Source organism: Mesorhizobium sp. WSM3868 (genome assembly GCF_002294785.1).
Lineage (GTDB): Bacteria > Pseudomonadota > Alphaproteobacteria > Rhizobiales > Rhizobiaceae > Mesorhizobium.
The window spans coordinates 111,993-223,139 of record NZ_NSGB01000007.1; the positions used below are offsets into that span (position 1 = coordinate 111,993).

Sequence of the window (111,147 nt, forward strand, 5' to 3'; positions counted from 1 at the left end):
GGGCGGCGCACCGGCCGCCCGCCACAGAAGGATCAAGCGGCGCTCGGCACCAGCTGGCGGCCGCCGCCAAGCGCAAGCGCTGCGCCGGACGCGATCACCAGCACCATGCCGGCGAGGATGCCGATGTCGTGAAGCGTAGGCTTCAGCACCATGTCGGCGATGATCACCAGCATCACCGCGTAGTCGAAACGCGCCCAGCGCATCATGCGCTGGCCGATGGCGAGAACCGCCGGCGTCACGCCTTCCTTGGCGACCATGGCCCCCATCCGCTCGCCGGTCGGCTTGAAAACGAGCATGCCGATCGAGAAGGTCGTGGCGTAGCCGACAAGGCCGATGATGATCCACAGGTCGGAAAAGCCGACCCAGAAGCCGCACATGATCAGGCCGAAAATCAGGGTGAGCATCGACATCGGCGCGAAGAAGCGGCCGCCGAGCTCGCCGCTCGCCCGCATCGCTTGCAGCCTGTCCTGGATGTTGCCGGCGCGCTCGGCGAGCACGCCGAGCAGGAACAGGACGAAGCCGCCGCCGACCCACAGGATGGCCGAGACGACGTGAAGGAATTTGACGATCGAATACCAGTCCATGGTGTGCTCCTGCATTTCTTGATTGGTGGCGGCCTCGACTGCGCCCGCATTGAGAGGAGCGGGCGTTTAGCGCGGAGCGTGTTTCGAAACGATGTCGCGGCGGCGGGACCGATGTTTCGGTGCCACGATATGCGGCCAAGGTCTTGATGGCTCGGGAGGGAGCCGGGCCGTCCCGTTCCGGCACAGGAAAAGTCCGTTCGCTTGAAAATTCCGCGCGGCGTTAAGGCTTCATTAAGCTTTACAGGCGTTTACTAGGACCATCCAGTTTGTCTGGATTCTTACCGAGTGGTTGGAGCCACTTTGTTTGACGCCTCCCTGTTAAACTCCTGAGAGCCGCCTTATCCGCGGCTCTTTTTTTGCGCGTTGGCCGCCGGCGGACAACGCGCCTCGGCGTTAACCGTTTGTTAAACATGCGCTTGCCTTCATGGGCATCGAAGCGCATTTTCAAGCCTCAGTCGTTTAAGGGTGCAGGACGTATCGGCAAGGATGCCGAATCGACTTGCGGCAGTGCAGGGGCGTATCGATGAACGAGCCTTCGAAGGGCAGCGCGAAAACCATAAAGCTCGCGGAACGCCGGGTTTTCTCCCAATCCTTTAAGCCGCTTTACCAGGAGGGCATGGGCCTGGTCGAACAGGCGGCCGAATATCTTGACGGCAAAGGCAGACTCGAAGCCAAGAAGCTGTCGCGCACGGCGGCGACGCTCTATGCGGCCGAATCGATGCGTCTTACCACGAGGCTGATGCAGGTCGCCTCCTGGCTGCTTTTGCAGCGGGCGGCCAATTCCGGCGAGATGACCCGCGACCAGGTCGCGTCTGAAAAATCCAAGGTGCGGCTCGATACCGCTTCCGCGCATGACGAGGCACTGGGCTGGAGCGAATTGCCAAAGGACTTCCTGGATCTGGTGAGCCGGTCGCTGCGCCTGCAGGCGCTGGTGAAGCGCATGGACGAGGAGATCTACGGCGGCGCCATGAACGACACGCCTGCCGCCGGCCGCCGCGCCAACTCGGTCTCCGATCAGATCAGCCTGCTGAACACGGCTTTCGCCCGCGGCTAACAGGCTGCTCCACAATCCGCTCTGATGGCCATCTGGCGCCGTTTTTTGCGCGTCCGGTGCTCGCGTACCAAAGCACGCTCCGCACCGGTTCTCGAGAACGCCGCCTCACGACTCATCGGATCGAATTCTGAAGCAGCCCATCCCGGCACAGGCTGTTTCTGGTTTGTTCACAATTCACTGGCATCGCCATGCGGAGCGGTTAGACTTGGCGCATGGGGGAAGCGATTCGCATCATCGGCATCGATCCGGGCCTGAGACGCACCGGCTGGGGCATCGTCGAGAGCCTCGGCAATTCGCTGCGCTTCGTCGCCTCCGGCACCGTGCGTTCCGACGACAAGGCGCCGCTCGCAACGAGGCTCTGCCAATTGCATGATGGGCTCGCCGAAGTGCTGCACCAGGCCATGCCGCATGAGGCGGCGATCGAGCAGACCTTCGTCAACAAGGATGCCACAGCGACGCTGAAGCTCGGCCAGGCGCGCGGCATCGCCATGCTGGTGCCGGCGCGCGCCGGGCTGGCGGTCGCGGAATACGCTCCCAACGCGGTCAAGAAGGCGGTGATCGGCGTCGGTCACGGCGAGAAGAAGCAGATCCATATGATGGTGAAAGTGCTGATGCCGAAAGCGGTGTTCGAGACCGACGATGCCGCCGATGCCCTGGCCATCGCCGTATGTCATGCGCATCACCGTCAAAGCGTCGCCTACCGAATGGCGGCGCTGGCCGGGTAATGTTCTTGACTTGTTCTCATTTGCGCAGTAAGTAATACCTTCGGAGTATTACCATGCGTGTGACCACCAAAGGGCAAGTCACGATCCCCAAACAAATTAGGGACCACTTGGGCATAGGCCCAGGTTCGGAGGTCCAGTTCGTGGCTACGGACGAGGGCGCCCGGCTTGTCGCCGTCAACGAAAACATTTCGGAGGAGGAAGCTGCCCGCAAATTCAAAGAGGTCCTCGGCAAGTTGGAGGGGACGCTGGATTTGGGCGGCATGACGACGGACGAGTACATGGAGTGGTTGAGGGGACCACGTGAAAATCTCGACGTTGATTGACACAAACGTGCTCATTGACGTCTGGGGTCCGGCTGGGCCGCTGACGGAATGGTCTTCGTCCGCGATTATCTCCTGCCGACGCGATGGCGCGTTGGTCATCAACAGCATCGTCTGGTCCGAGCTTGCTCCCCTGGTTGCTTCCGAAGCAATGCTGAGGAAAGCAGCCGAGAGGCTTGAAATGGATCGCGAGTTTTTGCCCTGGGAAGCCGCATTCTTGGCTGGGGTGGCACATTCCCGTTATCGGCGGGCCGGCGGTGTTCGAGAGCGGACTTTGCCGGATTTTTTCATTGGTGCTCATGCTGCCGTAGCTGGTCACCGCCTATTGACGCGCGACGCTCCTCGCTATCGCAGCTATTTTCCCGACCTCGAAATCGTCTCTCCGGAAACGCATCCATGAAGGCCAGGACATGATCGGCAAGCTGAAGGGCACGCTGGATGAGATCGACGAGGATTCCTGCGTCGTGGACGTTCACGGCGTCGGCTATGTCGCCCATTGCTCGGCGCGCACGCTTGCCGCGCTGCCGTCCCCCGGCGAGGCGGTGGTGCTGTTCATCGAGACCTATGTGCGCGAGGACATGATCCGGCTATACGGCTTTCAGACCCCGCTCGAGCGCGAGTGGTTCCGCCTTTTGATGAACAATGTGCAGGGCGTAGGCGCCAAGGTGGCGCTGGCCGTGCTGTCGACGCTGGCGCCGCCCGACCTCGCCAATGCGATCGCGTTGCGCGACATCGCCATGGTGTCGCGCGCACCGGGCGTCGGCAAGAAAGTGGCCGAGCGCATCGTCACCGAATTGCGCACCAAGGCGCCGGCCTATGCGGGCGCCGCCACCGGCACGATCAGCCTCAAGCAGGAGCTTGGCGAAGGCGTGGCGGCAGCACCCATCACCGACGCAGTCTCGGCGCTGGTCAATCTCGGCTATTCGCGCGACATCGCCGCCAATGCGGTGGCCGCGGCCCTAAAGTCGGCCGGCGAAGGGGCGGATGCCTCGAAGCTGATCCGCTTCGGCCTGAAGGAGCTGGCCCGGTGAGGTGGCGCTTGTCCCGGTCCTTGCCGTATGCAAGGAAGACCGCATGAGCCTTTCGCCCCGTCTCATTGCCCCCGACAAGCGCGGCGAGGATGCCGACCAGAGCTTGCGGCCGCAGTCGCTTGACGAGTTCGTCGGCCAGGCTGCGGCGCGTGCCAATCTCAAGGTCTTCGTCGATGCCGCCAAGAGCCGCGGCGAGGCGCTCGACCATGTGCTGTTCGTAGGCCCGCCGGGGCTCGGCAAGACGACGCTGGCGCAGATCATGGCGCGTGAGCTCGGCGTCAATTTCCGCTCTACGTCGGGGCCGGTCATCGCCAAGGCCGGCGACCTCGCGGCGCTGCTCACCAATCTCGAGGAGCGCGACGTGCTCTTCATCGACGAGATCCACCGGCTCAATCCGGCGGTGGAAGAAATCCTCTACCCGGCGATGGAGGATTTCCAGCTTGACCTCATCATCGGCGAGGGGCCGGCGGCGCGCTCGGTCAAAATCGATCTTGCCCGCTTCACGCTGGTTGCGGCGACAACCCGGCTCGGACTTTTGACGAATCCTCTGCGCGACCGTTTCGGCATCCCAGTCAGGCTCAATTTCTACACGGTCGAGGAACTGGAGCAGATCGTGCGCCGCGGCGCCCGCATCCTCTCGATGCCGCTCGGTGACGACGGCGCGCTGGAGATCGCGCGCCGCGCTCGCGGCACGCCGCGCATTGCCGGACGTCTGTTGCGCCGGGTGCGAGACTTCGCCTCCGTCGCCGGAAACGGCCATGTCGATAAACGCATTGCCGACGAGGCGCTGACCAGGCTGGAAGTCGACGGGCTCGGCCTCGACGCGCTCGACCGCCGGTATCTCTCGATGATCGCCCGCAACTTCGGCGGCGGACCGGTCGGCATCGAGACGATTGCGGCTGGGCTGTCGGAACCGCGCGACGCCATCGAGGACATCATCGAACCCTATCTGATCCAGCAGGGCTTCATCCAGCGCACGCCGCGCGGCCGCGTGCTGACGGCCAATGCCTGGCGGCATCTCGGCCTTGAAGCACCGAAAGACCTCGCGCAGCAGCAGATCAGCCTGTTCCAGGAAGAGTAACGGACATTTGTTCGTCGGACGCGCTTTGAAGGGCTTCCTGCGCGAAATCTCCCCAGCTCCGCCAAGCTGAAGGCACAATTGCAGCCTCTAAGGCAGCTGACGCATTTCCAGGGGTCGGGGCTGACCGATGATCACCAGACGTGGCTTTCTGCGCCTCATCGGCGGATCGTTCCTGTCCATGGTGTCGTTGAGCGCCTATGCGGTCGGCATCGAGCCGATGCTGCTCGCCCATGTCAAACGCTATTCGCTGACGCCGCCGCACTGGCCCGCAGGCCTCAAGCTGCGCGTCGCAGCACTGGCCGACATTCATGCCTGTCATCCCTGGATGACCTCGGAGCGGATCGCCTCGCTCGTCGAAAGGACGAATGCCCTGCAGCCAGACTTGATCGTGCTGCTTGGCGACTATGTCGATGGAATGCGGCTGGTCACGGCCGAAGTGTCTGCACCGGAGTGGGCCGCCGCTTTGTCAGGGCTGAAGGCCCCGCTCGGCGTGCTCTCGATCCTCGGCAATCACGACTGGTGGCACGATCATGCGGCGCAACTGGCCAAGGCCGGGCCGACGGCCGCGCGCAGGGCACTGGAGAGCGTCGGCATCCCGGTGCTGGAAAACGACGTGGTGCGGCTGGAGAAGGACGGGCATGGCTTCTGGATCGCCGGACTTGCGGACCAGCTGGCAATCCGGCCAAGCAAAGCCCTTGGCCGCCACGGCTTCAAGGGTCTCGACGACCTCGGCGGGACGCTTGCCAAGGTGCAAGGCGACGAGCCGATCATCCTGCTCGCGCATGAGCCGGACATCTTTCCGAAAGTGCCCTGGCGGGTTTCGCTGACGCTTTCGGGCCACACCCATGGCGGGCAGGTGCGGCTGTTCGGCTATTCGCCGGTCGTGCCGTCCGACTTCGGCAACCGCTACGCTTATGGCCATGTCGTCGAGAACGATCGTAACCTGATCGTTTCCGGCGGGCTCGGCTTCAGCATCATGCCGGTCCGGTTCGGCATGCCACCAGAGATCCTGCAGATCGACCTCGGGTAGCTCCGGTATTTTCACGCGGACGGAAAACCGCGCAGGCGCCAAGCGCCAGAACCCCCGCCATCAAGGCTTGATCATCGCGCCCAACAGTGCCATCCGGTTCTCGCGCCAAACACCTGCCTGTTCGGGCCTGAAAAGGAAAGCGCGATGGACGATCATGGTGAATCCGCAGCGCTCAGCGCCGGGCTTTCGGGGACGCTGACGCAATCCGGCCATCGCCTGATGGCCCGCGTCTACTATGCCGACACCGATTTCTCCGGCGTCGTCTACCATGCGCGCTATCTCGAATTCTTCGAACGCGGGCGCTCGGACTATCTCAGGCTCGCCGGCGTCCATCACACCGAGCTTGCCGATGGCAAGCATGGCGAGCGCATCGTCTGGGTGGTCCGGCGCATGGAAATCGAGTTCCGTTCGCCGGCCCGCATGGACGACATCCTCACCATCGACACGCGCACCGAGGACATTTCGGGTGCCCGCATCTTCATGGCGCAGCAGTTGAAGCGCGGCGGCGAGGTGCTGGTCGAGGCGAAGGTCGAGGCGGCGATCATCGGCGAGAACGGCCGGCCGCGCCGATTTCCGAAGGAATGGATCGCGGCCTTTATGCCGAAGGCGAGCGACTGATCACCGTGAACCGGCTTCGGCCTAATGCATGTCGCGCAGAAGTTTGCCCGGTTCTGGACAACGACATGCATCAAGCAAGGCCTTAAAGAGCGGCGCCTGAATCCGATTGAGCGCGACCCCGCTTAGGGCACTGACCAGCCGCGTCTAGGCGTGGCGCCGGCCGGGTGGGCGCGGCAATGCGCCACGCTTCATATCCTAACCCATCCTTAACCATAACGGTTCATGAAGGAATTGGTGAAGATTGGCGCAATTCGTGTGCCTTCCTTTCACCAAGATTTGCCCCGAAAACGCCGCGAAACGGTGCATTCGGGGCTTGTCCCGCGGGCTTCAGGCTTCGCGCGATCGGACCAAAGGGATGCCATGGGCCAGCCGCCAGCGATGCCCGGAAAAATCTTAAGGACGTAGTCATGGAAAACATCGCACTCGCCGACCCGGGCGCGCATTTGTCGATATGGGCCTTGTTCATGCAGGCCGGCTGGGTGGTCAAATTGGTCATGATCGGGTTGCTGTGCGCCTCGATCTGGACCTGGGCGATCATTATCGACAAGCTTGTCGCCTATAGCCGCATGCGGATGGCGCTCAATCGCTTCGAGCAGGTGTTCTGGTCGGGACAGTCGCTCGAGGAGCTCTACCGCACGCTCGCCGACCGCAAGACCACCGGCATGGGCGCGATCTTCGTTGCCGCCATGCGCGAATGGAAGAAGAGCTTCGAGAAGGGCGCCAAATCGGCGCTGGCATTGCAGACCCGCATCGACAAGGCGATGGATCTCGCGCTGACCCGCGAGATGGAAAGGCTGGAGGGTCGGCTCGGCTTCCTTGCCACCACGGGTTCGGCCGCGCCCTTCATCGGCTTGTTCGGCACCGTAATCGGCATCATGACCTCCTTCCAGGCGATCGCCGCCTCGAAGAACACCAGCCTGTCGGTCGTGGCGCCCGGCATCGCGGAAGCGCTGCTGGCGACGGCCATCGGCCTGCTCGCGGCCATTCCGGCCGTAATCGCCTACAACAAGCTGTCATCGGATGCGAACAAGCTCGCCGTGCGCATGGAAGGGTTTGCGGATGAGTTCTCCGCCATACTCTCGCGCCAAATCGATGAAAAAGTCGCGCAGAAGGCCTGAGGTACGATCATGGGTATGTCTGCTGCTAGCGCAGGTGGCATAGGGCGAGGCGGACGCGGCCACCGGCGGCGCGGTCGTCATCATGCCCTGATGTCGGAAATCAACGTCACGCCGATGGTCGACGTGATGCTGGTGCTGCTGATCATCTTCATGGTCGCGGCGCCGCTGCTCACCGTCGGTGTGCCGATCGACCTGCCGGAGACGAAAGCCAAGGCGATGAACGCCGACACGCAGCCGATCCAAATCTCGATCGGCCCTTCCGGCGAGATTCACCTGCAGGAAACCGAAATCCCTCAGGAAGAGCTGGTCGCCAAGCTGCAGGCGATTTCCAAGACCGGCTATGACGAGCGCATCTACATCCGCGGCGACAAAGCGACCAGTTACGGCACCGCGCTGAAGGTGATGGGCCTCATCCAGAACGCCGGCTACAAGAACATCGGCCTGATCTCGCTGCAGGAACAGGACCAGTAGACGCCAAATGCGGACGGGCCTCACCTCCTCGGTGATCTTGCATGCGGTGGCGCTGGCCTTCGGGCTGTTCACGCTCTCCTCGCCGCCCGCCATGCCGGCTTCCGACGTGGAGTCCGTCGCGGTCGACATCGTGCCGATGGAAGCGATCGCGCAGACCCTGCAGGGCGACAAGAAAGCGGTCATGCATGACAAGCCGGCGCCGCTGCCGACCAAGCGCCCGGATATCGTCCCCGACGCGCAGAAGGTCGGCGAGAACAGCGTCGACACCGACAAGCCGGCGACGGACGAGGCCAAGCCGAAGCCGGTCGAGAAGACATCCGCGCCGCCCCCGGCGCCGACGCCGACCGAGAAGCCGGCGGTCGAGGACGTGCCGAAGCCGCAGGAAAAGCCGAAGCCGACCCCGGCGACCGAAGTCGCGCCGACGCCGACACCTAAGGAAGAGGTCAAGCCCGAGCCGGTCAAGCAGACGGAGCCGAAGCCGACACCCGCCAAGGAGCCGACGCCAGCGCCGCCGAAGGACACGACCGCCGCCATCCAGAAGGAAGAGGTCAAGCCGGACGCCGTCGCCGAGGCGATCGCCAAGGAGCAGCCGACCGAGGAGGCAAAGCTTCCGGACTCGGCACCCGCCCCTGCAGCGCGGCCGAAGCCGCAGCCCGCTCCCGCCGAAAGCGCCAAGGCGCCGGAGCGCAAGGACGCGGAAAAGCCGGTGAAGGAAGCTTCCTCGAAGCCGAAGTCGGATGAAAAGCAGTTCAACGCCGACGAGATTTCAGCACTTCTGGACAAGCAGAAGCCGTCGGGTGGCGGCGCCAAGCGCTCCACCCAGCAGTCGTCGCTCGGCGGCGAGAAGGATCAGGGCCAGAAGCTGTCCAAATCCGAGCAAGGCGCGCTCGAAGCTCAGCTCGGCGGCTGCTGGACCTTGCCGGTTGGACTGGAAGGTTCGGAGAACTTCGTCGTCGTGGTCCGCTTCAATCTCGATACCAACGGCAAGCTCGACGGCCGCCCGTCGGTCGAGCAGTCGAGCGGCAACCGGCAGTTCGACGAAAGCGCAGTGCGCGCGGTTCAAAAATGCGACGTGGCCGGCCTGCAGGTTCCCGCCGGCAAGCAGGACATTTGGAACGACATCCGGGTCACCTTCGACCCAAGGGAGATGCTTGGCCTATAGGCCTTGCGTCCGAACCATCAAAGAAGAGAAGCGAGAAGACATGAGATCTTTCCTCAAGCCGCTCCTGACGATTGCAGCCATGGCGCTGGGCATGACGACCGCCGCCACCTTGCCGGCCTGGGCGCTCGTCGAGCTCAACGTCAACAAGGGCAATGTCGAGCCGCTGCCGATCGCCATCACTGACTTCCAGTCCAATGGTGAGCTCGGCGCCCAGATCACCGAGATCGTCACGGCCGACCTCAAGCGCTCCGGCCTGTTCGCGCCGATCGACAAGAGCGCCTTCATCGAGAAGATCTCCGGCCCGGACGCCACGCCGCGCTTCGACGACTGGAAGGTGATCAATGCGCAGGCGCTGGTCACCGGCAGCGTCGGCAAGGAAGCCGACGGCCGCATTCGCGCCCAATACCGGCTATGGGACACCTTTGCCGGCCAGCAGATGGCCGGGGAGCAGTTCTTCGCCAATGACGCCAATACCAGGCGCGTGGCCCATATCATCGCCGATGCGATCTACGAGCGGCTGACCGGCGAGAAGGGTTATTTCGACACGCGCGTCGTCTTCGTCGACGAATCCGGCGCCAAGAACGCGCGCAAGAAGCGTCTTGCCATCATGGACCAGGACGGCGCCAACGTCCGCTACCTGTCGGACGGCCGTTCGATCGTGCTGACGCCGCGCTTCTCGCCGAACCGGCAGGAAATCACGTACATGTCCTATGAGAGCGGACAGCCGAAGGTGTATCTGCTGCAGATCGAGACCGGACAGCGCGAGCTGGTCGGCAATTTCCCCGGCATGACGTTCGCGCCGCGCTTTTCGCCCGATGGCCAGAAGGTGATCATGAGCCTGCTGCGCGATGACGGCAACTCCAACATCTTCGCCATGGATCTGAGAAGCCGTTCGACTACGCGGCTCACCGACTCGACCGCCATCGACACCTCGCCCTCCTATTCGCCCGACGGCTCGCAGATCGTCTTCACCTCCGACCGCGGCGGCGGCAGCGGCCGCTCGCAGATCTACGTCATGGGTGCGGACGGCTCCAACCCGCACCGCATCTCGTTCGGCGACGGCGTCTATTCCACGCCGGTGTGGTCGCCGCGCGGCGACCTCATCGCCTTCACCAAGCAGTCGGGCGGCGAGTTCCAGATCGGCGTCATGAAGACCGACGGTTCGGGCGAGCGCATCCTGTCCTCCGGCTTCCAGCAGGAGGGGCCGACCTGGGCGCCGAACGGTCGCGTGCTGATGTTCTTCCGCGACTCCGCCGGCGGGCCGAAGCTGGTCACGGTCGATCTTACCGGCCGCAACGAGCAGCAGATCCCGACCTCGAACTTCGCCTCGGATCCGGCCTGGTCGCCGCTGCTGGAGTAGGCAGAGGAACGGAAGAATTTAAGAACGGGGAACTGAAGAACTGAGGAAAATGGAGGACCCGGGGCGCTTGTAAATCTCAGAGAGAAGCTGGCCTAATTTCTTCCTTCAATTCCTCAGTTCTTCAGTTCCTCAATTCCCCCTTTTTTCATGTTTTGGCCGCATTTCCGCCTACGGTCGCCGCGCATTGTGAGCCTAGCTAAATCGGCCGAGGACGGCGGCTCGAAACGAAAAATTAACCGTGTTTCTTGAATGCCGGTTAACCCAAACGTGGTTACTGGGTGATCAACGAAATCACTCGAATGCGAAGGAGAGGCGGCATGGGCCGTATCGCAGCACTTACCAGAAATCCGGCGATGATCGCGCTGGTGGCGGCTCTGGCCATCACCGGCTGCGCCTCGAAGAAGACCCCGAACAGCGCCGCCGATCTCGGCCTCAACGGCGCCGGCTCTGCCACGCCCGGCTCGGCCCAGGACTTCACCGTCAACATCGGCGACCGCATCTTCTTCGACACCGACTCCTCGTCGATCCGCGCCGACGCGCAGACGACGCTGTCGCGCCAGGCGCAGTGGCTCAACCAGTACAGGCAGTATGCCATCGTCATCGAAGGCCATGCCGACGAGCGCGGCACGCGCGAGTACAATCTGGCGCTGGGCGCCCGCCGCGCCGCTGCCACCCGCGACTTCCTGGTTTCGAAGGGCGTCGCGGCCAACCGTCTGAAGACGATCTCCTACGGCAAGGAACGCCCGGTCGCCGTCTGCGACGACATCTCGTGCTGGTCGCAGAACCGCCGCGCCGTCACCACGCTCTCGGGCGCCGGTTCCTGACGCGCCGCGCCGGAAATCGATATCGATTTTCGGAAACGCTCATTAGCGCCACAGCGTCCTTGGCGCGTCTGACGACGCGCGGCGCTGTGGGCGGCAAAAATACAACATCGCTGAACGAAAGGCGGCCTCCGAGCCGCCTTTTTCATATGCGACAGCTCGAAACAAAATTTGGCCGAAGTCTCGCGTCCTGCTAAGAGCGCGAGGGCGCTTTATCCCCCTCCGATTTGGAAAGGCGCATCGGGCCAACAGATTTTCACGGCGAGAGACATAATGCATTTCAGAACGGTCCTGAGCGGCACGCTTGCGCTGCTGCTCCTATCAAGCATCGCAGGCATCGCCGCACCGGCGGACAGCGGGCAATCCTCGGACAGCGGCTTCACTTTCCATCTGCCGACGCTGGGCATTTTCGGCGACAAGAAGAAGACCGAGCAGGCGCAAGTCGCCCAGCAGGACGGCGCCGGCATGACCGGTCTGGAGGATCAGATCCGCCAGATGAACGGCAAGCTTGAGGAGCTCAATTTCCAGATCCTGCAAATGCAGGAGCAGATGCGCAAGCAGCAGGAGGACAACGAGTTCCGCTTCCAGCAGCTCGAAGGCGGCTCGCAGGGTGCGAAGCCAACGGGCCAGAAGAAGTCGGAGACCGCGCCGCAGGACGGCAGCAGCGGCAACACGAATATGGGCGATGCTGGCGCCGGCGACAGCGGCACCGACACCAACGTCGCAACGGCTCCGGCGACGCAAGCTGCGCCCGATGCGGCTCCGCAGGACGGCGGCGGCAAGAGCGTCGGCGACGTCATCGTCGAGTCTCAGACAGGCGACCCGGGCAAGTTGATCACCGGCGCGCCGCCGAAGACCTTCGGCACCATTACCGTCGACAAGAACGGCAATGTCGTCAATGCCGACCCCGCCCCGCAGGCGGGCTCGCAGACGGAAGCTCCCGCGGCTACGGCAAACGCGCCTGCCGCCGAGACCGGCGGCAAGCCTGGCAAAAGCAAGTCCGGCGGCACGGTCATGGCCTCGCTGCCCTCGACCAACAATCCGGACGAGCTCTACCGCAACTCCTACCAGTTCATCCTGTCGGGCGACTATCCCACCGCCGAGCAGGGTTTCCGCGACCATATCTCGCGCTTTCCCAAGGACGCCAAGGCGGCGGACGCGCATTACTGGCTGGGCGAATCCCTGCTTGGCCAGCAGAAATATCGCGACGCGGCGGAGGTTTTCCTGGCCGCCAGCAAGGATTATCCGAAGGCCAAGAAGGCGCCCGACATGCTGCTCAAGCTCGGCGTATCGCTGGTCGGCCTCAAGCAGAACGACGTGGCCTGCGCCACTTTCAACGAGATCGGCAAGCGCTACCCGGATGTTTCCGGCACGCTGAAGGAACGCATCAAGCAGGAAAAGGCGCTGGCCTCGTGCTAGCTTGCATGTCGTAGTCCCAGAACCGGGACCGCTTTTGGACGACATGCAGTGATGTTCGATACCGAGACTGACCTTTCGGATCGCCTTTTCCAAGACTTCGACTTCTCCCACGGCGCCGTTGCGGCCGTGTCCGGCGGCAGCGACTCGACCGCCCTTCTTCTTCTGCTCAAGCACCACCTCGACCGAACCCTGCCCGCGGCAAGGCTGCTTGCGGTGACGATCGATCATGACCTCAGACCAAGCTCGGCAGCCGAAGCGCAAGCTGTCGCCCGGCTTTGCGCCGAGCACGGCATCGCGCATCGCACGCTCGTCTGGTCCGGCCGCAAGCCATCGACCGGCTTGCCGGCCGCCGCGCGCGAGGCGCGCTACCGGCTGCTGGCCGAGGCAGCCGAAGGGGAAGGCATCCGCACGGTGGTGACCGGACATACCGCCGACGACCAGGCCGAGACCGTGCTGATGCGGCAAGTTCGTGAAGAGGAGGCCCGCGACGAGGATCCACGCGACGGCCGCGGGCTCGCCGGCATGGCGCCCGCCACGCTCTACGATTGGCGGGTCTGGATCGCCCGCCCGCTGCTCGCCACGCGCCGCGCGGCATTGCGGGAGATGCTGAAGCGTCGCGGCATCGGCTGGACCGAGGATCCGACCAATGTCGACCGGCGCTTCGAGCGGCCGCGCCTGCGCATCTCGCTTGCAGGCAGAGACGGCGAGGCGCGTTTCAAGGAAGCAATCGCGAAGGCCGGACAGGCAGCCGCCGAGCGCGAGAAGCTCGGCCAGCGTGCGGCGGCGCTGATCGGCGCCTTCGCTAGCCAGCCGGCTCCGGGGCTCATCCGCCTCGATCGCGATTTCGCAAGTGGTGAGGATAGCGAAGCCGCCGTCTATGCATTTCGCATCCTGCTCGCCACGGTCGGCGGCGTCACGTTCCTTGTCGACGAGGCGCGTTGCCGGGCGCTGTTCGAGCATCTGCGGTCGGGGACGCTTTGCGCCACATTGTCGCGGACGGTGGTCGACGCGCGCCGCACCGGCATCTTCCTCCACCGCGAGGCCCGCAATCTGCCCGCGGTTCCGGCTGCTGAGCAGGCCCTATGGGACGGTCGGCGGAGGATCACATTGAGCGACAGGCCGAGCGGGTTGGTGATCGCGCCAGCAGGTCCCGGCGCCGCCAAGCGATTTACCCCGGAAGGCGACGTTCCGGCGAGCTTGCTGCGCAAGGCGCTGGCCGCCGAGCCCGCGCTGTGGCGCGGCGGCGAACGCCTTGATTTGGCTGGCGGTGGTGCCGCGCCGCCGGCGACGGCGATCGTTCCTGCGGTGTCGCCCTTCACCCGCTTCCTGCCGTCCTTCGATCTCCGGCCCGCTGCCGCCGTCGCCGCGCTGATCGGCGCGCCGCCGCTGCCGCCCTCGCCTTTTCGCGGCCATGATCGCGGCGGAGCATGGGCGAAAGCTTAACCGAGGCATGCTGTTCTGCTTGGCAAGGGGAGACGCTCTCCCTATGTTAGGCCCAAGCCTCCAATCACCATCGTGGGTCCGCGCGCGGACGCCAACAGGACAATAGATGAATCCGAATTATCGCAACCTCGCGCTCTGGGCGATCATAGCGGTCCTGCTCATCGCTTTGTTCAATCTTTTCCAGACGCCGCAGACGCGCGGCGCTTCGAGCGAGATTGCCTATTCGCAGTTCCTGCAGGATGTCTCTTCCGGCCGAGTCAAGAGCGTGACGATCGCCGGCGCCCGTATCTCGGGCAACTACACGGACAACGCCAACGGCTTCCAGACCTATTCGCCGGGCGATCCGTCGCTGGTCTCCAGGCTGCAGGACAAGAACGTCACCATCAACGCGCGGCCTGAAAGCGACGGTTCGAACTCGCTGTTCGGCTATCTGATCTCGTGGCTGCCGATGATCCTGATCCTCGGCGTGTGGATATTCTTCATGCGCCAGATGCAGTCCGGCTCCGGCCGCGCCATGGGCTTCGGCAAGTCGAAGGCGAAGTTGCTCACCGAGGCGCATGGCCGCGTCACCTTCCAGGACGTCGCCGGCGTCGACGAGGCCAAGGAGGACCTGGAGGAGATCGTCGAGTTCCTGCGCGATCCGCAGAAGTTCCAGCGGCTCGGCGGCAAGATCCCGCGCGGCGTGCTGCTGGTCGGCCCTCCCGGAACCGGCAAGACGCTGCTCGCCCGCTCCGTCGCAGGCGAGGCCAACGTGCCGTTCTTCACCATCTCCGGCTCGGATTTCGTCGAGATGTTCGTCGGCGTCGGCGCAAGCCGGGTGCGCGACATGTTCGACCAGGCCAAGAAGAACGCCCCCTGCATCATCTTCATCGACGAAATCGACGCTGTCGGCCGCCATCGCGGCGCCGGCCTCGGCGGCGGCAATGACGAGCGCGAGCAGACGCTGAACCAGCTGCTGGTCGAGATGGACGGCTTCGAGTCCAACGAAAGCATCATCCTGATCGCCGCCACCAACCGGCCCGACGTGCTCGACCCGGCGCTGCTCAGGCCGGGCCGCTTCGACCGCCAGGTGGTCGTGCCGAACCCCGACATCGTCGGCCGCGAGAAGATCCTCAAGGTGCATGTGCGCAACGTGCCGCTGGCGCCCAATGTCGACCTCAAGGTCATCGCGCGCGGCACGCCCGGCTTCTCCGGCGCCGACCTGATGAACCTGGTCAACGAATCCGCGCTGATGGCGGCGCGTCGCAACAAGCGGCTCGTCACCATGGCCGAGTTCGAGGACGCCAAGGACAAGATCATGATGGGCGCCGAGCGCCGCTCGTCGGCGATGACGCAGGCCGAGAAGGAGCTGACCGCCTATCACGAGGCAGGCCACGCCATCCTGGCGCTCAACGTGCCGACGGCCGATCCGCTGCACAAGGCGACCATCATCCCGCGCGGCCGCGCGCTCGGCATGGTCATGCAGCTGCCGGAAGGCGACCGCTATTCGATGAGCTACAAATACATGATCTCGAGGCTGGCGATCATGATGGGCGGCCGCGTCGCCGAGGAGTTCAAGTTCGGCAAGGAGAACATCACCTCCGGCGCCTCCTCCGACATCGAGCAGGCGACCAAGCTGGCGCGCGCCATGGTCACGCGCTGGGGCTTCTCCGACAAGCTCGGCCATGTCGCCTATGGCGACAACCAGGAAGAGGTCTTCCTCGGCCATTCGGTGGCGCGCCAGCAGAACATCTCGGAAGAGACCGCGCAGATCATCGACGCCGAGGTGCGCCGGCTGATCGACGATGCCTATTCCACCGCCAAGACCGTGCTGACCAAGAAGAAGAAGGACTGGATCGCGCTGGCCGAAGGGCTGCTCGAATACGAGACCCTGACCGGCGAGGAGATCAAGCAGCTGATCGCCGGCCACAAGCCCGCCCGCGACCTTGGCGACGACACGCCGCCCAGCCGCGGCTCGGCTGTGCCGAAAGCCGGCACCGGCGGCCGTCGCAAGAAGGGCCCCGAGCCCGAAGGCGGCATGGAGCCGCAGCCGCAGGGCTAAGGCTCGATCGAAAACGAAACATAAAAAACGACGCCGCGGCTCAGACCGCGGCGTTTTTGTTTGGGAGGTCACAGACGATTGGCGAGTCGCTCGCGGACCGCACCTGCAAGATCGGCGTCCGGCGCAAGCGCCAATCTTCCTTCTGGCTCATCACGCTTCTGGCCTCGCATGGCACCCCGAACCTCCCGCGCAAAACGCACGAAACTGTTCGCGATGTCTTCGCACACCTTTTCGCGATGTCCTCAGTCCATATAGGGGGAGATTGGTAGCTTCGCCGGCGGGGGTTCTTTTGCGGCGCCGATATGCCTCTTTATGCGCGTCCAACGAAAAAGCCCGCGCATCTCGCGATGCGCGGGCCTTTGTCTTGGAGGTAAGCGCTGAGCGATCAGCTCTTCAGCTTGGCGTTGCAGAGGCTGTAGAAGCCGCCGCCCTTCTGGATCCACCGCAGGCCGTTCAGCGTGTTGGCGTCCTTGTTGGCATAGTACTGCTCGAGGCAGGTGTGCATGCGGGCCTTGGCCGGCGTCTCGTTGGCGAATTTCGGCGAGATGGCGGTCGGGAAGGTCACGCCCTTCGGCGCAGCCACGCTGGGCTTTGCCGGTTCCTTGGTGAAAGTCGCCTCGGTCGGAGCCGGCACGGTGTCGTCGTCGTCGCCGGCGCCGCATTCGGTCTTGCGGAAGTCGTTCCACTTCATGCCGTTGAGCTTGTTGGCGGTCTTGGCAGCCTGGTACTTGCTGCTGCATTCGGCCATGGTCAGACCCTTGGCCGAACCACCGTCAGCGGCGGTGGAAGTCTTGCTGGCGGCAGGTTTGGCGGTTGCCGCAGCAGTGGCGCCGGGGCCGCATTCAGCCTTGCGGAAATCGTTCCACTTCATGCCGTTCAGCGTGCCGGCCGCCTTGGCGGCCTGATACTTGGTGCTGCATTCCTTTGCGGTCAGGCCCTTGGCCGTGTCGTCCGAGGCAGCTGCCGTCTTTGCCTTCTTGGTGTCAGAAGCCTTGGTCTCGGTCGCAGCCTTGGTCTCAGTCGCCGCCTTGGTGTCGGTCGCCGCCTTGGTGTCGGTCGCGGCGGAAGCGTCGCTGCCGCACTGGGCCTTGCGGAACTGGTTCCAGGTCTGGCCATTGAGCGTTCCGGCGTCCTTGGCCGCGTTGTACTTGGTGCTGCACTCGGCCATGGTCAGCGCGTTGGCCGGCGCCGCCAGGAACAGGGTTGCGACGGCGATGCCCGTCAATGTTGCAAGTCTATGAATAAGCATGGCGTTTTTCTCCCTTGCTGCGCCAAATGGTCTCTATACCAAATCAATAGCTCTCAACTTCGGGCTGCGCCAGATGCTTCCCGCGCGGATGCCCTCACAAAGTGTGTTCCTGCCGACAGGGCGCTAAATTGCTGGCGCTCGGTTCGAGCAAATAAGGTTTTTCCAACCGTGTCGGGCGGAAAAGCTGTCCGGGCTTTTATATTCCCGCTACAACGAGAGGTCGTGGCAGGCTGCCGAATCACTTGACCCGTCCGCGACAATGATTTTCTAAGGAATGGTAATATATAATCACGAAACGTGATGATCGGATGCGGCCCAATTGTGGCAATACGGACGGCTGAAACCGACGGGGACTTTGGCAGGTATGGCAGGGCAGTATTTCGGCACCGACGGCATTCGCGGACGCGCCAACAAGTTTCCCATGACGGCCGAGGTGGCCATGCGGGTAGGTATGGCCGCCGGCCTTTCTTTCCAGCGGGGCAACCATCGGCACCGCGTCGTGCTCGGCAAGGACACGCGGCTTTCCGGCTACATGATCGAGAACGCGATGGTGTCAGGCCTGTGCGCCGCCGGCATGGACGTGTTCCTGCTCGGGCCGATTCCGACGCCGGCGGTCGCCATGCTGGTGCGCTCGCTGCGCGCCGACATCGGGGTGATGATCTCGGCCTCGCATAACCCTTATTACGACAACGGCATCAAGCTGTTCGGCCCCGACGGCTATAAGCTCTCCGACGAGATCGAAGAGCGCATCGAAGGCATGCTCGACAAGGACATCGAGTTGTCGCTTGCCGATTCCGACGGGCTGGGGCGCGCCAAGCGCGTCGACGGCGTCCACGACCGCTATATCGAATTCGCCAAGCGCACGCTGCCGCGCTCGATGTCGCTTTCCGGGCTTCGGATCGTCGTCGACTGCGCGAACGGCGCCTCCTACAAGGTGGCGCCGGAGGCGCTGTGGGAGCTCGGCGCCGAGGTAGTCGCCATCAATGTCGAGCCGAACGGCTTCAACATCAACAAGGAGTGCGGCTCGACCCATCCGGCCGGCCTGCAGAAGAAGGTGCACGAGGTGCGCGCCGATATCGGCATCGCGCTCGACGGCGACGCCGACCGTGTGGTCATCGTCGACGAGAACGGCGCCATCGTCGACGGCGACCAGATCATGGCGCTGATCGCCGAGTCCTGGCACCAGAGCGGGCGGCTGGCCGGCGGCGGCGTCGTCTCGACGGTGATGTCCAATCTCGGTCTCGAGCGTTTCCTTGGCGACATGAAGCTGCAGCTGCACCGCACCAAGGTCGGCGACCGCTATGTCGTCGAGCACATGCGCGCGCACGGCCTCAATGTCGGCGGGGAGCAGTCCGGCCATATCGTGCTGTCCGATTTCTCGACCACCGGCGACGGCCTGGTTTCGGCGCTGCAGGTGCTGGCCTGCATCAAGCGGCAGAACCGGCCGGTCAGCGAGCTGTCGAAAAAGTTCGAGCCGGTGCCTCAGCTTCTGAAGAACGTCCGCATCTCCGGCGGCAAGCCGCTGGAGGAGGCGCCGGTCAAGGCAGCCATCGAGGAAGGGCGCAACCGCCTGGGCAAGGCCGGCCGCCTCGTTATCCGGCCGTCCGGCACCGAGCCGCTCATCCGCGTCATGGCCGAAGGCGACGATCCGCAGCTGGTCGAGGCCGTCGTCAACGAGATCGTCGGCATCATCTCGGATACCCGCAGCGCCGCCTGATCGCCGCCGCAAAGCGGACGATCGCATCTGCAAGCCCGCCGCCAGGCGGGCTTTTTCGCGCGCGCACAACACCCCCGGACAACGGAATACCCTCTAAAATTGTAGGGATTCGTGGTTAATCGGTACGGTTAAACGGCTTTTAACCTTTGCAATTCATTATCCACGCCGAGGTTCATCTTCGGGCGATGTCGTCCCGAGGCTTCTTAGGGGTGACAGCATGTTCGATACCGCAAGAATGGCACTGTTTGCCGCGCTGTTGGCGGGAGTGGCCGGACCGGCCCTCGCCGCCGACCTGGGGGAACCACCGCCGGTGGAGGAAGCTCCGCCGCCGGTGGTCGAGGCTCAGCCGATCGACGTTGGCGGCTGGTATATTCGCGGCGACATCGACTACCACAAGTCGACCTTGCGCGGCATCGACTACATTACATACGGGCCACCGCCCGGCACTAACGATTTCGATTTCGGCAAGCTGAAGGGCGGTTTCTCGCTCGGCGGCGGCGTCGGCTACAAGATCAACGATTACTTCCGAACCGATCTGACGGCCGACTATTGGTTCAAGTCGGACTTCAACGGCCAGACCTCGGACCTCGTAACGACATCCACCGAGGTGTCGAGGATGAGCGCGTTGCTGCTGTTGGCCAATGCCTATGTCGACATCGGCACCTATCACGGCATCACGCCTTACGTCGGCGCCGGCATCGGCGGCGCGCACGTCAAGTGGGACACGGTCCACGATCCGAATACCACCGAAACCAACCCGGGTTCGTCTAACTGGCGCTTCGCCTATGCGCTCATGGCCGGCGCTTCCTACTGCCTGACCGACAGGGTGATCCTCGACGCAGGCTACCGCTTCACTCACATCCAGGGCGGGCGCATGTTCGAGTTCGATTCGACGAGTTCCGGGCCGGGGTTCGACCACGGCATCAACACGCATGAGGTGCGCGGCGGTCTGCGCTACCAATTCGGCGGCAACAATGGGTGCACTACACCGGTGGCCTACCAGCCGGAGCCGGAGCCGATCTACACCAAGTAGTCGCTTCGAAGATCCTGGAATTCTGCCGATCGCCCGGCGTCAGCCGGGCGATTTTCTTTTGTGGGTGGCCGGTAAAACAGCATCGAAATCAATTCGGTAACCCCCTGTTATCCTTAACCGGCACTTAACCACTATGGTTAACAATGCTCCTGAAACGGCAGCTGTGCTCGCGTTCGCGACTGGTGCCAATCTCAGGAGCCGGGGACCATGACATCAAAATCGCGTATCGCACTGGCGCTCGCCGCAATCGTGCTGATGCCGGCGACACAGGCGGTGTCGGCCGACTACGATCCGCCGATCTATGTCGATCAGGCGCCGGACTATCAGCCGGTCGAGGTAGGCTCCGGCTGGTACCTCCGCGGCGACGTCGGCTACGCTTTCAGCCACCCGTTCAAGCATGAGGAAACCTCGTCGGGACCGCTCAACAGCTTCAGCGATGAGTCCAGCTTGTTCAGCGGCAGCATCGGCATGGGCTATCACGTCAACGACTACCTCCGGGTCGAGTTGAACGGTGGAATCCTGCCGACCGACAAATTCGCCGCCCATGACAGACTGGGAGCCACCTGCGACGGGCACACGCTTGTGGACGACGGTTTCGGAACGATCAATTCCGTTGCGACCAGCCAGGCCTGCGACCTTTCCGACAACGCTTCCAACAAGGGCTACAGCATCATGGCCAATGGCTATGTAGACCTGGGCACCTATGTCGGGCTCACGCCCTATATCGGCGGCGGCATCGGGCTCGCCTACAACAAATACTACAGAAGCATCGGCGCGCGCGACTGCGTGGAGGTTCCTACGAACAGCGCCGGCACCGGCGGATTTTTCTGCGACGATCCGGCCGGCTATGAAGGGCAGACCGATACTGCGGCAAAGTTCAATCTGGCCTATTCCATCGGCGCAGGGCTCTCTTACCAAGTCACGAAGAACGTTTCGGTCGATCTCGGCTACGAATACTTTTCCGTCCCAGCGGCGAAATACGTCGCCTATGATGGTGGCGCTTTCAATATCCGCAAGGGCATTGACTATCAGACGGTCAAGCTCGGGCTGCGCTACGATCTTTGGTGAGCGAGGGAACTCGGAAATTGCCGCCGGCGGATCGAGCGGTCCGCCGTTCTTTTCGTTTCCAGCGCGTGGTGCCGTGAGACAAATATCCCGGCAGCGACAAAAACTTTGCTCTTGACGCCGAAAGCCTGAAAGCATATCGCCGTCCGTGGGCCACCCCTCCCCAACGAGGGGCCACTATCTGGAAGGATAGACCACGATGACGACGCTTACCAAGCCCGGACTCCGTCCGGCAAATCCCAATTTCTCCTCAGGTCCCTGTGCAAAACGCCCCGGCTGGTCGGTCGAGGCGCTGAAAGCTGCTGCGCTCGGACGCTCCCACCGCGCCAAAATCGGCAAGGGCAAGCTCGAGCAGGCGATCGAGCTGACGCGCGAAATCCTCAAGGTCCCGGCCGGCTACCGGATCGGCATCGTGCCGGCATCCGATACCGGCGCGGTCGAGATGGCACTGTGGTCACTGCTTGGCGAGCGCGGTGTCGACATGGTCGCCTGGGAAAGTTTCGGTTCCGGTTGGGTGACCGATGTCGTCAAGCAGCTCAAGCTCGCCGATGTGCGCAAGTTCGAGGCCGGCTACGGCGTGTTGCCGGATCTGACGCAGATCGATTTCGACCGCGACGTGGTCTTCACCTGGAACGGCACGACCTCCGGCGTGCGCGTGCCGAACGGCGATTTCATTCCGGCCGACCGCAAGGGTCTCACCATCTGCGACGCCACCTCGGCGGCGTTCGCGCAGCGGCTCGACTTCGATAAACTCGACGTCGTCACCTTCTCCTGGCAGAAGGTGCTGGGTGGCGAGGGCGCGCACGGCATGCTGATCCTCAGCCCGCGCGCCGTCGAGCGGCTGGAAACCTACAAGCCGGCCTGGCCGCTGCCGAAGATCTTCCGCCTGACCTCGGGCGGCAAGCTGATCGAGGGCATCTTTAAGGGCGAGACCATCAACACGCCGTCGATGCTGTGCGTCGAGGACTATCTCGATGCGCTTCAATGGGCGAAGTCGATCGGCGGCCTGGAAGCGCTGATCGCCCGCGCCGACGCCAACGCCGCGGTGCTGGACCGGTTCGTGGCCAGGTCGTCGTGGCTCGGCCATCTGGCCGGCGATCCGGCGACGCGCTCGAACACTTCCGTGTGCCTGTCCTTCACCGATCCGCACGTGGCGGCGCTCGATGCCGAGGGTCAGGCGGCTTTCGCCAAGGGTATCGTCTCGGCGCTCGACAGGGAAGGTGTCGCCTACGACATCGGCTCCTACCGCGATGCGCCGCCCGGCCTTCGCATCTGGTGCGGCGCGACCGTCGAGACCTCCGATCTCGAAGCACTGCTGCCCTGGCTCGACTGGGCCTTCGCCATGCAGAAGGCGTCGCTGAAAGCGGCCGCCTGAGTCATTCGCGGCGGCCTTCGGGCCGCCGATCCCAAACGGATCAATCCCATTCTTCAAGGAGGCCGCCATGGCGCCCCGCGTTCTCGTCTCGGATAAACTTTCAACCACCGCCGTGCAGATCTTCAAGGACCGCGGCATCGAGGTCGACTACCTGCCCGATCTCGGCAAGGACAAGGAAAAGCTTCTCGAAGTGATCGGCCAGTATGACGGCCTCGCCATCCGCTCGGCGACCAAGGTCACCGAGAAGCTGATCAATGCCGCCACCAGGCTCAAGGTCGTCGGCCGCGCCGGCATCGGCGTCGACAATGTCGACATTCCGGCGGCGAGCCGCAAGGGCATCATCGTGATGAACACGCCCTTCGGCAACTCGATCACCACGGCCGAGCATGCCGTTGCGATGATCTTCGCGCTGGCGCGCCAAATCCCGGAGGCCAACGCCTCGACCCATGCGGGAAAATGGGAGAAGAACCGCTTCATGGGCGTCGAGATCACCGGCAAGACGCTGGGCGTGATCGGCTGCGGCAATATCGGCTCAATCGTCGCGACGCGCGGCGTCGGCCTGAAGATGCATGTCGTGGCTTTCGATCCGTTCCTGTCGGACAGCCGCGCTGAAGAGCTCGGCGTCGAGAAGGTCGAGCTCGACGAGCTTTTCGCGCGCGCCGACTTCATAACCTTGCACACGCCGCTGACCGACAAGACGCGCAACATCATCGATGCGGCCGCGATCGCCAAGATGAAGGACGGCGTGCGCATCATCAATTGCGCGCGCGGCGGGCTGGTCGTCGAGGCCGACCTGGTCGCGGCGCTGAAGAGCGGCAAGGTGGCCGGCGCCGGCGTCGATGTTTTCGAGGCCGAGCCGGCGGAGAACAATCCGCTGTTCGGCATGCAGAATGTCGTGGCAACCCCGCATCTCGGCGCCTCGACCACCGAGGCGCAGGAGAACGTTGCGCTGCAAGTGGCCGAGCAGATGGCCGATTACCTGATCAAGGGCGCCGTTTCCAACGCCATCAACATGCCCTCGATCACCGCCGAGGAAGCGCCGCGACTGAAACCCTTCGTCAAACTGGCCGAGGTGCTCGGCGCCTTTGTCGGCCAGGTCACCGAAGATCCGATCAAGGAGGTGGAGATCCTGTTCGACGGCTCGACCGCGACGATGAACACGCGCGCGCTGGTGAGCGCCACTCTTGCCGGCCTGATCCGGCCGCAGGTCTCCGACGTCAACATGGTCTCGGCGCCGATCATGGTGAAGGAGCGCGGCATCATCGTCGCCGAGGTCAAGCGCGACAAATCTGGCGTCTTCGACGGCTATATCAAGCTCACCGTCAAGACCGAGCACATGACGCGCTCGATCGCCGGGACCTGCTTCTCGGACGGCAAGCCGCGCTTCATCCAGATCAAGGGCATCAACCTCGATGCCGAGGTCGGCCAGCACATGCTCTACACGACCAATGCCGACGCGCCCGGCATCATCGGCCTGCTCGGCACCGTCTGCGGCGAGAACGGCGTCAACATCGCCAACTTCCAGCTCGGCCGCAACCGGCCGGGCGGCGATGCGATCGCGCTGCTCTATCTCGACGCACCCTTCCCGGAAAGGGTGCTCGATCAGCTGCGGGCGCACCAATCGATCGATTCGGCCAAACCGCTGCACTTCGATGTCAGCGCCGCCTGAAAGATCATGTTCCGCATGCTTCGGCATGCGGGGCATTTCCCCTACAGAACGGCTCTGCTGCCGCTGTATTCGGCCAGCGCGATGCCTCCGAGCACGAGCGCAAGCGCAAGACCCTGATAGAATTGGAACTGCTCGCCGACGATCAGCACCGAAAGCAGGGTGCCGAAGATTGGCACCAGATTGATGAACAGTCCGGCGCGATTGGCGCCGATCAGCTCGTTGCCCTTGATGTAGAAGATCTGCGAGACGACGGACGCGCCGAGCGCGGTGTAGAACGCGACCGCCCATCCTCGCGCGTCCGGGACGATGACGCGGCCCGCCGCCACTTCCCAGACAAAGAACGGCACCGAGGTCAAAAGCGCGGCGAGCGACAGAGCCAGCATGAAGCTTTGCCAGCGGACGGCCGGCTTCAGGCGCAGCCCCACCGAATAGAGGCTGTAGCAGAGGACCGCGACCAGCATGATGGCGTCGCCGAAATTGAGCTCGAGCTTCAGCAGCTGACCGAGGTCGCCATGGCTAGCGGTCAGGGCGACGCCGAGGATGGTGAGCGCGACGCCGACGATCTGCAGGCGCTGCACGTGCAGCCTAAACAGCACGAAGTTGGCAAGGATGATGACGATCGGTATGGCGGCCTGCTCGATCGAGACATTGATGGCGGTCGTGTAGTTCAGCGCCGTGTAGAAGATGACGTTGAAAATCGTGAAGCCGCAGGCGCCGAGCCCGGCGACCAGCAGCCAATGCCGGCGCAGTTCAGGCCAGTCCTCGCGAAACGTCCGCCAGCCGACGGGCAGCATGATCAGCGCCGCCAGCACCCAGCGCAGGAAAACCAACGTCATCGGCGACACATGGCCGACGGCAAGCTTGCCGGCCACGGAATTGCCGCCCCACAGCAGCATGGTGGAGAGCAGGAACAGATAGGCGGCTCGATGCATCGCTTAATCCTGGACCGGCAGGCGCGGTGGAAGAAGGATGCCGGCCTATTGCGATGGCGAGGCCAAGTAAATGATGCGAAAGCCGGAATTTGTTGTGCCTGGTTTGTTGTGCCCTGGGTGGTTTCGGGGACAAAGAAGGGGTCGCATCGGCCTGCACATGAGGCTATAGAGGCCTGTCGTTTCAAGCCGCCAAGGCGGCATCTCAAGGGAAAAGAACATGGCCAATGTGGTGGTCGTCGGCTCGCAGTGGGGCGACGAAGGCAAGGGCAAGATCGTCGACTGGCTGTCGGAGCGCGCCGACGTGGTCGTGCGCTTCCAGGGCGGCCACAATGCAGGTCATACCCTGGTCGTCGACGGCAAGGTCTACAAGCTTTCGCTCCTGCCGTCCGGCGTGGTCAGAGAGGGCAAGCTGTCGATCATCGGCAACGGGGTGGTCTTCGATCCGCATGCCTTCGTCGCGGAAACAAAGAAGCTCAAGGAGCAGGGCGTGGAGGTGACGCCCGAGCGCCTGAAAATCGCCGAAAACACCGCGCTTATCCTGTCGCTGCACCGGGAGCTGGACGGGTTCCGCGAAGACGCCGCCTCGAATTCCGGAACCAAGATTGGCACGACCCGCCGCGGCATCGGTCCCGCATATGAGGACAAGGTGGGCCGGCGCGCGGTGCGGGTGATGGATCTGGCGGATTTGGAAACGCTTCCCCTGAAGGTCGACAGGCTGCTCACGCATCACAATGCGCTGCGCCGCGGGCTCGGCCATCCGGAAGCGACCCAGGAGGCGATCATGCAGGAGCTGACCTCGGTGGCCGGCGAGATCCTGCCTTACATGGACCGCGTCTGGAAGGTGCTTGACGACAAGCGCCGCGCGGGTGCGCGCATCCTGTTCGAGGGCGCGCAAGGCACGCTGCTCGATATCGACCACGGCACCTATCCCTTCGTCACCTCATCCAACACCGTGGCAGGGCAAGCGGCCGCCGGCTCCGGCACCGGCCCCGGCGCGATCGGCTATGTGCTCGGCATCACCAAGGCCTATACGACGCGCGTCGGCGAAGGGCCGTTCCCGACCGAGCAGAAGAATGAGGTCGGCGAGTTCCTCGGCACGCGCGGCCACGAATTCGGCGTCGTCACCGGCCGCAAGCGCCGCTGCGGCTGGTTCGACGCCGTGCTGGTGCGCCAGGCGGTGGCCGTCAACGGCATCAAGGGCATCGCGCTCACCAAGCTCGACGTGCTCGACGGGCTGGACGAGATCAAGGTCTGCACCGGCTATCGCCTCGATGGCGAGTTGATCGACTATCTGCCGGCCAGCCAGGGCGCCCAGTCGCGCGTCGAGCCGGTCTATGAGACGCTCGAAGGCTGGAAGGGAACGACGGCCGGCGCCAGGAGCTGGAACGATCTGCCGGCGCAAGCCGTCAAATATGTCCGCCACATCGAGGAGCTGATCGGCGCCCCGGTTGCACTGCTTTCCACCAGCCCGGAGCGGGACGACACGATACTTGTGACCGATCCGTTTCAAGACTAGTTTCACAGCGCTTCCAGGCGCTACGGCTGATTTGCGGCCGGCCCGGGAAAGAATTGCAGGTCGACTGACGCATGGCAGATTTCGTTGGTGTTCTGAAAAAACAGCTTGCGAAGCACAGCGAGCCCTCGCCCGAGTTGCGCAAGCGGATTTACGAGAATGCTCGTGAGATGCTGGCGAAGAAACTCGCGAACTATTCTCCGCCGTTGTCGGCCGAGGTCATCAGCAAGCAGAAACGTTCGCTCGAAGATGCCGTCGCCAGCGTCGAGCGCGAGTATGCCAAGCCTGCTCCGGCGCCCAAGCCGGCTCCAGCGGAAGATCCCCTGGCGGAGCTGGAACATATTTTTTCCTCGATCGACCGCAACAAGAACCAGCCGAGCCACGTCCGGCAGCCGTCGGTGGCGAAGCCCGAACCTGCCAAGCCGGAGCCCTTCAAGCCGGAGCCCTTCAAGACGGCGCCCGCACCGGCGCCGGTGAAGGCGGAACCGAGCTGGCAAGGCGCAGCAAAGACGGAACCAAGCTGGCAAGGGGCAACGAAGACTGAGCCCGGCGGCTGGCATAAGGTGCCCGCGGCACCGCCGCCCATGCCCTCGCCGCGCGAGGACGATGTCGGCCTGCCCGGGATGAACGCCGCCGAACCGGACGAGGACAGCGATGTCTTTGCCAATGACGAGCAGCCGGCCGATACTTTCCAGCGGCTGCGGCCTGCGCCGCGCAAGCGCAGCTATGGCGGGTTGATTGCTGCCGTTGTCGCATTGCTGGTGCTGGCCGGCGGCGGGTACGGTGTTTGGATGAACAAGGATGCGTTCAGCTCCATGCTCGGCTTGAAGGGCGGCAGCAGCCAGACCGTCTCGACCGAGCCTCTGGTCAAGCCTGCCGCCCCGACAAAGCCGACCGCCGAGACGGCGGCCGCGCCGCCGGCTGCGGGCAATAACGCGGCTGCAGCCAATGAACCGGCCGAAACAGCGAAATTCACCCAGCGGCTGACGCCCGAGGGCAAGGAAGTAGATCCTGGTCCGGCCGGCGGCCAGAGCACCATCGGCGAGGGCGAATCCGTCGCCGCGCTGACCACGCCGCCGCCAGCCGCGCCTGGGATGACGCCGCCGCCCGCCGCCGGCACGCCGCCCGCCGCGCCAACTCCGGCCGCGACCCCGCCCGCCGCCGACACTCCGCAGGCTGCGCAAACGCCGCCCGCGAGCCCGCCTGCCGGGACGACGCCGTCAGCGCCCGCCGGTGCCGCCGCCAATCCGCCCGCGCCGGCCGCCGGGACCACGCCTCCGGCCGCGGCGGCCACTCCGCCTGCCGCTGGCACAACGCCGCCACCTGCGTCCGGGACTGCGCCTGCGACGGCCCAAGCGACCGTGCCGGTCGGCCAGAAAGCGATCTTCTATGAGGAGCGCACCAGCACGCAGCAGGGAACCGCCGAGCCCGGCAGCATCGTCTGGTCGCTGGTGCAGGAATCGCCGGGCGGCGACCTGCCGCCGGAGCCGGCCATCCGCGCCGAGGCGACGATACCCGGCAAGGACATCCAGCTGCGCATGACCATCCGGCGCAATACCGACCAGACGCTGCCGGCCAGCCACATAATCGAGATGATCTTCCTGACGCCGGAAGGGTTTGACGGCGGCGGCGTCGACAACATCCTGCGCATCGCCATGAAGAGCTCGGAACAGGACGCCGGCAGCCCGCTGATCGGCATCCCGGCCAAGATCGCCGACGGCTTCTTCCTCGTCGCCCTCAACGACACCAAGGCCGACGAGGACGCCAACCTGACGCTGCTCAGGGGGCAGGCCTGGATCGACGTGCCGGTGGTCTACAAGACCGGACGCCGTGCCCTGCTCACCATGGAAAAGGGCATTCCGGGCGAGAAGGTGTTCGATGAGGCGCTGAAGGCCTGGGCGACGAAGACGTCCGGTTGAGGCCGAGCGGCTCAGAAGCCCTGAAACAGCATGTCGAGCGCTGCAACGATCTCGTCGTGATGCTTCGCGAGGTTGAAACGGTTTTCCCCGAGTTCCGTCGCAGCCACCGTAGCGATCAGATGGGTGGCCATGACCAGCTTGCGTCCATTGATTTCGAAGACCGGATGCAGCTTCCGCATTGGGGGCGGCGCCGACGCGAGGGGCAAAAGCGGAACGACGACGCGCGTCTTGAAATTGTCGAGCAGGTCGGATTGAACCTCGAGGAGGTAGCCGCCTTCGATGCCGCTGGCGGCAAAGGCGTCATAGCGCGCCATCAGAACTGCCTATGCTCCTTGAGCGGAACGCCGTACGTGTCGACATACTCGTTCCAGGCATCCATGGTGGCGCGGTTTTCGAGCTTCCACAGCCGCGTTTTCTCGGCTGCCACGGCTTCTGCGATCCCGGCTTCGGCGGCACGAGATACATTCACGTTGAGCCCCTTGGCTTCCTTCATGAGCTGTGAATCGATCGATAGATTTGCCGGCTGGCGGACCGCATTTGCGGCAATCTTGCGCATGATAGCCTCCGCAACATGCGTATAGAATATGCGCATCACGCGAGTGCTGCAATGGATAGCTTGGACCAGCGCGACCTTCGCGACCGGACCGGCATGGCAAATTCGCCCTCAAATGCTATAGTCGCGGAAGCGGCAGGTCTGACCGGAGACGGCGATGACCAGTGCGAAGATCGACGTTCGTGAGCTGGGTGAAGCCGTTTTCCTGACCGATGGCGGCCTCGAGACCTCGCTTGTTTTTCTGGAAGGCCTCGATCTGCCCTCCTTCGCCGCCTTTCCGCTTCTTGGCGAGGAGGAGGGGCGGACGACGTTGGCCCGCTATTTCCGCCAGTATCTCGACATCGCCGACAAACACGGCGTCGGCTTCGTGCTCGATACTCCGACGTGGCGCGCCAATCCGGACTGGGGCGAAAAGCTCGGCTATTCGAAAGTCGCATTGTCGGGCATAGACATGCAGGCAGTGTCATGGACGCGGGCGCTGGCTGCGCCCTATGTTGCGCGTGGCATGACCGTGCTGGTCAATGGGGTGGTCGGGCCCCGTGGCGACGGCTACCACGTTGACACAGTCATGTCGCCCGCCGAGGCCGAGACCTATCACGGCGATCAGGTCAAGGCATTCCGCGATGCCAGCGCCGATATGGTCAGCGCCATTACGATGACCTATGCGCAGGAGGCTGCCGGAATAGCCTGTGCCGCGATGGCGGTGGGGCTCCCGTCGGTGATTTCGTTTACCGTCGAGACGGACGGACGCCTGCCTTCGGGGGAGAGCCTGAGAGACGCCATCGAGACCGTTGACGACGAAACGGACGGCGCCCCCGCATATTTCATGATCAACTGCGCGCATCCGAGCCATTTCGACGCCGTCCTTGCCGGCGACGGACGCTGGATCAGGCGCATTCGCGGCGTGCGGGCCAACGCCTCCGCCAAAAGCCATGCCGAGCTGGATGCGGCGACCGAACTCGATCCAGGCGATCCTGTCGACCTCGGCCGGCGCTACCGCGCCATGCGCGACCGCTTCGGCCAGATAGCCGTGCTTGGCGGCTGCTGCGGCACCGACAGACGCCATATCGCTGCGATCTGCGAGGCCTGCCTCTGAGGCTTGCCTATAGCGGCTAGCCTTCCATCTCCTCGCGCAGCATCTCCAACTCCAGCCACTCTTCCTCAAGTGAGGCCAGCGTGGTGCGCTCCTTGTCGAGCGCGGCGATGGTCTTCTGGAACGATGCGGGATCGCGCTCGTAGAAGGACGGGTCGGCGATATTGTTCTCCAGCCTTGAGATGGACGCGCTCACCGCCTCGATCTTCTTCGGCAGAGATTCCAGCGCGAACTTCTGCTTGAAGGAGAGCTTCTTGGCCGGGCTTTTAGCGCTGGTCTGTTCGGCCCTGGCCGTCGCTTCGTTCGCTTCAGCCTTCGGCCTTGCCTTGCGCTCCTCCAGCTTCGAGCCGCCGCGTTGCGCCAGCATGTCGGAATAGCCGCCGGCGTATTCGATCCAGCGTCCGGCGCCGTCGGGCGCGATCACGCTGGTGACGGTGCGGTCGAGGAAATCGCGGTCGTGACTGACCAGGACGACCGTTCCGGCAAAACCGGCGACCAGTTCCTGCAGCAGCTCCAGCGTCTCCATGTCGAGGTCGTTGGTCGGCTCGTCGAGCACCAAAAGGTTCGCCGGCCGCGCCAGCACCCGGGCCAGCAGCAGCCGCGCCCGCTCGCCGCCCGAAAGCTCTCGCACCGGCGTGCGCGCCTGCTCCGGCTTGAAAAGAAAATCCTTCATATAGGAGACGACGTGGCGCTGCTCGCCATTGACCACAAGGTTCTCGCCGCGCCCGTCGGTCAGGTAATTCGCCAGCGTCTCCTGCGGGTCGACGGCCTCGCGCTTCTGGTCGAGCGTTGCGATTTCCAGATTGACGCCAAGCCGCACAGTGCCGGCATCCGGCGCCAGCTCGCCGGTCAGCATCTTGAGAAGCGTCGTCTTGCCGACGCCGTTCGGGCCGACAAGGCCGACACGGTCGCCGCGCTGGATACGGGTCGAAAAGCCCTTGACCACGGTGAGGTCGCCAAAACTCTTCTCGATGCCTTTGGCTTCGATCACCAGCTTGCCGGATTCAGCGGCGTCGCTTGCCACCATCGTCGCCGAACCCTCGGCGCCGCGATGGCTGCGAAAACGCTGGCGCATGGCCTGCAGCTCGCCGAGCCGGCGCATGTTGCGCTTGCGCCTGGCGGTCACGCCATAGCGCAGCCAATGCTCCTCGCGCACGATCTGGCGGCCGAGCTTGTGCTGTTCGCGCTCTTCCTCTTCAAGCACCTGGTCGCGCCATTCCTCAAAATGCGCGAACCCCTTGTCCAGCCGGCGCGTCTGGCCGCGGTCGAGCCAGACGGTGGCGCGCGAGACGCGCTCGAGAAAGCGGCGGTCGTGCGAGATCAGGATCACGGCCGAGGAGGTGCGGGCAAGCTCTTCTTCCAGCCATTCGATGACCGACAGGTCGAGATGGTTGGTCGGCTCGTCGAGGAGCAGGATATCGGGCTCCGGCGCCATGACGCGGGCGAGTGCTGCGCGGCGCGCCTCGCCGCCGGAAAGGTCGTTCGGCCGCTCCTCGCCGGTCAGGCCGAGATGCTCCATCAGATAGGTGGCGCGATGCGGGTCGTCGGCCGGCCCGAGGCCGGCTTCGACATAGGCGCGCACGCTGGCGAAGCCATCCATATCGGGCATTTGCGGCAGGTAGCGCACCGTTGCCGAGGGCTGGCGGAATACTTCGCCGTCCTGCGGTTCGATCAGCCCCGCGACGATCTTGAGCAGCGTCGACTTGCCCGAACCGTTGCGGCCGACAAGCGCGATCTTCTCGCCGGCGGAGGCGCTCAGTGCCGCGCCGTCGAGCAGCGGCGTGCCGCCAAAAGTCAGTTTTATGCCATCCAGATTGAGAAGAGGCGGGGCCATGTCAGCTTTCGGGAAGAGGATAGGGGTGGGCGAGCAGCAGCGCCCGGCCACGCTCGAGCGCGATATGGAGCCGGCCCTTAACCTCATTTGATATGGTAAGCGAGGAGCCGAACGCCACCTCGACACCGTCCAGCGGCCATTTGGCGCCTGAGACCGTCAGGCCGGCGAGGTCGGAGAAGCCGAGCACCGAGAACAGCGTGCCCTCGGCGTAGTCGAAGCCGGCTTTGCCCGGCAGGATGGGCACGCCCTCCTGGGCGCCGCTGGTCAGCAGCACGGCCGTGCCCGCCTCGGCCAGCCGCACGCTTAGAGCCAAATGCAGAAAGGCATGATCGGCGCGCTTGCCGCCGAAGGCGCCGGCCAGCACCAGGCTGGTGGCGCCGCGCGCCAGCGCCTCGGCAATGGCGAGCTCGCCGTCGGTCATATCCTTCTCGGTCGGGAAAATCTTGCGCGGCACGGCGGCCAGATTCTCCGGCAGGCTCGCCGGCACCGAGTCGAAATCTCCGACCCAGAGCTCCGGCAGCAGGCCAAACATATCGGCATGGCCGATACCGGCATCGGCGGCGATAATGCGGGAGCCTTCGATCTGGCGATCGAGCCGAGGCGTGCGGACGAGATCGCCGCCAAGCAGGATGGTGAATGTGCCCATGGCCGTCGCCCTTACCAGCCCGGCCAACGAAACGGAAGCGGGCGCGTCCAAACGGAATCGCACTTCGCTACCGCGGTGAACCCTGATGGATGCCCAGGAAACTTCCGCTTGCGCGCCGCATCGGCCGGGCCTATGTCTCGAAATGCTCTAACGGGGTGCCGGACGCTGATTTTGCGAACCGGCTGAGAGGCACAAAGCCAACCCGCTGAACCTGATCCGGTTTGTACCGGCGGAGGGATTAGACGTTTCGGACCATCCGACGCCTCAATTCCTTTAACCGAACGAAGGAGGCGCCGATGCGCTCGCTATTGTCCAACCTTGTTCTTGCAGCCGGCCTTGTTTCGCTTTTGGCAGGCGGACCTGCCGAGGCGAAAGACAAGCTTACCGTCTACACCTACGAAAGCTTCACTGCCGAGTGGGGTCCCGGACCTGCGGTGAAGAAGGAGTTCGAGGCCGAATGCGGCTGCGATCTCGACTTCGTCTCCGTCGCCGACGGCGTGGCGCTGCTCAACCGCGTCAAGCTCGAAGGCGCCGGCACCAAGGCCGATATCGTGCTCGGCCTCGACACCAATCTCACCGCCGAGGCCAAGGCGAGCGGCTTGTTCGCGCCGCATGGCGCGGTGGCCGATGTGAATGTCCCCGGCGGTTGGAAAGACGACACCTTCGTGCCTTTCGACTACGGCTATTTCGCCGTCGTCTACGACACCGAAAAGCTGAAGAGGCCGCCGAAGAGCTTGAAGGAACTGGTCGAGGGCGCCGGCCCCGACAAGATCATCATCCAGGATCCGCGCACCTCGACGCCCGGCCTCGGCCTGCTTCTGTGGGTCAAGTCGGTCTATGGCGACAAGGCCCCGGAAGCCTGGGCCAAGCTGAAGCCGAAGGTGCTGACCGTGACGCCGGGCTGGAGCGAGGCCTATGGTCTGTTCACCAAGGGCGAGGCGCCGATGGTTCTCTCCTATACCACCTCGCCGGCCTATCACATGGTGGCCGAGAACACCGAGCGCTATCAGGCGGCGTCCTTCGATGAGGGCGAATATCTGCAGATCGAGGTCGCCGGCATCACCAAAACCGGCGCGAAGAACCCGCTGGCGGAAAAATTCATAGCCTTCATGACCGGTCCCAAGTTCCAGAACGTCATCCCGGAGACCAACTGGATGTTCCCGGCCGGCAAGACCGACAAGCCGCTCAACCCGGCCTTCGAAAAGCTGGTGAAGCCGACCAAAACCCTGCTGTTCAGCCCGGACGAGGTGGCGGCCAACCGCAAGGCCTGGGTGGATGAATGGCTGGCGGCGATGAGCAAGTAGGACGCAGGATGGCGCTTGAGCACCCCCCTCTGTCCGGCCGGCCATCTCCCCCGCAAAGGGGGAAATTCGCGGTCATCGGTGATTTCGCTAGCCGCCGACGGTGTAGGAAGAGCGGCAAAGCTGCCAATCTCCCTCCTAGAGAGGGAGATGTCCGGCAGGACAGAGGGGGGTGCGACGGAACGTGGCGTTCGCTAGCTCGAGCCAACGTGGTGCAGCGTGCAATCCACGCCGCGCCCTGACCCTCGCATCACCGCCGGCATCATCGCCCTTGTCGCCATCACTTTGCTCATCGGCGGCGCCTTCGCCGGCCTGATCCTCGAAGGCGCGAGCGGTCCGTCCAGCGCTGCCGCGGCCTTCGACAGCTATCTGCTCCGCGTCGCCCGCTTCACGCTTTGGCAGGCGCTGCTGTCGACATTGCTTTCGGTCTTGCCGGCAGTGTTCGTCGGCCGCGCCCTGTCCAGGCAAACGAACTTTCCCGGACGTCGCCTGATCCTGCAGTTGTTCACGGTGCCGCTGGCGCTGCCGGCCATCGTCGCCGCGCTCGGCGTGTTGGCGCTCTACGGCCATGCCGGTTATTTTGCCGGCATCCTCGGCACGTTCGGCGGTGGGGAATGGCCGGGCATTTACGGCCTCTCCGGCATCCTGGTCGCGCATGTCTTCTTCAACCTGCCATTGGCCACGCGCCTGTTCCTCGAGGCTCTCGGCACCGTGCCGGCCGACCAGTGGCGGCTGGCGAGCCAGCTCGGTATGGACGCTCGGTCGGCCTTCCGGCTGATCGAATGGCCGGCGCTGCGCACGGCGCTGCCGGGGGTCGCCGGGCTAGTCTTCATGCTGTGCATCACCTCCTTCACCATTGTACTCACGCTGGGCGGCGGGCCGGCGGCGACGACGCTGGAGGTCGCGATCTACCAGGCGCTGCGCTTCGATTTCGATCCCGCGCGGGCCGTAACACTAACGTTTCTGCAGATCCTGCTGACCTTCGTCGTGGTCGCTATGCTGACGCGACTCGGCGCCAACACGGCCGGCGATACGAATCTGCCGGTAGCGCCACGCCGCTACCTTGCGGCCAGCACCACCGAGGCCGTGTTGAATGCCGGCCTGATCGTGCTTGCGCTGCTGTTCGTCGCCGGACCGATGGCGGCGACCGTGCTCGCCGGGCTGGAGGCGGATCTTGGCCGGCTGGCCGGCGAGGACGCCGTGCGTCGGGCGACGCTCACCAGCGCCGGGCTCTCCTTTCTCTCGGCGCTGCTTTGCGTGATGCTGTCGCTGTCGCTGATTGCCGCCCGACGCGCACTGGCCCTGCGGCGCCGCGCGGGCGGCGCCATGTCGCTGCTCGAACACGCCGCCGACACCGGCGCCGGTTTCGTGCTGGTCGTGCCGCCGATCGTGATCGGCGCCGGCTGGTTCCTGGCTCTGCGCAACATCACCGATGTGTTCGCCATCGCACCTGTCATGGTCGTCGCGGTCAATGCGGTGATGGCGATGCCATTTGCCATTCGCGCCGTCCGCCCTGCCTATGACGCGGCGAGCGAGCGCCACGAGCGACTCTGCCTGGCGCTCGGCATTTCCGGCTGGAACCGGCTGCGGCTGGTCGACTGGCCGTCGCTGCGGCGGCCCTTGGCCACCGGCTTTGCGTTCGCCATGGCGCTGTCGCTCGGCGATCTCGGCGTTATCGCGCTGTTCGGCAGCGATTCGGTCCAGACCTTGCCCTATCTTCTACTCGCGCGCATGGGCAGCTACCGGACCGCCGACGCCGCGGGGCTGGCCTTGCTGCTCGGCCTCGTCTGCCTGATGCTGGTTGTCGCCGCCGACTGGCTGGGGCGGGAGGCAAAGGCATGACGAGGGATAATAATGGCATCGCGGCCACGAAGGGCCTGGCCGTCACGTTGGACGGCGTATCCTTCAGCTATGGCGAGGCATCCTTCCGGTTCGATGTCGAATTCGCCGCCGGCAGGATCACCGCCATCATGGGGCCGAGCGGTTCAGGCAAGTCGACGCTGCTCAATCTGGTGGCCGGCTTCGAATCACCCAATGCTGGCAAGGTGCTGATCGGCGGGATCGATGTCGACAATGCGCCGCCCTCGGCGCGGCCGGTGTCGATGGTGTTCCAGGAAAACAACCTGTTCGCCCATCTTTCGGTCGAGGGCAATGTCGGGCTTGGCCGCTCGCCATCGCTCAAGCTCACGGCCGACGACCACCGCGCGGTCGCGGAAGCGCTGGGGCGTGTCGGTCTCGCCGGCAAGGAAAAGCGGCTGCCGCGCGAGCTTTCCGGCGGCGAGCGGCAGCGCGTCGCGCTGGCGCGGGTGCTCATACGGGACCGTCCGGTGCTTCTGCTCGACGAGCCTTTCGCCTCGCTCGGCCCGGCGCTGCGCGAAGACATGCTCGATCTCATGGCCGGCATCCACGCCGAGCGACAGATGACCGTGCTTTTCGTCACGCACCAGCCGCAGGACGCGCGCCGCATCGGCCAGCGGATCGCGTTCGTCGACGAGGGCAGGGTCGCGGCAAGAGGGTCGGCCGCCGATTTCTTCGACGGTGCTGGACCGGAGGCCTTCCGGCGCTATATCGGCGATCGAGGCGGCAGCGTTGCCGGATGACAACACATTGCCCGGAAGCGGACATAATTTACGGCCAAACCGGTCGCGGGTGATCAGGCGTTTGCTTGCCTTGTCCGGGGGAGTGTGGCTAGGTCCGGCCATGCTGGTCCGAGTGGGCCGTGATTTGCCGAAAGATTACGAAAGGAAGCCGATCTGACGGCCGGCATCGAGAGAGTATGGACTAAGCCGCTGGCGCGATTTTTCGCGATGGCCGGCTTTGCCGTGGCGCTGGCGAGCTGCCAGATGTTCACGCCGCCGGACGTGCAGGAGTCCGGCTTCCAGCCCTCCGACAAGCCGATCACCGTCGACAATGTCGTCGCCAACGCCAGGCTGGCCGAAATGGCCAAAGCGCAGCATCCGCGGATTCTCGCCACCTATGGCGGCGAATATTCCGATCCGAAGCTCGAGCGCATGGTGGCCAAGGTCGTCGGCAATCTGACGGTGGTCTCGGCCAATCCGACCCAGACCTATCGCATCACCATCCTCAATTCGCCCAACGTCAACGCCTTCGCGCTGCCGGGCGGCTATCTCTATGTCACGCGCGGTCTGCTGGCGTTGGCAAATGATTCCTCCGAGCTTGCGGCCGTCATCGCGCATGAGATGGGCCACGTCACCGCCAATCACGGCCTGCAGCGACAGCAGCTTGAGGCTGAGGAAGGCTTGGCGACCAAGGTCGTCTCCGACGTGCTCGGCGACAGCCCCACCGCCAAGGCCGCGCTCATCCGCGGCAAGCTGAGGCTTGCGCAGTTTTCGCGCAACCAGGAACTGCAGGCCGACGCGATCGGCATCAAGTCGATCGGTGAAGCGGGCTATGACCCCTATGCGGCCGGCCGCTTCCTGCAGTCGATGTCGGCCTATACCGATTTCCGCTCGGTCAGCGGCGCCACGGATGCCAGCCTCGACTTCCTGGCCACGCATCCCAACACGCCGCAGCGCATCGAGCTGGCGCAGCGACTCGCCCGCAACTTCGGACCGCCCGGCGTCGGCACGCGCGACCGCGATGCCTTTCTCGCCGGCATAGACGGGCTGCTCTACGGCGACACGCCGGAAGAGGGCTATGTGCGCGGCCAGACCTTCCTGCATCCCGGCCTTGGCGTGTCGTTCTCAGTGCCTGAGGGTTTCGTCATCGACAATTCGGCCGCCGCCGTGACCGCGACCGGTCCGGGCGATATCGCCATCCGCTTCGATGGCGTGGCGATCGACAAGTCGGTGTCGCTCACCGACTATATCCGCAGCGGCTGGGTCGCCGGACTGGACGATGCCAGCGTGCGCCAGGAAACGGTCAACGGCAACGAGGCGGCGATGGCGCATGCCAGTGCGCAAGGCTGGCAGTTCGATATCGCGGTCATCCGGGCCGGCGGACAGGTCTACCGGCTGCTGACTGCGGCACCCTCGGCCAGCACCGCGCTGGAGCCCGTCGCGCGCTCCGTCAGCGGATCCTTCCGCACGTTGAGCGCGGCCGAGAAGGCGGCGCTGAAGCCGCTGCATATCCGAGTAGTCACTGTGCAGCCCGGCCAGAACATGGGCACGCTTGCCGCTCAGATGGTCGGCGTCGACCGCAAGCTCGACCTGTTCCGGGTGCTCAACGCAATGTCGCCGGGCGCGAGTGTGTCGGCCGGCGACAAGGTCAAGATCGTCACCGACAAGTAGGGTCAGCATCCCCGCTTAGTGCTTCCGCAACGGATCAGCCGCGCGCTTCTGTTCGGCGGGCGCGCGGCTGCCGCAGCAATCAGAGCCCGCCACTGCTGCCGCCCTCACCACTTTGGCCGCCGCCGCTGGGCCCGGAATGATCGCCGCCACTGCCGCGCCAGGGCGCCGGTCCGGTATCGGTCTGCAGTGGTTTGACCACTGTCGGGACTGTCACCGTCGGCGTCTTCGGCGCGGGTGTGCGGACAACCTTTACCTTGGTGACTATTTTCGTCACGACTTTGGGCTTGCACACTGCGACCGTTAAGGCGCTGCGCGCGGGAAGGCCGAGAATGCTCATCGAATATGCCTCTTGCCGCTCGATGCCGGCTTTGAGGAAAGCCAAGGCGCGGGCCTCATCGGCGGGCACGCCGTTGCGGCCATCCTTGAAGATCACGGCGAGATCGTTCATCGCGTTGACGTGCCCCATGGCCGCCGCCTTGAGCAGCAGGTCCAATCCCTTGCCGGTATTCTGCTCGACGTCGACACCATTGAACAAGGCTCGCCCCCAAGCAGCCATAGCGTAGGGGTCTCCCTTGTCGGATGCTTCTGAATAGAAGCTGATCGCTTTCGCGGAGTCCGCGGCCGGTCCTATTCCGGACGAAGCGATATGGCCGAGCTCGAACATGGCGCGGACATGCCCCCTGTCGGCAGCCTCCTGGATAGCTTTCCTGGCCTCGTCGACCTTGCCGGACGCCAGCAGCGCCCGCCCAAGCTCATAGCGAAACCGGGCGACATCGGGGTAGGCCTTCACCGCCGCCTCGCAGGCCTCCGCGGCCTCGCCGGCGATCTCGTTCTGCAAACGGCCGGGCGCGACGCCCTGCAGGTCGAGCGGTGCGCCCGCCGCCTGGTCGCAGGGGTCGACGCTCGGCGACAGCTTCATCATCGCTGCCTTGGACGCGTTGCCGTCGCGGATTTGGAAGCCAATCTCGACCGGAGCAGCTGAGCCGATCTGCGGCTCGTAACGCAAATTATCGATTTCACCGGCCCTCAGGCTGGAATCCGGAGACAGGGTCCTGTCCGGCAGCGACAGCGTTCCCGTTGCCGGATAGCTTGCAAGCTTCAGGCTCATCGCGGGATCGTTGCTCGGGAAATCGAGCTTCAGCGGAACCGGACCGACGCCAACCGGGATGCTGATATCGCGATTTCCGATCGCCTCGGCGGCGCCGGTGAGGTGGATGCCGCTCTCCGGATCCGGCTGCTCCTGCTTGGCCGTGACCTCCTGACCCTCGGCGTCATCGTGGCGCATCAGCACCACCTCGTCGACCAGCGAGGAATTCTCCCACGGAACCTGCTTGCCGTTGGTGGCTTTGACCACGTCGCGGCGAACGGCCGCCATCACCGTGCGGATTTCCTGGTTGGGCGCCAGTGCATGGCGCGAAAAGGCAGATGAGAACGGGCTGAGGGCACCGCGCCCGTCATAGGCGACCGCGCCCGGCTCCGTGGCGAAGGCAATCAGCGTGTTCAGCGAGCTCTTCACCTGCGCAAGGCCGGCGTCGCCCGCGACGATCAGCTGGTCCCTCAGCCAGTAATCCTGGCGGGGGAAAGGATTGTTGCGGCAGGCGTCGAGGATGATCACCTGGATCTTCGCTTTCGAGCGCAATTGCTCCAGAACGTCGTCGAGCTTGATCGCCTGGACCTCGATGTCGGCGGCATCCTTCAGCGAGGCATCGACGGGGATCAGGAAATTCTCGCCGCCGATCTGAAAACCGTGGCCGGAATAGTAGACGACGGCCAGATCCGCACCGTCCGCCGCGGCGAGATAGTTGCGGAACCGCTCCTCGAACTGAAGCTTGGTCAAGTCCTTGGCCACGAACACGTCGAAGCCGGCCAGCCGGAACGTGTTCGCGACGTCCTGAGCATCCTTGTCCGGGTTTTTGAGAGCCGGAATATTTCGGTATTCGGCATTGCCGATGACCAAGGCAACCCTTCGATCGGCGTGAGCCTCGAACGCGGTGAAGCACACGAGAACCAAGGCTGCAAGGAACGCGCAGCATCGCAGCATGGCAAACCCCCATCCGCTAAAGTTGGTGCAGTCAGGAAGACAGTTTACGCCGCGAGGGTCTGTTAAAGAATTCACAATCCATGGCTACGGATGCAGAAAAGCCGCCGGGACCTGATGGCCTCCCGACGACTTCGAGTCGCTGCCTTGGCTTTCAGGCGGCTTCCGCCAGGAATTCGGGGTTCTGCTTCACCAGCGCCGCCCGCAGCTTTTCCATGGCGCGGGCTTCGATCTGGCGGACGCGTTCCTTGGAGATGCCGAGCGCCTCGCCAAGCGATTCCAGGGTGGCGCCGTCGTCGCTCAGGCGGCGCTCCTCGATGATGCGCAGCTCGCGCGCATTGAGCGCGCCGAGCGCGCTCTTCAGCCAGACCGCGCGGCGCTCGACGTCGATAGTTTCGCCGACGACCTCGTCGGGAAGCGGATCCTCCGAGACCAGGAAATCCATCCGCTCGGCGGCGCCGTTCTCGTCGGCAAGCGGGGTGTTGAGCGAGCTGTCGGGGGCCGAAAGACGCGAATCCATCATCGCCACGTCGGCTTCCGGCACGCCGAGCGCGGCCGAAACCTCACGGTACAGGGAGGCATTGGAGAGCGGCTCGGCGCCGTTGGCAAGCCGCGCGCGCAGCCGCCTCAGATTGAAGAACAGGGCCTTCTGCGCGGAGCTGGTGCCGCCGCGCACGATCGACCAGTTGCGCAGGATATAGTCCTGCATCGAGGCGCGGATCCACCAGGTGGCATAGGTGGAGAAACGCACTTCTCGGGCGGGCTCGAAGCGGGCAGCCGCCTCCAGCAGGCCGACATGGCCTTCCTGAATGAGGTCGCCGAGCGGCAAACCGTAGTGGCGGAATTTGGAAGCCATCGAAATCACCAGCCGCATATGGGCGACGGTGATCAGATGCAGCGCGTCCTGATCCTTTTTTTCCCTCCAGCGTATGGCCAGGAGATGCTCCTCGTCGCGCTCGAGATAGGGAGCCTTCATTGCCGCCCGGACCAGTGTCCGTCCTGCCACATCCTCGATCATGCCGGCTCCTTTTGGCGGTCGTTGCACTGGATGACGGTTGAAATGACGTCGCAGCGCCCTACAACAGCCAGCAACGTGCCAGAAGCGCGAATGGTTCCGTAGTGCCGGCGGATGCATATGCCTGCCGAAAACGTTTCTGTTATCGATCCGTGAGGCTTGGCTTGGCGGATTTTTCGCTGGTTTTGAGAACTGGATTTCTGGAACGGTCGATTTTTGAAATCTGGTTCCTTATTTCTCGAGCTTCCATCTGCCAGTTTGCGGCTCTCACCATGCGCCGGGGCACCGGTCAAAACGGGATCACAGAAAAATGAAATGGCTCAAATCGCTTCTCGTCGCCGGAACGCTGCAGGTTCTGGCAGTCACAGCCGGTCATGCCGGCGCCAATCTCGACCAGATCAAGCAGGCGGGCGTGATCAAGGTCGGCACGGAGGGCACCTACGCGCCTTTCACCTATCATGACGAATCCGGCGCCCTGGTCGGCTTCGACGTGGAGATCGCCAAGGCGATCGCCGAGAAGCTCGGCGTCAAGGTGCAGTTTCTCGAGGGCAAGTGGGATGGCCTGATCGCGGGGCTCGACGCCAACCGCTACGACGCCGTCATCAACGAGGTCGGCATCACCGACGCACGCAAGGCCAAGTATGATTTCTCCGATCCCTACATCGCCTCCAAGGCGGTGCTGATCGTGCGCGGCGACAACAGCGACATCAAGACATTCGCGGATCTCAAGGGCAAGAAGGCGGCGCAGTCGCTGACCTCGAATTTCGGCAAGCTCGCCGAGAAGAACGGCGCCGAATTGGTCGGCACCGACGGCTTCGACCAGTCGATCCAGCTGCTGCTCACCGGTCGCGCCGACGCCACCATCAACGACAGCCTGTCCTTCCTCGATTTCAAGAAGCACAAGCCCGACGCCAATGTGAAGATCGCCGCGCAGGAAGAGAATGCCGATTATTCCGGTGTCATCGTGCGCAAGGGCGATCCGGAACTGGTGGCGGCGATCAACAAGGCGCTGGCCGACATCAAGGCCGACGGCACCTACAAGAAGATTGCCGACACATATTTCGGCCAGGACGTCTCGCAGTAAGCCCAATCATCCCTTTTGCTTGAGTTCCGGCGGGCCGTCTTTGACGGCCCGCCGATTTTTACCTGATAGTCGCTCGGCATGCGGCCAGAGGGTCGCAGCGTCCGGAAAGGAGAAGGGCTCCGTGCCGCACTGGTTGCAATTGATGCTGGAGTCGCTGCCGACGCTGCTATGGGCGGCACTGATCTTCACCGTGCCGCTGACGCTGCTGTCCTTCGCCTTGGGGCTTATGGCCGGATTGGTGACGGCGCTGATCAGGCTGTTCGGCCCGAAACCGCTGGTCGCGCTTGTGCGCTTCTATGTCTGGATCTTTCGCGGCACGCCGCTCCTGGTGCAGCTCTTCCTGATCTTCTACGGCCTGCCGTCGGTGGGCATCCTGCTCGATGCCTTTCCCGCAGCGTTGATCGGCTTCACGCTCAATATCGGCGCCTACACGTCGGAGATCATCCGCGCCGTCATCGGCTCGGTGCCGAAAGGGCAGTGGGAGGCCTCCTATTCGATCGACATGACCTGGAGCCAGGCGATGCGGCGCACGATCCTTCCGCAAGCGGGCCGCGTCGCGGTGCCGCCGCTCTCCAATACGTTCATATCGCTGGTCAAGGACACCTCGCTCGCGGCGGCAATAACGGTGCCCGAAATGTTCCAGGCTGCGCAGCGCATCGTCGCCACCACCTACGAGCCGCTGATCCTCTATGTCGAGGCGGCGGCGCTCTATCTGGCGATGAGCTCGGTGCTGTCGGCGCTGCAGGCGCGGCTGGAGGTGCGGCTCAACCGCTATGGCGGCTTCCTGGAGGCCAATGCATGATCGGCCTTACCAACATCGAGAAGCGCTTCGGCGACAATCTTGTCCTGAAAGGTGTCACCGTCAGCATCGACGAAGGCAGTGTCACGGCGCTGGTCGGGCCTTCGGGCGGCGGAAAAAGCACGCTCTTGCGCTGCATCAACCTCTTGGAAATTCCGACCTCGGGCACTTTGCGCATCGGCGACGAGACGCTGGAATTTCGGCCGGGCGCCAAGGTACCGGCGGCGGACATTCAGCGCGTGCGGCTGCAGACCGGCATGGTGTTTCAGAACTTTCAGCTCTTTCCGCATCGCACGGCGATCGAGAATGTCATGGAAGGGCTGGTGACGGTGCTGAAATGGCCGCAGGCGCGGGCGCGCGAGCGGGCGATGGCGCTGCTCGAGAAGGTCGGCATGGCGCATAAGGCCGATGCTTGGCCGGCGACTCTGTCAGGTGGCCAGCAGCAGCGCGTTGCGATCGCCCGGGCGCTGGCGCCGTCGCCGCGCGTGCTGCTTTGCGACGAACCGACCTCGGCGCTCGATCCGGAGCTGGCGCAGGAAGTGGTCGACGTGCTGGGTCAGCTGGCCCGCGAGGGCACCACCATGGTGATGGCCACGCATGATCTGAGACTTGCCTCCAAGATCGCGCAGGAGGTCGTGTTCCTCGATGCCGGCTCGATCGTCGAGAAGGGCCCGGCTTCGATCGTGTTCGACAATCCCGAGCGCGAGCGGACTAAGCGCTTCATCGCCTCGCTGCGGCAGGAGGAAGCGCGGAAGGAAGCCGGCGACGGGGGATCAGGTACGATTTCTTCATAAGTTGGCGCTGCCCCTCGTTGCCCTGCCGGGCATTTCTCCGCGGATAGTGACGGGAGAAAGGACGCTTTCATCATTCGCCAATCGCCAACGTTTCAAGAATGGGCGCCAACGACGCCGTCATCTTCCTTCTCCCCGTTCACTACGGGGAGAAGGTGCCGGCAGGCGGATGAGGGCAGCGTCGACCTTCCGATATTGCGCGCAACAAAAAACCCGGCGCCAGGCCGGGTTCTTCGTTCTTCGGCAGGCGAAAGCTCAGGCAGCTTCTTCCTGCTCGGCTTCCTCGTTGTCGGCCTTGGCGCCGCGCTTCGGACCCTTGTTGAGGTTGACCTCGATGAGGCGAACCGCCTCGGTCTCCGACATGCGGTTGACGGCGGCGATCTCGCGAGCCATGCGGTCGAGTGCGGCTTCGTAGAGCTGGCGCTCGGAATAGGACTGCTCCGGCTGGTTGTCAGCGCGATAGAGGTCGCGCACCACTTCCGAGATCGAGATCAGGTCGCCGGAATTGATCTTGGCATCATATTCCTGCGCGCGGCGCGACCACATCGTGCGCTTGATGCGGGCGCGGCCCTGCACGACCTTCAGCGCGCGATCGACATAATCCTCTTCCGAGAGCTTGCGCATGCCGATAGAGGTCGCCTTGGCGACCGGCACCTTAAGCCGCATCTTGTCCTTCTGGAAATCGATGACGAACAGCTCCAGCTTGTGACCCGCGACTTCCTGCTCGTCGATGGCCACGATCTGGCCGACGCCATGCGCCGGATAAACGATAAACTCACCGGTCTTGAACCCGTGACGGGCCGCGGTGGACTTCTTCTGCGGGGTGATCGTTGCCATTACGCCCTGAACTCCTTAGTTGTAGCGCCGGCATGGCGGCGCCGGCTGAACTCAGACGATCGGCGGAAGCCGATCTTTAGCCGCACAACAAGTGAACTCACCGGAATAAGCCGGGACCGACAAACCGCACGAATGCGATTGCCTGCCCCAGATCGCTCTGGTCCGGATTTGAAAAGTTCACCTTTCAGTGATTTGGGGCGTTAGCGCCATAAATCGACGTTGTGTCACCGGCATGTTTCGCGGATATAACACAAAAAGTCGGAAGAATCAAGGTTTTGCTGCATTCGCTAACGCCACGCGCCATCGCTGGCTGTCAAGACAGCAATTGTATCGGCTCTCTTACGTGGCGTCATGCCGGCTTGCCCGGCCCGGCCGTCAGTCGCCTTCGCCGGGCTCCGGCGAGAAATACTTCTCGAACTTCCCGGCCTCGCCGTCGAAGTTCTTGGCGTCGGCCGGCGGCTCTTTCTTGGCAGTGATGTTGGGCCATTTCTCCGCGTATTCGGAATTGACCTGCAACCATTTGTCGAGCCCGGACTCGGTGTCCGGCTTGATCGCGTCGGCCGGGCATTCCGGCTCGCACACGCCGCAGTCGATGCACTCGTCAGGATGGATGACGAGCATGTTCTCGCCTTCGTAGAAACAGTCGACCGGACAGACCTCGATGCAGTCCATGTATTTGCATTTTATGCAATTGTCGGTCACGACATAGGTCATCGCAGGCTCCGGGACGTCCCGTATTTGCTGGGCTTTTTTGGTGAGGTAACGCCTTTGCCCGCCGCTTGCAAGGGCAGGACTTCCCGCCTGAGCCGGCATCGCGGAAAGGAATTCCGCGCGCCTGCCGCGACGAGGTTCCGTCGTATCTTCTAGTCCTCGCCGAGCAGCCGGTCCGTCTGCCGCCGCTGCCGCTTGGTCGGACGGCCGGTGCCGGCCTCGCGCAGCGCCGGAATGGCGTCAGGAACCGCCTCGCCCTTGGGCGTCGGCGGCGGCGACATATCCTCGTAAAGCAGCCGCGCCTCGTCGGCAGGACCACGCCGGGCGCCAGGGCCAAGCACCTTCCAGACAAGGATTCGGCGGTCGAGCGTGATGGTCAGGACATCGCCGGCCTTGACCAGATCGGAGGCCTGCGCTGCTTTGTCGCGATTGATGCGGACGCGCCCGGCAACGACGAGCTTCGCCGCCAACGACCGGGATTTCACCGCACGCGAGAAGAACAGCCATTTGTCGATGCGCTGGCGGCCTTCTCCAACCATCGCGACCGGCCGAGGCTATTTCTTCAGCTGGTCGCGCAAGGCGGCGAGCTTGGCAAAGGGTGAATCCGGATCGAAGCGCTGCGGACGCTCCTCGCGCGGCTTGCTCTGGAAGGTCGGCTTGCTGCCGCCCGCGGCATTGCCTTTGCCGTCCTGCCTGTTGCCTTTCCAGTCCGGCCGGCCCTCGCGGCGGCCCCCCTCGTGGCGATCGGCACGTTCGCCCTGCGGCCTGCCTTCGCGCCGTTCGCCGCCTTCGCGTTCCGGTCTCGGCTTGAACTTCGAGCGGTCGAAGCGCGGCTTGCCGGCCCCGTCGCGCTGGTCGCGGCGGCCCTCACGGGCTGGCCGATCGCCGGCCTGGCCACCCGTGGCACCCGCCTGGCCATCGCCTGTCGCCTGGCCGTTGCGCGGACGATTGTCGCGGCGATTGTCATGGCGGTGGCGCGGGCGCGAATGGTCGAAGCGCGCCTGCCGCCACAGCAGGATCGGCTTCGGCTCTTCCGGCTCGGCGGGGGGCTCTGCGCCTTCACCGCTTTCGCCCTCGTGGAGAGCGCCGGCGTCGGCGGTGTTGGTGCCGTCTGCATCGTCGGCGCCGTCAGCCCCACCCGCGTCGCTTCCCGCCGCGACCTCCCCCATCGAGGTGGAGGCGTCGGCGCTTTCAGCCGACCCAAACGCTGCTGCAGCGTCCACCGCTGCGGCGGCCTCCACAGGCGGAGCCTCTTCCGCGACCGCAGCCGACGCTTCCGCCGGGTCTTTCGCGTCAGGCTCCCTCGCGGCTTCCGCGATGGCGTCGGCAGGAACTACAGCGGCAGCCGGCTCGGATCCCTCGATCGTTGCCTCTGCAACCCTGTCGGTTGCCACGGCGTCCGTCTCTGCCGCCTGTGCAGCACGCGCGGCCTCTTCCGCCGCAAGCTTCGCAGCGGAGGCCTCGCGGGCGGCATTGTCCAGCGCGTCGAGCTTGGCCTTCACCTCCGCCGCCGGCTTCGGTTCGGCGCGATAACCAAGGCCTTTGAGGATCTCTTCCATGTCGTCGGCGGTGGCGCCGAGGATCGACATCATCGGCGGCGTCACCATGAAGGCGTGGCCGTCATAGGCGCCGTCTGGTCGCTGGCCGAGACCGGGCTTCCAGTTGGTCGCGGGGCGAATGAGATCGGCCAGCCGCTCTAGGATATCGACGCGTACGGCGCGGCGGCCGAGATTGCGATAGCCGGCGAGCTTGTAGAACGTCTTGTCGAAAGCAGGATCGATCACCACCGAGGTGCGGCCCGATGCCAGCGCATGCACCACGTCGCCGAAGCCTGGCTTGTCCTTGCCGTCGCTCTTAAGCGCCCAGAGCAGCGTCACCAGCCCGGCAGGCGCCGGCTTGATCAGCGCCGGCACGAAGACGTGGTAGGCACCGAAGCGGACGCCAAGACGCCGCAGCGCCGCGCGGCCTTCCTGGTCGAGCGACTTCATTTCCTCGGCGATGTCGCGGCGGTTGATGAGGCCGAAATGCTCGACGAGCTGGAAGGCGATACCGCGCGCGATGCCGGTGAGCTGCTCGGCGTTCTTCAAATCGACCAGCGGCTTCAAGAGCGACTCGATCTGGAAATTGACGAAACGCTCGGCACGCGCCGCGACCTTGTCGCGGGCAGGGCCGGTGAGCTGCTCGTCGGCAAGCAGCACAAGGCGCGGCTTCAAGGCCTCGTCGCCGGCAACCAGGGTGCCGATCGGCGCGCCGATCCAGCGCAGGACACCGTCCGAGCCCAATGCCAGATCGCCGTTGGCGCAGGCGGCGAAGCGCTCGGCGCGCGCCTCGAACTCAGCCGCGAGCGCCTTCTGGGCAGCGGTGCGCACCGCCTTGGCGTCCTCGCCGCCGGCGCTCTGGTCGGCGGTGAAGCGGAATCCCTGCAGTTCGCCGACGTGATGGCCTTCGACGAGCACGGTTCCGGTTGGGCTGATTTCAGCTTCAGGCATGGTATTTTCTCTAAGGCGCCGCATGAGGACGGAAGTCCTGCGGTCTACGAAGCGTTTCGTCAACCGCTCATGCAACGCATCCGACAATCTGTCTTCGATTTCGCGCGTCTTTTCCTGCCAGTGTAGCTGATCGGCCAGCCAGCCCGGTCGGTTGGAGACGAAGGTCCAGGTGCGGATCTGGGCGATCCGGTGCGACAGCGTGTCGATATCACCATCCGTGGTGTCGGCCCGCCGCACCTGCTCGGCCATGTAATTCTCATCGACATGGCCATGGCGTGCAAGGTCCATGTAGATCGAGGCGATGAGGTCGGCATGCTGGGCGGGCGCGATCTTGCGGTAGTCCGGCAGCGCGCAGGCCTCCCACAGCAGCGCCACGCGCTCCCTGCCGGTGGCTAACGTCCTGATGTCCGCGTCGCGCGACAAATGTTCCAGCGCCTGAGCGTCGACCGCCGGCAATGCCCGGGTCAGCCCTTCGACCGGCGCGTTGGTCTCGATCGAGCGTTTCAGGGCATCGAGGCTGGCAAAATCGAAATCGGCGGTGCGCCACTGCAGCACCTTCACCGGGTCGAAATCGTGCGCCTCGATCTTCTTAACCAGATCCTCGTCGAACGGATCGACCTGGCCGGTGACGCCGAAGGTGCCGTCGCGCAGGTGTCGGCCAGCACGCCCCGCGATCTGGCCTAGCTCGGCGGCGGTCAGGTTGCGGTATTGGTAGCCGTCGAACTTGCGGTTCTGGGCGAAGGCGACGTGCTCGAGGTCGAGGTTCAGGCCCATGCCGATGGCATCGGTGGCGACGAGATAGTCGACGTCGCCCGACTGGAAGATCTCCACCTGGGCATTGCGGGTGCGGGGACTGAGCGCGCCGAGAACGACGGCAGCACCGCCCTGCTGGCGGCGGATCAATTCGGCGATGGCATAGACCTCGTCGGCGGAGAAGGCGACGATCGCCGTGCGCCGCGGCAGGCGGGTGAGCTTCTTCGAGCCGGCGTAGGCGAGATGCGACAGCCGCGGCCGCGTCACTACCGAGACGCCCTTCAGCAGGCGTTGCAGGATGCCGTGCATGGTGGCGGCGCCCAGAAGCAGCGTCTCCTGGCGGCCGCGCAGATGCAGGATGCGGTCGGTGAAGATGTGGCCGCGTTCGAGGTCGCCGGCGAGCTGCACCTCGTCGATGGCGACGAAGGCGGCATCGGTCTCTCGCGGCATCGCCTCCACGGTGCAGACGGAATATCTCGCGCTCGCCGGCACGATCTTCTCTTCGCCGGTGACCAGCGCCACCTTGCTGGCGCCGACCTTCTCGCAGACGCGTGTATAGACCTCGCGGGCAAGGAGCCTCAGCGGCAGACCGATGATGCCGGTGTCGTGCGCCACCATGCGCTCGATGGCGAGATGGGTCTTGCCGGTGTTGGTGGGGCCGAGCACGGCCGTCACGTCGCGGCCGGAAAGGATCAGCGGCTGGGAGGGTTTCGGCTGGATATTCATCGGCTCGGAAATGAGGCTTTCTGCCGCTTGTTGTCGGGGACGCGGCGGTGCCGCCGCGTGTGACAGGGCACACATAGGGATTTCAGACGCGAAGCGAAAGCGGAATGTTCCCATCAAGGGAAAGCGGAATGTTCCCATCAAGAGATGGCGCGACGACAGGCAAGGTCAAAATCCGCGGTTGATTAACCGTTGGAACGAGTCTGGAACGAATCGGCGACGAATCACTGACTCACTCTGATTCAGGTTTTGTTCACGGCTACATGTGGATTTTTTGGCCATGAGTCTCACCACATGCTGAATCTGTGAATTGGCCCGTTTCGTGCTTGGCTCGCGCTGGTGCCGGAGCGTCGTTAACCTTTGTGGGAGAGCGACCGCGACGGACTTGAGCGCGGCCGCGAACATTATGAAATGGTTGATCTTTCCTAATCGTCGTTAATCTTTTTCGCGCTGTTTCCGGCGTTGCCCGTTAACTTTTCGGCCAAAGCCGGAACGAATCGGCGACGAATCAGCGATCTGCAAAACTTCCTGTTTTGTTCACCCCTAGATATGGTGTTGTCCAAAGCTTGTGCACCGAAAATCCACAGCTTGTGAACCGGGTTTCCCACAGGGCGCGGGGAGGCCGTTAACTTTTGCGTGCCAAATTGAGGCATGCCCACCCGGTGCCGCCGCTGCGCAGACAAAAACAGGCGGCCCGTTTGCGGCGGGCCGTCTGCCATCGGTGTCAGAAGAGTTCAGGCCAGTAAGATCTCAGGCGAAATACTGGCCGCCATTGGCGCTTATCGTCGAGCCGGTGATGAAGCCTGCGTCTTCCGAGGCGAGGAAGACGACGCAGCGCGCAATCTCCTCCGGCTCGCCGAGACGGCCGACCGGGATCTGAGCGATGATCGATTCCCGCACTTTTTCCGGCACGGCCATGACCATGTCGGTGGCGATGTAGCCAGGGCAAACAACGTTGACGGTGATGCCGGCGCGGGAGCCTTCCTGGGCAAGCGCCTTGGTGAAGCCGATATCGCCGGCTTTCGAGGCCGAATAATTGACCTGGCCCATCTGGCCTTTCTGGCCGTTGATCGAGGAGATGGTGATGACGCGGCCGAACTTCCTATCGCGCATGCCGTTCCATAGCGGATGCGTCATGTTGAAGACGCCGGAAAGGTTGGTGTCGATGACCTCCTTCCACTGCTCGCGGGTCATCTTGTGGAACATGGTGTCGCGGGTGATGCCGGCATTGTTGACCAGCACCGAGACCGGACCGAGATCGGCCTCGACTTGGGCGATGCCGGCGGCGCAAGCGTCATAATCGGCGACCGACCATTTGTAGACGGGGATGCCGGTCTCGGCGTTGAATTTCTGGGCCGCCTCGTCATTGCCGGCATAGTTCGCGGCGACCGAATAGCCGGCATTCTTCAGGGCCACCGATATCGCCGCACCGATGCCGCGCGATCCGCCCGTGACGATTGCTACCTTGCTCATGCATTTCCTCCCTTTGGTCGGAAGAGCGAATAGGGAGTGGCGAATAGCGAGTAGAGATCCTATGTCCCGTGGCGCAACGCCATTTCCCCTATTCGCTACTCCCCATTCGCTATTCGCTCAGTTCGCCGTTCGCTCAGTTCAAGGCTTCCACACACATCGCAACGCCCATGCCGCCGCCGATGCAAAGCGTCGCCAGGCCCTTCTTTGCGCCGCGGCGACGCATCTCGTAGACCAGCGTGTTGAACACGCGGGCGCCCGAGGCGCCGATCGGATGGCCGATGGCGATGGCGCCGCCATTGACGTTGACGATCGAGGGATCCCAGCCCATGCCCTTGTTGACGGCGCAGGCCTGCGCGGCGAAGGCCTCGTTGGCCTCGACGAGATCGAGGTCCTTGGCCGACCAGCCGGCCTTCTCCAGCGCCCGCTTCGAGGCCGGGATCGGGCCGGTGCCCATGATCGCCGGATCGACGCCGGCGGTCGCCCAGGAGGCGATGCGGACCAGTGGGGTGATGCCGCGCCTGGCAGCCTCGGCCTCGGTCATCAGCAGCGCGCCGGCGGCGCCGTCATTGATGCCCGAAGCATTGGCGGCGGTGACGGTGCCGTCCTTGTCGAAGGCCGGCTTCAGCTTGGTCATGGCATCCAGCGTAGCGCCGTGGCGGATGTATTCGTCCTGGTCGACGATGGTGTCGCCCTTCTTGCCCTTGATGGTGACGGCGACGATCTCGTCCTTGAACTTACCGGCCTTCTGCGCCGCCTCGGCCTTGTTCTGCGAGGCCAGCGCGAACTCGTCCTGGACTTCGCGGGTGATCTGGAACTGACGAGCGACGTTCTCGGCGGTGTTGCCCATATGGTAGCCGTTGAAGGCATCCCATAGGCCGTCCTTGATCATGGTATCGATCATCTTGTAGTCGCCCATCTTGACGCCGGCGCGCAGGTGCTGGGCGTGCGGCGACAGCGACATCGATTCCTGGCCGCCGGCGACGATCACCTTGGCGTCGCCGGTGGCGATCTGCTGCATGCCGAGCGCAATGGCCCTCAAGCCCGAGCCGCAAACCTGGTTGAGGCCCCAAGCAGTCGTCTCCTTGGGCAGACCGGCATTGATGGAAGCCTGGCGGGCCGGGTTCTGGCCCTGAGCGGCGGTCAGCACCTGACCCAGGATGACTTCGTCCACCTCCGCCGGGTCGACCTTGGCCCGCGCGAGCAATTCCTTGATGACGACCGCGCCGAGCTCGTGCGCGGGCGTGGCGGCGAAACTGCCGTTGAAGGAGCCGACTGCTGTGCGGGCTGCGCTGGCGACGACGATTGAATTGGAAGCGGACATTTTCTTCTCCAGGCTTCGAGGTGTCGTTAGGCTATCCTTGGAGACTTTCTTGCCCGTTCAAGCACCTGAGTCAAACCGGAAATCGGCATGGCCGCCATGCGCGGCAAGCAAGTCGAGCGCTTATCGTGACGGCGTGGCCATCGCGCTGCAGCACAATTTGGCCCGCCCTTTCGGCATTAATTGATGCCGCACTGCACAAACCGCTTGGAATTGTGACGCTTTTGCGCATATCCTCGACAAATGGCGCAATCGTTACCGGCCGCTTACTGTGAACGCGCCGGTATCCTGGGGAGGATACGGATGGCCGCAAAAGACGACCCGATCGTCATCAAGAAATACGCCAACCGCCGGCTCTACAACACCGGCACCAGCACCTATGTCACGCTCGAAGATCTGGCCGAGATGGTCAAGAAGGGCGAAGAATTCACCGTGCAGGACGCCAAGACCGGCGACGACATCACGCATCCGGTGCTGACCCAGATCATCTTCGAGCTGGAGAACAAGGACGGGCAGAACATGCTGCCGATCCCGTTCCTGCGCCAGCTGATCTCCTTCTACGGCGACCAGATGCAGATGATCGTGCCGAGCTTCCTCGAACAGTCGATGATCGCCTTCTCCAAGGAGCAGGAGCGTTTCCGCGAGCAGCTGAAGGGCGCCTTCGGCAAGACGCCGATTGACATGATGAAGACGCCGATGAAGGCGCTGGAGGAACAGACGCGGCGCAACGTCGAGATGTTCCAGAACGCGATGCGCATGTTCACGCCGTTCCCGTCAGCCGGCCCCAATTCCGCGGCGCCCGCCGAGCCGTCGAAGAAGGACGAGAAATCCGACGACCTGCAGGAATTGAAGGCGCAGATCGCCGCCATGCAGCGCAAGCTCGACACCATGTCGTGATGGCTAGCCGTCAGGTGTTCCTGCAGGGCCGTCATAGCGGGCTCGCGGCCTGATCGGCCTGTTGCTCGTCACCTGCTCGATGGCATGCGCCGTCCAGCCGATGCTGCGACCGAGCGCGAACAGGCGAAAGGGCGCGTCGGCGGGGAGATTGAGGCTGCGCGTCAGCGCGGCCAGCGCGAAGTCGACATTCGGGCGCATGCCTGTCGCGGCAAGGACGGCGTCGCGCAGATGCAGCAGACCGTCAGCGATATCGAGGTCGGGCAGCAGAGCCTCGGCGCGCGGATCGCCTTCGGGGTAAAGCTGATGGCCGAAGCCGGGCAGCGGCCGGTCGTGGGCCAGCCAGCGCGCGATCGTCTCGTCCGGCCCGAGCCGCTCGGCATCCTCGACCAGCGCGATGGCCGCGGCGCCGGCGCCGCCATGACGCGGGCCGGTAAGGGCAGCGAGCCCGGCAAGCAGGCAGGCCACGATCGGCGCGCCGGTCGAAGCGGCGACGCGTGCGGCGAAGGTCGAGGCGTTGAGCTCGTGATCGGCCAAAAGCACCAGCGCCTTGCGGATGAGATCGGCACCGGCAGCGTCGACCGACCAGCCGCGCGCCAGCCTTTCATGCACCGGCTCCGCCCCCGGGCTTGCACCGAGTGACGTCGCGAGCACGCTGGTGGCGCTGGCGCCATCCTGCTGCAGCATGCCCGGCCTGCGGCCGAGCGAAGGCCGGCCAGCCGCGGCAAGCGCCGACAATCTTGCAAAGGCCGTCGGGGGGCCGCTCTCGCGAACGATCGAAGGCGTCAGCGATGCGAAGGATATCGCGGCGCCGGATGCCCAAAGCAGGCTTGCTGCCTCCTCCAGCGTCGCTGTCGCGGCAAGCGCAACGGCATCCTTGCCGCGATAAACGAGGCGGCCGTGCAGCACGGTCGAGATGGCGGTGGTGATCGCCGGCTCGCCCCAGGCGATGGCGCTTTCGGCGATCGCCTGGGGGCTGCGCCCGCGCTCCCGGCGGGTGGCGAGCGCGTCTATGTCGTCGGCGCGATACTGGCTGCGGCGCGGGTCGGTCCCGTCGGGACGCATGCCGATGCGGCCGCGGCTGACATAGGCGTAAAGCGTCTGCGGCCGGACCTTGAGCCGCGCCAGCGCTTCCTCCCGCGTCAGCCATTCGGACATGTCCGTTCCGCCTCATATTGATTCAGTTGATCAAGATTGATGCGTTGATTGTAGAGCATTAACTGCAGTGCAAAAAGGGTCAAGGAGACAGTCATGGCAAACGGGCTCGAAGATGTTGTGGCGGCGGAGACGGTGCTTTCCGATGTCGACGGCGCGGGCGGCCATCTCACCATCCGAGGCCATTCGTTGACGGAACTCGCCGGGCACTGGCGCTACGGCCAGGTGGTCCGCCTCTTGTTCGACGGGTTCTTTGACGAGCTTCCCGGCGACGACGAGCTGGAGAAGGCGATCGGCAATGCGCGTGTCGAGATTTTCGAACGGCTGCAGCCGATGCTCGCTGAACTTCCAGCGCTCGACGTCTACAGCGGTATGCGCGCCGGCATCGCCCTTCTGCCCGACGGCGAGTCGCTCGCCGACGCGCTCCGGCTGATCGCGGCGCCGGCGGTGCTAACTCCGGCCCTGCTGCGGCTCGGACGCGGCGAGAAGCCTCTGACTCCGGACGCACGCGCCGATCATGCCAACGACATGCTGCGAATGCTCTCCGGCACGCCGTCGCCGGCCCTTGCCAAGGCGCTCGATACGTATCTGGTGACAGTCTGCGACCATGGGCTCAATGCCTCGACCTTCGCAACGCGGGTGGTGGCGTCGACGCAGGCGGGCTTGACCTCGGCGATCCTGGCCGGGCTCGGCGCGCTCAAAGGCCCGCTGCATGGCGGCGCGCCGGGGCCGGTGATCGAGATGCTCGACGCGATCGAGGCGAGCGGCGACGCGGCCGCCTGGCTGCGAAACGAGATCGCGCGCGGCGAGCGCATCATGGGCTTCGGCCATCGCATCTACCGCGTGCGCGACCCACGTGCCGACGTGCTGAAAGCCGTCGTGCGGCGGCTGGGCACACGTTATGAGACCGGCAGCCGGCTGGCCTTCGCCGAGACGGTGGAACAGGCGGCACTCGACGTGCTCAGGGTCGCCAAGCCGCAACGCTCGATCCAGACCAATGTCGAATTCTATACCGCGCTCCTGCTCGAAGCCGCGGGCTTCCCGAAGGAGGCGTTCTCCAACGTCTTTGCCGCCGGCCGCGTCGCCGGCTGGATTGCGCATGCGCGCGAGCAGCAGGCGACCGGACGCCTGATCCGGCCGCAGTCGCGCTATGTCGGGCCGGTGCCCGATCTCGTCGCCTGACGCCGCGAGCAAACCCTAATGCAATACTCCGCGTCCGGCAGCGGACAGTTTTTTCATGAGCGAAATTTCACCCGATCACGCTTGTGTGCTCGTGTTCTTGCCTTGGTCCGTCCTTATATGCTGCGCTGCAACATAGGCTGACGGCAGCGGTCCCGCTCCAATGACGCAGGGGCAGGCCGGCACATCGAGACAAGGAACGCCATGGCGAAGAACGGCAAGGCGGGGGACAAGAAGAAGATCAACATCGCGCTTCAGGGCGGCGGTTCGCACGGCGCCTTCTCCTGGGGCGTGCTCGATCGTTTGCTCGAAGACGGGCGGCTTGAGATCGCTGCCGTGTCCGGCACCAGCGCCGGCGCGATGAATGCGGTGGCGCTGGCCGACGGCTTCGTGCGCGGCGGCGTCGAGGGCGCGCGCACAAAGCTCGATGATTTCTGGCGTGCTGTGGCCTCGAAGGGGCGGTTCAGCCCGGTGCAACGCATGCCGTGGGACGTGGTCTGGGGGAACTGGTCGATCGAGAACACGCCCGGCTATTTCTTCTTCGACACCATGTCGCGGGTCTTCTCGCCTTACGTCGCCAATCCGCTCGGCCTCAACCCGCTGCGCGATGTGGTCGAGAAGGAGATCGACTTCGGCAACGTGCACGCCTGCAAGTCGATGGAGCTCTTCATTTCGGCGACCAATGTCGAGACCGGGCAGCTGCGCGTCTTCTCGGATGGCGAGATCGACCTCGACACGGTGATGGCGTCGGCCTGCCTGCCGCAATTGTTCCGCGCCGTCGAGATCAAGGGCGTGCCCTATTGGGATGGCGGCTATGGCGGCAATCCGGCGCTCTATCCCTTCTTCAAGACTGCGGCGACCGAGGACGTGCTGCTCGTGCAGATCAATCCGGTGGTGCGCGAAGGCACGCCGAAGAGTGCCAACGAGATCCAGAACCGCATCGACGAGATCACCTTCAATGCCGGGCTGCTGCGCGAATTCCGCTCGATCGCCTTCGTCAAGGAACTGATCGCGGCGGGACGCCTGCCGCATGGCGAATACCGCGACATCCGCATGCACCGCATCGATGCCGACGAGGCTTTCAAGGATCTGTCGGCCTCGTCCAAGGTCAACGCCGAATGGGCCTTCCTCGCCTATCTGCGGGACCTTGGCCGCAGTGCGGCCAGCGACTGGCTGGAGGAAAACTACGACGCGGTCGGCAGCCGACCGACGCTCGACCTCTCGGGCGAGCTCGACGACGGCTTCAAGCCGATGCGCGGCCCGGCCCCGGGCCGGCGGGTCAAGGAATTCCTCGCCGCGCGCATCAAGCCAGAGTCAGCGCGCCGGCGAGCCTAGTTGCCCAACCCTGTCGCACGTTTCAGCAGGCGCTGAGGTTTCCCTTGCGGAACCGGCGATATGCTGGATTCACCTCCGTCGCGCGAGTAGTTTACCTCGACGTAAACGGGAGGCAGCGATGCTGCAGACCAGACAGAACTCTCTCGGGGTCAAGTTTGAGGCGCAGTGCAGGGCCTTCGAGAAGGACCCCTTTCCTGGCCTCGCAGTGCGCAAGGATCGGCTGAAGCGGCTGCTGGCGCTGACCGAAAAGCATGAAGCCGAGATCTGCACGGCGATCGACAGCGATTTCACTGGACGGGCGGCGCAGGAAACGCGGCTTGCGGAACTGTTCGTCGTTCGCGCCGGCATCAAGCACGCCATCCGGCATCTGCGCGGCTGGATGCGCGAGCGCCGCGTCGCCACCAGCCTGCCGTTCCTGCCGGGGCGCAACCGCCTTCTGCCGCAGCCGCTCGGGGTCGTCGGCATCGTCTCGCCCTGGAACTATCCGTTCCAGCTTGCCATCGCGCCGGCAACTGCCGCTCTAGCCGCCGGCAACCGGGTGCTGCTCAAGCCGTCCGAGCTGACGCCGAACTTTTCGGACCTGCTCGCCCGGTTGGTCGAAGAGCATTTTTCTTCCGACGAGATGAGCGTTGTGGTCGGCGATGCCGAAGTCGGCAAGACATTCGTGTCCATGCCTTTCGATCATCTCCTGTTCACCGGCTCCACCGCGGTCGGCCGGCAGGTGGCGCTGGCCGCGGCCGCCAATCTGACGCCGGTGACGCTCGAACTTGGCGGCAAGTCGCCGGCGATCTTCGATGCGTCGTGCAATCTCGACGCTGCGGTCGCGAGCGTCGCCTACGGCAAGCTCTTGAATGCGGGCCAGACCTGCATCGCACCCGACTATCTGATGGTCCCGCAAGGGCAAGGCGCGGCGATCGCCGCAAAACTTGCCGGCGCGATGACGCAGCTCTATCCGCGCCTGGGCGACAATCCCGACTACACGGCGATCGTCAGCGAACGGCACCAGCGGCGCCTGAGCGACATGGTCGCCGAGGCGCGCGAAAGCGGCGCCGATGTCACCGAGGTCAACCCGGCAAATGAAAGGCTTGGCGTGAGCGACCGCAAGATGGCGCCGGTCCTGGTCAGGAACGCCGGCGAGACTTTGCGGCTGATGCGCGAGGAAATCTTCGGGCCGGTGCTGCCGATCGTTGAATACGGCGCGGTAGATGGGGCAATCGATCACGTGAACCGCGGCGAGCGTCCGCTCGCCCTCTATTGGTTCGGCAAGAACAGCGCCAATCGCCAAAGGATCATGCGAGAAACCGTTGCCGGCGGCGTGACGATCAACGACAGCATGATGCATCTGGTGCAGGAACGGCAGCCATTCGGCGGCGTCGGCGAGAGCGGCATGGGCGCCTATCACGGCGAATGGGGTTTCCGCACCTTCAGCAAGGAAAAGCCGATCTTCGTCCAATCCAGGCTGAGTGCCGGGGCCCTGCTCAGGCCGCCTTATGGCCGCACATTCGAGCGGCTGTTCCGCTTGCTTAACCTGATCACCTGATCGGATTTATTTTCGGATTGGGCGCGTCCTCTGATTGCCCCATGCCAATGCGACATGTCATTTCGCAAAAAAATTCTTCATCATACTGACGCCTGCTGCCATTGAGTGTCCGATCGGCTGAAAAACCGGCCCCGATTGAGAAAAGCCAAGCAGTCCAGCATGTAAAACGCGGAAAAAACCAGCGCCCCAAGCTCGGCGGCGCAATAATCCATCAAAGTTTCTGACTGTTTTGCGCAACGGCTTTGCGGTAGAAGCGCGCTTCGCCGATCACGGCAAATTGAAGATGGCTCTGCGCGCCCCCATATCGGCCGCGCGCCCGGGGATCGAAACCGTCGACCTCGCCCAAGCCTGCAACGGAAAAAATGACGATGCCGAAAATCAGGTTTCACAAGCTTGCAGCCATTGCTGTGCTCATCGGATTCGCTGCCTGGATGGCAACGGGCGAGTTCTCGTCCGTGGGCAGCGCCGCCGATCACCAGAAGCAGGGAGAAGCAGGCAAAGCCGCCCAGTCCGGCGCCGAAAAGCCGAAGACGGCGGAGGCCGAGCCGAAGGGAGCATTGCGCACCGTCGCGGTGGTGACGCCGCCGCGCAAAACCTTCGCGCGGGCGATACGGATCTCGGGCCTGACCGAAGCCGACAAGCGCGCTGTGCTTGCTGTCCGCGTCGCCGGGGTCATCGACAAGCTGCCGGTCAAGCAGGGCGATCACGTCAAGACCGGCGACCTCGTTCTGATGCTTGCCGCCGAGGAGAAGCTCTCGAATGTCGACAATGCCAGGCAGCTGCTGGCGCAGCGCAAGGCCGAGCTCGACGCAGCCGAACGGCTGGCCAAGACCGGCAATCTGCCCAAGCTGCAGCTCGACACCGCTCGGTCGAACCTGACGGCGTCGCAGTCCATGCTGGAGACGGCGCAGGCCGAACTCGACCGCAACGAAGTGAAGGCGCCTTTCGACGGCGTCATCGACCGCGTGCCCGTCGAGCTCGGCAGCTCGGTGATGCAGGGCGGCGAGGTGGCCACCATCCTCAAGCTCGACCCGGTGATCGCGCGCGGCGAGATCAGCGAGCGCGACCTGCGCTACATCAAGATCGGCGACCACGCCAATGTGCGCCTTGTCAACGACCAGAAGGTTACCGGCACGGTGCGCTACATCAGCCGTGACGCCTCCTCGCAGACCCGCACCTTCCGTGTCGAGGTGGCCATCCCCAATGCCGACGGCTCCATCCCCGCCGGCATGACGGCCGAGATCACGCTCAGCGCCCAGCCGACCGATGCGGTCATGCTGCCACGCTCGGTGGTGACGCTGGGCGACAAGGGCGACCTCGGCATCCGCGCCGTCGGCAAGGACGACAAGGTGGCGTTCTTCCCGATCGACCTCGTCGACGACACGCCGAAGGGACTGGTGCTCGGCGGCATACCGCAGGACGCGCGCATCATCGTCGCCGGCCAGGAACTGGTGAAGGAAGGCGATCTGGTGAAGCCGGTCGAGGCCGACCAGGCAACCATCAACAAGCTGATCAGCGAAGCCTCCGCCGGCACGCAATAGCGCGGCCGCGCCGGCTCGGCCGGCGCCGCTGGCCAATGTCGCGGCTTCCAGGGAAACAGCAGGCATAAGTCATGGACATCGTCAGACTCGCCATTCACAACGCCCGCCTCACAATATCGGCGCTGATGTTCCTGCTTGTCGCGGGCTGGGTCGCCTATCAGTCGACGCCGAAGGAAGCGGAGCCGGACGTTCCAATTCCGATGATGTATGTCAGCCTGATCTACCAGGCCATTTCGCCGGAGGACTCAGAACGGCTGCTGCTCAGGCCGATGGAAAGCAAGCTCAAGAGCCTGAAGGGGCTTAAGGAGATGCGCTCGGCCGCCTTCCAGGGCGGCGGCTACGTGCTGGTCGAGTTCCAGCCGCAGACCAATCTGGCCACCGCGCTGCAGGACACGCGCAGCAAGGTGCAGGACGCCAAGGCCGACCTGCCGCAGGCGGCGGAGGAGCCGACCGTCACTGAAGTCAACGTCTCGGAATTCCCCGTTCTCGTCGTCACGCTTTCCGGCGACGTGCCGGAGCGCGTGCTCACGTCGGCGGCGCGCGAATTGCGTGATCGCATCGAGGAGGTGCCGGGCGTGCTCGAAGGCTCGCTGCAGGGCGCGCGCGACGATCTGGTTGAAGTCGTCATCGATCCCGTGAAGCTCTCCTCCTACGGACTCCAGCTCGATCAGGTCATCCAGGGCGTCGGCGCCTCCAACAGCCTGGTCGCGGCCGGCAATCTCGAAGGCTCCGAGGGCAAGTACGCCGTCAAGGTGCCGTCGCTGATCGAGACGCCCGAGGACGTCGCCAAGCTGCCGGTCGTCGCCACGCCCAATGCCGTGGTGCAGGCCAAGGACGTCGCCACCATCCGCTCCACCTTCAAGGACGCCGAGACGGTGACCCGCCTCGACGGCAAGCCGGCGATCGCCATCGAGGTGAAGAAGCGCATCGGCGCCAACCTGATCGACACGCTGAACCATGTTCGGGAAGTGTCCGACACCTTCATCAAGACGATGCCGGAAGGCATGCACGTCACCTACACGCAGGACAAGTCGGTCTTCGTCAACCAGCTTTTGGGCGACCTGCAGAACCATGTGATGATCGCGGTCATCCTGGTGTTCATCGTCATCCTCTACGCGCTGTCGGGACGCGCCTCGCTGCTCATCGGCCTTGCCATTCCGTCGTCCTTCCTGATCGGCATCCTGCTGCTTGCGATGATGGGCTACACGATCAACATGATCGTGCTGTTCAGCCTCATCCTGGCGGTCGGGATGCTGGTCGACGATGCCATCATCGTCACTGAATTCGCCGAGCGGCGCATGAGCGAGGGCATGCCGAAGGCCGATGCCTTCGCGCTAGCAGCCAAGCGCATGGCCGGCCCGGTGATCGCAGCGACAATGACGCGCATCGCCGCCTTCTCGCCGCTGCTCTTCTGGCCCGGCATCATCGGCGACTTCATGAAGTACATGCCGATCACGCTGATCGTGACGCTGTCGGCCTCGATGCTCTATGCGCTGGTCTTCGCGCCGACGCTCGGCGCCATCTTCGCCAAGGCGCCGGCGCATCACGAGGACAGCGATCGCGACGGCTGGTATATGGCTCTGGTCAAACAGGCGGTGCGTTTCCCGATCACCGTCATCCTGCTCACCGTAGGCCTGCTGGTCGGCGTCGGTTTCGCCTATTCGAAATACGGCGCCGGCGTCGAGTTCTTCCCCAGCGTCGAGCCGGATTACGGCCTGCTCTATGTGCATGCCCGCGGCAACCTTTCGCTGGCCGAAATGGACGCCGCAACCAAGACGGCGGAAAGCCGCCTGCTCGGCTGGCCCGGCGTTAAATCGGTCTATACGCGCGTCGGCAAGACGCAAGGCGGCGGCCAGGACATCCCGGAAGACGTGGTCGGGGTGATCCAGTACGAATTCGTCGACTGGCGCGAGCGCAAATCCGCCAACCAGATCCTCGACGATTTGCGTGGCGTCATGGCCGGCATTCCCGGGGTCGATGTCGAAGTGCGCGTGCCCGAGGCCGGCCCGCCGACCGGCAAGCCGATCCAGATTAGGCTTTCGGCCGCCGACCCGGCTGGGCTCGACGACAAGGCGCGCGCCGTCGCCGCGCGCATCGCCAAGATCCCCAACGTGATCGATGTTTCCGACGGCCTGCCGCCGCCCGGCGTCGACTGGGCGCTTGAGGTCGATCGCGCCAAGGCAGCGCAATACGGCATCAGCCCGACCTCGGTGGGCACGGTGGTGCAGCTGGTGACGAACGGTCTCAAGCTGTCGGAGTACCGGCCGGCCGGCGCCGACGACGCCGTCGACATTCGCCTGCGTCTGCCGGAAGACCGGCGCACGCTCTCGACGCTCGACGAGCTCAGGGTGCAGACCTCGCAAGGCTCGGTGCCGATCTCGAACTTCGTGGTCAGGAAGCCCGAGCCGACAGTCGGCGTCCTCAACCGCATCGATGGCGCGCGCACCGTGGTGGTGCAAGCCAATGTCAGCGCCGGCGCGCAAGTGGCAGCGGTGCAGGCGGAAGTCACCAAGGCCGTGGCCGACATGGATCTCGGCAGCGGCATACGCTGGAAGCTCGCTGGCTCCAACGAGGACAGCGCGGAAGCCAGCGCCTTCCTCAGCAAGGCTTTCGGCGCCGCGATCTTCCTGATCTTCCTGGTGCTGCTCGCGCAGTTCAACAAGTTCACCAGCGTGTGGCTTGTTCTCTCCTGCGTCGTCATGGCGACCATCGGCGTGTTCCTCGGGCTGCTTCTGACAGGGGAGGCCTTCGGCATCGTCATGTCGGGCATCGGCGTCATTGCGCTTGCCGGCGTGGTGGTGAACAACAACATCGTGCTCATCGACACCTATGACCGGCTGCGCGAGGAAGGCTGGGACAAGATGGATGCCGTGCTGCAGACCTGCCGCGAACGCGCCAGGCCCGTGGTGTTGACGGCGGTCTCGGCGATCCTCGGCGTGCTGCCGATCGCCTTCGGCCTCGGTCTCGAAATCTTCCATCACGAGACGACGATCAACGCGCCATCGACGCAATGGTGGATTTCGCTGTCGTCGGCGATCGTCTTCGGCCTGTCCTTCGCCACCTTGCTGACGCTGGTGGTGACGCCCTCGATGCTGATGGTGTTCACCCGCGCCAAGGTGAAGCCCGGCGCCCGGCGTGGCTGGTTCGGCCGCCTGTTCCGCCGCGGCAAGGGCGAGCTCTCGACAGGCGAGCCGGTAGCGGAAGCCAATGCCGAGCCGGCGGTCGCCTTCCCGAAAGCCGCCGAGTAGGGCGACTTCGCAACTCAGGTACATGGAAGCCGCTCGGGAACTACCGGGCGGCTTTTTGCATTGTTCCCTCGAAGTTCAACCAGACGGCGAGGGTTTTCAATGACGATCGGTACAATTCTCGTAATAATCCTGATCCTGATCCTGATCGGCGCCGTGCCGGCATGGCCGCACTCGCGGTCTTGGGGCTATGGGCCTTCGGGGATTGTGGGAGTCATTCTGGTAGTGTTGCTGATCCTGCTTTTGATGGGCAGGATCTGAACCGACGACGATTTGCGGCCGGGCCTTGAAGTCCGGCCGTTTTCATCTTGAGGTTGTTCTTTGCTCAGGCGGCCTGACGCATGGGCGCGACGGCTATGCCGAGGTCTTGCATGGCTTCCGCCACTGCTCGGGCGAGCGGGGTGTGCGGGATTTCGCCGATGACCTTTTCCAGGCGCGCTGACGCCAGCCGGTGCGGCTCGAAGCGCAGGTAGGACATCGAGACGATCTCGCGCCACATGGTTACGAACGGGCTGCCGGCGCGCAGCACCCACCAGGGCATGAAGGTGAGTTTCAGCTTGCGGCCGAGCGCCTTTTCGGCGGCGGCCTTGATGTCGAGATCGGTGACGGCGTGGCCGGGGAAATTGATGGCCTCGTAAAAGCCGAGCTTATCGAGATTGCGCGCCAGTGCGACAAAAGCCACCGCGAAGTCGGGCAGATAGGCCCATTCGTGCACGAGCTTGGCCGGGCCGGCGGCGGTGTAGACCCCCTTTTCCATCTTGGCGGCGACGACGAGATCGAACCAGCCGCCGCTGCCGGTGCCGCCGAAGAAGTCGCCGGCCCTAAGCAGAATGGTGCGCACGCGGCCCGCATCGGCTTCGCGACGGAAAAGCTCCTCCATGGCGACGCGGATGCGGCCCTTGTCGGTGGTAGGATGGAAAGGCGTTTCCTCGGTGATCACCTGCGGCATCGGCGAGCCGTAATTATAGACAGTGCCCGGGAAGAGATGCAGCGCGCCGTTGGCCCGACAGGCTGCCATGACGTTCTCGGCCATCGGCAGGCATTTGCCCCAGTCGGTATAGATCGGGTTCAAGCCATTGAAGATGATGTCGACGCCTTGCGTGGCGCGGATCAGCGACTGGCGGTCCAGCGCGTCGCCGGCGACGGCAATAGCGCCCTTAAGCTCGGCCGGCACCTTGCCGGTGCGGGTGACGGCGCGAACGTCAAAACCGGCGTCGATGAAGGCCTTGGCAACCACGCGTCCGAGCCGGCCATTGGCGCCCAGAATTGCGATCTTGGTCATTGTTCGTCTCCGTTTTTTGTGTTTGCCCGCTTAATTTGACCTCTTCAAAGCCGAATGGAAATTGACTAAGGCTGGCACTCTGTTATTCAAAAACGAATGAATGAATTCGACTGGAATCTGATCAAGAGCTTCGTCGCGGTGGCCGAGACCGGCAGCCTTTCGGCCGCCGCGCGCCAGCTCGCATCAAGCCAGCCCACGCTCGGCCGCCACATCGCCGACTTGGAGCAGGCGCTCGGCGTCACGCTGTTCCGGCGCGGGCGGCGCGGCTACGAACTGACGGAGGCAGGCAGCGCACTCTACGAGCGCGGAAAGGCAGTCAGCGAGCAGGCCAATGCATTCTCATTGCTTGCGCTGGGCTCGGTCGAGGCGATCGAGGGTACGGTGCGCATCGCTGCCTCGGAGGTGGTTGCGGCCTGCGTGCTGCCGCAGATCACGGCGCGCCTTGGCGAGGAAGAGCCGGGCATCGAGGTCGAGATCGTCGCTTCCAACCAGGTCGAGAACCTGCTGCGGCGCGACGCCGACATCGCCATCCGCATGGTCAGGCCGGCGCAGAACGAGCTGATGGCGCGCAAGGTCACGGATATCGCGCTCTGCATATGTGCTGCGAAATCCTATCTCGACCGGCATGGACGCCCGCAGAAGCCGAGCGATCTCGTCGACCATCCTTTGGTCGGATTCGACCGCAGCGATGAGATCGTTCGCGGCCTTACCGCGTTTGGCATCCCGGTCAGCCGCAGCAACTTCCGCTTCAGGACCGACAACCAGATCGTGCTGTGGGAAGCGGTGCGGGCCGGCAATGGCATCGGCATCGGCCAGGAGCCGCTCGCTAGCCGCGATCCTCGACTGGAGAAGCTGTTGCCGGAGGTTCCCTTGCCCGTGCTGCCGGTGTGGCTTGCGATGCACCGTGACGTGCGCACCAGCATGCGGATCCGCCGCGTGGCGGATTTCCTGCATGAAGAGCTGAAGCGCTACTCCGCCGGCGCAGGCTCGGCGGCGAATTCGGCGCGGTGAGCGAGGTTCGCCATCAAGAGCACGATGACCAGCAGGCCGGAAAGCGCGACGAAGATCGGGCCGAAGCTCGATTGCTCGGCGACGAAGCCGATCGCCGACGGCGCCACCAGGATTCCTGAATAGCCCATGGTGGTGACGACGCTCATGCCGGTGCCGGAAGACAAGCCTTCCTGGTTGCCGCCGGCCGAAAACAGGATCGGCACCATATTGGCGATGCCGAAACCGCAGAAGGCGAAAGCGGCAATGGCAAGATAAGGCGAGGGGGAGAGGCCGGCCACGAGCATGCCGGCGGCAGCGACAAGCGCCGAGCCGCGCAGCGTCGCCACCGCGCCGAAGCGGTTGCGCACGCCGTCGCCGAGAAAGCGCATGAGCGCCATGACGCCGGAGAAGGCAGCATAGGCGAGGCCGGCAATCGCAAGGTCGGCGCCGAGCTCCTGCTGAAGGTAGAGCGCGGCCCAGTCAAGTACGGCGCCCTCTGAGACCATGGTGAGCAGCGCCATCAACCCGACCAGATAGACAATTGTGTTCCGCGGCAGCGTAAATTTCTGATGCCCGGCGGCCTGCGGCCTGTCGTCGGCGATGAGGTAGCGAACAGCAAAGGCGATGACCAAAAAGGCGAGCGCCGTCACCGCAATCGCATGCGCGAGATAGCCGTAGTTCTGAATGGAGTAGCCACCAAGCGCGCCGCCGGCGAAGCCGCCGAGGCTCCAGAAGCCATGCGAGGACGACATGATGGCGCGGGAGAGCCGTCGTTCGACGATCACCGCGTTGGAATTCATGGCGACGTCCATGCCGCCGATCGAGCCGCCGAAGACGAGCATCGCGAGGGCCGCGAGCGGCACGTTGGGCGCAAGTGCCACGACCAGCAGGCCGAAACTGCCGCAGATGCCGAACCAGCGCAGCACGGGGCGCGAGCCGTGCCTGGAAATGAGATGGCCGCACCAGGTCATCGCCATCACCGCGCCGACACCAAACAACAGGATCAGCAGGCCGAGCGTGAATTTCGAGATGTCCAGCCGGGTCAGAAACACCGGGATCTGCGGCGCCCAACTGCCGGTGAGAAAGCCATTGGCCAGGAAAATGCCGGCAACGGCCCAGCGGCCGCGCGTCGCGGCTTGCCTTGTGGTTTGCACGCTCATGGTTTGAAGTCCGAATGCTTTGCGCGGCAAATTAGATCGATTCAATTTGTAGTCAAGAAGCGCTCTGGCAGAAGCGTTGGACCAAGAGGCGCGGACCTGTGAGGAATGGGCCCTACTTTGGAGATTTGGCCGAAACGCCTCCTTCGCCATCCATGGGCGAAGCAGGAGCGAAGCGACGCGCGCAGACCCTGGGATGACAAAGCAGCAGGGGCGAGCCAAATAGGACCGTTCAATGATCCTTCGGCCGCCTGGCCTCGAACTCAGCCTTCTTGGCCTCGGAGGCTTCGGTCTGGTTGAGCGCCTGCCATTGGGCATAGGGCATGCCATAGATGATCTCGCGCGATTCGTCCTTTGTCAGCGCAATGCCGTCGGCCTCGGCCGCCTCGCGATACCAGTTCGACAGGCAGTTGCGGCAGAAGCCGGCCAGGTTCATCAGGTCGATGTTCTGGACGTCACCGCGTGCGCGCAGATGCTCGACCAGCCGGCGGAAGGCGGCGGCCTCGAAATCGCGTTTCCGTTCTTCGCTGAGTTCGGTCATTTCGTGGTCCCCGGCCTCTCGGCCGTTTTTTAGGCCGGCCCGGTGCGCGAGCCGAACATCTTCACCTCGTGTATATCGGCACGGCGGTCGACGGCGTCAACGATCGGAGCCAATCGCTCCGCCCATTGAACAGCGCCAGCGCGGTCGGCGATCAAGTCCTGACGGATCTCGAGCAGGGCATGGGCATAGCCGTTGACAATGGCATGGCGGAACATGGTGTCGCCGCGCAGCGCGCCGTCATAGGGCTCGTTGTCGCCGACGATGAGCGCCTTGTCTTCGGCCAGCATGTCGATCAGCGGCCGCGCAACGCGGTCGTCGCGGTCCCACAAGATGCCGACATGCCAGGGGCGGATGAAGCCTTGCATGCGAGGGGTGAAGGAGTGCACCGAGAAGATGAACGGCGCTTTGCCGGAGGCCTGCGCGACCGAGGAAATCATCGCCCCGACGGCGTCGTGATAGGGACGGTAGAAGCGGTCGAGCCGTCTCTCCCGCTCCTCGGCGGCCATGGGATAGTTTCCCGGCACGACGGTGCCGTCATAGAGCTGGCGGATCAGCGTCGGGTCGTCCTCGCCCCGGTTGGGGTCGATCAGAAGGCGGGAGAAGCCGGCCAGCACGGCCGGCGCATCGAGCGCGGCCGCCAACTCGCGCGTCACCGTCTCGACGCCGATATCATAGGCGATGTGGCGATCGAACTCGGCAGCCGGCAGGCCGAGGCTGCCATATTCTTCCGGCAGGTCGCGGCGGGCGTGATCGGCCAGAAGCACGATGCCCTTCTTGCGGTCGCCCTCGACGATGTCGAAGGGCGCGAAAGCTGTGGATCGGGTCATCGGCTGAAAACGGTCTGTTCGCTGGCGTCCGGGCGGGGTGGTATCGTCATTCCACGAAGAGGACTGAGGCGCAATGCCGTTGTTTGGCCACGGTTTCTGCAAAGAATCCCGGATGGGACGCCAAATCGTCCACCGGACCCTTCTAAATCGATTGGAATTGAATAAAACGGCGCGTTGACATGCGCCCGGAGTTTGCTGAAAAGGTGCTTCGACGATGCAGATGTGGTTCGCCAAGGGTTTTGGATTGGGTTGCGCCGGCAGGTTGCGCAAGCGCCTGAGCCTGCCGCTCCTGATCTTTGGCGCGGGCCTGTGCGCGCTCGCCGCGACCTCGCCGGCGCGCGCCGACTTCCGCGTCTGCAACGCGACGCAGAACCTGGTCGGCGTCGGCATCGGCTATCGGGCGAAGGCCGGTTGGATCACCGAGGGCTGGTGGCACATCGAGGGATCGACCTGCAAGACGCTGATCGAGGGGCCGCTGTCATCAAGGTTTTACTATCTTTATGCAGAAGACGCCGAGCGCGGCGGGCGTTGGGACGGCCCGATCAACATGTGCGTCGCCGAAAAAGAGTTCAAGATTGCCGGCGTGAATGATTGCGTCGCCCGGGGCTTTCAGCGCGCCGGATTTCAGGAATATGACACGGGCGAGCAGGCAAGCTGGATGGTCCAGCTGACTGACGAGCCCGCAACGGGCGGCGCGCAAGCGGCTCCCGCTCCGGGAACGAACAATCAATGAGACGTAACCGCAAGGTCAAGATCCTCGCCACCATCGGTCCGGCTTCCTCCTCCGAGGAGATGCTGCGAAAGCTCTTCGAGGCAGGCGCCGACGTCTTCCGCATCAATATGAGCCATACCGACCATGAGCTGATGCGCACGCTTGTCGGCCGCATCCGAGCCGTCGAGGCGGCGGTCGGGCGGCCGATCGGCATTCTCGCCGATCTGCAGGGGCCAAAGCTCAGGGTCGGCAAGTTCGCCAATGGCAGGGAAGCGCTGACCGTCGGCCAGACCTTCACGCTGGATGACAGTCCGGAACCCGGCACGTCGAAGCGCGTCTACCTGCCGCATCCGGAAATCCTGAACTCGGTCGAGGCCGGTCACCGTCTTTTGATCGATGACGGCAAGCTGGAGCTCAAGGCGGTCAAGAGCGACGGCAAGTCGATCACCTGCACGGTGGTCGCCGGCACTGGCATCTCCGACAAGAAGGGCGTCAGCCTGCCCGACACCGATCTGCCGGTCGGCGCGCTGACCGAGAAGGACCGCGCCGATCTCGACGCGGTGCTGGCGGCAAGCGTCGACTGGGTGGCGCTGTCCTTCGTGCAGCGGCCGGAGGATCTGGCCGAAGCGCGCAAGATCGCGCGCGGCCGGGCCCTCATCATGGCCAAGATCGAAAAGCCGCAGGCGGTGGCGCGCCTGGCCGAGATCATCGAACTCTCCGACGCGCTGATGGTCGCACGCGGCGATCTCGGCGTCGAGATGCCGCTCGAGGCGGTGCCCGGCATTCAGAAGCAGATCACGCGCGCCGCCCGCCGCGCCGGCAAGCCGGTGGTGATCGCGACCCAGATGCTGGAATCGATGATCACCGCACCCGTGCCGACCCGCGCGGAGGTCTCGGATGTGTCGATCGCCGTCTTCGAAGGCGCGGACGCGATCATGCTTTCGGCCGAATCCGCCGCCGGCGCCTACCCGGTCGAGGCGGTCGCGATGATGAACCGCATTGCCACCAAGGTCGAAGCCGACCCGACTTATGCCGGCATCATCAACGCCCAGCGCTCGGAACCGGAAGCGACCGGGGCCGACGCCATTTCTCTCGCTGCGCGCGAGATCGCGGAGACGCTGAAACTGTCGGCGATCATTTCCTACACCGCCTCTGGAACAACTGGTCTGCGCGCCGCGCGCGAACGGCCGCAAGTGCCGATCGTGGCGCTGTCGCCGATCGTCAACACGGCGCGCCGGCTCTCGCTTCTGTGGGGTACGCATTGCGTGGTCTCGGAGGACGCTATCGACCTCGACGATATGGTCGACCGCGCCTGCCGCATTGCCCTCGAGGAAGGCTTCGGCAAGCCCGGCGACCGCGTCATCATCACGGCGGGCGTGCCGCTGAGGACGCCCGGCTCGACCAACATGCTGCGCATAGCCTATGTCGGATCAGAGACGCACTAAGCTATGCCCGTATTCAGGTGGGTCCGGCCTATGAGGCGCGCCTCCCTGCGCTTCCGGGGCCCATGTGGTTAAGTCGCTCCGCTCCGGTTCTGGGAATCCGCTCTGCTCGGCTCGGCCTAATTTGAATCTCGATGCCCTTCCGGTCTCGAGCTTAGCCCGGCGCCAGCTCGGCGTCCGGCACCTTCAGTTCCGGGTACCTGTCAGCGCCTTGCGCGTCGCCGGCGATCCGGCTTTCCACCACACTCGCCATCGACTGCAGGTCGACCGGCGCGCCGGCCGCCTTTTCAATAGCGCCGACGACGAGGTCGGGGGCGATCCAGTCGGGCTTGTGGCCGAGATTTGCGACCCAGACCAGCTCGGCGCCGGGAATGTCGCGTTCGAGGCCGACGGAATGGACCGTGGCATAGACCACCTTGTCGCGATCGCCGGAGATGACCAAGGTCGGCGCCTTGATCTCACGGTACCCAGGCGAGGCCGCGCGCACATAGTCGTAAAGTCGGGCCACATCGCGGGCGTTGGCGCGGAAGGCGGGCGGCCTCAGCACAAGCGGAATGGAAGCCTTGCCGATATAGCCCTTCGGCACATTGTTCGGTGAAAACACGCAGGCCGTGGCATTGCCGATCCGCAGCATGCCAGCGGCGGAAGCAATGGTCTCCGAAAAAAGCCAGCCGACCACCGGAACAGCCGTCAATTTGTAATACCAGGCGGTCGCGCCGCCCGGCCACGGATGGCTGACGGGCGCCAGGAAGACGAGGCCGAGCGTCTTTTGCGGATGCTGGCGCGCGAAGGCGGTGGTGACCGCGCCGCCGAAGGAATGGCCGACGATGATGGCCCTTGCGATGCCGAGCCGATCCATCAGCGCGGCGACAGTGTCGGCCTGCGCCGCCAGCGTTTCGTTGTCGCCGCGCTCGGACCAGCCGAAGCCCGGTCGGTCGAGGAACAGCAGCTCGGCGCGGCCCTCGAGCAGAGGCCTCAGCGGCAGCATCTGGTCCTTGAGATTGGCACTGGCGCCATGGATGAAGACGACAGGCGGCAGACCGGCGCCGGCGGCGGGGACGTGGACATAATGGATGCGGGCACCATCGATGTCGGCGAATGCGCCGATCGGCGGATTGCGACGCTCGATCAGCCAGACGCCGGCGCGGGTAATGCCGGCAAGGGCGATGAGGAAGGCAACGAGGAGGAGGAGCGCGAGGCAGATGAGGTACATGCGGAAAGTACGAGGGCGAGTGGATTTAGTTTAGGAGCACGGTGAGTTTGGCGAGCTGGCGGCCTGCTGCCAGCCCCAATTATTGCCCGCTTCGGTGGAGTATCGCAAACGTTCGGCTTGGCCGGGCTTGTCAAGGTCGTCGTCACCTTGCGCGAAGGCTGCATCGTTCTGCACCACCGTCGCGGCGCGGGAAGTCACGGCATGGTCGTTGGCTCAAGCCCGAGGATGACGAAGAGCTGCCCCTCAAATGCCCTCGCCGGCCAGGTCTTCCGACAGCGTCGAGACCTGGCCCTGGGCGCTGCGCATCATCGGATAGATGGTGAGCACCTTCTGCCAGGCTTCCAGCGCCGACTGCTTGTGGCCGGTCTCGGCCATGATCTGCGCGAGACCCGACAGCGCGCCGAAATGGCGCGGTTCGAGCCGCAGCGTGTGGTCGATGTCCGACATCGACTTTCCATAGTTCTTCATCAGGAAATGCACGGTAGCGCGGCGGTTCCAGCCTTCGGCATAATCGGGCTGCAAGGTCACCACCTGATCGAGGAAATCGAGCGCGACGTCGAATTTCTGGTCTTCCGCCGCCCTTTGCGCCCATCGCATCATCAGGTCGATCGAGGCGCTGCCGGACTGGTTCCACTCATTCCAGATGCGGCCGGCGATGCGTTCGGCGGCCTTCTCGTTGCGCTCGCGTCTGAGATCGGCAAAGAGCTGGTCGAGCCGCCCCTGCCTCGTCGAGGCGACCGGCGGCGGCGTGATGGCGGGCGGCGGCGAAGCGGCGGGCGGCGTGGCCTCATGCTGCGCCGAAGCGGGCAAGGTCGTTCCGGAAAGGACCAGGGCAGTAAAGAACGCAAAAAGAATCCGCATGTCCGGAATCTAGTCCCGGACGGCGGATCGTCAAAATGATTTTAGCGTGAGAGGGCCGGCGAACCGGCAGTCGACATCAGCGGGCGCGGCGCTTAGCGCCGCGCGCAAGTCTCAGCCCTGGCGCGCCTTGTAGCGCGGAGCGGTCTTGTTGATGATGTAGATGCGTCCCTTGCGGCGAACCAGCCGGTTGTCGCGGTGACGCGCCTTGAGCGCCTTGAGCGAGTTCTTGATCTTCATGGTCTTGCCTGTTCGGTCGGGGGCCCGGTCCCGGGCCGAATTTTAAAGGCGCGCCCGAAAAAAGCGCGCCTTGAACTTGCGTGGCTCATAAACGAGGAGCCTTGCCCGTGTCAACCGCAAGCGGGCGGCTCTTATGCCGCAAATGGTGCGCTGATCAAATATTCGCCATAGGGAACGCGCGGCATTGCGCGACTCAGAGGCGGCTGGAATGTTGCGGGCCACGCCAGAGCGGGACATAGGTCCCCTCCGGTTATGTCTATTTGTTTAGCCGCATTTCTGCGACGCCAAGCGATTCCTCTAGGTTGCAGATGCTCTCAGCGAAACGGAGTCTTATCATGCGCCGTCTCTTTCTGCCCGCATGCCTTGTCCTCATCGCGACGGTTCCGGCTGCATGGGCCGAGGACTGCGACCGCAGCGACGACAGCCAGTCGATGATGAATATCTGCGCCAATGCCGATTATCAGGCGGCCGATGCCAAGCTCAACGCCGCCTACAAGGATATTGTCGGCCGCAATGACGAGAAGGCCAACAAGTTGCTGCAGACCGCACAGCGCGCCTGGATCACCTTCCGCGACGCCGAATGCGCCTATTCGACCGCCGACAGCGAGGGCGGTTCCATCCACCCGATGGAGGTTTCGCAATGCCTGACGGAGCTGACCACCGAGCGCACCAAGCAACTCACCTCCGGCCCCAACTGCCAGGAAGGCGATCCGAGCTGCGCCAGCCCGGACGAGGACGAAGACGTGCAGTAGTCGGCGTTAGCGCCGACGCTCAATGCGCGTGAAATGGCCCATCTTGCGCCCGGGTCGGGACTCGGCCTTGCCGTAGAGATGCAGCATCAGGTCGGGCTCGGCGAGCAGCGCCGGAACCTTCAGCATGTCATCGCCGATCAGGTTTTCCATGACACAGTCGGAATGCCGGGCAGGCGAGCCCAGCGGCAGGCCGGCGACGGCGCGGATATGCTGTTCGAACTGCGAGACGATGCAGGCGGCCTCCGTCCAGTGGCCGGAATTGTGGACACGCGGCGCCAGCTCATTGGCTAAAAGCGAACCGTCGGCAAGGACGAAGAACTCGACGCCGATGACGCCGACATAGTCGAGCGCCGCAAGGATTTTTGCTGCCGCTTGCTTCGCCGCCGATGCGGTGTCCGGAGCGATGGCGGCCGGCAATGTCGACGTTCGCAATACGCCTTCGCGATGGATATTCTCGGCCGGATCGTAGGCGGCAACCGAGCCGTCCTGCCCGCGCGCGGCGATCACCGAAATTTCGCGCTCGAAAGCGACCAGCGATTCGAGGATCAGCGGCACATTGCCCATCGCCTCGCAGATACCGGCAAAGCCGCCAGTCTCCATGTTGCGGAAGACGCGCTGGCCTTTGCCGTCATAGCCCATGCGGCGCGTCTTCAGCACGCCGCTGCCGCTGAATTTCTTCAGCGCGGCCGACAGATGGTCGTCAGTATCGACCGGGCAGAATTCGGCTGTGAGAACGCCGATGCCGTTCAGGAAATTCTTCTCGGTCAGACGGTCCTGCGCGACTTCGAGGGCGCGCGCCGGCGGATAGACGGGAACGTGCGCCGCGAGTGTCTGCGCCGCTTGAACCGGGACATTCTCGAATTCGTAAGTGACGACGGCGCCGGCGCCGGCCAGTTCGGCAAGGGCCGCCGGATCGTCATAGGCGGCGACGATCTGCCGGTTGGCGACCTGCGCCGCCGGGCTGTCGGCCTGTGGCTCCAGCACGACCGTGCGGTAGCCAAGGCGAGCGGCGGCCATAGCCAGCATGCGGCCAAGCTGGCCGCCGCCGATGATGCCGATGGTCGATCCCGGGGCCAGGCTCACGGGGTATCTGCCGGTTCGGTGGCGACCTTGGCGGTCTGTGCGGTGCGCCAGGCATCGAGGCGGGCGGCGAGTTTTTCATCGCTCAGCGCCAGGACGGCCGCGGCGAGAAGGGCGGCGTTGGCAGCACCGGCCTTGCCGATGGCTAACGTTCCGACCGGAATGCCGGCCGGCATCTGCACGATGGAGAGCAGCGAATCCTGGCCGGACAACGCCTTGGATTCCACCGGCACGCCGAAGACGGGCAGCGGCGTCATCGCCGCCGTCATGCCGGGCAGGTGCGCCGCGCCGCCGGCGCCGGCGATAATCACCTTGTAGCCGGCCGCCTTGGCGCCCTTGGCGAATTCATAGAGGCGGTCCGGCGTGCGGTGTGCCGAGACGATCAGTTTTTTGTGCGGGATGCCCAGCGCATCCAGCGTTTCCGCCGCCTGGCGCATCGTCGCCCAGTCGGACTGGCTGCCCATGATGATGGCGACGTCGGCACGCTGATCGGTCAAGGTTTTCGCTCCCGGCGGCAAAGGCGCGCCTTAGCGGAATTCGCCGGCAGCCGCAAGGATTGTCGCGGCTGTGGGCCGACGGTGGCGAGGTCTAGTCCGGCCAGCGCAGCGCCCCGGATGAATCCTTGCGCGCCGCTTTCATCGCATCCGCGGGACGCTCCTTCGCGGTCAGAACCGCGCGCAGCCGCTCGGCGACGATCTCGGCCTCGCGGGGATGGAGATTGCAGGGGTCGAGGAAGAAGTGTCCGCGCTCGACCTCATGGTTGCGCACGATGACCGGCGGTGAGCCGGCGGCCAAGGCCGAGGCTAGGCCCGCGGCGGTGAAGCGACTTTCCGACCGCACGAACACCTGCAGGCGGTCGAGCGGGTTGGCGGTTGGGTCGGGCACGATCTCAGCGCCAATGCCCGGAATGCCTTGCAGCGCATCCTTCCACAGATCGAGCGCTGCCTCTTCGCGCCGGCGGATGCCGGTATGGTCGCGCTTTTCCCAGGCGTCGAGCGCCGCCATGGTGCCGGCGATGCTTTCCTTGCCGACCTTCATGGCCCGGGCGACGCCGCGATTCTGCAGATAGGCGGCGCGCACCAGATCCTTGCGGCCGGTGACGATGCCGCTGGTCGGGCCACTCAGGAATTTGTGGCCGCTGTAGACGACGATGTCGGCGCCCTGTGCGAGGAAGGTCCGCAGATCGTATTCCGAAGCGGCATCGACGATCACCGGCACATTCTTGGCGTGGCAGATCTCGCAGAACTCCTCCAGCGAAAGCATGCCGTATTGCACCGTGTGGTGGGCGACGACGTAAAGCGCGGCCGCGGTGCGCTCGTTGATCGCCTCGCGCACGTGGTAATCCTGCGTGACGCTGACGGTGCCCGCCGGAATGACCTTGGCGCCGGCCACGCGGATCGACTGATCGATCGGCGCGCCGTAATTGACGATATGGCCGAGCTGGATGACGACCTCCGATTTCAGCCCTTCGGTGTCGTCGGGCAGCCGTTCGATGGCCAGCAGGTTCGTGCCGGTCATCGCGCCGGCGATCGCCATTGTGATGCCTGAGGCGCAGCAGGCGGTGATGAAGCCGGCCTCGCCGCCGGTGAGACGGGCGACGACTGCGCTCGCGGCGCGCTGCAAATCGTCCATCTCCACCCATTGCGAGGCGATCTCGGCCATGGCGCTGATCGCTTCCGGGACGATGATGGAAGCGCCGAGCGTCGTCATCGTGCCCGAGACGTTGATGATCGGACGGAGTCCCAGCCGCTCGCGGATCGTGGTGTTGGAGCCGTTCTCGGAATAGGTTTTCATGGCAGCAGATCCCAGTGTCAGGCGGCGATCTCGACGACCGCTTCGATTTCGACGGTGATGTTTCCAGGCAGCGAGCCGACGCCAATCGCCGAACGCGCGTGGCCGCCGATCTTGTCGAAGACGTCGGCGAAGAGATCGGAGCAGCCATTGACCACCTTCGGGTGATCGCTGAAGGTCGGCGTCGCATTGACGAAGCCGAGCAGCTTGACGACACGTACGATGCGCCCGAGGTCGCCCGCCGCCGCGTGCATGACGGCAAGCAGGTTGAGGCCGGTGAGCCGGGCATGTTCATAGGCCTGTTCGACGGTGACGTCCTCGCCGACCTTGCCGGTGCAAAGCGTGCCGTCGGCGCGCAGCGGCCCCTGGCCCGAAAGGAAGATCAGCCGGCCGCTCTCGGCATGGGTGACGAAGTTGGCGATGGGCGTCGGCGGCTCGGGCAGCTTCAGGCCGAGTTCGGCGAGCCGGGTGTAAGGCGTCATGGAAGAATGCTCCTTGGATGGCATTTGCCATCCGATGTCAGAATTGCGAGGCGCGGAAGCGCGCCAAAAAAGTCCGCAGGCGCTCGTTCGTAGTCTCCGCGGCAAGCACCTCCTTCGGCGGCCCGACGGCACTGACGCCGCCGTCGGCCATGAAGACGATGCGGCTTGAGGCGTCGCGGGCGAAGGCCATCTCATGCGTCACCATCACCATGGTCATGCCGTCCTCGGCGAGGCTTTTCACCACGGCCAGAACCTCGCCGACGAGTTCCGGATCGAGGGCCGAGGTGATCTCGTCGAGCAGCAGGATCTTCGGCTCCATGGCGACGGCGCGGGCGATGCCGACACGCTGCTGCTGCCCGCCGGAAAGCTCGGCGGGCAGGCTGTCGGCCTTGTGGGCGAGACCGACACGACCCAGCCAGTGGTCGGCGATCGAGCGCGCCTCGCCGCTGCTCTTGCCGCGTACCTTGGTGAGGCCGAGCATGATGTTGCCGGCCGCCGTCAGATGCGGGAACAGGTTGAAGCCCTGGAACACCATGCCCGTCTCGGCGCGCATGGCGGCCAAGTCGCGCTCGCTGCGGCGCTGGCGCGCACCGCCGTCGCGAAAACCGACCTCCTTGCCGTCGATGCGGATCGAGCCGCTGTCGTAGCTTTCGAGGAAGTTGACGCAGCGCAGCAGCGTGGTCTTGCCGCTGCCGGACGGTCCGATGATGGCGACCACCTCGCCCTTCGCCACCTTGAGGCTGACCGAGCGCAGCACCTCGACCGAGCCAAAGGATTTCGAGACCTCGGCGATATCGAGAAGCGCAGGGCTGTTATCGGAAGTGGTGGCCATCGTGCTATTCCCGGATGAAGGCAAAGCGCTGCTCCAGCCGTCGGCTGGCAAGCGAAAGCGCGTAGTTGACGCCGAAATAGAGAAGGGCGCCGAGGATATAGAGCGGCATCGCCTCATAGGTGCGGCCAATGACCTGGTTGATGGCCTGCATCAGATCGGTGATGCCGAGCAGTGAGACCAGCGCGCTGCCCTTGACCGCGTCGGTGACGCCGTTGATCCAAGGCGGCAGGAAGCGGCGGAAGGCCTGCGGGAAAATCACGTAGGTAAGGCGCTGGCGAAAGGTCAGGCCGATCGCCATCGCCGCTTCCGATTGGCCTTTCGGGATCGAGGCGACGGCACCGCGCAGATATTCGACGACCTGCGCGGTCTTGAACAAGGTCAGCGCCAGCACCGCCGCCCAGAAGGACTGGAGATGCACGCCGACGGCCGGCAGGCCGTAATAGACGAAGAAGATCAGCACCAGGATCGGGATGCCGCGGACGGTGTCGCTGAAGATCCGCACCGCCCAGCGCAAGGGTGCGGGCCCGTAGACGAGGCCGACGCCGAAGACCACGCCGGCGATCAGCGACAGCACCACGACCAGCAGCGACACCCAAAGCGTCAGCGCGAAGCCTTCGGCGAGGAACGGCAGGGCGTAAGCGATCTGACCAAGCATCAGCGCGCCGTCCTATACCAGCGCTCGACCAGCCGGAGCGCGAAGAGCAGGGCGTAACCCGTCACCAGATACATCGCCGTCACCACCAGATAGACCTCGACGATGCGGAAGGTGTTGAAGTTGATCCACTGCGCGCCATAGGTCAGCTCGGGCACCGAGATGACGGAAGCGACGGACGTGTCCTTGAACAGCGAGATGAAGGTGTTCGAAAGCGCCGGCAGGGTGATGCGCATCATCGTCGGCAGCCGCACATGGACAAGCCGCTGCCATGGCGTAAGGCCGATCGCCTTGCCGGCATCGATCTGGCCGCGCGGCACGGCTTCGAGGCCGGATCGGAACACTTCGACCAGATAGGCGCCGCTGTAGACGGCAAGCGTGGCGACGAAGGACGTCTGCGCGCTGTAGGCCAGGTCGATGACGGTCGGCAGACCGTAGAAGACCAGATAGACCAAGAGGATCAGCGGCACGTTGCGGATGAATTCGACGTAAGACGCGATAATGCCGCGCACGACGCGCCCGGCCGAGACATACCAGACGGCCAGGACCAGCCCGATGACAATGCCGATGGCGATCGAGATCACCGCAAGCTCGAGGCTGAGCAACAGTCCGCCCCACAGCTTGTCGAAATGGCGCCAGATCAGGTTGAAATTGAGCGTATAGCCCATGCGTCCGTCTCAATGGCCTGTGGTGACAATAAAGAATTCGCCACTGCAGGAACCCGTGTCGAGGAGAACAGGCGGAAGGGCGCTTGTTGCGGCCCTCCGCCGGCTAAAGTCAGACGGGCCTCGTCAGATGACCGGGAAGCCCGGATGGCGCGGCGGCGGTTCCTGGCCGAAATATTCCTTGAAGGCAGCGTCGTAGAGCGCCGTCTCGTGCCCGAACATGGCGATGGTGAAGGTCTGGTTGACGTAGGTCAGCCAGTCGAGGTCGCCCTGCCTGATGGCCGCGCCGTAAAGCATCGAATACCAGCTCTTGCCGGCGTCGAAATATTTGTCCGGGTTGCGCGAGGCGAGCCAGCGCACGGTGGAGAGGTCGACCGCGGCGGCGTCGACGCGCTTGGATTCCAGCGCCTGCAGCACGTTGGCCTGGGTGTCGATCTGCATCACCTGCGCCTGCGGCAGGGCAAAGTGCACCGAGTTTTCGGCATCGACATTCTGCAGGATCGAGATGCGCGTGGCGGAGCCGTTCGCCAGCAGCTTGTCGAAAGTCTTGTTCTCGGAGCCGGGCAGCGTCAGCAGCGCGACGCCTTCGACATAGTAGGGGCGCGAGAAGTGGATCAGCTGCGAGCGCTGCGCCGTCATGGTCATGAACTGAATGGTGATGTCGACCTTGTTGGTGGTCACGTTCGGAATGCGCTGCGCCGGATCCTGCATGACGAATTCGACCTTGGTCGGGTCATCGAAAAGGCCCTTGGCGAGGATGCGCCCCATGGTGATGTCCATGCCGACCAGCTCGCCGGCATCGTTCTCGAAATGCCACGGCGCGTTGGTGCTGCCGGTGCCGACGATCAGCTTGCCGCGATCGAGCGCGGTGCGCAGCACGCTGTCGGACGCGGCTTGCGCGGCGGCCTTCTCGGCGCTGACCGCGGTGAGCGCGCCGGCGGTGGCAAGTCCGGCCATTCCCAATTTCAGAAAATCACGTCTTCCGGATGTGTCGTTCACGGCGACCTCCTTTGGTGGTGTGTTCCCCATGAATACACGCGTCAGCAATCGATATACGATTGTCTCTTACAAGAGACGTATGTATCCTGTACAAGACAGATACTAACACCGGGAAGCGACAATGCAAGATGGCGAAACACTGACCGAGTGGCAGGCCGGAAGTTCGGACGAAGAGAGGCCCGCGAACTCTCGCGAGAAGGGTCTCAACCGCGCGCTGCACATTCTGGAGTTCCTGCATGCCACGCAGCGCGCGATCGGCATCGGCGAGCTGGCCAAGGGGCTCAACGCCCCCCGCTCGACGACTTACACGCTGGTTCGCGAGCTGGTCGGTGCCGGTCTCCTGGAGATGGCCGGCGACGGCAACCGCGTCTATTTCGGCAAGAAGCTTTACCTCTACGGAATGGCCTATATGCGCGGCAACGACCTGCTTAGGCGCGGACGGCAGGAGGTCGACACGCTGTCGCGCGAGACCGGCGAGACCTCGGAGCTGTGCATGCTGCAGAGCGGCCGCTACACGATCGTCCATTCGAGCCCGGGCACCAGGCCGTTCCGCATCAGCTCGGCCACCGGCCTGCAGATCCCGCTGCCTTGGACCGCGTCGGGCCGGCTGCTGCTCGCCGGCCTGGAACGCAGCCGGATCGAGGCGATGATCTCCCAGGACGACCTCGTGCTGCCGGATGGCCGCAAGATCGAGCTCGACGATTTCATCGACGACATCGCAAAAGCCCGCGTCACCGGCTATTGCGTGACGTCGGGCCTTGTCGACGCCTATACCAAATGCTTGGCGGCGCCGGTCTTTTCAGCGCCCGGGAAGATCGAGGCGACGATGTGCCTGGTGGTTCCGATCGACACGTCGGAAGATCGGACAGGCGAGCTGGTCGCGCTGCTGCGTGACCGCGCCGCGCGGCTTTCGATCTCTTAGCCGTCGAGCGTAAGAAGCTGCCGGTCAGGCGATGATGTCGGGGATGATGCGGTCTTCCAGCGCCATCAGCCGGTCCTTCAGCATCAGCTTCTTCTTCTTCATGCGCTGGATCTGCAGCGGGTCGCAACCCATGGCGATCATCGCATTGATGGCGGCGTCGAAATCGGCGTGTTCCTGTTTGAGCCGGGAATATTCGAGGCGTATCTCAGCCTGTTCCTGTTCGGACATTATCTACCGTCTGCGTATGCGTCGCCCAGGGATGGGCCTTTGGGCGGGGCCGGTGGGGTTTGTGACCGGCGCGCCGCTGATATCACATTTCACATTGTCGTGGAATGCTACCACGCGGCATTCGACATCGAGATTGGTTGGTGGCAAACTGTCATCGTGCCGTCACAGTTGCGACCTGCGGTGGACGTGCCTGAGACGGCTGCAATCGAGGAATCCATGAAAGGGAGAACCAATCATGTCTCTTGCATCCCATCTTGATGAGCTGCAGCGGAAGCACGGCGACATCGAGCGCGAGCTTATCGACGCGATGAATCATCCTTCGGTAGACGACCTCGAGATCGCCACTCTCAAGCGGCGCAAGCTGGCAATCAAGGACGAGATTGAAAAGCTGAAGGCGAAACCGACGGCACACTGAAACTCCTCTAGGCAACATAACCGCACCCGTCGGGTGCAACCCAACCGGTGGCAAGAATGCCGCCGGTCTGGCGAGTTTACGCTGAATTTCCTGACTCTTCCTGGAATGCAACCGCAGCCCGATGTGGGCTGCTGAACCGCACGGCCGCCAACCAAGCGCAGCCGATTTGCGGACCGTGGCTGTCACCGGCCATTGACAAGCCATCTTTGCTCCGCCACCTCATGCCCGGAACTTCCAGATGAAGGCGGCCGGCATGACCGGATATTTTTCTTCTCCTTTCCCGCGCCGCGCATCGGTCGGCGTCGATGTCGGCGGCGTGATGGTCGGCGGCGGCGCGCCGGTCGTCGTGCAGTCGATGACCAACACCGATACCGCCGACATCGATCAGACCGTTGCCCAGGTGGCGGCGCTGCATCGCACCGGCTCGGAGATCGTGCGCATCACCGTCGACCGCGACGAGAGCGCCGCCGCCGTGCCGCGCATCCGTGATCGGCTGGCACGGCTCGGCGTCAACGTGCCGCTGGTCGGCGACTTCCACTATATCGGCCACAAGCTGCTCGCCGATCACCCGGCCTGCGCCGAGGCGCTGGCGAAATACCGCATCAACCCCGGTAATGTCGGCTTCAAGGAAAAGAAGGACCGCCAGTTCGCAGCGATCGTCGAGATGGCGATCAGATACGACAAGCCGGTGCGGATCGGCGTCAACTGGGGCTCGCTCGACCAGGAGCTCTTGACCCGGCTGATGGATGATAACCAGGCCCAGGGCTCGCCGCTCACCGCCCAGGAAGTCACCCGCGAGGCGATCGTGCAGTCGGCGATCCTGTCGGCGGAGATGGCGGAAGAGATCGGGCTCGGCCGCGACAAGATCATCCTGTCGGCCAAGGTCAGCGGCGTCCAGGATCTGATCGCCGTCTATACCGAGCTTGCGACCCGCTCCAACCATGCGCTGCATCTCGGGCTGACCGAGGCCGGCATGGGCACCAAGGGCATCGTCGCTTCCTCAGCTGCCATGGGTATCCTTCTGCAGCAGGGCATCGGCGACACGATCCGCATCTCGCTGACGCCGGAGCCGAACGGCGACCGCACGCGCGAGGTGCAGGTGTCGCAGGAACTTTTGCAGACGATGGGCTTCCGGCAGTTCGTGCCGATCGTCGCGGCCTGCCCCGGCTGCGGCCGCACGACCTCCACCGTCTTCCAGGAGCTGGCCCAGAGCATCCAGGCCGACATCCGCAAGAAAATGCCGGTGTGGCGCGAGAAATATCCGGGCGTCGAGAACCTGAAGGTCGCGGTGATGGGCTGCATCGTCAACGGCCCCGGCGAATCCAAGCATGCCGATATCGGCATATCTTTGCCCGGAACCGGCGAGACGCCGACAGCGCCGGTGTTCATCGACGGCAAGAAGGCGGCGACGCTGCGTGGCCCCTCGATCGCGCAGGATTTCGAAAAGATGGTCGCCGACTATATCGAGCAGCGGTACGGACACGGCAAAGCCGCCGCGGAATGAGCCATGCAGCGCTTGCTCAGGACGGCACTGATCCTGATTTGCGCGCTGATCCCTGCCGGTCAGGCATTGGCCGATCCGCCGCAGTCGCGATCGGCCGAAAAACGGCTGATCAATCGCGTCTGTGACCTGATCGAAACTCAGGCCGAGCAAAATGGCCTGCCCAAGGATTTCTTCGCCCGGCTGATCTGGAAGGAGAGCCGCTTCGATCCCAATGCGGTGAGTCCCGTGGGCGCCGAAGGCATCGCGCAGTTCATGCCGGGCACGGCCAAGCTGCGCGGGCTTGCCGATCCCTTCGACATCGGGCAGGCGATCCCCGCCTCGGCCAAGTATCTTGCCGAGATGAAGGCGGGCTACGGCAATCTCGGCCTCGCGGCTGCCGCCTACAATGCGGGCGAGAACCGCGTATCGCGCTGGCTGTCCTCCGGCGGCTTCCTGCCGATGGAGACCGAAAGCTATGTCTTCGACATCATGGGCGAGCCGGTCGACAAGTTCTCGGACACCGCCTATGCCGGCACGATCCGGCCGCTCGATCCGAAGATGAGCTTCGCGGTCGCCTGCCGCAGGCTGCCGGTGATCATGTCGCGGACCGTCGCCATGGCCTCGATCAACGTCAAGCCGTGGCGCGTCCAGGTGGCCGGCAATTTCCGCCGCTCCGCCGCAATCAGCCAGTGGTTGCGGGTTCGCGGCCGATTCCCTTCCCTGCTTGGCAGCCATGATCCTGTGGTCAGCCGCGTGCGCACGCCGATCGGCCGGCGCGGCATCTATGCGGTCAGGATCGGTGCCGACTCGCGCGCCGAGGCCAACGGCATCTGCAATAAGCTGCAAAGCGTCGGCGGGGCGTGCCTGGTTATGCGAAACCGGTAGCTCAAGCCGTCTTCGCCGCCACCGTCTCGCTGAGCCAGGTGCCGATCTTGGCGCCGAGTCGGTCGGGAGAGACCGGCTTCGGCAGGTAGTCGTCCATGCCGGCCTCCATGCATTTTTCGCGGTCGCCCTTCAGCGCATGCGCGGTGACGCCGATGATCGGCGTATGGCTGCCGCTCTGCCCTTCGATGGCGCGGATGGCGCGCGTCGCCTCGTAACCGTTCATCTCAGGCATGGAGACGTCCATCAGCACCAGCCTCGGGCGCAGCGAGCGGTACATCTCAACCGCGGTGCGGCCATTGCCGGCAATGCGATAGCTGAGGCCGAGGCCGTTGAGGATCTGGCCGAAGACCAATTGGTTCACGTCATTGTCCTCGGCGATCAGGATATCGATCGGACCGCTCGGCGCCGCCGCCGGTTCGGGCGAGAGGACCGGAACGGCTGGACCACGGATGACGGTGAAGGGCGGCGGAGCCGACTGGACGACGACCGGCTCGCGCACGAAATGCGCCTTGCCGCCTTGCGTGCGCGCCTTCTGGATGGCGGAGATCACGGTGCCGAGCAGCACCGCCGAACGCGCCGGCTTGGTGAGATGCGCGACGATGCCGAAATCGATCACCAGTCGGCCGAAATCGACCTGGTCGACCGAAGTGAGCAGCACGACCGGAATGGAAGACAGGCGGCTGTCGGCGGCGATCGTCTTGGCGACATCGGCGCCGTTCATGCCGGGCATCTGGTAGTCAAGGATGATGCAGTCGACCGAAGCGCCGAGCTGGCAGGCGCGGTCGAGAAAGGCGAGGCCGACGGCGCCGCTTTCGGCCGCGGCGCAGTCGAAGCTCCAGCTGCGCAGCTGCTCGAGCAGGATCTCGCGATTGACCGGGTTGTCGTCGATGACCAGGACGCGGGCGCCGGTGACGTCGACCGGCACGATCTCGTCGCGCGCTTGCTGATTGTGTGCCGGCAGCGGTACGGCGAACCAGAAGACCGAGCCGCGGCCGATCTCGCTTTCAACGCCGATCTTGCCGCCCATCAGGTCGACGAGGCGGGCGGAGATGGCAAGGCCGAGCCCGGTGCCTTCGTGACGACGGGTGGACGAGCCGTCGACCTGGGCGAATTTCTCGAACACGCTCTGCAGCTTCTCGGCGGGGATGCCGATGCCGGTGTCCTCGACGCGGACCTTGAGCTGGACGGTTCCGTCGATCACATCGCCGCCGACATCGATCAGCACATGCCCCTTCTCGGTGAACTTCACCGCATTGCCGAGCAGGTTGGTAACGATCTGGCGGAAACGGCCGGCGTCGCCGACGACGAAGCCAGGTAGGCGCGGGTCGACGCGCACGATGAGCTCGAGGTTCTTTTCGGCAACGCGGGCCGAGACCAGGGTGGCCACGTCCTCGACCGCTTCGGCCAGGCGGAACGGGGCGGGGTCGAGCGTCAGCTGGCCGGCATTGATCTTCGAGAAATCGAGAATGTCGTTGATGATGGTGAGCAGCGCGTTGCCGGATTTGACGATGACGTCGGTGAAGGTCTTCTGGCGCGGCGTCAGCTCGGTCTTGGCGAGAAGCTCGGCCATGCCGAGCACGCCGTTCATCGGCGTGCGGATCTCATGGCTCATATTGGCGAGGAATTCCGACTTGGCCCGGTCGGCCGCCTCGGCCTTGAACAACGATGCTGCGGTTTCGGCGAAGGCGCGGCGGATCGCGTTCTCCATCGGCCGGAAGATCAGAACCGCGGCGATGGCGATGACGGCGATCAGCAGACCGCTCGCCCATAGGAGCAGCCGGTCGCTGGCGGCATCGGCGAGGCGCCGCTCGTCATCGAGCGCGGTGCGCACGCGAACCAGCATCGGCTGGGCGAAAAGATCGTTCTGGTTGCGGATCTCGCGGTAGCTCCATTCGTCGACTGTCTGGGCCACCGACATCAGGTTGAAATTGCGCACCATGTCGCGCGCCGACCAGAACAGATCGTCGTTCACCGAAGCGGATTCGAGCGCATTGAGCGTATTCTTCGACAGCCGCGGCCTGATCGCCGCGAGCTGCGCGTTCAGGATTTCGATCTCGCCCATCAGCCGTTCGGAATGGCCGCGCGCGGCTGCGGTCAGCCCATCGCGGGTCTCGGCCCGCCACACGGTTCCGGTCGTCTCGGCGAAATTGGTGGCGTTGCGCAGGTCGCGCGAGAAGATGACGAAATTGGCGCTCAAGGCATCGACCTCGTGGCGGTATGAGTTCACGCGGTTGAGCGCGAACATGACGGCCGCCGAGGCCAGGGCAAAGACGAGCAATCCCGAAATATAGCGGACCCGGATCGACCGGATGAAGGAGGAATACTCCGGCATGCGTAACCCCAACCCAAACGCACAATTTTAACAGTCGGGATTACGCTTGATTTACATTAAGATTTCGTTGGTGCGGCTGCCTGTCTTGCCTGCGCATTTAGGGCTCAGGGGCAGATTTAAGCACGTCAATCCGTCGACAGGGAAAACTCGTTTGCGATGGTGACGTGGTGGTGAATGCGTCCCTCGAAATATTTGCCCAGAACAGCCTCGGTCGCGGCGCGAGATTCCGCGCGGGCGGGGCTCGCGAGCGCGGCCTCGACCGCGGCCATGTCGCGATAGTTGATTGCCAGGATCATCGGGAATTCCGGCGCGCCGTCGTCGCGCTTCTCGGCAAAGCTGACGCGTACGTCTAGCGCGCCCGGGAAAGCCTTCCACTTCGGCAGGACGGTTCTGATCACATCCTCGCGGAAGGCTTCGGTTTGGCCGTCCTTCACCTTGCCTTCAAACAGCGCATAGCGTGTGATCATGCTGCGGGCTCCTCATCCTTGCGTCGGAAAAATTCCATCAAAGCGGCCTGGTCCTCGCCACCCAGTCCGGCGGCCGTCAACAGCCGGTGCACTTCGGCGCAGACGGCCGTCAGCGGCATTGCGGTGTGCGTGCGCCGCGCCAGGTCCTGCGCAGCGTTGAGGTCCTTGACCATATTGTCGATGCGGCCGGTGCGCCGGTAGTCGAGGGTCGCAAAACGCGGCAGGTATTCCTGCAGAATGGCGCTGTCGGCGCGGCCGCCTTTCAGCGCCTGCGGGATCTTGAGAGCGTCCACGCCGGCATCGAGCGCCAGCCGGGTCGCTTCCGCCACAGCCATGAAGTTCAGGGCGCAGAGCACCTGGTTGATCAGCTTCGTCGTCTGCCCCGCACCGGCCGGGCCCATATGCGTATAGTTGCTGGCGACGTGGTGGAGCACCTTGTGCGCGTCCGCCACATCTTCCGCCTTGCCGCCGGCCATCAGCGTCAGCTCGCCGACGAGGGCTTTCGGCGCCCCGCCCGAGAGCGGGGAGTCGACCCAGCGCAGACTCTTTTCGGCGGCGTCCGCCGCCAGCTGGCGTGTCGCGTCGGGGTCGATAGACGACATGTCGATGATCAGCGTGCCGGGCTTCGCGCCAGCGGCGACGCCGCCATCGCCGAACACGGCGCGGCGCACGATCGCAGCGGAATTGAGGCTGAGGATGACGAAGTCGGCCGCTGCGGCGGCCGCGGCCGCGCTGGCCGCGGCGCTGGCGCCCTTCGCAACCAGCGCTTGCACCTTGGCCGTGTCGAGATCGAACACGAAGAGCCGGTTGCCGGTAGCGAGCAGGCGTTCGCCGATCGCTCCGCCCATGGCACCGGCACCGATTAGCGCGACTATGTTGGTCATGACGGTCGCTCCTCAAATCTGGACGTTATATCCGCGACAATCTTTTCTAGCGGTGCGTCGATCGTAACCGCGATCGCATTCTCGTCCTTGCCTGGCACTTCCAGCGTCGCGAACTGGCTGTCGAGCAGGCTGGTCGGCATGAAATGGCCGGTGCGCTCGCTCATGCGCCGGGAAATCAGTTCACGCGAACCATCGAGATAGATGAACAGCACCGGCGCGCGGGCCTGCTCGGTGATGAAATCGCGATAGGCGCGCTTCAGCGCCGAACAACCGACGATGACCGGTGCGGGCTGCAGCCTCAGCGTTCCGCCGACTTTCGCCAGCCATGGCCACCTGTCGGCGTCGTCAAGCGGAATGCCTGCGCTCATCTTGGCGGTGTTGGCTTCAGGGTGCAGCTTGTCGCCATCCACATACGTCGCGTGGATCGCACGGGCCAGCGCCTCGCCCACCGTCGTCTTGCCCGAACCGGTGACGCCCATGACGACCATGCGCGGCGGCAGGTCAGATCGAAGCTGTGATGCCGCCATCGACATAGAGGACATGTCCGTTGACAAAGGAAGAGGCGTCGGACGCCAGGAAGACGCAGGCGCCGACCAGTTCTTCGACCTTGCCCCAGCGGCCAGCCGGCGTGCGCTTTTCAAGCCAGGCGCTGAAGGCCGGGTCGGCGACAAGGGCCGCATTGAGCGGCGTGTCGAAATAACCGGGCGCGATGGCGTTGCATTGCAGGCCGTGCCTGGCCCAGTCGGTCGCCATGCCCTTGGTGAGATTGCCGACCGCGCCCTTGGTCGCCGTGTAGGGCGCGATCCCCGGCCGGGCGAGCGCGGTCTGCACGCTGGCGATGTTGATGATCTTGCCGCGGCCGCGCCGGATCATGTGGCGCGCCACAGCCTGGCCGACATGGAAGACGCTGGCGACGTTGGTCTGCAGCAGGCGCTCGAACGCGTCGGCGGGAAAGTCCTCGAGCGGCGTACGGAACTGCATGCCGGCATTGTTGACCAGAATGTCTATCGCTCCGTGAGCCTGCTCGAACGCATCGATGGCGGCGCGTACCGCATCATGGTCGGTTGCATCGAAGGCCAGCGTCACAGCACCGGGGATTTGCGCGGCCGCAACGGCGAGTTTTGCCTCGTCGCGGCCGTTGAGGACCACTTTGGCCCCGGCACCGGCGAGCCCTTTTGCCAAGGCAAGGCCGATGCCTTGCGAGGAGCCGGTGACGAGCGCGGTGCGCCCGGTGAGATCGAACAAGGTGGACGACATTTTCTCGATTGCCTCTCGTCGCTGACCGTTTTATGTTATCGATAACATCAGCTGTCAAGTCAAGTGGAGCGAAAACCGATGCAGCGGCCCCATATCCTTCAGGTTGGACCTTATCCCGCGTGGGACGAGGTGCCGCTCAACGAAGCCTTCGTGGTGCATCGTTATTTCGCGGCCGAGGACAAGCCGTCCTTCCTCGCCGAGGTCGGGCCGCAGGTCCGCGCCATCGCCACCCGCGGCGAACTCGGCGCGAACCGCGCCATGATCGAGGCGTGCCCGGCACTCGAGGTCGTCTCGGTCTACGGCGTCGGCTTCGACGCGGTCGATCTGTCGGCGTGCCGAGAGCGCGGCGTGCGGGTCACCAATACGCCTGATGTGTTGACCAACGACGTCGCCGATCTCGGCATCGCCATGATGCTGTGCCTGTCGCGCGGCATGATCGGCGCCGAGCGCTGGGTGCGCGATGGCAGCTGGGCCTCTAAGGGCCTTTACCCGCTGAAGCGCCGAGTCTGGGGCCGGCGGGCCGGCGTGCTCGGCCTCGGCCGCATCGGCTATGAGGTGGCCAAGCGTCTGGCCGGCTTCGGCATGGACATCGCCTACAGCGACGTCGCGCCCAAGGATTTCGCCGCGGACTGGGAGTTCGTCGCCAATCCCGTCGCCCTGGCCGGCCGTTCGGATTTCCTGTTCGTGACGCTCGCGGCGTCGGCCGCGACACGCCACATCGTCAATGGCGAGGTGATCGCGGCGCTTGGCGAGGACGGCATGCTGATCAACATTTCGCGCGCCTCCAATATCGACGAGGAGGCGCTGCTCGATGCGCTCGAGAAGAAGGCGCTCGGGTCTGCCGCGCTCGACGTTTTCGAGGGCGAGCCGAAGCTCAATCCGCGGTTCCTGGCGCTCGACAACGTCCTTTTGCAGCCGCACCATGCGTCGGGCACCATCGAGACACGCAAGGCGATGGGCAAGCTGGTACGCGACAACCTTGCCGCCCATTTTGCCGGCCAGCCGTTGCTGACGCCGGTGCTGTGAAATTGTTTTACGCAAGTGTTCACGAAAAGCCTGCCTGCACAGTCCGAGGAGTTCGCCTGCCATGAAGTCGATCGTCATCCACGCCGCCAAAGACCTGCGCATCGAGGACCGTCCGGTCGAGGAGCCGGGGCCGGGCCAGGTGCTGTTGCGTCTCGCCGCCGGCGGCATCTGCGGCAGCGACCTGCACTACTACAATCACGGCGGCTTCGGAACGGTGCGCCTGAAGGAGCCGATGATCCTCGGCCACGAAGTCTCCGGCGTGATCGAGAGCCTCGGGCCGGGAGTGAGTGGACTGCAGACGGGACAGCTTGTCGCCGTGTCTCCGTCGCGGCCCTGCTACAGCTGCCGCTATTGCCGCGAGGGCATGCACAACCAGTGCCTCAACATGCGCTTCTACGGCAGCGCCATGCCGTTCCCGCATATCCAGGGCGCGTTTCGTGAAATGCTGGTGGCGGACGCGATTCAGTGCGTCCCGGCCGATGGGCTGACCGCCGGCGAGGCGGCGATGGCCGAACCGCTGGCGGTCTGTCTGCACGCGACGCGCCGGGCCGGAGAGATGCTGGGCAAGCGCGTGCTGGTCACAGGCTGCGGGCCGATCGGCCTGCTGTCGATCATCAGCGCGCGCCGCGCGGGTGCCGCCGAGATCGTCGCCGTCGACATCGCCGATTTCACGCTGTCGATGGCCATGCGCGCCGGCGCCGACAAGACCATCAACACCCGAAGCGAGCCGGAAGGATTGGCGCCCTACCTTGCCGACAAGGGAACGTTCGACATCCTCTACGAATGTTCGGGCGCGGCGGCGGCGCTGGCGCAAGGCATCGCGGCGCTGCGTCCGCGCGGCACCATCGTCCAGCTCGGCCTCGGCGGCGCCGAGATGGCACTGCCGATGTCGACGGTGACCGCCAAGGAACTGTCGATCAACGGCTCGTTCCGCTTCCATCCCGAATTCGCCGTCGGCGTCGAGCTGATGCGCAAGGGGCTCATCGACGTGAAGCCGCTGATCACCCACTCGGTGCCGGTCGACGAAGCACTTTCCGGCTTCGAGCTCGCCAACGACCGCGGCCAGGCGATGAAGGTCCAGATCGCGTTTGCGTGAGCCGCAACGGCGCGTTGCATTCCGCCGTGATATCGATAACGTACGGCCATGCAATCTTCGCCCAAAAGGCCGACCATGGCCGATGTAGCGCATCGCGCCAACGTCTCGACGATGACCGTCTCGCGCGCTTTCAAGCGCGACGCTTCGGTCAGCGCCGATACGCGCGACCGCATCCTCAAGGCGGCTGAAGAGCTCGGCTATGTCTTCGACAGCATCGCCGCCAATCTGTCGTCGCGGCGCTCCGGCTTCTTGGCCGCGACGATCCCCTCGATCAACAACGCCAATTTCGCCGACACGGTGCGCGGCATGACCGAGGGCCTGCGTGACAGCGGGCTGGAGATCCTGCTCGGCTTCACCGACTATAATGTCGAGGAGGAGGAACGCCTGGTCGGGCAATTGCTGCAGCGTCGCCCGGAGGCGATCATCGTCACCGGCGGCCGGCACACGTCGCGCTGCCGCAAGTTGCTGGCCAATGCCGGCGTTCCGGTCGTGGAGACCTGGGATTTGCCGGCCGAGCCCATCGGCCACGTCGTCGGCTTTTCCAATGCCGATGCCGGGCGGCTGATGGTCGATCATTTCGTTCAGCGCGGCTATTCGAGGCTGGGCTTTATCGGCGGCGACACCTCGCGGGACACCCGTGGTCTGGACCGCCGACGCGGCTTCGTCGCGGCGCTGGAGGACCGCGGCCTCGACGCTTCGCGCGTGATTGCCTCCGGCGTGCCGCCGATCTCGATGCGCGAGGGCGCGACCGCCATGGTCGAGATGATCTCGCGCTGGCCGGACACACAGGCGGTGATGTGCGTGTCCGACCTCTCCGCCTTCGGCGCCCTGATGGAATGCGTTCGACGCGGCATCCGCGTGCCGGACGACGTGGCGATTGCCGGCTTCGGCGCCTATGATCTCGCCGAGCAGTCGGTGCCTTCGATCACCACGATCGACGTCGGCGCGCATGAGATCGGCATCCGCGTCGCCGAGCTGGTGCTCGACCTGCTCAACGGGCGGCGAGCGCTCGACGATCGCGTCGTGGTCGGCATGACGCCCAAGGTTGTTGTGCGACACACGGCCTGAAGCGTCGGAAAAAACGAACGGCCGGCGGGATGATCGCCGACCGCTCGCTGATCGTTCTGGATGGCGTCTATTTGCCCCAGATCTTCTTGTATTGGTCGCGGTAGCCGTTGCCCGGGTCGAAACGGTTGTCCGGGCCGCCGTCGAACTCGACATTGTCGGAAGTCACCACATGCAGCGGCGAGATGTAACCCGACCATTTCTCGCCGGCCATGGCGCGGTTGAGCTCGTCAACAAGCTGCCAGCCCTGCAGGTTCAGCGGCTCGGCCACCGTCACCTTCTGGAACTGGCCGGAGCGGATGCGCTGGTAGGCCGATTCCGAACCGTCGCCCGCCGCGACGTTGATCGGCGCATCGGTGCCGGACTTGCCGGCCGCCGCGAGCGACGGCCCCATAAAGTCGAAATAGAGGTCGTTGATCGCCAGCGAATGGGTCCATTGATCGCCGTATTTCTGCAGCAGCGAGGTGGTGAGCTGCGGCATGCGCTGCGAGGTCTCGGCGATCGGCGTGTCGACATATTCGAGCACCTTCCCGCCGAGATCCTCGATCTCCTTCTTCATCCGGTCCGCCTTGGCGATAGCGATCTGGTAGGTGGAATCGGTGAAGATGATGACGCCGGGCTTGCCCTTGGCGTCGACAAAGGCCCAGTCGGCCGCCGACTTCGAAACTTGCATTGGATCGGTCGAGACGTTGGCGACGATGCCGAGATCGTCGATCGGGCCGACGGTCGGCGCGGCGTGCCAGGCCACCATCGGGATCTTGGCCGCCTTGGCCTGCTCCATCGCCGGCTTCTGCTCGACGGCGTCGAAGCCGTTGATGATGATGCCATCGGGATTGAGCGCCAGCGCCTGGCCGAAGGCAGCGGTGCGGCCGCCGATGGAGCCGGCGCCGTCAAGCGTCTTGACCGTCCACCCCAGGGCGGCAGCGGCTTCCTCGACACCCTTGGTGACGCCGAGGATGCCGCCGTTCTTCATGTCGGCGCCGAGCACGACGATGGTCTTGCCGGCAGCCCCTTTCGGTCCCGTGGTCGGTCCGTCCCACTTCTCGACCTTGCTGGCATATTTATCCACCACCGCTTTGGCGTCGGCCATCGGGTCGGCCAGCGCCGGCGAGGCGATGCCAAGCGCCAGGCAGGCAATTCCGAGCTGTAGGACTGTTCTGCGCTGCATATCGTTTCTCCCATTAAACATTGTCGGTTGTATTTGTTGATTGGCTGGTGGCTGGTCGGCTGGTGGGCGCGGATGCCGGCACCACCGCGCCGCGGCGCCGCTGCGCGTAGCCGGCAATGCCGATCGCGACGAGCAGGGTGACGCCGTTGAACAACGGCTCTACCCAGAACGACCCGCCGAACTGCTGGATGCCGGAAATGCCTACGGCGAGGATAACGACGCCGACGATCGTGCCCCAGACATTGACGCGGCCCGGCTTGATGGTGGTCGATCCGAGGAATGCGCCGACCAGGGCCGGCAGCAGGTATTCGAGGCCAACACTGGCCTGGCCGATCCTGAGCTTCGAGGCCAGCAGCACGCCGCCCAAGGCGGTGAGCGCGCCGGAGGCGACGAAGGCCCCCATGACGAATTTCTGCACCGGAATGCCGTTGAGCGCGGCCGCCTTCGGATTGGCGCCGATGGCGTAGAGGTAGCGGCCAAGCGGCATATATTCGAGCACCAGCCACATCACCAGCGCCAGCACGACCACGTAGTAGCCGGTGATCGGCAGGCCGAACAGCATGGTGCCGTTGAGGGAAAGGAAACCGTCGGGAAGCACGCCGACGACCTGGCGGCCGCCCGTGTACCACATTGCCAAAGCGTAGAGCACCGTGCCGGTGCCGAGTGTGGCGATGAAGGAATCGATGCGCGCCACCTCGACCAGCAGGCCGTTGATGAAGCCGGTGAGCACGCCGAGCAGGATGACGATGAGCACCGCGAGCGGCCAGGGCACGCCGAATGCGGTTTGCAGGCTGATGGCAAGGATGTGCCAGAGCACGATGCCGTAGCCGACGGTGAGGTCGATGCGGCCCGAAGCCATCGGAATCATCGCCGCCAGCGACAAGAGCGCGATGATCGCCTTGTCGGAAACGATCGAGCGCAAATTGAGCAGCGTCGGGAACGTCCGCGGCAGGAGCAGCGAGAAGAGCAGGATCAGGAGCAGCGTCAGGATCGGCAGGCCGTAGACCGGCAGATAGCGCGCCGCCTTCTGGCCGTAGCTCAGTCCGGCGAGCTCCGAACGGGTCGGCTCCAGCGCCGTCGATTTGATCGAGTTCATGGATCCTCCTCAGGCGGCTTCGGACACGGAAGCGGCGCTGATGAGCGCCGCCGTCGTCAAGGCATCGCCGGCGAGCTCGCGCACGATGCGATTGTGCGAGAAGACGAGCGCGCGGTGACAGATGTGGGCGACTTCCTCGAAATCGGTGGAGACGACGATCACTGCCAGCCCGGCTTCGACCGCGGCGGCGATCAGCCGATAGATCTCGGCCTTGGCGCCGACATCGACGCCCGCCGTCGGATCCTCGGCGATCAGAAGCTTACGGCCCGTCGCCAGCCAGCGGCCGACGACCACCTTCTGCTGGTTGCCGCCGGAGAGCGCCTCGATCGGCAGGTGCGGGTCATTGGGCCGCAGTCCCAGCCGTGCGCCGAGCTCCCGCGTCAGCTCGCTTTCCCGGGCCGGCTTCATGAAGGAGAAGAGCCCGCGGCCGACGGCCGAGGGGTTGAGATACATGTTCTCGCGCACCGAGAGCGACAGCGCCACGGATTCCTCGGTGCGGTCGCGCGCAATCAGTCCGACGCCGGCGGCAAGAGCGGCGCCGACCGAGGACAGGTCGAGGCGCTTGCCGTCGAGCCAGGCCAAGCCGTCGAAAGCTTCGGCCCCAAACAGCGCGCGGCCGACGGCTTCCTGCCCGGCGCCCCGCAGACCGACCAGGCCAAGCAACTCGCCGGACCGTGCCTCGAAGCGAACCGGACCGACACTGCCGCAACTGAGGTTTTCCACCCTGAGCCGCTCCGGCCCGTCCTGCCAATGCGACTTGGCAAACATCTGGTGCGCCGGCCGGCCGACGATGAGATCGACCAGTTCCTGCGGCGTGGTCTCGGCCACCGGCTTGACGGCGACCATGCGGCCGTCGCGCATGACGGCGACGCGGTCGGCGATGCGGAACACCTCGTCCAGCCGGTGCGAGACATAGATCATGCCGACGCCGCGCTCGCGCAGCGGCCGCAGCGCCTCGAACAGGCGCTCGACCTCGTCCGCCGGCAGGCTCGCCGTCGGCTCGTCGAGAACCAAGACGTCGGCCTCGGTGGCCAAAGCCCGGGCAATCGCCACCAGAGACTTTTCGGTGCGCGAGAGGTCCTGCACTCGCGTCGCCGGATCGAAGGCACAGCCGACCAGCGCCAGCGCGCGCTCGGCGCGGCGCTCGGTGTCTTGCCAGTCGATCAGGCTGATGCGGCGCGAAAAGCCCTGCGCCATGCCGACATTCTCGGCCACGGTCATCCATTCGATCAAGCCGAGGTCCTGATGGATAAAGGCGACCTTCTGCGGCTGATTGGGGCGGGGCGGGCGATGGTGATAATCCTCGCCGCGAAAGCGGATCGTGCCCTGGTCGCGCTTGTGGATGCCGGCGAGCGTCTTGATCAGCGTGGATTTGCCGGCGCCGTTCTCGCCGAGCAGCGCGACGATCTCGCCCTCATGGATGTCGAGCGAGACCGACTTCAGCGCCAGGGTGCCGCCGAAGCGCTTGGAGATGTCGATGAATTCGATGAGCCTGGGCCGCATTATTTGGCCTCCTCCCAAGCCAAGCAAATGACTGAATTGCGACCGATGTTATCGCTAACATTTATGCAGGTCAAGTCTTGAAAATGGATCAACGCGCCGGCTATCGATGAGGCGGTTTTCGCGGAGAAGTACCATGTTCGGAGACATTGAAGGCGCTGGGTTCGAAGTTCTCGACGAGCGGTTCGAGCGGTGTTTCGTCGGTCACGTTGCGGTCGAGCGGCTGTGGACCGGCGGGCGCTGGCTCGAGGGCCCGGCGTGGTTCGCCGCCGGCCGGTATCTTCTTTTCTCCGACATCCCGAATGACCGCATCATGCGCTACGACGACACCAGCGGAACGGTCTCGGTCTTCCGCTCGCCGTCAAACAACGCCAACGGCAACACTGTCGATACGCAGGGGCGGCTGGTCACCTGCGAGCATCAAGCGCGGCGCGTCACCCGCACCGAGCATGACGGCTCGATCACGGTGATCGCCGACCGCTTCGAAGGCAGGCGCTTGAACTCGCCCAACGATGTGGTGGTGCGCTCGGATGGCACGGTGTGGTTTTCCGACCCGCCCTACGGCATCGCCACCGACTACGAGGGCGACCGCGCCGAGCAAGAGATCGAGGGATGTCATGTCTATCGCGCCGATCCTGGAACCGGTGAGATAACGCGAGTTGTCTCGACGATGGCAAAACCCAACGGCCTCGCCTTCTCCCCGGACGAGACGATCCTCTATGTCGGCGACACAGGCGTCACGCATCAGAAGGACGGGCCAAGGCACATCCGCAAGTTCGCTGTCGAAGGCAACAATCTGCGCGAACTCGGCGTTTTCACCACCTGCACGGCCGGTCTGTTCGACGGGTTCAGGGTGGACACGACCGGCCGCGTCTGGGCAGGGGCCGGCGACGGCGTCCATTGCTTCGATCCAGACGGCACGCTGATCGGCAAGATCCGCATCCCGGAGACGGTAGCCAACCTGACTTTCGGCGGTCCCAAGCGCAATCGCTTGTTCATCACGGCGCGGCAGTCGCTTTACGCGGCTTTCGTGGTGGCGAACGCGGCGGGGCGGGGGTGAAAGCCGCGACCTGAGGTCCGCGGCGTCGGCTGCGGTCTCAGCTGCTCCGCGTGGCGACAAACGTTGCCGCCGCCTTCAGCAAATCCGCCTGCTCGCCATAGGGCTCCAGCAGCGCATGCGCCTGGTCGATGAGGCCCTGAAGCTGCTCGCGCGCCCAGTCGGCGCCGTGCAGCGCGGCAAGTGTCGCCTTGCCGGCGGCGGCGTCCTTCTTGGTCGCCTTGCCCATCTGCTTTGCGTCGGCGGTGAGGTCGAGCAGGTCGTCGGCAAGCTGGAAGGCAAGACCGATCGCCGAGCCGAACTCCGCCAGCCTTTCACGGTCGACGGCGGATGCCCCGGCGACGATGGCGCCTGCCTCGCAGGCGAAACGGATCAGCGCGCCTGTCTTCATCGCCTGCAGACGGATGATGCCGGCCTCGTCCGGCCGCTTGCGCTCGGCCTCGAGGTCGAGCGTCTGGCCGCCGACCATGCCGCCGGCTCCGGCGGCGCGGGCGAGCGCCAGCACCAGCGCCGCCCGTCGCTCGGCCGGCAACGCGGTCGCCTCGTCGGCGATGATGTCGAAGGCCAAAGTCAAGAGCGCGTCTCCGGCAAGGATCGCGGTTGCCTCGTCGAAAGCTTTGTGCACCGTCGGCTGGCCGCGGCGCAGATCGTCGTCGTCCATGGCAGGAAGATCGTCATGGATCAGCGAATAGCAATGCACGCATTCGAGCGCGGCGGCGACGCGCAGCGCCGCCTCGTCATTTGCCGAAAACAGCGCCGCGCTTTCCACCACCAGAAAAGGTCGGAGCCGCTTGCCGCCGTTGAGCACGCCATGGCGCATCGCCGCCATCAGGCGTTCCGGCCGTGCGATCTCGCCGGAGAGCAGAGGCGCATCGAAGACCTGCCGCAGCAGGACCTCGACTGCTGCGGCGCGCGTAAAAAGCGCGGATTCGAAGGCCACCTGGTCGTCTTTCAACATGGCCGGGACCGGTAGCCGACACTCAGACGTTGCGCAAGCAGCTTCGCGCCATTATGCCGAAGTAGCGGGTGGCACGGGTGGGGCGGCTTGACGGAACCGATCGTCGAACATGAAAGCGAAGGGCTGGACATGGCACGGCCGCGGCGCCTGAACCGCGCCGGTCTCAAGCGCCTTGGCCGGCGCTGCCTGGTCGCGGCGATCGTGCTGGCCGCGATGCCGGTCGCGCTCACCTTTCTCTATCTGCCGCCCTTTGTGCATCCGGTTTCGACGCTGATGCTGAAGGATCTTGTCACCTTCTCCGGCTACGACCGGCGCTGGGTATCGATCGACGATGTGGCCCCGGTGCTCATGCATTCGGTGATCATGTCGGAAGACGGCCAGTTCTGCTTCCATCGCGGCGTCGACCTCGGCGAATTGCGCGGCGTGGTCGACGATGCGCTTGCCGGCGAGGCGACGCGCGGCGCCTCCACCATCACCATGCAGACGGTGAAGAACCTGTTTTTGTGGTCGCGGCCGCTGGGCAGCGTGCGCAAGGTGGTCGAGTTGCCACTGGCCGTCTATTTCGATGCGGTGATGTCGAAGCGCCGCATCATGGAGATCTATCTCAACATCGCGGAATGGGGGCCAGGCCTATACGGCATCGAGGCGGCCGCGCAGCATCATTTCGGCGTCTCGGCCAGGCAATTGTCGCGCCGGCAGGCAGCGCTGCTTGCCGTCAGCCTGCCCAACCCGATCGCGCGCAATCCGGCCAGGCCAGGCCCGGGGTTGAGGCGTCTCGCCAATCTGATCGAGCGGCGCGCCGGGCGTTCGGGCGCCTATGTCGGTTGCCTCGATTAAGGCGAAGCGGCGCCGGCTCAAAAAAATTCGCGCCAGTGCTGGCCAAAACGGCGCAAGGCGTGTATAGGCACCCGACTTTCTCAGATTATGGCCTCGATGCGGCCCTTTCGCGAGGGTTGCCGGGGCATTTTGACCATGTAGTGGAGCATATCCATGGCCGTTCCAAAAAGAAAAACCTCTCCGTCGAAGCGCGGCATGCGCCGCTCGGCCGACGCCCTCAAGGCCCCGACCTATGTCGAGGACAAGAATTCCGGCGAAATGCGCCGGCCGCACCACATCGACCTGAAGACCGGCATGTATCGCGGCCGCCAGGTGCTGGAGCCGAAGGAAAGCTGAGAAGCTTGCACGGGAAAGCTGAGAAGCTTCCATGGTTGTGACGTTTTCAGAGGACCGGCCGCTGGCCGGTCTTTTTGATTCTGGCGACCGGATGAAGGTCCTCGCGCTGGCTGGGCACGAGCCGCCGAAAAGGCAGCGGAAAAACGGCTGACATCGTTATTTCATTAGGATTTAGAGCGTGTTCGGCGCCATCGCCGAAAAGCCTTGACGGCGTGCCCGCCGCGCCTTTTACAAAAGGGTGCCTCATTGGAGACGCCCAGATGTTCGGTGCCATCCCGCTGCTGATCGTGCCCTTCGTCCTCTACAACCTCGGACTGCTCGGCCTGTTCGGCGGCGGCGACGATCCGTGGACGATCGAAATGTTCTCGTTCCGGATGATGTCAGGCGGCGTCTTCTCGATTACGCTCGGCGACCTGATGGTGCTAATCGGGCTGATCTTCCTCTTCGTCGAGATATCGAAATCGGTGCGCACCACCAATGCGTCGATCCTCGATCATCTGTTGTCGACGCTGGTCTTCATCGCCTTCCTGGTCGAGTTCCTGCTGGTGAAGGGCGCCGCGCATTCGGTGTTCTTCACGTTGATGATCATCGCGCTGTTCGATGTGCTGGCCGGCTTCTCCGTGTCGATGCGGTCGGCAAGCCGGGATATCAACTTAAACTAGGATTGCACCCGGCGACCCGCGGTCCAAAACGCCGTCAACCCGCGGCGGCGGCCCGGGGCTTACGGGCGACAACCGCCTCATAGGCGGTCTGCAACTGCCGGCGCACGGTCGGCGTGCCGGGCGGCGTCTTCACCGGCGCTCCAAGATGTTCGTGGCGCAATTCGTCCATGAACCGATCCCACAACGGCGGGCCGCCTTTTTCGAGCAGTTCGGCTCGGATCGACAGCTCCTCGCTGACCGGCAGCCAGACGCGGCCCCAGGCGCCGAGATGCGCCATGATCGGCACAAGGGTGATTGCCATCTCGGTCAGGCTGTAGATCGCCTTCTGCTTGTGGCTGGGATCGTCCGCCTTGGTCAGGAGGCCGAGCTCCATCAGCCGCTTCAGGCGATCGGCCAGGATGTTGGAGGCAATGCCTTCGATCGAGCCGTTGAGCAATTCCCGAAAATGACGCCTGCCGCCGAAGATAATGTCGCGCAGGATGATCAGGCTCCAGCGGTCGCCGAAAACTTCCAGCGACAGATTGATCGGGCAGCCGGAGCGGTGCTCGGTGTTCATGCCAGTCTCCAAAAAACCGGTTGCACTATGATATCAGCCTGCTTATCGTGCAACTGATTGCAATATGCAAGCAGATTGAGAGATAGAGGAGGGAAGGATGACCGTCTTGCCTCGCCCTGAGATCCATTCGGAAAGCTTCGGCGACCCGGCCGACCCGGCGATCCTTCTGATCATGGGCGCCATGGCCTCGATGCTCTGGTGGCCGGAAGCCTTTTGCCGGGCGCTTGCCGAGCGCGGCCGTTTCGTCATCCGCTACGACAATCGCGACACTGGTCTCTCGACCAAGTACACGCCGGGCGCGCCGCCTTACGGGTTCGAGGACATGGTCGATGATGCCGTCCGTGTGCTCGACGATCACAATATCGCCAAGGCGCAGGTCGTCGGCATGTCGATGGGCGGCATGATCGCGCAGATCGTAGCGCTGAAATATCCCGAACGGGTCAGCGCGCTCACCGTGATCTCCAACTCACCGCTCGGTGTCGATACGTCCGGTTTGCCGGGGACGAGCGAGGCCTACCGAGAGCATTCCGCCGAAGGTGCCGATGTCGATTGGTCGAATCGGCAACAGGTCATCGACTTCATGGTCAGGGACGCTCGCGCAATCGCCAGCACCCTGCATTCGTTCGACAGCGAACGGACTCGCGCGATGATCGAGGAGGACTACGATCGGTCCGGCGGTCTCGCCAGCGCCACCAACCACTTCCTGCTGAAGAGCAGCGGCCCGGAGCGGCGAATAAGGGATTTGACCGTGCCGCTGCTCGTCATCCACGGCACTACCGATCCGCTCTTCCCGATCGAGCACGGCGAGGCGCTCGCCGGCGCGGTTGCCGGCGGCAGGCTGGTGCGGATCGAAGGCGGCGGCCACGAACTGCACCGCAACGATTGGCCGCAAATCCTCGAAGCCATCGCCGCATTTGGCTAGCCCGGCGGGATTAGGATTGACACCAGCGGTCTGCGAAAATAGTTAAGTGATCACTTCAGTATTGCCTCGATCTCCGCCGACAGGAGAAAAAATGTCCCTGACGCTGTATTTCCATCCGCTCGCGTCCTTCTGCTGGAAGCCGCTGATCGCGTTCTACGAAAACAACACGCGGTTTGCGCCTCAGATCGTCGATCTCGGCGATGCGCAGTCACGCGCGGCTTTCCTGAAGGTTTCGCCGACGGGCAAGATGCCGGCCCTGCGCGATGACGCGCGGGGCCGCACGGTGCTGGAATCGACCATCGTAATCGAATATCTCACCGCCTATTATCCCGGGCCGGTCGAGCTCATTCCCGCCGACGTCGACCTCGCCATCAAGGTGCGCCAGGCAGACCGCTTCTACGACTTCTACGTGCAGGAGCCGATGCAGAAGATCGTCGGCGACCGGCTGCGGCCGCAAGACAAGACCGATCCGTTCGGAGTCGAGCAGGCGCGCGAGCAGCTGCGCAATTCCTACGCCATCATCGAACGGGAGATGCAGTCAAAAACGTGGTCAGTCGGCGACCACTTCACTTTGGCCGACTGCGCCGCCTCGCCTGCGCTGTTTTACGCCAACAAGGTCGAGCCGTTCGGCGACAAATTCCCCGCCGTGAAGCGCTATCACGACCGTCTGCTCGAACGGCCGAGCTTCGCCCGCGTGATCGAGGAGGCGCAGCCCTATTTCAAGTTCTTCCCCTACAACAATGGCTAGGCCTCGATGCTGCACGATCCCGCCCAGCTCGATCTGATGTTCCAGGCGCTTGCCGATCCCGCCCGGCGCCAGATGGTGGAACGTCTGTCGCGCGGACCGGCATCGGTCAGTCAGCTCGCCGAGCCGCTGGCGATGTCGCTGTCGGCCGTCGTCCAGCATCTCGCCGTTCTCGAGACGAGCGGGTTGGTGAGCACCGAGAAGCTTGGCCGGGTGCGAACCTGCCGGATCGAGCCAAACGCATTGCGGGCAGCCGAGCATTGGATCAACGAGCGGCGACTGGCCTGGGAACGCCGGCTCGACCGGCTCGGCGATTTTCTCACGGACATCAACGACCAAACCTGAAGGGGTCCGTCATGACCGAACGATCCGTCGTCCATTCCACCTTCGTCATCGAACGGCTCTATCCGGCGTCGCCCGAAAGGGTCTATTTCGCGCTCAGCGATCCGGCGGCCAAGAAGCGCTGGTTTTTTGATCCCGACAACCCGATGCCGAGCCGGCATGAAATGGACTTTCGCATCGGCGGCAAGGAGGTGAATGCCGGCTGCCCGAGCGACGGGCAGACGCATTTCTTCAACGCCGTCTACCAGGACATCGTGCCGAACAAACGCATCGTCTACAGCTATGAGCTGCTGTTCGGCGAAACCCGAGTCTCGGTTTCGCTGGCGACGATCGAGCTCATCGCGGAAGGCAAGGGAACGCGACTGATCCTTACGGAGCAAGGGGCCTTCTTCGACGGCATCGACTCGCCGGCCACGCGCGAGCATGGCACCGGCGAACTGCTCGACGCGCTTGGCGCGGCGCTGCAGGCAGCGAACTGAGGGCCTCTGGCTGGTGGCCAGCGGTCACTCTCCAGGGGAGAGTTCCCAGAACTGATCCAGCCAGACATTCAGCCTGAGGAAGCCGGCGGTGCTGACGGCGTAGACGCGTCTGGTGCCCTCGGCCCTGGCATTGACCAGACCGGCGTCGAGCAGGACTTTCAGATGCTGGGAAACGGCCGGGCGCGAAACCGGCAAACCGGCGGCCAACTCATTCACCGTCTTGGGACCGCGCCGGAGCTCTTCCAAGAGATAGCGCCGGTTGGGATCGGCTATCGCCACGAAAGCGTCGGAAAACATCATGCCTCATTTGTGGGGCAAAGTTCCCCAAATCTCAACCATCGGTTTCAACCTTTGTGCGCGGGTCGAGCCGCAAGGCTTCCGGCGTGACGGCGCGGTCTGCCGGCTGCGTCTTGAAGGCATCGCGGTTCTCGATCGGAACCGGCGCGCGGGCGCGGATGCGGAGCAGGGTGTAACCGGCAAGGCAGAGATGCGCGAGCGCGGTCGCAAGGAAGAGCGCTTCGGGGCGCAGCCAGCCCATCAAAGCGGCGGCCAGCAGCGGTCCGATCATGGTGCCGAAGCCATAGAGCAACAGCAGGCCGCCGGAAACCTTGACGAAATCCTCCGCCCGCGCGTGGTCGTTGGCATGCGCGACGGCGATCGAATAGAGCGTGTAGGCGAAGGCGCCGTAGGCGGCCGTCAGCAAGATGACGAAAACGCCCGAACGCGGCTCGACCAGAAAGACCAGCACGGCAAACAGTGCCGCGCCGAAGGCTGCGCCCGCCAGCACGAAACGGCGGTCCGTGGTGTCGGATAGCCGGCCCGCGGGGAGCTGCATGGCCGCGCCGGCGATGACCACCAGGCTCATCATCAGCGCGATCTCGGCGGTAGAGATGCCGATGCGGGCGCCATAGACGGCGCCGAGCGTGCCCCAGGCACCATTGGCTATGCCGATCAGGAGGCAGGCAACCGCCGACACCGGCGAATTGGCGTAGAGGCCTTTGACGTCGAGCTTGACATCCTGCAGCGGCTTCGGATGCGACTGGGTCGATACCGCAGTCGGAAGGAGCGACAGGCAGAACAGGATGCCGGTGATCATGAACAGCGAGGCCGATTTCACATCGCCGCCGGCGACGATCATCTGGCCGCCCATGATCGAAGCATAGGTCACCATCATATAGAGGCCGAAGACGGTGCCGCGATTCTCGTTGGTGGCCTTCTCATTGAGCCAGCTTTCGATGACCATGAAGGCGCCGGCCATGGTGAAGCCGGTGAAGGCGCGCAGCAGGATCCAGAAATACTCGTCGATGATGAGGCCGGTGAGGAGCGCAATGATTGCGCCGGAGGCGGCGAAGGCGCCGAACGCCCTGACATGGCCAGCACGGCGCACCAGCCGCGGCGCGAAGAAACAGCCAGTGACGAAGCCGCCGGCCCATGCCGTGCCCATCAGGCCGAGCGAGGCGGTCGAGAACCCCTCAAGCTGGCCGCGCAGCGGCAAAAGCAGGCCATGCAGGCCGGAGGCCGCCAGCAGGAACGCGGTGCCGCGCAGCAGCGAGAGGATCGGTCGGTAGGTTGCGAACATAGGCTGATCCGGCTGGTAATTTCGAAGCGCAGGTCTGTTTGAGGGTGCAGCTCTGGCAGTCGCTTTCAGGCTTTTCCGGGGCGGCTGGCCATGCAGCCAGGATTATCCGCGGCGAAACAGTGCCTCGGCGGCGGATTTGGTGGCGCCCCTGGCGGCCCGCTCAGCTTCCAGCCTCGCGATCTCTTCGCGCAGCAGGTCAATGCGCTCGGACAAATCATCGACAGACAGCAGCGACAGATCCTGTCCGATCTCGTGTGGGCGGGGCTTCTTCCTGGGTTCGTCGTCGAAGATCGCCATCGTCGCTTCTCCCTGATTTCACCATTTGCCTGATTTGGTAATGAGCATACATAGGGCAGGGATGCCGATGCAAACAGCCGGCCAGCGGCATGAGGAAACGGGACAATTCATGGCAAGCGGACAGCATATTCCGGCAAAGATGACGGCGATCGCAATCTCGCAGCCTGGCGGTCCCAGGGTGCTGAAGCCGGAGACGCGCGACGTGCCCACGCCCGGCCCCGGCGAGGTCCTCATCCGCGTGCACGCGGCCGGCGTGAACAGGCCCGACGTGCAGCAGCGCAAAGGCGCCTATCCGCCGCCGCCCGGCGCCTCGGACCTGCCCGGGCTCGAGGCGGCCGGTGAGATCGCGGCGCTCGGTGACGAGATATCGCGCTGGCGCACCGGCGACCGGGTCTGCGCGCTGACGCCGGGCGGCGGCTATGCCGAATATGTCAAGGTCCACGCCGGCAGCGTGCTGCCGATCCCGGCGGGCTTTACCTATTCCGAGGCCGCGGCCGTGCCGGAGAACTACTTCACCGTCTGGCACAACGTGTTCGAGCGCGGCGGGCTGAAGAAAGGCGAGACGGTGCTTGTCCATGGCGGCTCGTCCGGCATCGGCACGACGGCCATACAGCTCGCCTCGGCATTTGGTGCCTATGTCATCACCACCGCCGGCAGCAAGGAGAAGTGCGAGGCCTGTCTTAGGCTCGGCGCCGACCGGGCGATCAATTATCGCCAGCAGGACTTCGTTGCCGAGGTCAAGGACGCAACCGGCGGCCGGGGCGCCGACGTCATCCTCGACATGGTGGGCGGCGACTATGTGGCGCGCAACTACGATGCGGCGGCGGTCGAAGGACGCATCGTCCAGATCGCCGTACAGGCCGGTGCGGTCGCCAGCACCGACTTCGCAAAGCTCATGGTCAAACGCCTTGTCCATACCGGCTCGACGCTTCGGCCGCGCACTGTCGAATTCAAGGCAGCCATCGCGGCGGCGCTCGAGGCTCAGGTCTGGCCGCTGCTCGGCACCCGCAAGGTCGCTCCGGTCATGGACATGATCTTCCCGCTGACGGAGGCCTGGCGGGCGCATGAGCGGATGGAGGAGGGCGAGCATATCGGCAAGATCGTCCTCGACGTCGGCTAGGATGCGCCCGATATAGGTGAGGCCGGCCTGCAAGCAATTTGTGTCCTGCGCTTCCGCTGCTCACGTACTTTAAGCTCCGGTTTGCGGACCAACCGTTTTGGGCTTGGCCTGACCTGAATCCTCGACGCATCCTGGGCGCTCGGATCCCTGGCGAGAGACTGAACAAAGGCCTAATGCTGCAATGCACAAAATGCATTGCCGCCATGCAAAAGAGTCCGTTCAATTCGTAGGCAAGGGTGCCTATTTACGCGGCATCGAACAACTGATCCCATGAATGGAGGACTGAAATGAACCCGATCCGCGCTTTCCGCAACTGGCGCCTCTACAATGAGACCGTGCGTGAGCTGAACAAGCTGAACGCCCGCCAGCTGAACGACCTCGGCATCAACCGCGCCGATATCGAGCGTATCGCCCGCCAGGCTCTTTGATTTGAAGCGCGACCGGCCGCAAGGCCGGGCCGCAGTCTCGAAGCCAGAGCCGTCGCAGACGCTTGCTCGTCTCCGGTTCCGAACCCGCTGGACTCCGTCCAGCGGGTTTTGTCTTTTTGGGTCCCGGCTGCTCCCTTCCCAAAAACATTGCGAAATCGTGACGGAGCGTTTATACAGGCCGCGAATTTCCCATTTTGGTGGCTCTAAAACCACCGCCCGCGCGGGAACGCGGGCGAACGAGAAGGATTTTTGATATGGCCAATACGCTGCTGATGCCCAAGGCCACCGCCGTCTGGCTGGTCGACAACACCGCGCTCTCCTTCGAGCAGATCGCGCAGTTCTGCGGGCTGCATCCGCTGGAGGTCAAGGCGATCGCGGACGGCGAGTCGGCGCAGGGCATCAAGGGCATGGACCCGATCATGACCGGCCAGCTCACCCGCGACGAGATCGCGCGCGGCGAGAAGGATCCGAACCGTCGGCTGAAACTCTCGGACCCCAAGGTGCGGGTGCCGGAATCGAAGCGCAAGGGCCCGCGCTACACGCCGCTGTCGAAGCGCCAGGACCGGCCGAACGCCATCCTCTGGCTGGTACGCAATCATCCCGAGCTCAAGGACGCGCAGATCGCGCGGCTGGTCGGCACGACCAAGTCGACGATCGAGCAGATTCGGGAGCGCCGGCATTGGAACTCGGCCAATCTGCAGCCGATGGATCCGGTGACGCTGGGCCTGACCTCGCAGATCGACCTCGACATGGAAGTCAACCGCGCCTCGCGAGGCCGCGAGCAGGCACAGCCGGTCGCCGGCGACACGCTGCTGCCGGCGGCGCTGACCGAAAGGCTGACGCCGGCTCCGGAGAAGCCGAAGGACGAGGATCAGGAGCTCGACGCCAATGCCGTGTTCGCCAAGCTTTCGGCGCTGAAGTCGAAGGACAAGAAAGAAGACGGGGAAGAGGAGTAAGGTCTCCCAGCCCGACAAAAAAGCCCGCTTCGCGCGGGCTTTTTTGTCGGCGGTGCCTGGGGAGGTCAGGTCCGCGCCGCTCGGTCGGGCGCCATGCCGTAATCCTCGCTGCGTTCCACGGCGCGATAGAAGTCGGCGAGCTGCTTGCCGCGCTCCGGCTTGTAGATACGCCCGGCAATCACCACCGAAGCGATGCGGTCGATGCGGAAGGCGCGAAAATCGTCGCGCATCTCGCACCAGGCCACCAGGGTCCAGACCTTGCCCCAGAACCAGAGGCCCAGCGGCCGAATGTCGCGCGCCGTGCCGCGCCCGGCTTCGTCCGAGTAGTCGATGGTGAGCACCTGTCGCTTCTCGATGGCGCGCTCGATGAGGTCGATCGCCTCGCGCGCGGCATCGCTCACCACCCACATCGGCGTGTGGATCTCGGTGCGGGCGATGCGGTCCTTTTCCGTGTCGGGCAGCACCGCACCGATCTTGACCAGCGCCTCGTCGGCGGCCCTTGCCATCGCCGCGCCGCCAAAGGCGCGCACCATGCGGGCGCCGGCAACCAGCGCCACGATCTCGTCACGCGTGAACATCAGCGGCGGAAGGTCGAAACCCTCCCTCATCATGTAGCCGACACCCGCCTCGCCGTCGATCGGCACCCCGGTCGACTGCAAGTCGGCTATATCGCGGTAGATGGTCCGCTCGGACACCTCGAGCCACGTCCCGAGCTTCTGCGCGGTGACCAGTCTGCCTCCGCGCAGATGCTGCACGATCTGGAAAAGCCTGTCGGCGCGGCGCATCGTTTGACCCCTTGGCTTCGGTTCTACGCATGCCGCGGTCCCAAAACCGGTTCCCGCAGGTTCGAGGCTGCTTCAATAACGCAAGCCTCCTGACAACATAGTGTCAGGAGGCTGCAGCCACTCCACCACCGGACAACGGCGTCTTTCCTGAAACCCAGCGTTTCAACCGACATTACATCTGGGCGCGGCATGGCCGCTATCCAAGTCATGCGCCGAAAAATTTCAGTTCTCACGCACGCGGCCGTTATAAAGGTCCGGCCAACCGATGTCCTTGCGAATGTCCGCCGGCAAAGTGTTCAGGAAACGCTGGGTCCGGATCTCGTTCCGCACGGTGCGGATCTTGCCGACATAGTGCTGCACGCTACGCAGGATGGTAAAACCGTTCATGACCGAGCTCCTCTTTTTGACAAGAGGAGTATCTCACACCCCTGCTGACAGCAGTCTGTCAGCAGGGGTGTGAGGTAGCCGAAGCCGGCGCCAGAACGATCAGCGCGGTCCCAGGGCGCCCCTTTGTTTGTCAGGAGCGATGCGGTGGCGAAAGCGCCAAGAACCGCTTTGACAGCCGCCGAAGATGCTGGTCAAAGGCGGCATGACGAAACTGCTCGCCCTTGTCATCATCGGCATCATGCTCATCCAAATCGTCAAGCCGCTCGGCTGGCCGGGGCTGAAGCGCCGCAGCGATTTCTGGAAGCTGGCGCTGCTTGCAATGGCCGCAATCTCGCTGGCGGCCGTGCTTGGTCATTGGGCTTGAGGCACGTCGATATCAGGTGGGGACGGCCTGCGAAGGGCGGCGCTTCCGGCGAACGAGGCCAGTCACTCGCAGCAGTCTGAGCGGTCCCTGCCTTGACCTGGTATTCGTCGTGGAGCCGCACCCCAGTCGGTCAAGCCGTGAAAGAGGCCGGTCTCGTTGCGGCCCTTCGGCGTCAGGTCGAGCTAGTGACAGGCGCCGATCAGCCATCGCCGCCGCGGGCGCGCGAGATGAAGATGAGGAAGATGTCGCCGGTTTCGTCGCGCTGCATGGCCATCTCAAGTCCTTTCCTGGCACGGACGTTCGACATCGGCGCGACCCGACAGGGCCGTCGCTGTTTCCATGCCCAGCCAAGAGTGCGGCCGGCAGAAACAAAACCCGGGCCTTGGCCTGGCCGGGCCTTGGACCGGGTTTCAGCGCTTTAGGGAAAGCTCAAAGCGCGTCGACGCGCTTCAAGCCGTTGTTGATGCATGTCGTTGCCCCAGAACCGCTGCACACTTCTGGCGACATGCATTGCTATCAGGCGGCCTTTTCCAGCGCCGGCTGCCATTGTCCGAGCGCCGCCAGATGATTCATGTGGGCACGATGGATGAAGGCAGCCTGGCCGGCGGCGACGTTCGACGCCTTGCCGCTCCAGGCCTTCTGCGCGGCCGCCTGCAGGGCGCGGCCGTAGGAGAAGGAGAGCTTCCACGGATGCGGGCCGATGACATTGATGGCGTTAAGGTTGGCCGTCGCTTCCTCGTCGTCCTGGCCGCCCGACAGGAAGGCAATGCCGGGCACCGCCACAGGCACGGCTTCGCGAAACAGCTTGATCGTCTTCTGGGCGACCGCTTCGGGACTGTCCTTCTTGCCCGATTTCTTGCCGGAGATGACCATGTTCGGCTTGAGGATGGTGCCTTCGAGCACCACGCACGCGGCATAAAGCTCGCCATAGAGCTTCAGCAGGGTCGCCTTGCTCACCTCGTAGCAAGTGTCGATCGAGTGGGCGCCGTCCATCAGCACTTCCGGCTCGACGATCGGCACGATGCCTGCCTCCTGGCAGAGCGCGGCGTAGCGTGCCAGCGCATGCGCGTTGGAGGCGATCGAGGTGGCTGACGGCACGCCCTTGGCGGTGTCGATGTCGATCACCGCGCGCCATTTGGCGAACCGGGCGCCGAGTTTATAGTAGTCCGCCAGCCGCTCGCGCAGGCCATCGAGACCCTCGGTGATGGTATCGCCGGGAAAGCCGGCGAGAGGCTTGGCGCCGACATCGACCTTGATGCCCGGAATGGCGCCGGCGGCCTTGATGATGTCGACCAGCGGCGTGCCGTCGGCAGCCTTCTGGCGAATGGTCTCGTCATAGAGAATGACGCCGGAAATATACTTGGTCATCGCCTCCTTGGCGCGGAACATCATCTCGCGATAGTCGCGCCGATTGTCGGCGGTCGATTCGACGCCGATGACGTCGAAGCGCTTCTTGATGGTGCCGGAGCTCTCATCGGCGGCCAAAAGGCCCTTGCCATCCGCCACGATCGCGGCGGCAATGTCTTCGAGACGTTCGCTCATGGTGCTCTCCTAAGGTGCGTTTCATTCCGCGCTAGCAGAACACTACCGCCAAAGGAATGACGCCGAAAAGCTCGAATCGATTGAAACTCTCGATAGCTGCGTCCGCTCGGAAAGTCTTGAATGACTCAGCGCTTCAGCACCTCGACGCCTGGCAGAGGCTTGCCTTCCATCCATTCGAGGAAGGCGCCGCCCGCGGTGGAGACATAGGTGAAGTCGTCGGCGACGCCGGCATGGTTGAGAGCGGCTACCGTGTCGCCGCCGCCGGCGACCGAGACCAGCTTGCCTTCCTTTGTGCGGGCTGCCGCATGCTTTGCCGCAGCCACCGTGGCGCGGTCGAAGGGTTCGATCTCGAATGCACCGAGCGGGCCGTTCCAGACCAGCGTGGCAGCGCGGTCGATCCAATCGGTGACGCTCTTCACGGTTTTCTCGCCGACATCGAGGATCATGCCGTCTGCGGGCACGTCGGAGATGGCGACGGTTTGGCTGGCGGCACCCGCCTTGAATTCCTTCGCCACGACGCCGTCGGTGGGCAGAATGATGGCGCAGCCGGCTTCGGCCGCCTCGATCATGATCTGCTTGGCGGTGGAGGCCAGGTCATGCTCGCAGAGCGATTTGCCGACATCGGTGCCGCGCGCGGCGAGGAAGGTGTTGGCCATGCCGCCGCCGATGACCAGCGCGTCGACCTTCTTCACCAGGTTCATCAAAAGATCAATCTTGGTCGAGACCTTGGCGCCGCCGACAATGGCCACGACGGGCCGCGCCGGGTTGCCGAGACCCTTTTCCAGCGCGTCGAGCTCGGCCTGCATGGTGCGGCCGGCATAGGCCGGCAGGCGGTGCGCCAGGCCTTCGGTCGACGCATGCGCGCGGTGGGCGGCGGAAAAGGCATCGTTGACGTAGATGTCGCCATTGGCGGCGAGCTTGTCGGTGAAAGCCTGATCGTTCTTCTCCTCGGCCTTGTGGAAGCGGGTGTTTTCCAAAAGCAGGACGTCGCCATCCTTCATGGCGGCAACCGCGTCGGCGGCCTTGTCGCCGATGCAGTCGGAGGCGAAGCCGACCGGGCGGCCGAGCACTTCCGCCGTGGCGCGAGCGATCGGCTCCAGCGAGAATTC

Annotated in this window: 110 protein-coding genes and 1 riboswitch (1 of these 111 cut by a window edge); of the genes, 61 read left to right on the forward strand and 49 right to left on the reverse strand. The window is 64.4% G+C overall.

The genetic code is table 11. The features are described from left to right. Positions 1–32: 32 nt before the first annotated feature. On the reverse strand, positions 33–584 hold the full coding sequence (locus CK221_RS13700; RefSeq protein ID WP_095778199.1) for a DUF2269 family protein: 552 nt from the start codon (positions 582–584) through the stop codon (positions 33–35). Positions 585–1,107: 523 nt separating this feature from the next. On the opposite strand from CK221_RS13700, the gene CK221_RS13705 reads away from it, so the two are divergent. The 16 genes from CK221_RS13705 to ftsH all read left to right on the forward strand — a co-directional run bounded on the left by CK221_RS13705 (position 1,108) and on the right by ftsH (position 16,278). Next, entirely contained in the window at positions 1,108–1,638 is a 531-nt protein-coding gene (locus CK221_RS13705; RefSeq protein ID WP_095778092.1) for a DUF1465 family protein, read from the forward strand. Positions 1,639–1,850: 212 nt separating this feature from the next. Then, on the forward strand, positions 1,851–2,363 hold the full coding sequence (gene ruvC / locus CK221_RS13710) for a crossover junction endodeoxyribonuclease RuvC (protein ID WP_095778093.1): 513 nt from the start codon (positions 1,851–1,853) through the stop codon (positions 2,361–2,363). 53 nt (positions 2,364–2,416) lie between these two features. Further along, positions 2,417–2,686 (forward strand): AbrB/MazE/SpoVT family DNA-binding domain-containing protein, encoded by a 270-nt coding sequence (locus CK221_RS13715; protein ID WP_095778094.1) that lies wholly within the window; start codon positions 2,417–2,419, stop codon positions 2,684–2,686. Further along, positions 2,664–3,083, forward strand: coding sequence for a type II toxin-antitoxin system VapC family toxin (locus CK221_RS13720; protein ID WP_082980671.1), 420 nt, complete (start codon positions 2,664–2,666; stop codon positions 3,081–3,083). The genes CK221_RS13715 and CK221_RS13720 overlap by 23 nt, the downstream gene beginning before the upstream one ends. Positions 3,084–3,093: 10 nt before the next feature. Further along, a complete protein-coding gene (ruvA, locus tag CK221_RS13725) occupies positions 3,094–3,714 on the forward strand; it encodes a Holliday junction branch migration protein RuvA (RefSeq protein ID WP_095778095.1) in 621 nt (206 codons plus the stop codon). A gap of 43 nt (positions 3,715–3,757) precedes the next feature. Then, on the forward strand, positions 3,758–4,795 hold the full coding sequence (gene ruvB, locus CK221_RS13730; RefSeq protein ID WP_067002199.1) for a Holliday junction branch migration DNA helicase RuvB: 1,038 nt from the start codon (positions 3,758–3,760) through the stop codon (positions 4,793–4,795). A gap of 127 nt (positions 4,796–4,922) precedes the next feature. Next, positions 4,923–5,825 carry a metallophosphoesterase gene (locus tag CK221_RS13735; protein WP_095778096.1) on the forward strand — a complete coding sequence of 301 codons (903 nt, stop codon included), beginning with the start codon at positions 4,923–4,925 and terminating at the stop codon, positions 5,823–5,825. Positions 5,826–5,969: 144 nt separating this feature from the next. Further along, positions 5,970–6,443: a tol-pal system-associated acyl-CoA thioesterase gene (ybgC, locus tag CK221_RS13740; RefSeq protein WP_095778097.1), complete on the forward strand. Its 474-nt coding sequence runs from the start codon at positions 5,970–5,972 to the stop codon at positions 6,441–6,443. Between the two features lie 407 nt (positions 6,444–6,850). Continuing rightward, entirely contained in the window at positions 6,851–7,561 is a 711-nt protein-coding gene (gene tolQ, locus CK221_RS13745; RefSeq protein WP_067001789.1) for a protein TolQ, read from the forward strand. A 9-nt stretch (positions 7,562–7,570) separates the two neighbouring features. Continuing rightward, complete coding sequence (tolR, locus tag CK221_RS13750) at positions 7,571–8,032, forward strand: protein TolR (protein WP_067001793.1); 462 nt, start codon at positions 7,571–7,573, stop codon at positions 8,030–8,032. A 7-nt stretch (positions 8,033–8,039) separates the two neighbouring features. Then, positions 8,040–9,194 (forward strand): TonB family protein, encoded by a 1,155-nt coding sequence (locus CK221_RS13755; protein ID WP_067001796.1) that lies wholly within the window; start codon positions 8,040–8,042, stop codon positions 9,192–9,194. Between the two features lie 79 nt (positions 9,195–9,273). Next, complete coding sequence (tolB, locus tag CK221_RS13760; protein WP_245299761.1) at positions 9,274–10,554, forward strand: Tol-Pal system beta propeller repeat protein TolB; 1,281 nt, start codon at positions 9,274–9,276, stop codon at positions 10,552–10,554. 317 nt (positions 10,555–10,871) lie between these two features. Then, a complete protein-coding gene (pal, locus tag CK221_RS13765; RefSeq protein WP_067001802.1) occupies positions 10,872–11,378 on the forward strand; it encodes a peptidoglycan-associated lipoprotein Pal in 507 nt (168 codons plus the stop codon). Positions 11,379–11,648: 270 nt separating this feature from the next. Then, the gene (gene ybgF / locus CK221_RS13770; protein WP_095778098.1) at positions 11,649–12,794 is read left to right on the forward strand and encodes a tol-pal system protein YbgF; all 1,146 of its coding nucleotides are present in this window, start codon (positions 11,649–11,651) and stop codon (positions 12,792–12,794) included. Positions 12,795–12,845: 51 nt separating this feature from the next. Beyond that, positions 12,846–14,237, forward strand: coding sequence for a tRNA lysidine(34) synthetase TilS (gene tilS / locus CK221_RS13775; RefSeq protein WP_095778099.1), 1,392 nt, complete (start codon positions 12,846–12,848; stop codon positions 14,235–14,237). A gap of 106 nt (positions 14,238–14,343) precedes the next feature. After that, positions 14,344–16,278 (forward strand): ATP-dependent zinc metalloprotease FtsH, encoded by a 1,935-nt coding sequence (gene ftsH / locus CK221_RS13780; RefSeq protein ID WP_067001810.1) that lies wholly within the window; start codon positions 14,344–14,346, stop codon positions 16,276–16,278. 385 nt (positions 16,279–16,663) lie between these two features. Here ftsH and CK221_RS13785 read toward each other — a convergent pair whose 3' ends face one another. Then, the gene (locus tag CK221_RS13785) at positions 16,664–17,527 is read right to left on the reverse strand and encodes a hypothetical protein (protein ID WP_095778100.1); all 864 of its coding nucleotides are present in this window, start codon (positions 17,525–17,527) and stop codon (positions 16,664–16,666) included. A 364-nt stretch (positions 17,528–17,891) separates the two neighbouring features. Here CK221_RS13785 and glmM point away from each other — a divergent pair, with 364 nt between their 5' ends. From glmM to serA, 5 genes are all read left to right on the forward strand, one after another. Then, positions 17,892–19,244: a phosphoglucosamine mutase gene (gene glmM / locus CK221_RS13790; protein WP_067001816.1), complete on the forward strand. Its 1,353-nt coding sequence runs from the start codon at positions 17,892–17,894 to the stop codon at positions 19,242–19,244. 217 nt (positions 19,245–19,461) lie between these two features. Further along, on the forward strand, positions 19,462–20,277 hold the full coding sequence (locus CK221_RS13795; protein ID WP_067001819.1) for an outer membrane protein: 816 nt from the start codon (positions 19,462–19,464) through the stop codon (positions 20,275–20,277). A 207-nt stretch (positions 20,278–20,484) separates the two neighbouring features. After that, positions 20,485–21,345: an outer membrane protein gene (locus CK221_RS13800; protein ID WP_067319444.1), complete on the forward strand. Its 861-nt coding sequence runs from the start codon at positions 20,485–20,487 to the stop codon at positions 21,343–21,345. A 196-nt stretch (positions 21,346–21,541) separates the two neighbouring features. Further along, on the forward strand, positions 21,542–22,717 hold the full coding sequence (locus tag CK221_RS13805) for a phosphoserine transaminase (RefSeq protein WP_095778101.1): 1,176 nt from the start codon (positions 21,542–21,544) through the stop codon (positions 22,715–22,717). Between the two features lie 67 nt (positions 22,718–22,784). Continuing rightward, positions 22,785–24,386, forward strand: a complete 1,602-nt coding sequence (gene serA, locus CK221_RS13810) for a phosphoglycerate dehydrogenase (protein WP_095778102.1) — start codon at positions 22,785–22,787, stop codon at positions 24,384–24,386. Between the two features lie 41 nt (positions 24,387–24,427). Here the strand turns inward: serA and CK221_RS13815 are convergent, their stop codons facing one another. Then, on the reverse strand, positions 24,428–25,318 hold the full coding sequence (locus CK221_RS13815) for a DMT family transporter (RefSeq protein WP_095778103.1): 891 nt from the start codon (positions 25,316–25,318) through the stop codon (positions 24,428–24,430). 217 nt (positions 25,319–25,535) lie between these two features. On the opposite strand from CK221_RS13815, the gene CK221_RS13820 reads away from it, so the two are divergent. Then, complete coding sequence (locus CK221_RS13820) at positions 25,536–26,834, forward strand: adenylosuccinate synthase (RefSeq protein ID WP_067001833.1); 1,299 nt, start codon at positions 25,536–25,538, stop codon at positions 26,832–26,834. A gap of 71 nt (positions 26,835–26,905) precedes the next feature. Further along, positions 26,906–28,750, forward strand: coding sequence for a hypothetical protein (locus CK221_RS13825; RefSeq protein WP_095778104.1), 1,845 nt, complete (start codon positions 26,906–26,908; stop codon positions 28,748–28,750). An 11-nt stretch (positions 28,751–28,761) separates the two neighbouring features. Here CK221_RS13825 and CK221_RS13830 read toward each other — a convergent pair whose 3' ends face one another. Both CK221_RS13830 and CK221_RS13835 read right to left on the reverse strand, forming a co-directional pair. After that, complete coding sequence (locus CK221_RS13830) at positions 28,762–29,064, reverse strand: CcdB family protein (protein ID WP_067001839.1); 303 nt, start codon at positions 29,062–29,064, stop codon at positions 28,762–28,764. Continuing rightward, positions 29,064–29,306, reverse strand: coding sequence for a type II toxin-antitoxin system CcdA family antitoxin (locus CK221_RS13835; RefSeq protein ID WP_067002201.1), 243 nt, complete (start codon positions 29,304–29,306; stop codon positions 29,064–29,066). The genes CK221_RS13830 and CK221_RS13835 overlap by 1 nt, the downstream gene beginning before the upstream one ends. A gap of 154 nt (positions 29,307–29,460) precedes the next feature. Here CK221_RS13835 and CK221_RS13840 point away from each other — a divergent pair, with 154 nt between their 5' ends. After that, entirely contained in the window at positions 29,461–30,399 is a 939-nt protein-coding gene (locus CK221_RS13840) for a homocysteine S-methyltransferase family protein (RefSeq protein WP_095778105.1), read from the forward strand. 16 nt (positions 30,400–30,415) lie between these two features. Here CK221_RS13840 and CK221_RS13845 read toward each other — a convergent pair whose 3' ends face one another. Beyond that, complete coding sequence (locus CK221_RS13845; protein WP_095778106.1) at positions 30,416–32,230, reverse strand: ABC-F family ATP-binding cassette domain-containing protein; 1,815 nt, start codon at positions 32,228–32,230, stop codon at positions 30,416–30,418. Between the two features lies 1 nt (position 32,231). Next, on the reverse strand, positions 32,232–32,876 hold the full coding sequence (locus tag CK221_RS13850; RefSeq protein WP_095778107.1) for a thiamine diphosphokinase: 645 nt from the start codon (positions 32,874–32,876) through the stop codon (positions 32,232–32,234). A 141-nt stretch (positions 32,877–33,017) separates the two neighbouring features. Beyond that, positions 33,018–33,131: riboswitch (TPP riboswitch) on the forward strand. 41 nt (positions 33,132–33,172) lie between these two features. Here CK221_RS13850 and thiB point away from each other — a divergent pair. The 4 genes from thiB (at position 33,173) to CK221_RS13875 (ending at position 38,427) form a co-directional block, all read left to right on the forward strand. Next, positions 33,173–34,180, forward strand: a complete 1,008-nt coding sequence (gene thiB / locus CK221_RS13855) for a thiamine ABC transporter substrate binding subunit (RefSeq protein WP_095778108.1) — start codon at positions 33,173–33,175, stop codon at positions 34,178–34,180. Positions 34,181–34,396: 216 nt separating this feature from the next. Next, positions 34,397–36,019 carry a thiamine/thiamine pyrophosphate ABC transporter permease gene (thiP, locus tag CK221_RS13865; RefSeq protein ID WP_095778110.1) on the forward strand — a complete coding sequence of 541 codons (1,623 nt, stop codon included), beginning with the start codon at positions 34,397–34,399 and terminating at the stop codon, positions 36,017–36,019. Beyond that, entirely contained in the window at positions 36,016–36,777 is a 762-nt protein-coding gene (gene thiQ / locus CK221_RS13870; protein ID WP_067001857.1) for a thiamine ABC transporter ATP-binding protein, read from the forward strand. Before thiP ends, thiQ begins: the two co-directional genes overlap by 4 nt. 207 nt (positions 36,778–36,984) lie before the next feature. Beyond that, the gene (locus CK221_RS13875; protein ID WP_095778111.1) at positions 36,985–38,427 is read left to right on the forward strand and encodes a M48 family metalloprotease; all 1,443 of its coding nucleotides are present in this window, start codon (positions 36,985–36,987) and stop codon (positions 38,425–38,427) included. Between the two features lie 79 nt (positions 38,428–38,506). Here the strand turns inward: CK221_RS13875 and CK221_RS13880 are convergent, their stop codons facing one another. Both CK221_RS13880 and CK221_RS13885 read right to left on the reverse strand, forming a co-directional pair. Further along, positions 38,507–40,468: a caspase family protein gene (locus CK221_RS13880; RefSeq protein WP_095778112.1), complete on the reverse strand. Its 1,962-nt coding sequence runs from the start codon at positions 40,466–40,468 to the stop codon at positions 38,507–38,509. A 151-nt stretch (positions 40,469–40,619) separates the two neighbouring features. Beyond that, positions 40,620–41,483, reverse strand: coding sequence for an RNA polymerase factor sigma-32 (locus CK221_RS13885; protein WP_067001865.1), 864 nt, complete (start codon positions 41,481–41,483; stop codon positions 40,620–40,622). Positions 41,484–41,790: 307 nt separating this feature from the next. Between CK221_RS13885 and CK221_RS13890 the strand changes: the two genes are divergently transcribed. From CK221_RS13890 to CK221_RS13900, 3 genes are all read left to right on the forward strand, one after another. Then, positions 41,791–42,564, forward strand: a complete 774-nt coding sequence (locus CK221_RS13890; RefSeq protein ID WP_095778113.1) for an amino acid ABC transporter substrate-binding protein — start codon at positions 41,791–41,793, stop codon at positions 42,562–42,564. A gap of 121 nt (positions 42,565–42,685) precedes the next feature. Then, positions 42,686–43,366: an ABC transporter permease subunit gene (locus tag CK221_RS13895; protein WP_095778114.1), complete on the forward strand. Its 681-nt coding sequence runs from the start codon at positions 42,686–42,688 to the stop codon at positions 43,364–43,366. Next, positions 43,363–44,157 carry an amino acid ABC transporter ATP-binding protein gene (locus CK221_RS13900; protein ID WP_095778115.1) on the forward strand — a complete coding sequence of 265 codons (795 nt, stop codon included), beginning with the start codon at positions 43,363–43,365 and terminating at the stop codon, positions 44,155–44,157. The genes CK221_RS13895 and CK221_RS13900 overlap by 4 nt, the downstream gene beginning before the upstream one ends. 252 nt (positions 44,158–44,409) lie before the next feature. Here CK221_RS13900 and CK221_RS13905 read toward each other — a convergent pair whose 3' ends face one another. The 6 genes from CK221_RS13905 to CK221_RS13930 form a co-directional block, all read right to left on the reverse strand. Further along, positions 44,410–44,991 carry a CarD family transcriptional regulator gene (locus CK221_RS13905; RefSeq protein ID WP_040974338.1) on the reverse strand — a complete coding sequence of 194 codons (582 nt, stop codon included), beginning with the start codon at positions 44,989–44,991 and terminating at the stop codon, positions 44,410–44,412. Positions 44,992–45,366: 375 nt separating this feature from the next. Next, positions 45,367–45,705 carry a ferredoxin FdxA gene (fdxA, locus tag CK221_RS13910; protein ID WP_067001876.1) on the reverse strand — a complete coding sequence of 113 codons (339 nt, stop codon included), beginning with the start codon at positions 45,703–45,705 and terminating at the stop codon, positions 45,367–45,369. A 149-nt stretch (positions 45,706–45,854) separates the two neighbouring features. Further along, a complete protein-coding gene (locus CK221_RS13915; RefSeq protein WP_067001879.1) occupies positions 45,855–46,241 on the reverse strand; it encodes an RNA-binding S4 domain-containing protein in 387 nt (128 codons plus the stop codon). A 15-nt stretch (positions 46,242–46,256) separates the two neighbouring features. Continuing rightward, entirely contained in the window at positions 46,257–49,670 is a 3,414-nt protein-coding gene (locus tag CK221_RS13920; RefSeq protein ID WP_095778116.1) for a helicase-related protein, read from the reverse strand. Positions 49,671–50,417: 747 nt separating this feature from the next. Further along, positions 50,418–51,140, reverse strand: coding sequence for a beta-ketoacyl-ACP reductase (locus tag CK221_RS13925; protein ID WP_095778117.1), 723 nt, complete (start codon positions 51,138–51,140; stop codon positions 50,418–50,420). 133 nt (positions 51,141–51,273) lie between these two features. Beyond that, complete coding sequence (locus tag CK221_RS13930) at positions 51,274–52,461, reverse strand: acetyl-CoA C-acetyltransferase (protein ID WP_067001890.1); 1,188 nt, start codon at positions 52,459–52,461, stop codon at positions 51,274–51,276. 300 nt (positions 52,462–52,761) lie between these two features. Here CK221_RS13930 and phaR point away from each other — a divergent pair, with 300 nt between their 5' ends. Continuing rightward, entirely contained in the window at positions 52,762–53,355 is a 594-nt protein-coding gene (gene phaR / locus CK221_RS13935; protein ID WP_067001892.1) for a polyhydroxyalkanoate synthesis repressor PhaR, read from the forward strand. A 3-nt stretch (positions 53,356–53,358) separates the two neighbouring features. Here the strand turns inward: phaR and CK221_RS13940 are convergent, their stop codons facing one another. Further along, positions 53,359–54,510: a citrate synthase family protein gene (locus CK221_RS13940; RefSeq protein WP_095778118.1), complete on the reverse strand. Its 1,152-nt coding sequence runs from the start codon at positions 54,508–54,510 to the stop codon at positions 53,359–53,361. 93 nt (positions 54,511–54,603) lie between these two features. Between CK221_RS13940 and CK221_RS13945 the strand changes: the two genes are divergently transcribed. The 6 genes from CK221_RS13945 to CK221_RS13970 all read left to right on the forward strand — a co-directional run bounded on the left by CK221_RS13945 (position 54,604) and on the right by CK221_RS13970 (position 63,608). Then, positions 54,604–55,689 carry a citrate synthase/methylcitrate synthase gene (locus tag CK221_RS13945; RefSeq protein WP_095778119.1) on the forward strand — a complete coding sequence of 362 codons (1,086 nt, stop codon included), beginning with the start codon at positions 54,604–54,606 and terminating at the stop codon, positions 55,687–55,689. 201 nt (positions 55,690–55,890) lie between these two features. Beyond that, positions 55,891–57,021, forward strand: coding sequence for a patatin-like phospholipase family protein (locus tag CK221_RS13950; RefSeq protein WP_095778120.1), 1,131 nt, complete (start codon positions 55,891–55,893; stop codon positions 57,019–57,021). A 118-nt stretch (positions 57,022–57,139) separates the two neighbouring features. Continuing rightward, the gene (locus tag CK221_RS13955; RefSeq protein WP_095778121.1) at positions 57,140–58,561 is read left to right on the forward strand and encodes a coniferyl aldehyde dehydrogenase; all 1,422 of its coding nucleotides are present in this window, start codon (positions 57,140–57,142) and stop codon (positions 58,559–58,561) included. Between the two features lie 368 nt (positions 58,562–58,929). After that, positions 58,930–60,102, forward strand: coding sequence for an efflux RND transporter periplasmic adaptor subunit (locus tag CK221_RS13960; protein ID WP_095778201.1), 1,173 nt, complete (start codon positions 58,930–58,932; stop codon positions 60,100–60,102). Positions 60,103–60,173: 71 nt separating this feature from the next. After that, positions 60,174–63,350 (forward strand): efflux RND transporter permease subunit, encoded by a 3,177-nt coding sequence (locus CK221_RS13965; RefSeq protein WP_095778122.1) that lies wholly within the window; start codon positions 60,174–60,176, stop codon positions 63,348–63,350. A 99-nt stretch (positions 63,351–63,449) separates the two neighbouring features. Beyond that, positions 63,450–63,608: a DUF3309 family protein gene (locus tag CK221_RS13970; RefSeq protein ID WP_040991775.1), complete on the forward strand. Its 159-nt coding sequence runs from the start codon at positions 63,450–63,452 to the stop codon at positions 63,606–63,608. 64 nt (positions 63,609–63,672) lie between these two features. Here the strand turns inward: CK221_RS13970 and CK221_RS13975 are convergent, their stop codons facing one another. After that, complete coding sequence (locus tag CK221_RS13975) at positions 63,673–64,629, reverse strand: SDR family oxidoreductase (protein WP_095778123.1); 957 nt, start codon at positions 64,627–64,629, stop codon at positions 63,673–63,675. A gap of 96 nt (positions 64,630–64,725) precedes the next feature. Between CK221_RS13975 and CK221_RS13980 the strand changes: the two genes are divergently transcribed. Beyond that, complete coding sequence (locus CK221_RS13980; RefSeq protein WP_095778124.1) at positions 64,726–65,640, forward strand: LysR family transcriptional regulator; 915 nt, start codon at positions 64,726–64,728, stop codon at positions 65,638–65,640. Here CK221_RS13980 and CK221_RS13985 read toward each other — a convergent pair. The 3 genes from CK221_RS13985 to CK221_RS13995 all read right to left on the reverse strand — a co-directional run bounded on the left by CK221_RS13985 (position 65,598) and on the right by CK221_RS13995 (position 68,144). Continuing rightward, positions 65,598–66,779: an MFS transporter gene (locus CK221_RS13985; RefSeq protein ID WP_095778125.1), complete on the reverse strand. Its 1,182-nt coding sequence runs from the start codon at positions 66,777–66,779 to the stop codon at positions 65,598–65,600. The two genes, CK221_RS13980 and CK221_RS13985, sit on opposite strands and share 43 nt — an antisense overlap. A gap of 229 nt (positions 66,780–67,008) precedes the next feature. Further along, positions 67,009–67,317 carry a DUF1244 domain-containing protein gene (locus tag CK221_RS13990; RefSeq protein ID WP_067001913.1) on the reverse strand — a complete coding sequence of 103 codons (309 nt, stop codon included), beginning with the start codon at positions 67,315–67,317 and terminating at the stop codon, positions 67,009–67,011. A 29-nt stretch (positions 67,318–67,346) separates the two neighbouring features. Beyond that, positions 67,347–68,144, reverse strand: a complete 798-nt coding sequence (locus CK221_RS13995) for an N-formylglutamate amidohydrolase (protein WP_095778126.1) — start codon at positions 68,142–68,144, stop codon at positions 67,347–67,349. Positions 68,145–68,388: 244 nt separating this feature from the next. Between CK221_RS13995 and CK221_RS14000 the strand changes: the two genes are divergently transcribed. Together CK221_RS14000 and pyk are read left to right on the forward strand one after the other, a co-directional pair. Further along, positions 68,389–68,877, forward strand: coding sequence for a DUF1036 domain-containing protein (locus tag CK221_RS14000; protein WP_095778202.1), 489 nt, complete (start codon positions 68,389–68,391; stop codon positions 68,875–68,877). Then, positions 68,874–70,301, forward strand: coding sequence for a pyruvate kinase (gene pyk, locus CK221_RS14005; RefSeq protein WP_067001918.1), 1,428 nt, complete (start codon positions 68,874–68,876; stop codon positions 70,299–70,301). The genes CK221_RS14000 and pyk overlap by 4 nt, the downstream gene beginning before the upstream one ends. Before the next feature lie 151 nt (positions 70,302–70,452). Here the strand turns inward: pyk and CK221_RS14010 are convergent, their stop codons facing one another. The 3 genes from CK221_RS14010 to ykgO all read right to left on the reverse strand — a co-directional run bounded on the left by CK221_RS14010 (position 70,453) and on the right by ykgO (position 72,609). Further along, entirely contained in the window at positions 70,453–71,511 is a 1,059-nt protein-coding gene (locus CK221_RS14010) for an alpha/beta hydrolase (RefSeq protein WP_095778127.1), read from the reverse strand. A 243-nt stretch (positions 71,512–71,754) separates the two neighbouring features. Beyond that, complete coding sequence (locus CK221_RS14015; protein ID WP_095778128.1) at positions 71,755–72,372, reverse strand: hypothetical protein; 618 nt, start codon at positions 72,370–72,372, stop codon at positions 71,755–71,757. Between the two features lie 111 nt (positions 72,373–72,483). Beyond that, positions 72,484–72,609 (reverse strand): type B 50S ribosomal protein L36, encoded by a 126-nt coding sequence (gene ykgO, locus CK221_RS14020; RefSeq protein WP_040974291.1) that lies wholly within the window; start codon positions 72,607–72,609, stop codon positions 72,484–72,486. A 335-nt stretch (positions 72,610–72,944) separates the two neighbouring features. On the opposite strand from ykgO, the gene CK221_RS14025 reads away from it, so the two are divergent. Continuing rightward, complete coding sequence (locus CK221_RS14025) at positions 72,945–73,361, forward strand: lysozyme inhibitor LprI family protein (protein WP_067002206.1); 417 nt, start codon at positions 72,945–72,947, stop codon at positions 73,359–73,361. A gap of 6 nt (positions 73,362–73,367) precedes the next feature. Here CK221_RS14025 and CK221_RS14030 read toward each other — a convergent pair whose 3' ends face one another. From CK221_RS14030 to CK221_RS14065, 8 genes are all read right to left on the reverse strand, one after another. After that, positions 73,368–74,444 (reverse strand): 5-(carboxyamino)imidazole ribonucleotide synthase, encoded by a 1,077-nt coding sequence (locus CK221_RS14030; protein ID WP_095778129.1) that lies wholly within the window; start codon positions 74,442–74,444, stop codon positions 73,368–73,370. Beyond that, positions 74,441–74,938 (reverse strand): 5-(carboxyamino)imidazole ribonucleotide mutase, encoded by a 498-nt coding sequence (gene purE, locus CK221_RS14035; protein WP_095778130.1) that lies wholly within the window; start codon positions 74,936–74,938, stop codon positions 74,441–74,443. The genes CK221_RS14030 and purE overlap by 4 nt, the downstream gene beginning before the upstream one ends. Before the next feature lie 91 nt (positions 74,939–75,029). Next, entirely contained in the window at positions 75,030–76,235 is a 1,206-nt protein-coding gene (locus CK221_RS14040) for an aminotransferase class V-fold PLP-dependent enzyme (RefSeq protein ID WP_095778131.1), read from the reverse strand. Positions 76,236–76,252: 17 nt separating this feature from the next. Next, positions 76,253–76,714, reverse strand: a complete 462-nt coding sequence (locus CK221_RS14045; protein WP_095778203.1) for a RidA family protein — start codon at positions 76,712–76,714, stop codon at positions 76,253–76,255. A gap of 37 nt (positions 76,715–76,751) precedes the next feature. Continuing rightward, complete coding sequence (locus tag CK221_RS14050; protein ID WP_095778132.1) at positions 76,752–77,546, reverse strand: amino acid ABC transporter ATP-binding protein; 795 nt, start codon at positions 77,544–77,546, stop codon at positions 76,752–76,754. A 4-nt stretch (positions 77,547–77,550) separates the two neighbouring features. Continuing rightward, positions 77,551–78,201 (reverse strand): amino acid ABC transporter permease, encoded by a 651-nt coding sequence (locus CK221_RS14055; protein ID WP_095778133.1) that lies wholly within the window; start codon positions 78,199–78,201, stop codon positions 77,551–77,553. Next, positions 78,201–78,866 carry an amino acid ABC transporter permease gene (locus tag CK221_RS14060; protein ID WP_067319366.1) on the reverse strand — a complete coding sequence of 222 codons (666 nt, stop codon included), beginning with the start codon at positions 78,864–78,866 and terminating at the stop codon, positions 78,201–78,203. The genes CK221_RS14055 and CK221_RS14060 overlap by 1 nt, the downstream gene beginning before the upstream one ends. A gap of 123 nt (positions 78,867–78,989) precedes the next feature. Next, the gene (locus CK221_RS14065; RefSeq protein ID WP_197504271.1) at positions 78,990–79,820 is read right to left on the reverse strand and encodes a transporter substrate-binding domain-containing protein; all 831 of its coding nucleotides are present in this window, start codon (positions 79,818–79,820) and stop codon (positions 78,990–78,992) included. Between the two features lie 163 nt (positions 79,821–79,983). On the opposite strand from CK221_RS14065, the gene CK221_RS14070 reads away from it, so the two are divergent. Continuing rightward, complete coding sequence (locus CK221_RS14070) at positions 79,984–80,784, forward strand: IclR family transcriptional regulator (protein ID WP_095778134.1); 801 nt, start codon at positions 79,984–79,986, stop codon at positions 80,782–80,784. Positions 80,785–80,808: 24 nt separating this feature from the next. Here CK221_RS14070 and CK221_RS14075 read toward each other — a convergent pair whose 3' ends face one another. Then, entirely contained in the window at positions 80,809–81,012 is a 204-nt protein-coding gene (locus tag CK221_RS14075; protein WP_067001951.1) for a DUF465 domain-containing protein, read from the reverse strand. Between the two features lie 235 nt (positions 81,013–81,247). Here CK221_RS14075 and CK221_RS14080 point away from each other — a divergent pair, with 235 nt between their 5' ends. The 3 genes from CK221_RS14080 (at position 81,248) to CK221_RS14090 (ending at position 83,795) form a co-directional block, all read left to right on the forward strand. After that, positions 81,248–81,427 (forward strand): YdcH family protein, encoded by a 180-nt coding sequence (locus tag CK221_RS14080; RefSeq protein WP_040998838.1) that lies wholly within the window; start codon positions 81,248–81,250, stop codon positions 81,425–81,427. Between the two features lie 253 nt (positions 81,428–81,680). After that, positions 81,681–82,931: a flavodoxin-dependent (E)-4-hydroxy-3-methylbut-2-enyl-diphosphate synthase gene (gene ispG, locus CK221_RS14085; RefSeq protein WP_095778204.1), complete on the forward strand. Its 1,251-nt coding sequence runs from the start codon at positions 81,681–81,683 to the stop codon at positions 82,929–82,931. A 3-nt stretch (positions 82,932–82,934) separates the two neighbouring features. Continuing rightward, positions 82,935–83,795, forward strand: a complete 861-nt coding sequence (locus CK221_RS14090; RefSeq protein ID WP_095778135.1) for a lytic transglycosylase domain-containing protein — start codon at positions 82,935–82,937, stop codon at positions 83,793–83,795. 1 nt (position 83,796) lies between these two features. Here the strand turns inward: CK221_RS14090 and CK221_RS14095 are convergent, their stop codons facing one another. The 5 genes from CK221_RS14095 to CK221_RS14115 form a co-directional block, all read right to left on the reverse strand. Next, complete coding sequence (locus CK221_RS14095; protein ID WP_095778136.1) at positions 83,797–86,127, reverse strand: response regulator; 2,331 nt, start codon at positions 86,125–86,127, stop codon at positions 83,797–83,799. A gap of 125 nt (positions 86,128–86,252) precedes the next feature. Then, the gene (locus tag CK221_RS14100) at positions 86,253–86,594 is read right to left on the reverse strand and encodes a hypothetical protein (RefSeq protein WP_095778137.1); all 342 of its coding nucleotides are present in this window, start codon (positions 86,592–86,594) and stop codon (positions 86,253–86,255) included. Then, positions 86,591–87,478: an NAD(P)-dependent oxidoreductase gene (locus CK221_RS14105; protein ID WP_095778138.1), complete on the reverse strand. Its 888-nt coding sequence runs from the start codon at positions 87,476–87,478 to the stop codon at positions 86,591–86,593. Before CK221_RS14105 ends, CK221_RS14100 begins: the two co-directional genes overlap by 4 nt. Beyond that, positions 87,475–88,011, reverse strand: a complete 537-nt coding sequence (locus CK221_RS14110; RefSeq protein WP_095778139.1) for a gluconokinase — start codon at positions 88,009–88,011, stop codon at positions 87,475–87,477. The genes CK221_RS14105 and CK221_RS14110 overlap by 4 nt, the downstream gene beginning before the upstream one ends. Further along, entirely contained in the window at positions 87,980–88,735 is a 756-nt protein-coding gene (locus tag CK221_RS14115) for an SDR family oxidoreductase (RefSeq protein WP_095778140.1), read from the reverse strand. The genes CK221_RS14110 and CK221_RS14115 overlap by 32 nt, the downstream gene beginning before the upstream one ends. A 78-nt stretch (positions 88,736–88,813) precedes the next feature. Here CK221_RS14115 and CK221_RS14120 point away from each other — a divergent pair, with 78 nt between their 5' ends. The 3 genes from CK221_RS14120 (at position 88,814) to CK221_RS14130 (ending at position 91,925) form a co-directional block, all read left to right on the forward strand. Next, a complete protein-coding gene (locus CK221_RS14120) occupies positions 88,814–89,761 on the forward strand; it encodes a 2-hydroxyacid dehydrogenase (protein WP_095778141.1) in 948 nt (315 codons plus the stop codon). A gap of 61 nt (positions 89,762–89,822) precedes the next feature. Next, a complete protein-coding gene (locus CK221_RS14125) occupies positions 89,823–90,857 on the forward strand; it encodes an L-idonate 5-dehydrogenase (protein ID WP_095778142.1) in 1,035 nt (344 codons plus the stop codon). 75 nt (positions 90,858–90,932) lie between these two features. Further along, complete coding sequence (locus CK221_RS14130) at positions 90,933–91,925, forward strand: substrate-binding domain-containing protein (protein WP_095778205.1); 993 nt, start codon at positions 90,933–90,935, stop codon at positions 91,923–91,925. Between the two features lie 67 nt (positions 91,926–91,992). Here CK221_RS14130 and CK221_RS14135 read toward each other — a convergent pair whose 3' ends face one another. Genes CK221_RS14135 through CK221_RS14145 form a run of 3 tightly spaced genes read right to left on the reverse strand, consistent with a single transcriptional unit; the run spans position 91,993 to position 95,692 of the window. After that, complete coding sequence (locus CK221_RS14135) at positions 91,993–93,090, reverse strand: substrate-binding domain-containing protein (protein ID WP_095778143.1); 1,098 nt, start codon at positions 93,088–93,090, stop codon at positions 91,993–91,995. Positions 93,091–93,103: 13 nt separating this feature from the next. After that, on the reverse strand, positions 93,104–94,186 hold the full coding sequence (locus tag CK221_RS14140; protein WP_095778144.1) for an ABC transporter permease: 1,083 nt from the start codon (positions 94,184–94,186) through the stop codon (positions 93,104–93,106). A 9-nt stretch (positions 94,187–94,195) separates the two neighbouring features. Further along, positions 94,196–95,692: a sugar ABC transporter ATP-binding protein gene (locus tag CK221_RS14145; RefSeq protein WP_095778206.1), complete on the reverse strand. Its 1,497-nt coding sequence runs from the start codon at positions 95,690–95,692 to the stop codon at positions 94,196–94,198. A gap of 130 nt (positions 95,693–95,822) precedes the next feature. Here CK221_RS14145 and CK221_RS14150 point away from each other — a divergent pair, with 130 nt between their 5' ends. After that, positions 95,823–96,746 carry an SMP-30/gluconolactonase/LRE family protein gene (locus tag CK221_RS14150; protein WP_095778145.1) on the forward strand — a complete coding sequence of 308 codons (924 nt, stop codon included), beginning with the start codon at positions 95,823–95,825 and terminating at the stop codon, positions 96,744–96,746. 37 nt (positions 96,747–96,783) lie between these two features. Here the strand turns inward: CK221_RS14150 and CK221_RS14155 are convergent, their stop codons facing one another. Then, entirely contained in the window at positions 96,784–97,701 is a 918-nt protein-coding gene (locus CK221_RS14155; protein ID WP_095778146.1) for a polyprenyl synthetase family protein, read from the reverse strand. A gap of 129 nt (positions 97,702–97,830) precedes the next feature. Here CK221_RS14155 and CK221_RS14160 point away from each other — a divergent pair, with 129 nt between their 5' ends. The 3 genes from CK221_RS14160 (at position 97,831) to CK221_RS14170 (ending at position 99,536) form a co-directional block, all read left to right on the forward strand. After that, positions 97,831–98,538, forward strand: a complete 708-nt coding sequence (locus CK221_RS14160) for a transglycosylase domain-containing protein (protein WP_095778207.1) — start codon at positions 97,831–97,833, stop codon at positions 98,536–98,538. Positions 98,539–98,691: 153 nt separating this feature from the next. Further along, positions 98,692–98,874, forward strand: coding sequence for a 50S ribosomal protein L32 (rpmF, locus tag CK221_RS14165; protein ID WP_006203806.1), 183 nt, complete (start codon positions 98,692–98,694; stop codon positions 98,872–98,874). Positions 98,875–99,134: 260 nt separating this feature from the next. Beyond that, complete coding sequence (locus CK221_RS14170; RefSeq protein ID WP_067002007.1) at positions 99,135–99,536, forward strand: hypothetical protein; 402 nt, start codon at positions 99,135–99,137, stop codon at positions 99,534–99,536. A 34-nt stretch (positions 99,537–99,570) separates the two neighbouring features. Here the strand turns inward: CK221_RS14170 and CK221_RS14175 are convergent, their stop codons facing one another. Then, complete coding sequence (locus CK221_RS14175) at positions 99,571–100,092, reverse strand: helix-turn-helix domain-containing protein (protein ID WP_067002010.1); 522 nt, start codon at positions 100,090–100,092, stop codon at positions 99,571–99,573. A gap of 97 nt (positions 100,093–100,189) precedes the next feature. Between CK221_RS14175 and CK221_RS14180 the strand changes: the two genes are divergently transcribed. From CK221_RS14180 to CK221_RS14195, 4 genes are all read left to right on the forward strand, one after another. Beyond that, the gene (locus tag CK221_RS14180; RefSeq protein WP_067002013.1) at positions 100,190–101,014 is read left to right on the forward strand and encodes an alpha/beta hydrolase; all 825 of its coding nucleotides are present in this window, start codon (positions 100,190–100,192) and stop codon (positions 101,012–101,014) included. A gap of 91 nt (positions 101,015–101,105) precedes the next feature. Beyond that, positions 101,106–101,762 carry a glutathione S-transferase family protein gene (locus CK221_RS14185; RefSeq protein WP_067002016.1) on the forward strand — a complete coding sequence of 219 codons (657 nt, stop codon included), beginning with the start codon at positions 101,106–101,108 and terminating at the stop codon, positions 101,760–101,762. A 6-nt stretch (positions 101,763–101,768) separates the two neighbouring features. After that, on the forward strand, positions 101,769–102,104 hold the full coding sequence (locus CK221_RS14190) for a metalloregulator ArsR/SmtB family transcription factor (protein ID WP_067002018.1): 336 nt from the start codon (positions 101,769–101,771) through the stop codon (positions 102,102–102,104). An 11-nt stretch (positions 102,105–102,115) separates the two neighbouring features. Then, positions 102,116–102,580, forward strand: a complete 465-nt coding sequence (locus tag CK221_RS14195; RefSeq protein WP_067002021.1) for an SRPBCC family protein — start codon at positions 102,116–102,118, stop codon at positions 102,578–102,580. Positions 102,581–102,604: 24 nt separating this feature from the next. Here the strand turns inward: CK221_RS14195 and CK221_RS14200 are convergent, their stop codons facing one another. From CK221_RS14200 to CK221_RS14210, 3 genes are all read right to left on the reverse strand, one after another. After that, positions 102,605–102,880, reverse strand: coding sequence for a metalloregulator ArsR/SmtB family transcription factor (locus tag CK221_RS14200; RefSeq protein WP_067002023.1), 276 nt, complete (start codon positions 102,878–102,880; stop codon positions 102,605–102,607). A 31-nt stretch (positions 102,881–102,911) separates the two neighbouring features. After that, entirely contained in the window at positions 102,912–104,159 is a 1,248-nt protein-coding gene (locus CK221_RS14205; protein ID WP_067002026.1) for an MFS transporter, read from the reverse strand. Between the two features lie 102 nt (positions 104,160–104,261). After that, positions 104,262–104,456 carry a DUF1192 domain-containing protein gene (locus tag CK221_RS14210; protein ID WP_067002029.1) on the reverse strand — a complete coding sequence of 65 codons (195 nt, stop codon included), beginning with the start codon at positions 104,454–104,456 and terminating at the stop codon, positions 104,262–104,264. 109 nt (positions 104,457–104,565) lie between these two features. On the opposite strand from CK221_RS14210, the gene CK221_RS14215 reads away from it, so the two are divergent. The 3 genes from CK221_RS14215 (at position 104,566) to CK221_RS14225 (ending at position 106,960) form a co-directional block, all read left to right on the forward strand. Continuing rightward, positions 104,566–105,576, forward strand: a complete 1,011-nt coding sequence (locus tag CK221_RS14215; protein ID WP_095778208.1) for an NAD(P)H-quinone oxidoreductase — start codon at positions 104,566–104,568, stop codon at positions 105,574–105,576. 287 nt (positions 105,577–105,863) lie between these two features. Continuing rightward, the gene (locus CK221_RS14220; RefSeq protein WP_095778147.1) at positions 105,864–106,004 is read left to right on the forward strand and encodes a DUF1127 domain-containing protein; all 141 of its coding nucleotides are present in this window, start codon (positions 105,864–105,866) and stop codon (positions 106,002–106,004) included. A 254-nt stretch (positions 106,005–106,258) separates the two neighbouring features. Next, positions 106,259–106,960: a DUF1013 domain-containing protein gene (locus tag CK221_RS14225; RefSeq protein ID WP_095778148.1), complete on the forward strand. Its 702-nt coding sequence runs from the start codon at positions 106,259–106,261 to the stop codon at positions 106,958–106,960. A gap of 65 nt (positions 106,961–107,025) precedes the next feature. Here the strand turns inward: CK221_RS14225 and CK221_RS14230 are convergent, their stop codons facing one another. Beyond that, positions 107,026–107,745 (reverse strand): YafY family protein, encoded by a 720-nt coding sequence (locus tag CK221_RS14230; protein ID WP_059189944.1) that lies wholly within the window; start codon positions 107,743–107,745, stop codon positions 107,026–107,028. Positions 107,746–107,967: 222 nt separating this feature from the next. Then, a complete protein-coding gene (locus CK221_RS14235; RefSeq protein ID WP_082953649.1) occupies positions 107,968–108,132 on the reverse strand; it encodes a hypothetical protein in 165 nt (54 codons plus the stop codon). Between the two features lie 184 nt (positions 108,133–108,316). Between CK221_RS14235 and CK221_RS14240 the strand changes: the two genes are divergently transcribed. Further along, a complete protein-coding gene (locus CK221_RS14240; RefSeq protein WP_179295120.1) occupies positions 108,317–108,496 on the forward strand; it encodes a hypothetical protein in 180 nt (59 codons plus the stop codon). A 516-nt stretch (positions 108,497–109,012) separates the two neighbouring features. On the opposite strand, the gene CK221_RS14250 is transcribed toward CK221_RS14240, so the two are convergent. Beyond that, positions 109,013–110,038, reverse strand: coding sequence for a class I fructose-bisphosphate aldolase (locus CK221_RS14250; protein ID WP_095778149.1), 1,026 nt, complete (start codon positions 110,036–110,038; stop codon positions 109,013–109,015). 125 nt (positions 110,039–110,163) lie between these two features. Continuing rightward, positions 110,164–111,147, reverse strand: the 3' portion of a protein-coding gene (locus CK221_RS14255) for a phosphoglycerate kinase (protein ID WP_095778150.1). It continues 213 nt past the right edge of the window; the window shows 984 of its 1,197 coding nt (coding positions 214–1,197); its start codon lies off the right edge, out of view — the gene reads right to left on this strand; the stop codon is at positions 110,164–110,166.

What these genes read in the sequence shown, in the direction of transcription:
- CK221_RS13700 (WP_095778199.1), bottom strand. Translation starts at nt 584, where the DNA reads ATGGACTGGTATTCGATCGTCAAATTCCTTCACGTCGTCTCGGCCATC.
- CK221_RS13705 (WP_095778092.1), top strand. Translation starts at nt 1,108, where the DNA reads ATGAACGAGCCTTCGAAGGGCAGCGCGAAAACCATAAAGCTCGCGGAA.
- ruvC (WP_095778093.1), top strand. Translation starts at nt 1,851, where the DNA reads ATGGGGGAAGCGATTCGCATCATCGGCATCGATCCGGGCCTGAGACGC.
- CK221_RS13715 (WP_095778094.1), top strand. Translation starts at nt 2,417, where the DNA reads ATGCGTGTGACCACCAAAGGGCAAGTCACGATCCCCAAACAAATTAGG.
- ruvA (WP_095778095.1), top strand. Translation starts at nt 3,094, where the DNA reads ATGATCGGCAAGCTGAAGGGCACGCTGGATGAGATCGACGAGGATTCC.
- ruvB (WP_067002199.1), top strand. Translation starts at nt 3,758, where the DNA reads ATGAGCCTTTCGCCCCGTCTCATTGCCCCCGACAAGCGCGGCGAGGAT.
- CK221_RS13735 (WP_095778096.1), top strand. Translation starts at nt 4,923, where the DNA reads ATGATCACCAGACGTGGCTTTCTGCGCCTCATCGGCGGATCGTTCCTG.
- ybgC (WP_095778097.1), top strand. Translation starts at nt 5,970, where the DNA reads ATGGACGATCATGGTGAATCCGCAGCGCTCAGCGCCGGGCTTTCGGGG.
- tolQ (WP_067001789.1), top strand. Translation starts at nt 6,851, where the DNA reads ATGGAAAACATCGCACTCGCCGACCCGGGCGCGCATTTGTCGATATGG.
- tolR (WP_067001793.1), top strand. Translation starts at nt 7,571, where the DNA reads ATGGGTATGTCTGCTGCTAGCGCAGGTGGCATAGGGCGAGGCGGACGC.
- CK221_RS13755 (WP_067001796.1), top strand. Translation starts at nt 8,040, where the DNA reads ATGCGGACGGGCCTCACCTCCTCGGTGATCTTGCATGCGGTGGCGCTG.
- tolB (WP_245299761.1), top strand. Translation starts at nt 9,274, where the DNA reads ATGGCGCTGGGCATGACGACCGCCGCCACCTTGCCGGCCTGGGCGCTC.
- pal (WP_067001802.1), top strand. Translation starts at nt 10,872, where the DNA reads ATGGGCCGTATCGCAGCACTTACCAGAAATCCGGCGATGATCGCGCTG.
- ybgF (WP_095778098.1), top strand. Translation starts at nt 11,649, where the DNA reads ATGCATTTCAGAACGGTCCTGAGCGGCACGCTTGCGCTGCTGCTCCTA.
- tilS (WP_095778099.1), top strand. Translation starts at nt 12,846, where the DNA reads ATGTTCGATACCGAGACTGACCTTTCGGATCGCCTTTTCCAAGACTTC.
- ftsH (WP_067001810.1), top strand. Translation starts at nt 14,344, where the DNA reads ATGAATCCGAATTATCGCAACCTCGCGCTCTGGGCGATCATAGCGGTC.
- CK221_RS13785 (WP_095778100.1), bottom strand. Translation starts at nt 17,527, where the DNA reads ATGCTTATTCATAGACTTGCAACATTGACGGGCATCGCCGTCGCAACC.
- glmM (WP_067001816.1), top strand. Translation starts at nt 17,892, where the DNA reads ATGGCAGGGCAGTATTTCGGCACCGACGGCATTCGCGGACGCGCCAAC.
- CK221_RS13795 (WP_067001819.1), top strand. Translation starts at nt 19,462, where the DNA reads ATGTTCGATACCGCAAGAATGGCACTGTTTGCCGCGCTGTTGGCGGGA.
- CK221_RS13800 (WP_067319444.1), top strand. Translation starts at nt 20,485, where the DNA reads ATGACATCAAAATCGCGTATCGCACTGGCGCTCGCCGCAATCGTGCTG.
- CK221_RS13805 (WP_095778101.1), top strand. Translation starts at nt 21,542, where the DNA reads ATGACGACGCTTACCAAGCCCGGACTCCGTCCGGCAAATCCCAATTTC.
- serA (WP_095778102.1), top strand. Translation starts at nt 22,785, where the DNA reads ATGGCGCCCCGCGTTCTCGTCTCGGATAAACTTTCAACCACCGCCGTG.
- CK221_RS13815 (WP_095778103.1), bottom strand. Translation starts at nt 25,318, where the DNA reads ATGCATCGAGCCGCCTATCTGTTCCTGCTCTCCACCATGCTGCTGTGG.
- CK221_RS13820 (WP_067001833.1), top strand. Translation starts at nt 25,536, where the DNA reads ATGGCCAATGTGGTGGTCGTCGGCTCGCAGTGGGGCGACGAAGGCAAG.
- CK221_RS13825 (WP_095778104.1), top strand. Translation starts at nt 26,906, where the DNA reads ATGGCAGATTTCGTTGGTGTTCTGAAAAAACAGCTTGCGAAGCACAGC.
- CK221_RS13830 (WP_067001839.1), bottom strand. Translation starts at nt 29,064, where the DNA reads ATGGCGCGCTATGACGCCTTTGCCGCCAGCGGCATCGAAGGCGGCTAC.
- CK221_RS13835 (WP_067002201.1), bottom strand. Translation starts at nt 29,306, where the DNA reads ATGCGCAAGATTGCCGCAAATGCGGTCCGCCAGCCGGCAAATCTATCG.
- CK221_RS13840 (WP_095778105.1), top strand. Translation starts at nt 29,461, where the DNA reads ATGACCAGTGCGAAGATCGACGTTCGTGAGCTGGGTGAAGCCGTTTTC.
- CK221_RS13845 (WP_095778106.1), bottom strand. Translation starts at nt 32,230, where the DNA reads ATGGCCCCGCCTCTTCTCAATCTGGATGGCATAAAACTGACTTTTGGC.
- CK221_RS13850 (WP_095778107.1), bottom strand. Translation starts at nt 32,876, where the DNA reads ATGGGCACATTCACCATCCTGCTTGGCGGCGATCTCGTCCGCACGCCT.
- thiB (WP_095778108.1), top strand. Translation starts at nt 33,173, where the DNA reads ATGCGCTCGCTATTGTCCAACCTTGTTCTTGCAGCCGGCCTTGTTTCG.
- thiQ (WP_067001857.1), top strand. Translation starts at nt 36,016, where the DNA reads ATGACGAGGGATAATAATGGCATCGCGGCCACGAAGGGCCTGGCCGTC.
- CK221_RS13875 (WP_095778111.1), top strand. Translation starts at nt 36,985, where the DNA reads ATGGCCGGCTTTGCCGTGGCGCTGGCGAGCTGCCAGATGTTCACGCCG.
- CK221_RS13880 (WP_095778112.1), bottom strand. Translation starts at nt 40,468, where the DNA reads ATGCTGCGATGCTGCGCGTTCCTTGCAGCCTTGGTTCTCGTGTGCTTC.
- CK221_RS13885 (WP_067001865.1), bottom strand. Translation starts at nt 41,483, where the DNA reads ATGATCGAGGATGTGGCAGGACGGACACTGGTCCGGGCGGCAATGAAG.
- CK221_RS13890 (WP_095778113.1), top strand. Translation starts at nt 41,791, where the DNA reads ATGAAATGGCTCAAATCGCTTCTCGTCGCCGGAACGCTGCAGGTTCTG.
- CK221_RS13900 (WP_095778115.1), top strand. Translation starts at nt 43,363, where the DNA reads ATGATCGGCCTTACCAACATCGAGAAGCGCTTCGGCGACAATCTTGTC.
- CK221_RS13905 (WP_040974338.1), bottom strand. Translation starts at nt 44,991, where the DNA reads ATGGCAACGATCACCCCGCAGAAGAAGTCCACCGCGGCCCGTCACGGG.
- fdxA (WP_067001876.1), bottom strand. Translation starts at nt 45,705, where the DNA reads ATGACCTATGTCGTGACCGACAATTGCATAAAATGCAAATACATGGAC.
- CK221_RS13915 (WP_067001879.1), bottom strand. Translation starts at nt 46,241, where the DNA reads ATGGTTGGAGAAGGCCGCCAGCGCATCGACAAATGGCTGTTCTTCTCG.
- CK221_RS13920 (WP_095778116.1), bottom strand. Translation starts at nt 49,670, where the DNA reads ATGAATATCCAGCCGAAACCCTCCCAGCCGCTGATCCTTTCCGGCCGC.
- CK221_RS13925 (WP_095778117.1), bottom strand. Translation starts at nt 51,140, where the DNA reads ATGAGCAAGGTAGCAATCGTCACGGGCGGATCGCGCGGCATCGGTGCG.
- CK221_RS13930 (WP_067001890.1), bottom strand. Translation starts at nt 52,461, where the DNA reads ATGTCCGCTTCCAATTCAATCGTCGTCGCCAGCGCAGCCCGCACAGCA.
- phaR (WP_067001892.1), top strand. Translation starts at nt 52,762, where the DNA reads ATGGCCGCAAAAGACGACCCGATCGTCATCAAGAAATACGCCAACCGC.
- CK221_RS13940 (WP_095778118.1), bottom strand. Translation starts at nt 54,510, where the DNA reads ATGTCCGAATGGCTGACGCGGGAGGAAGCGCTGGCGCGGCTCAAGGTC.
- CK221_RS13945 (WP_095778119.1), top strand. Translation starts at nt 54,604, where the DNA reads ATGGCAAACGGGCTCGAAGATGTTGTGGCGGCGGAGACGGTGCTTTCC.
- CK221_RS13950 (WP_095778120.1), top strand. Translation starts at nt 55,891, where the DNA reads ATGGCGAAGAACGGCAAGGCGGGGGACAAGAAGAAGATCAACATCGCG.
- CK221_RS13955 (WP_095778121.1), top strand. Translation starts at nt 57,140, where the DNA reads ATGCTGCAGACCAGACAGAACTCTCTCGGGGTCAAGTTTGAGGCGCAG.
- CK221_RS13960 (WP_095778201.1), top strand. Translation starts at nt 58,930, where the DNA reads ATGCCGAAAATCAGGTTTCACAAGCTTGCAGCCATTGCTGTGCTCATC.
- CK221_RS13965 (WP_095778122.1), top strand. Translation starts at nt 60,174, where the DNA reads ATGGACATCGTCAGACTCGCCATTCACAACGCCCGCCTCACAATATCG.
- CK221_RS13970 (WP_040991775.1), top strand. Translation starts at nt 63,450, where the DNA reads ATGACGATCGGTACAATTCTCGTAATAATCCTGATCCTGATCCTGATC.
- CK221_RS13975 (WP_095778123.1), bottom strand. Translation starts at nt 64,629, where the DNA reads ATGACCAAGATCGCAATTCTGGGCGCCAATGGCCGGCTCGGACGCGTG.
- CK221_RS13980 (WP_095778124.1), top strand. Translation starts at nt 64,726, where the DNA reads ATGAATGAATTCGACTGGAATCTGATCAAGAGCTTCGTCGCGGTGGCC.
- CK221_RS13985 (WP_095778125.1), bottom strand. Translation starts at nt 66,779, where the DNA reads ATGAGCGTGCAAACCACAAGGCAAGCCGCGACGCGCGGCCGCTGGGCC.
- CK221_RS13990 (WP_067001913.1), bottom strand. Translation starts at nt 67,317, where the DNA reads ATGACCGAACTCAGCGAAGAACGGAAACGCGATTTCGAGGCCGCCGCC.
- CK221_RS13995 (WP_095778126.1), bottom strand. Translation starts at nt 68,144, where the DNA reads ATGACCCGATCCACAGCTTTCGCGCCCTTCGACATCGTCGAGGGCGAC.
- pyk (WP_067001918.1), top strand. Translation starts at nt 68,874, where the DNA reads ATGAGACGTAACCGCAAGGTCAAGATCCTCGCCACCATCGGTCCGGCT.
- CK221_RS14010 (WP_095778127.1), bottom strand. Translation starts at nt 71,511, where the DNA reads ATGTACCTCATCTGCCTCGCGCTCCTCCTCCTCGTTGCCTTCCTCATC.
- CK221_RS14015 (WP_095778128.1), bottom strand. Translation starts at nt 72,372, where the DNA reads ATGCGGATTCTTTTTGCGTTCTTTACTGCCCTGGTCCTTTCCGGAACG.
- ykgO (WP_040974291.1), bottom strand. Translation starts at nt 72,609, where the DNA reads ATGAAGATCAAGAACTCGCTCAAGGCGCTCAAGGCGCGTCACCGCGAC.
- CK221_RS14025 (WP_067002206.1), top strand. Translation starts at nt 72,945, where the DNA reads ATGCGCCGTCTCTTTCTGCCCGCATGCCTTGTCCTCATCGCGACGGTT.
- CK221_RS14040 (WP_095778131.1), bottom strand. Translation starts at nt 76,235, where the DNA reads ATGAAAACCTATTCCGAGAACGGCTCCAACACCACGATCCGCGAGCGG.
- CK221_RS14045 (WP_095778203.1), bottom strand. Translation starts at nt 76,714, where the DNA reads ATGACGCCTTACACCCGGCTCGCCGAACTCGGCCTGAAGCTGCCCGAG.
- CK221_RS14050 (WP_095778132.1), bottom strand. Translation starts at nt 77,546, where the DNA reads ATGGCCACCACTTCCGATAACAGCCCTGCGCTTCTCGATATCGCCGAG.
- CK221_RS14055 (WP_095778133.1), bottom strand. Translation starts at nt 78,201, where the DNA reads ATGCTTGGTCAGATCGCTTACGCCCTGCCGTTCCTCGCCGAAGGCTTC.
- CK221_RS14060 (WP_067319366.1), bottom strand. Translation starts at nt 78,866, where the DNA reads ATGGGCTATACGCTCAATTTCAACCTGATCTGGCGCCATTTCGACAAG.
- CK221_RS14065 (WP_197504271.1), bottom strand. Translation starts at nt 79,820, where the DNA reads ATGGCCGGACTTGCCACCGCCGGCGCGCTCACCGCGGTCAGCGCCGAG.
- CK221_RS14070 (WP_095778134.1), top strand. Translation starts at nt 79,984, where the DNA reads ATGCAAGATGGCGAAACACTGACCGAGTGGCAGGCCGGAAGTTCGGAC.
- CK221_RS14075 (WP_067001951.1), bottom strand. Translation starts at nt 81,012, where the DNA reads ATGTCCGAACAGGAACAGGCTGAGATACGCCTCGAATATTCCCGGCTC.
- CK221_RS14080 (WP_040998838.1), top strand. Translation starts at nt 81,248, where the DNA reads ATGTCTCTTGCATCCCATCTTGATGAGCTGCAGCGGAAGCACGGCGAC.
- ispG (WP_095778204.1), top strand. Translation starts at nt 81,681, where the DNA reads ATGACCGGATATTTTTCTTCTCCTTTCCCGCGCCGCGCATCGGTCGGC.
- CK221_RS14090 (WP_095778135.1), top strand. Translation starts at nt 82,935, where the DNA reads ATGCAGCGCTTGCTCAGGACGGCACTGATCCTGATTTGCGCGCTGATC.
- CK221_RS14095 (WP_095778136.1), bottom strand. Translation starts at nt 86,127, where the DNA reads ATGCCGGAGTATTCCTCCTTCATCCGGTCGATCCGGGTCCGCTATATT.
- CK221_RS14100 (WP_095778137.1), bottom strand. Translation starts at nt 86,594, where the DNA reads ATGATCACACGCTATGCGCTGTTTGAAGGCAAGGTGAAGGACGGCCAA.
- CK221_RS14105 (WP_095778138.1), bottom strand. Translation starts at nt 87,478, where the DNA reads ATGACCAACATAGTCGCGCTAATCGGTGCCGGTGCCATGGGCGGAGCG.
- CK221_RS14110 (WP_095778139.1), bottom strand. Translation starts at nt 88,011, where the DNA reads ATGTCGATGGCGGCATCACAGCTTCGATCTGACCTGCCGCCGCGCATG.
- CK221_RS14115 (WP_095778140.1), bottom strand. Translation starts at nt 88,735, where the DNA reads ATGTCGTCCACCTTGTTCGATCTCACCGGGCGCACCGCGCTCGTCACC.
- CK221_RS14120 (WP_095778141.1), top strand. Translation starts at nt 88,814, where the DNA reads ATGCAGCGGCCCCATATCCTTCAGGTTGGACCTTATCCCGCGTGGGAC.
- CK221_RS14125 (WP_095778142.1), top strand. Translation starts at nt 89,823, where the DNA reads ATGAAGTCGATCGTCATCCACGCCGCCAAAGACCTGCGCATCGAGGAC.
- CK221_RS14130 (WP_095778205.1), top strand. Translation starts at nt 90,933, where the DNA reads ATGGCCGATGTAGCGCATCGCGCCAACGTCTCGACGATGACCGTCTCG.
- CK221_RS14135 (WP_095778143.1), bottom strand. Translation starts at nt 93,090, where the DNA reads ATGCAGCGCAGAACAGTCCTACAGCTCGGAATTGCCTGCCTGGCGCTT.
- CK221_RS14140 (WP_095778144.1), bottom strand. Translation starts at nt 94,186, where the DNA reads ATGAACTCGATCAAATCGACGGCGCTGGAGCCGACCCGTTCGGAGCTC.
- CK221_RS14150 (WP_095778145.1), top strand. Translation starts at nt 95,823, where the DNA reads ATGTTCGGAGACATTGAAGGCGCTGGGTTCGAAGTTCTCGACGAGCGG.
- CK221_RS14155 (WP_095778146.1), bottom strand. Translation starts at nt 97,701, where the DNA reads ATGTTGAAAGACGACCAGGTGGCCTTCGAATCCGCGCTTTTTACGCGC.
- CK221_RS14160 (WP_095778207.1), top strand. Translation starts at nt 97,831, where the DNA reads ATGGCACGGCCGCGGCGCCTGAACCGCGCCGGTCTCAAGCGCCTTGGC.
- rpmF (WP_006203806.1), top strand. Translation starts at nt 98,692, where the DNA reads ATGGCCGTTCCAAAAAGAAAAACCTCTCCGTCGAAGCGCGGCATGCGC.
- CK221_RS14170 (WP_067002007.1), top strand. Translation starts at nt 99,135, where the DNA reads ATGTTCGGTGCCATCCCGCTGCTGATCGTGCCCTTCGTCCTCTACAAC.
- CK221_RS14175 (WP_067002010.1), bottom strand. Translation starts at nt 100,092, where the DNA reads ATGAACACCGAGCACCGCTCCGGCTGCCCGATCAATCTGTCGCTGGAA.
- CK221_RS14180 (WP_067002013.1), top strand. Translation starts at nt 100,190, where the DNA reads ATGACCGTCTTGCCTCGCCCTGAGATCCATTCGGAAAGCTTCGGCGAC.
- CK221_RS14185 (WP_067002016.1), top strand. Translation starts at nt 101,106, where the DNA reads ATGTCCCTGACGCTGTATTTCCATCCGCTCGCGTCCTTCTGCTGGAAG.
- CK221_RS14190 (WP_067002018.1), top strand. Translation starts at nt 101,769, where the DNA reads ATGCTGCACGATCCCGCCCAGCTCGATCTGATGTTCCAGGCGCTTGCC.
- CK221_RS14195 (WP_067002021.1), top strand. Translation starts at nt 102,116, where the DNA reads ATGACCGAACGATCCGTCGTCCATTCCACCTTCGTCATCGAACGGCTC.
- CK221_RS14200 (WP_067002023.1), bottom strand. Translation starts at nt 102,880, where the DNA reads ATGATGTTTTCCGACGCTTTCGTGGCGATAGCCGATCCCAACCGGCGC.
- CK221_RS14205 (WP_067002026.1), bottom strand. Translation starts at nt 104,159, where the DNA reads ATGTTCGCAACCTACCGACCGATCCTCTCGCTGCTGCGCGGCACCGCG.
- CK221_RS14210 (WP_067002029.1), bottom strand. Translation starts at nt 104,456, where the DNA reads ATGGCGATCTTCGACGACGAACCCAGGAAGAAGCCCCGCCCACACGAG.
- CK221_RS14215 (WP_095778208.1), top strand. Translation starts at nt 104,566, where the DNA reads ATGGCAAGCGGACAGCATATTCCGGCAAAGATGACGGCGATCGCAATC.
- CK221_RS14220 (WP_095778147.1), top strand. Translation starts at nt 105,864, where the DNA reads ATGAACCCGATCCGCGCTTTCCGCAACTGGCGCCTCTACAATGAGACC.
- CK221_RS14225 (WP_095778148.1), top strand. Translation starts at nt 106,259, where the DNA reads ATGGCCAATACGCTGCTGATGCCCAAGGCCACCGCCGTCTGGCTGGTC.
- CK221_RS14230 (WP_059189944.1), bottom strand. Translation starts at nt 107,745, where the DNA reads ATGCGCCGCGCCGACAGGCTTTTCCAGATCGTGCAGCATCTGCGCGGA.
- CK221_RS14235 (WP_082953649.1), bottom strand. Translation starts at nt 108,132, where the DNA reads ATGAACGGTTTTACCATCCTGCGTAGCGTGCAGCACTATGTCGGCAAG.
- CK221_RS14240 (WP_179295120.1), top strand. Translation starts at nt 108,317, where the DNA reads ATGCTGGTCAAAGGCGGCATGACGAAACTGCTCGCCCTTGTCATCATC.
- CK221_RS14250 (WP_095778149.1), bottom strand. Translation starts at nt 110,038, where the DNA reads ATGAGCGAACGTCTCGAAGACATTGCCGCCGCGATCGTGGCGGATGGC.